General features: G+C 61.8%; 103 protein-coding genes, 1 tRNA gene and 12 pseudogenes (2 of these 116 running past the window's edge). 50 read left to right on the top strand and 66 right to left on the bottom strand.

The window, feature by feature from the left end; genetic code table 11:
* The 6 genes and pseudogenes from kdpB to gap form a co-directional block, all read right to left on the bottom strand.
* A protein-coding gene (kdpB, locus tag IPP03_17935; protein ID MBL0354433.1) for a potassium-transporting ATPase subunit KdpB crosses the window boundary here: on the bottom strand, positions 1-1,186 show its 5' portion. 881 nt of this gene lie to the left of the window's left edge; the window shows 1,186 of its 2,067 coding nt (coding positions 1-1,186); it begins with the start codon at positions 1,184-1,186; its stop codon lies off the left edge, out of view.
* Between the two features lie 16 nt (positions 1,187-1,202).
* Complete coding sequence (gene kdpA / locus IPP03_17930) at positions 1,203-2,981, bottom strand: potassium-transporting ATPase subunit KdpA (protein ID MBL0354432.1); 1,779 nt, start codon at positions 2,979-2,981, stop codon at positions 1,203-1,205.
* A complete protein-coding gene (kdpF, locus tag IPP03_17925) occupies positions 2,978-3,070 on the bottom strand; it encodes a K(+)-transporting ATPase subunit F (GenBank protein MBL0354431.1) in 93 nt (30 codons plus the stop codon). Before kdpF ends, kdpA begins: the two co-directional genes overlap by 4 nt.
* Before the next feature lie 679 nt (positions 3,071-3,749).
* Positions 3,750-4,425, bottom strand: a pseudogene (gene gph, locus IPP03_17920) (phosphoglycolate phosphatase).
* Positions 4,425-5,126, bottom strand: coding sequence for a ribulose-phosphate 3-epimerase (rpe, locus tag IPP03_17915; GenBank protein MBL0354430.1), 702 nt, complete (start codon positions 5,124-5,126; stop codon positions 4,425-4,427). Before rpe ends, gph begins: the two are co-directional and overlap by 1 nt.
* 34 nt (positions 5,127-5,160) lie before the next feature.
* Positions 5,161-6,169 (bottom strand): annotated as a pseudogene (gene gap / locus IPP03_17910) (type I glyceraldehyde-3-phosphate dehydrogenase).
* A gap of 189 nt (positions 6,170-6,358) precedes the next feature.
* Here gap and IPP03_17905 point away from each other — a divergent pair.
* The 8 genes and pseudogenes from IPP03_17905 (at position 6,359) to IPP03_17870 (ending at position 13,218) form a co-directional block, all read left to right on the top strand.
* Entirely contained in the window at positions 6,359-6,943 is a 585-nt protein-coding gene (locus tag IPP03_17905) for a DUF3422 family protein (protein ID MBL0354429.1), read from the top strand.
* 179 nt (positions 6,944-7,122) lie between these two features.
* Complete coding sequence (locus IPP03_17900; GenBank protein ID MBL0354428.1) at positions 7,123-8,055, top strand: phosphoribosylaminoimidazolesuccinocarboxamide synthase; 933 nt, start codon at positions 7,123-7,125, stop codon at positions 8,053-8,055.
* 67 nt (positions 8,056-8,122) lie between these two features.
* On the top strand, positions 8,123-8,896 hold the full coding sequence (locus tag IPP03_17895; protein MBL0354427.1) for a DUF2189 domain-containing protein: 774 nt from the start codon (positions 8,123-8,125) through the stop codon (positions 8,894-8,896).
* A gap of 57 nt (positions 8,897-8,953) precedes the next feature.
* Complete coding sequence (locus IPP03_17890) at positions 8,954-11,008, top strand: M3 family metallopeptidase (GenBank protein MBL0354426.1); 2,055 nt, start codon at positions 8,954-8,956, stop codon at positions 11,006-11,008.
* 23 nt (positions 11,009-11,031) lie between these two features.
* Positions 11,032-11,520 carry a glutaredoxin family protein gene (locus IPP03_17885; protein MBL0354425.1) on the top strand — a complete coding sequence of 163 codons (489 nt, stop codon included), beginning with the start codon at positions 11,032-11,034 and terminating at the stop codon, positions 11,518-11,520.
* Positions 11,517-12,281 carry an exodeoxyribonuclease III gene (gene xth, locus IPP03_17880; GenBank protein ID MBL0354424.1) on the top strand — a complete coding sequence of 255 codons (765 nt, stop codon included), beginning with the start codon at positions 11,517-11,519 and terminating at the stop codon, positions 12,279-12,281. The genes IPP03_17885 and xth overlap by 4 nt, the downstream gene beginning before the upstream one ends.
* 4 nt (positions 12,282-12,285) lie before the next feature.
* Positions 12,286-12,953 (top strand): annotated as a pseudogene (locus IPP03_17875) (Crp/Fnr family transcriptional regulator).
* A 73-nt stretch (positions 12,954-13,026) separates the two neighbouring features.
* Positions 13,027-13,218, top strand: a complete 192-nt coding sequence (locus tag IPP03_17870) for a DUF2892 domain-containing protein (protein MBL0354423.1) — start codon at positions 13,027-13,029, stop codon at positions 13,216-13,218.
* An 81-nt stretch (positions 13,219-13,299) separates the two neighbouring features.
* On the opposite strand, the gene rsmA is transcribed toward IPP03_17870, so the two are convergent.
* Genes rsmA through IPP03_17850 form a run of 4 tightly spaced genes read right to left on the bottom strand, consistent with a single transcriptional unit; the run spans position 13,300 to position 19,017 of the window.
* Positions 13,300-14,067 carry a 16S rRNA (adenine(1518)-N(6)/adenine(1519)-N(6))-dimethyltransferase RsmA gene (rsmA, locus tag IPP03_17865; protein MBL0354422.1) on the bottom strand — a complete coding sequence of 256 codons (768 nt, stop codon included), beginning with the start codon at positions 14,065-14,067 and terminating at the stop codon, positions 13,300-13,302.
* A complete protein-coding gene (gene pdxA / locus IPP03_17860) occupies positions 14,064-15,059 on the bottom strand; it encodes a 4-hydroxythreonine-4-phosphate dehydrogenase PdxA (GenBank protein ID MBL0354421.1) in 996 nt (331 codons plus the stop codon). The genes rsmA and pdxA overlap by 4 nt, the downstream gene beginning before the upstream one ends.
* Positions 15,059-16,375 carry a peptidylprolyl isomerase gene (locus IPP03_17855; GenBank protein MBL0354420.1) on the bottom strand — a complete coding sequence of 439 codons (1,317 nt, stop codon included), beginning with the start codon at positions 16,373-16,375 and terminating at the stop codon, positions 15,059-15,061. Before IPP03_17855 ends, pdxA begins: the two co-directional genes overlap by 1 nt.
* Positions 16,372-19,017: an LPS-assembly protein LptD gene (locus IPP03_17850; protein MBL0354419.1), complete on the bottom strand. Its 2,646-nt coding sequence runs from the start codon at positions 19,015-19,017 to the stop codon at positions 16,372-16,374. The genes IPP03_17855 and IPP03_17850 overlap by 4 nt, the downstream gene beginning before the upstream one ends.
* Positions 19,018-19,115: 98 nt before the next feature.
* Between IPP03_17850 and IPP03_17845 the strand changes: the two genes are divergently transcribed.
* From IPP03_17845 to hemF, 10 genes and pseudogenes are all read left to right on the top strand, one after another.
* Entirely contained in the window at positions 19,116-20,129 is a 1,014-nt protein-coding gene (locus IPP03_17845) for a phosphotransferase (GenBank protein ID MBL0354418.1), read from the top strand.
* Positions 20,129-20,839, top strand: coding sequence for a nucleotidyltransferase family protein (locus tag IPP03_17840; GenBank protein MBL0354417.1), 711 nt, complete (start codon positions 20,129-20,131; stop codon positions 20,837-20,839). The genes IPP03_17845 and IPP03_17840 overlap by 1 nt, the downstream gene beginning before the upstream one ends.
* Entirely contained in the window at positions 20,836-22,134 is a 1,299-nt protein-coding gene (locus tag IPP03_17835) for an aminopeptidase P N-terminal domain-containing protein (GenBank protein MBL0354416.1), read from the top strand. The genes IPP03_17840 and IPP03_17835 overlap by 4 nt, the downstream gene beginning before the upstream one ends.
* Positions 22,127-23,272: an FAD-dependent monooxygenase gene (locus IPP03_17830; protein ID MBL0354415.1), complete on the top strand. Its 1,146-nt coding sequence runs from the start codon at positions 22,127-22,129 to the stop codon at positions 23,270-23,272. Before IPP03_17835 ends, IPP03_17830 begins: the two co-directional genes overlap by 8 nt.
* Positions 23,263-23,903: pseudogene (gene menA, locus IPP03_17825) on the top strand (1,4-dihydroxy-2-naphthoate octaprenyltransferase). The gene IPP03_17830 and the pseudogene menA overlap by 10 nt, the downstream one beginning before the upstream one ends.
* A 69-nt stretch (positions 23,904-23,972) precedes the next feature.
* Positions 23,973-24,989 (top strand): tRNA dihydrouridine synthase DusB, encoded by a 1,017-nt coding sequence (gene dusB / locus IPP03_17820; protein MBL0354414.1) that lies wholly within the window; start codon positions 23,973-23,975, stop codon positions 24,987-24,989.
* Entirely contained in the window at positions 24,986-25,219 is a 234-nt protein-coding gene (locus IPP03_17815; GenBank protein ID MBL0354413.1) for a Fis family transcriptional regulator, read from the top strand. The genes dusB and IPP03_17815 overlap by 4 nt, the downstream gene beginning before the upstream one ends.
* A gap of 5 nt (positions 25,220-25,224) precedes the next feature.
* Entirely contained in the window at positions 25,225-26,802 is a 1,578-nt protein-coding gene (purH, locus tag IPP03_17810) for a bifunctional phosphoribosylaminoimidazolecarboxamide formyltransferase/IMP cyclohydrolase (protein MBL0354412.1), read from the top strand.
* A gap of 26 nt (positions 26,803-26,828) precedes the next feature.
* Positions 26,829-28,106 carry a phosphoribosylamine--glycine ligase gene (gene purD / locus IPP03_17805; GenBank protein MBL0354411.1) on the top strand — a complete coding sequence of 426 codons (1,278 nt, stop codon included), beginning with the start codon at positions 26,829-26,831 and terminating at the stop codon, positions 28,104-28,106.
* A gap of 64 nt (positions 28,107-28,170) precedes the next feature.
* Positions 28,171-29,067 (top strand): oxygen-dependent coproporphyrinogen oxidase, encoded by an 897-nt coding sequence (hemF, locus tag IPP03_17800; GenBank protein MBL0354410.1) that lies wholly within the window; start codon positions 28,171-28,173, stop codon positions 29,065-29,067.
* 23 nt (positions 29,068-29,090) lie between these two features.
* On the opposite strand, the gene IPP03_17795 is transcribed toward hemF, so the two are convergent.
* The 4 genes from IPP03_17795 to hemC are packed head-to-tail and all read right to left on the bottom strand — an operon-like array spanning position 29,091 to position 33,014.
* Positions 29,091-30,275, bottom strand: a complete 1,185-nt coding sequence (locus IPP03_17795; protein MBL0354409.1) for a heme biosynthesis protein HemY — start codon at positions 30,273-30,275, stop codon at positions 29,091-29,093.
* Positions 30,272-31,303, bottom strand: coding sequence for a uroporphyrinogen-III C-methyltransferase (locus tag IPP03_17790; GenBank protein MBL0354408.1), 1,032 nt, complete (start codon positions 31,301-31,303; stop codon positions 30,272-30,274). Before IPP03_17790 ends, IPP03_17795 begins: the two co-directional genes overlap by 4 nt.
* A complete protein-coding gene (locus IPP03_17785) occupies positions 31,300-32,082 on the bottom strand; it encodes a uroporphyrinogen-III synthase (protein MBL0354407.1) in 783 nt (260 codons plus the stop codon). The genes IPP03_17790 and IPP03_17785 overlap by 4 nt, the downstream gene beginning before the upstream one ends.
* Positions 32,079-33,014: a hydroxymethylbilane synthase gene (hemC, locus tag IPP03_17780; protein MBL0354406.1), complete on the bottom strand. Its 936-nt coding sequence runs from the start codon at positions 33,012-33,014 to the stop codon at positions 32,079-32,081. The genes IPP03_17785 and hemC overlap by 4 nt, the downstream gene beginning before the upstream one ends.
* 42 nt (positions 33,015-33,056) lie before the next feature.
* Here hemC and IPP03_17775 point away from each other — a divergent pair, with 42 nt between their 5' ends.
* Positions 33,057-33,680 (top strand): SAM-dependent methyltransferase, encoded by a 624-nt coding sequence (locus IPP03_17775; protein MBL0354405.1) that lies wholly within the window; start codon positions 33,057-33,059, stop codon positions 33,678-33,680.
* Positions 33,681-34,114: 434 nt separating this feature from the next.
* Here the strand turns inward: IPP03_17775 and IPP03_17770 are convergent, their stop codons facing one another.
* Positions 34,115-34,558, bottom strand: a complete 444-nt coding sequence (locus IPP03_17770) for a cache domain-containing protein (protein MBL0354404.1) — start codon at positions 34,556-34,558, stop codon at positions 34,115-34,117.
* A gap of 325 nt (positions 34,559-34,883) precedes the next feature.
* On the opposite strand from IPP03_17770, the pseudogene IPP03_17765 reads away from it, so the two are divergent.
* Positions 34,884-35,181: pseudogene (locus tag IPP03_17765) on the top strand (ATP-binding protein).
* A gap of 608 nt (positions 35,182-35,789) precedes the next feature.
* Here IPP03_17765 and rsmI read toward each other — a convergent pair.
* A complete protein-coding gene (gene rsmI / locus IPP03_17760) occupies positions 35,790-36,650 on the bottom strand; it encodes a 16S rRNA (cytidine(1402)-2'-O)-methyltransferase (GenBank protein MBL0354403.1) in 861 nt (286 codons plus the stop codon).
* 10 nt (positions 36,651-36,660) lie between these two features.
* Here rsmI and IPP03_17755 point away from each other — a divergent pair, with 10 nt between their 5' ends.
* From IPP03_17755 to IPP03_17725, 7 genes are read left to right on the top strand one after another with little or no spacing between them, the layout of a single operon-like run.
* Positions 36,661-37,023, top strand: coding sequence for a YraN family protein (locus IPP03_17755; protein ID MBL0354402.1), 363 nt, complete (start codon positions 36,661-36,663; stop codon positions 37,021-37,023).
* On the top strand, positions 37,001-37,366 hold the full coding sequence (locus IPP03_17750) for an HIRAN domain-containing protein (protein MBL0354401.1): 366 nt from the start codon (positions 37,001-37,003) through the stop codon (positions 37,364-37,366). The genes IPP03_17755 and IPP03_17750 overlap by 23 nt, the downstream gene beginning before the upstream one ends.
* A 44-nt stretch (positions 37,367-37,410) precedes the next feature.
* Positions 37,411-38,004: a phosphoheptose isomerase gene (locus tag IPP03_17745; GenBank protein ID MBL0354400.1), complete on the top strand. Its 594-nt coding sequence runs from the start codon at positions 37,411-37,413 to the stop codon at positions 38,002-38,004.
* Entirely contained in the window at positions 38,001-38,681 is a 681-nt protein-coding gene (locus tag IPP03_17740; protein MBL0354399.1) for a BON domain-containing protein, read from the top strand. Before IPP03_17745 ends, IPP03_17740 begins: the two co-directional genes overlap by 4 nt.
* A gap of 33 nt (positions 38,682-38,714) precedes the next feature.
* Positions 38,715-39,098, top strand: coding sequence for a hypothetical protein (locus IPP03_17735; protein ID MBL0354398.1), 384 nt, complete (start codon positions 38,715-38,717; stop codon positions 39,096-39,098).
* Positions 39,099-39,134: 36 nt separating this feature from the next.
* On the top strand, positions 39,135-40,847 hold the full coding sequence (locus tag IPP03_17730; GenBank protein MBL0354397.1) for a potassium channel protein: 1,713 nt from the start codon (positions 39,135-39,137) through the stop codon (positions 40,845-40,847).
* Positions 40,848-40,893: 46 nt separating this feature from the next.
* Positions 40,894-41,442: an NAD(P)H-dependent oxidoreductase gene (locus tag IPP03_17725; protein MBL0354396.1), complete on the top strand. Its 549-nt coding sequence runs from the start codon at positions 40,894-40,896 to the stop codon at positions 41,440-41,442.
* Here the strand turns inward: IPP03_17725 and IPP03_17720 are convergent.
* The 3 genes from IPP03_17720 to IPP03_17710 all read right to left on the bottom strand — a co-directional run bounded on the left by IPP03_17720 (position 41,432) and on the right by IPP03_17710 (position 42,521).
* Entirely contained in the window at positions 41,432-41,659 is a 228-nt protein-coding gene (locus tag IPP03_17720; GenBank protein ID MBL0354395.1) for a hypothetical protein, read from the bottom strand. The genes IPP03_17725 and IPP03_17720 overlap by 11 nt on opposite strands.
* A gap of 274 nt (positions 41,660-41,933) precedes the next feature.
* A complete protein-coding gene (locus tag IPP03_17715) occupies positions 41,934-42,155 on the bottom strand; it encodes a hypothetical protein (protein ID MBL0354394.1) in 222 nt (73 codons plus the stop codon).
* Between the two features lie 12 nt (positions 42,156-42,167).
* A complete protein-coding gene (locus IPP03_17710) occupies positions 42,168-42,521 on the bottom strand; it encodes a hypothetical protein (protein MBL0354393.1) in 354 nt (117 codons plus the stop codon).
* 113 nt (positions 42,522-42,634) lie between these two features.
* On the opposite strand from IPP03_17710, the gene IPP03_17705 reads away from it, so the two are divergent.
* The gene (locus IPP03_17705; GenBank protein MBL0354392.1) at positions 42,635-44,167 is read left to right on the top strand and encodes a MarR family transcriptional regulator; all 1,533 of its coding nucleotides are present in this window, start codon (positions 42,635-42,637) and stop codon (positions 44,165-44,167) included.
* Between the two features lie 522 nt (positions 44,168-44,689).
* On the opposite strand, the gene IPP03_17700 is transcribed toward IPP03_17705, so the two are convergent.
* The 5 genes from IPP03_17700 to IPP03_17680 form a co-directional block, all read right to left on the bottom strand.
* Positions 44,690-45,310 carry a nuclear transport factor 2 family protein gene (locus tag IPP03_17700; protein ID MBL0354391.1) on the bottom strand — a complete coding sequence of 207 codons (621 nt, stop codon included), beginning with the start codon at positions 45,308-45,310 and terminating at the stop codon, positions 44,690-44,692.
* 377 nt (positions 45,311-45,687) lie between these two features.
* Positions 45,688-46,779, bottom strand: a complete 1,092-nt coding sequence (locus IPP03_17695) for a HAMP domain-containing protein (GenBank protein MBL0354390.1) — start codon at positions 46,777-46,779, stop codon at positions 45,688-45,690.
* A gap of 1 nt (position 46,780) precedes the next feature.
* Entirely contained in the window at positions 46,781-47,476 is a 696-nt protein-coding gene (locus tag IPP03_17690) for a response regulator transcription factor (protein MBL0354389.1), read from the bottom strand.
* Between the two features lie 111 nt (positions 47,477-47,587).
* Complete coding sequence (locus tag IPP03_17685) at positions 47,588-48,109, bottom strand: Spy/CpxP family protein refolding chaperone (protein MBL0354388.1); 522 nt, start codon at positions 48,107-48,109, stop codon at positions 47,588-47,590.
* Positions 48,110-48,300: 191 nt separating this feature from the next.
* The gene (locus IPP03_17680; GenBank protein ID MBL0354387.1) at positions 48,301-49,467 is read right to left on the bottom strand and encodes an IS256 family transposase; all 1,167 of its coding nucleotides are present in this window, start codon (positions 49,465-49,467) and stop codon (positions 48,301-48,303) included.
* Positions 49,468-49,712: 245 nt separating this feature from the next.
* Between IPP03_17680 and IPP03_17675 the strand changes: the two are divergent.
* Positions 49,713-50,809, top strand: a pseudogene (locus IPP03_17675) (IS3 family transposase).
* A gap of 108 nt (positions 50,810-50,917) precedes the next feature.
* On the opposite strand, the gene IPP03_17670 reads toward IPP03_17675, so the two are convergent.
* Positions 50,918-52,819 carry a sigma-54-dependent Fis family transcriptional regulator gene (locus IPP03_17670; protein MBL0354386.1) on the bottom strand — a complete coding sequence of 634 codons (1,902 nt, stop codon included), beginning with the start codon at positions 52,817-52,819 and terminating at the stop codon, positions 50,918-50,920.
* 282 nt (positions 52,820-53,101) lie between these two features.
* Here IPP03_17670 and IPP03_17665 point away from each other — a divergent pair, with 282 nt between their 5' ends.
* Complete coding sequence (locus IPP03_17665; protein MBL0354385.1) at positions 53,102-54,622, top strand: aldehyde dehydrogenase; 1,521 nt, start codon at positions 53,102-53,104, stop codon at positions 54,620-54,622.
* A gap of 229 nt (positions 54,623-54,851) precedes the next feature.
* Here IPP03_17665 and IPP03_17660 read toward each other — a convergent pair.
* A pseudogene (locus IPP03_17660) lies at positions 54,852-56,245 on the bottom strand (IS1380 family transposase).
* 180 nt (positions 56,246-56,425) lie between these two features.
* Here IPP03_17660 and IPP03_17655 point away from each other — a divergent pair.
* Entirely contained in the window at positions 56,426-56,788 is a 363-nt protein-coding gene (locus IPP03_17655) for a DUF779 domain-containing protein (protein MBL0354384.1), read from the top strand.
* On the opposite strand, the gene IPP03_17650 is transcribed toward IPP03_17655, so the two are convergent.
* Positions 56,751-57,197, bottom strand: coding sequence for a hypothetical protein (locus tag IPP03_17650; GenBank protein ID MBL0354383.1), 447 nt, complete (start codon positions 57,195-57,197; stop codon positions 56,751-56,753). The two genes, IPP03_17655 and IPP03_17650, sit on opposite strands and share 38 nt — an antisense overlap.
* Before the next feature lie 256 nt (positions 57,198-57,453).
* Here IPP03_17650 and IPP03_17645 point away from each other — a divergent pair, with 256 nt between their 5' ends.
* A complete protein-coding gene (locus IPP03_17645) occupies positions 57,454-57,966 on the top strand; it encodes a dual specificity protein phosphatase family protein (protein ID MBL0354382.1) in 513 nt (170 codons plus the stop codon).
* A 197-nt stretch (positions 57,967-58,163) separates the two neighbouring features.
* Here IPP03_17645 and IPP03_17640 read toward each other — a convergent pair whose 3' ends face one another.
* Positions 58,164-59,549 (bottom strand): IS4 family transposase, encoded by a 1,386-nt coding sequence (locus tag IPP03_17640; protein ID MBL0354381.1) that lies wholly within the window; start codon positions 59,547-59,549, stop codon positions 58,164-58,166.
* A gap of 245 nt (positions 59,550-59,794) precedes the next feature.
* Here IPP03_17640 and IPP03_17635 point away from each other — a divergent pair, with 245 nt between their 5' ends.
* The 5 genes and pseudogenes from IPP03_17635 (at position 59,795) to IPP03_17615 (ending at position 63,018) form a co-directional block, all read left to right on the top strand.
* Positions 59,795-60,166 (top strand): CidA/LrgA family protein, encoded by a 372-nt coding sequence (locus IPP03_17635; GenBank protein ID MBL0354380.1) that lies wholly within the window; start codon positions 59,795-59,797, stop codon positions 60,164-60,166.
* Positions 60,163-60,898: pseudogene (locus IPP03_17630) on the top strand (LrgB family protein). Before IPP03_17635 ends, IPP03_17630 begins: the two are co-directional and overlap by 4 nt.
* Before the next feature lie 63 nt (positions 60,899-60,961).
* Positions 60,962-61,432, top strand: coding sequence for a hypothetical protein (locus IPP03_17625; protein MBL0354379.1), 471 nt, complete (start codon positions 60,962-60,964; stop codon positions 61,430-61,432).
* A gap of 47 nt (positions 61,433-61,479) precedes the next feature.
* Complete coding sequence (locus IPP03_17620) at positions 61,480-61,668, top strand: hypothetical protein (protein MBL0354378.1); 189 nt, start codon at positions 61,480-61,482, stop codon at positions 61,666-61,668.
* A 135-nt stretch (positions 61,669-61,803) separates the two neighbouring features.
* On the top strand, positions 61,804-63,018 hold the full coding sequence (locus tag IPP03_17615; GenBank protein ID MBL0354377.1) for an IS4 family transposase: 1,215 nt from the start codon (positions 61,804-61,806) through the stop codon (positions 63,016-63,018).
* 327 nt (positions 63,019-63,345) lie between these two features.
* Here IPP03_17615 and IPP03_17610 read toward each other — a convergent pair whose 3' ends face one another.
* From IPP03_17610 to IPP03_17590, 5 genes are all read right to left on the bottom strand, one after another.
* Entirely contained in the window at positions 63,346-63,741 is a 396-nt protein-coding gene (locus tag IPP03_17610) for a single-stranded DNA-binding protein (protein ID MBL0354376.1), read from the bottom strand.
* The gene (locus tag IPP03_17605) at positions 63,738-64,337 is read right to left on the bottom strand and encodes a DUF3102 domain-containing protein (GenBank protein MBL0354375.1); all 600 of its coding nucleotides are present in this window, start codon (positions 64,335-64,337) and stop codon (positions 63,738-63,740) included. Before IPP03_17605 ends, IPP03_17610 begins: the two co-directional genes overlap by 4 nt.
* Positions 64,338-64,570: 233 nt before the next feature.
* Complete coding sequence (locus IPP03_17600) at positions 64,571-64,708, bottom strand: DNA-binding protein (GenBank protein MBL0354374.1); 138 nt, start codon at positions 64,706-64,708, stop codon at positions 64,571-64,573.
* 283 nt (positions 64,709-64,991) lie between these two features.
* A complete protein-coding gene (locus tag IPP03_17595; GenBank protein MBL0354373.1) occupies positions 64,992-65,243 on the bottom strand; it encodes a hypothetical protein in 252 nt (83 codons plus the stop codon).
* 46 nt (positions 65,244-65,289) lie between these two features.
* Positions 65,290-66,504: an IS4 family transposase gene (locus tag IPP03_17590; protein ID MBL0354372.1), complete on the bottom strand. Its 1,215-nt coding sequence runs from the start codon at positions 66,502-66,504 to the stop codon at positions 65,290-65,292.
* 341 nt (positions 66,505-66,845) lie between these two features.
* Between IPP03_17590 and IPP03_17585 the strand changes: the two genes are divergently transcribed.
* Both IPP03_17585 and IPP03_17580 read left to right on the top strand, forming a co-directional pair.
* The gene (locus IPP03_17585; protein ID MBL0354371.1) at positions 66,846-67,226 is read left to right on the top strand and encodes a PAS domain S-box protein; all 381 of its coding nucleotides are present in this window, start codon (positions 66,846-66,848) and stop codon (positions 67,224-67,226) included.
* A gap of 39 nt (positions 67,227-67,265) precedes the next feature.
* Positions 67,266-67,826, top strand: a pseudogene (locus tag IPP03_17580) (response regulator transcription factor).
* A gap of 60 nt (positions 67,827-67,886) precedes the next feature.
* On the opposite strand, the gene IPP03_17575 reads toward IPP03_17580, so the two are convergent.
* Entirely contained in the window at positions 67,887-68,855 is a 969-nt protein-coding gene (locus tag IPP03_17575) for an ankyrin repeat domain-containing protein (GenBank protein MBL0354370.1), read from the bottom strand.
* A 62-nt stretch (positions 68,856-68,917) separates the two neighbouring features.
* Between IPP03_17575 and IPP03_17570 the strand changes: the two genes are divergently transcribed.
* Positions 68,918-69,481: an energy transducer TonB gene (locus tag IPP03_17570; GenBank protein ID MBL0354369.1), complete on the top strand. Its 564-nt coding sequence runs from the start codon at positions 68,918-68,920 to the stop codon at positions 69,479-69,481.
* A 3-nt stretch (positions 69,482-69,484) separates the two neighbouring features.
* On the opposite strand, the gene IPP03_17565 is transcribed toward IPP03_17570, so the two are convergent.
* The 3 genes from IPP03_17565 to IPP03_17555 all read right to left on the bottom strand — a co-directional run bounded on the left by IPP03_17565 (position 69,485) and on the right by IPP03_17555 (position 72,643).
* The gene (locus tag IPP03_17565) at positions 69,485-70,684 is read right to left on the bottom strand and encodes a CoA transferase (protein MBL0354368.1); all 1,200 of its coding nucleotides are present in this window, start codon (positions 70,682-70,684) and stop codon (positions 69,485-69,487) included.
* 1 nt (position 70,685) lies between these two features.
* The gene (gene murI, locus IPP03_17560) at positions 70,686-71,471 is read right to left on the bottom strand and encodes a glutamate racemase (protein MBL0354367.1); all 786 of its coding nucleotides are present in this window, start codon (positions 71,469-71,471) and stop codon (positions 70,686-70,688) included.
* Positions 71,472-71,653: 182 nt separating this feature from the next.
* Positions 71,654-72,643, bottom strand: a complete 990-nt coding sequence (locus IPP03_17555) for a hypothetical protein (GenBank protein ID MBL0354366.1) — start codon at positions 72,641-72,643, stop codon at positions 71,654-71,656.
* Between the two features lie 119 nt (positions 72,644-72,762).
* On the opposite strand from IPP03_17555, the pseudogene IPP03_17550 reads away from it, so the two are divergent.
* Both IPP03_17550 and IPP03_17545 read left to right on the top strand, forming a co-directional pair.
* A pseudogene (locus tag IPP03_17550) lies at positions 72,763-74,156 on the top strand (IS1380 family transposase).
* Between the two features lie 339 nt (positions 74,157-74,495).
* On the top strand, positions 74,496-74,819 hold the full coding sequence (locus tag IPP03_17545; protein MBL0354365.1) for a hypothetical protein: 324 nt from the start codon (positions 74,496-74,498) through the stop codon (positions 74,817-74,819).
* Positions 74,820-74,948: 129 nt separating this feature from the next.
* Here the strand turns inward: IPP03_17545 and IPP03_17540 are convergent, their stop codons facing one another.
* The 3 genes from IPP03_17540 to IPP03_17530 all read right to left on the bottom strand — a co-directional run bounded on the left by IPP03_17540 (position 74,949) and on the right by IPP03_17530 (position 75,791).
* The gene (locus tag IPP03_17540; protein MBL0354364.1) at positions 74,949-75,209 is read right to left on the bottom strand and encodes a PIN domain-containing protein; all 261 of its coding nucleotides are present in this window, start codon (positions 75,207-75,209) and stop codon (positions 74,949-74,951) included.
* Between the two features lie 279 nt (positions 75,210-75,488).
* Positions 75,489-75,647 carry a hypothetical protein gene (locus IPP03_17535; protein MBL0354363.1) on the bottom strand — a complete coding sequence of 53 codons (159 nt, stop codon included), beginning with the start codon at positions 75,645-75,647 and terminating at the stop codon, positions 75,489-75,491.
* A gap of 21 nt (positions 75,648-75,668) precedes the next feature.
* Complete coding sequence (locus tag IPP03_17530; GenBank protein ID MBL0354362.1) at positions 75,669-75,791, bottom strand: transposase; 123 nt, start codon at positions 75,789-75,791, stop codon at positions 75,669-75,671.
* Positions 75,792-76,161: 370 nt separating this feature from the next.
* Here IPP03_17530 and IPP03_17525 point away from each other — a divergent pair, with 370 nt between their 5' ends.
* A complete protein-coding gene (locus IPP03_17525; protein MBL0354361.1) occupies positions 76,162-77,550 on the top strand; it encodes an IS1380 family transposase in 1,389 nt (462 codons plus the stop codon).
* Positions 77,551-77,796: 246 nt separating this feature from the next.
* Here the strand turns inward: IPP03_17525 and IPP03_17520 are convergent.
* Positions 77,797-77,872, bottom strand: a tRNA-Thr gene (locus IPP03_17520).
* A gap of 55 nt (positions 77,873-77,927) precedes the next feature.
* Here IPP03_17520 and murJ point away from each other — a divergent pair.
* Positions 77,928-79,475: a murein biosynthesis integral membrane protein MurJ gene (gene murJ / locus IPP03_17515; GenBank protein ID MBL0354360.1), complete on the top strand. Its 1,548-nt coding sequence runs from the start codon at positions 77,928-77,930 to the stop codon at positions 79,473-79,475.
* 18 nt (positions 79,476-79,493) lie between these two features.
* Positions 79,494-80,123 (top strand): YbhB/YbcL family Raf kinase inhibitor-like protein, encoded by a 630-nt coding sequence (locus IPP03_17510; protein ID MBL0354359.1) that lies wholly within the window; start codon positions 79,494-79,496, stop codon positions 80,121-80,123.
* Positions 80,124-80,189: 66 nt separating this feature from the next.
* Here IPP03_17510 and IPP03_17505 read toward each other — a convergent pair whose 3' ends face one another.
* On the bottom strand, positions 80,190-80,390 hold the full coding sequence (locus IPP03_17505; protein ID MBL0354358.1) for a hypothetical protein: 201 nt from the start codon (positions 80,388-80,390) through the stop codon (positions 80,190-80,192).
* A 23-nt stretch (positions 80,391-80,413) separates the two neighbouring features.
* On the opposite strand from IPP03_17505, the gene IPP03_17500 reads away from it, so the two are divergent.
* Both IPP03_17500 and IPP03_17495 read left to right on the top strand, forming a co-directional pair.
* Positions 80,414-80,719: a transposase gene (locus IPP03_17500; protein ID MBL0354357.1), complete on the top strand. Its 306-nt coding sequence runs from the start codon at positions 80,414-80,416 to the stop codon at positions 80,717-80,719.
* Positions 80,720-80,895: 176 nt separating this feature from the next.
* Positions 80,896-82,365 (top strand): CHAD domain-containing protein, encoded by a 1,470-nt coding sequence (locus tag IPP03_17495; GenBank protein MBL0354356.1) that lies wholly within the window; start codon positions 80,896-80,898, stop codon positions 82,363-82,365.
* A gap of 25 nt (positions 82,366-82,390) precedes the next feature.
* Here IPP03_17495 and IPP03_17490 read toward each other — a convergent pair whose 3' ends face one another.
* The 3 genes from IPP03_17490 to IPP03_17480 are packed head-to-tail and all read right to left on the bottom strand — an operon-like array spanning position 82,391 to position 83,920.
* Complete coding sequence (locus tag IPP03_17490; GenBank protein MBL0354355.1) at positions 82,391-82,909, bottom strand: chorismate lyase; 519 nt, start codon at positions 82,907-82,909, stop codon at positions 82,391-82,393.
* Positions 82,909-83,352, bottom strand: coding sequence for a DUF192 domain-containing protein (locus IPP03_17485; GenBank protein MBL0354354.1), 444 nt, complete (start codon positions 83,350-83,352; stop codon positions 82,909-82,911). Before IPP03_17485 ends, IPP03_17490 begins: the two co-directional genes overlap by 1 nt.
* Entirely contained in the window at positions 83,345-83,920 is a 576-nt protein-coding gene (locus IPP03_17480; GenBank protein ID MBL0354353.1) for a pseudouridine synthase, read from the bottom strand. Before IPP03_17480 ends, IPP03_17485 begins: the two co-directional genes overlap by 8 nt.
* A gap of 294 nt (positions 83,921-84,214) precedes the next feature.
* Between IPP03_17480 and IPP03_17475 the strand changes: the two genes are divergently transcribed.
* Positions 84,215-86,269: a tyrosine-type recombinase/integrase gene (locus tag IPP03_17475; protein ID MBL0354352.1), complete on the top strand. Its 2,055-nt coding sequence runs from the start codon at positions 84,215-84,217 to the stop codon at positions 86,267-86,269.
* A 214-nt stretch (positions 86,270-86,483) separates the two neighbouring features.
* On the opposite strand, the gene IPP03_17470 is transcribed toward IPP03_17475, so the two are convergent.
* The 6 genes and pseudogenes from IPP03_17470 to IPP03_17445 form a co-directional block, all read right to left on the bottom strand.
* Positions 86,484-87,728 (bottom strand): spore maturation protein, encoded by a 1,245-nt coding sequence (locus IPP03_17470; GenBank protein MBL0354351.1) that lies wholly within the window; start codon positions 87,726-87,728, stop codon positions 86,484-86,486.
* A 94-nt stretch (positions 87,729-87,822) separates the two neighbouring features.
* The gene (locus IPP03_17465) at positions 87,823-88,539 is read right to left on the bottom strand and encodes a hypothetical protein (protein MBL0354350.1); all 717 of its coding nucleotides are present in this window, start codon (positions 88,537-88,539) and stop codon (positions 87,823-87,825) included.
* A gap of 402 nt (positions 88,540-88,941) precedes the next feature.
* Positions 88,942-89,211: pseudogene (locus tag IPP03_17460) on the bottom strand (transposase).
* Complete coding sequence (locus IPP03_17455; protein ID MBL0354349.1) at positions 89,211-89,756, bottom strand: winged helix-turn-helix domain-containing protein; 546 nt, start codon at positions 89,754-89,756, stop codon at positions 89,211-89,213. The pseudogene IPP03_17460 and the gene IPP03_17455 overlap by 1 nt, the downstream one beginning before the upstream one ends.
* Positions 89,757-90,203: 447 nt before the next feature.
* Positions 90,204-90,437, bottom strand: a pseudogene (locus tag IPP03_17450) (ATP-binding cassette domain-containing protein).
* 552 nt (positions 90,438-90,989) lie between these two features.
* Positions 90,990-91,892, bottom strand: a complete 903-nt coding sequence (locus IPP03_17445; GenBank protein MBL0354348.1) for a nucleotide-binding protein — start codon at positions 91,890-91,892, stop codon at positions 90,990-90,992.
* A gap of 376 nt (positions 91,893-92,268) precedes the next feature.
* Between IPP03_17445 and IPP03_17440 the strand changes: the two genes are divergently transcribed.
* Complete coding sequence (locus tag IPP03_17440; protein ID MBL0354347.1) at positions 92,269-92,703, top strand: TlpA family protein disulfide reductase; 435 nt, start codon at positions 92,269-92,271, stop codon at positions 92,701-92,703.
* A 32-nt stretch (positions 92,704-92,735) separates the two neighbouring features.
* On the opposite strand, the gene IPP03_17435 is transcribed toward IPP03_17440, so the two are convergent.
* Positions 92,736-93,455, bottom strand: a complete 720-nt coding sequence (locus IPP03_17435) for a helix-turn-helix transcriptional regulator (GenBank protein ID MBL0354346.1) — start codon at positions 93,453-93,455, stop codon at positions 92,736-92,738.
* A 199-nt stretch (positions 93,456-93,654) separates the two neighbouring features.
* Positions 93,655-95,829, bottom strand: a complete 2,175-nt coding sequence (locus IPP03_17430; protein MBL0354345.1) for a patatin-like phospholipase family protein — start codon at positions 95,827-95,829, stop codon at positions 93,655-93,657.
* Between the two features lie 271 nt (positions 95,830-96,100).
* On the opposite strand from IPP03_17430, the gene IPP03_17425 reads away from it, so the two are divergent.
* Complete coding sequence (locus IPP03_17425) at positions 96,101-96,523, top strand: cytochrome c (GenBank protein MBL0354344.1); 423 nt, start codon at positions 96,101-96,103, stop codon at positions 96,521-96,523.
* Positions 96,524-96,574: 51 nt separating this feature from the next.
* Here IPP03_17425 and IPP03_17420 read toward each other — a convergent pair whose 3' ends face one another.
* The 13 genes from IPP03_17420 to IPP03_17360 all read right to left on the bottom strand — a co-directional run.
* A complete protein-coding gene (locus IPP03_17420; GenBank protein ID MBL0354343.1) occupies positions 96,575-97,255 on the bottom strand; it encodes a DsbA family oxidoreductase in 681 nt (226 codons plus the stop codon).
* A gap of 99 nt (positions 97,256-97,354) precedes the next feature.
* A complete protein-coding gene (locus IPP03_17415; protein MBL0354342.1) occupies positions 97,355-99,148 on the bottom strand; it encodes an acyl-CoA dehydrogenase in 1,794 nt (597 codons plus the stop codon).
* Between the two features lie 25 nt (positions 99,149-99,173).
* Entirely contained in the window at positions 99,174-100,124 is a 951-nt protein-coding gene (locus IPP03_17410) for a nitronate monooxygenase (protein ID MBL0354341.1), read from the bottom strand.
* Positions 100,125-100,126: 2 nt separating this feature from the next.
* Complete coding sequence (locus tag IPP03_17405) at positions 100,127-101,788, bottom strand: long-chain-fatty-acid--CoA ligase (GenBank protein ID MBL0354340.1); 1,662 nt, start codon at positions 101,786-101,788, stop codon at positions 100,127-100,129.
* Positions 101,789-101,812: 24 nt separating this feature from the next.
* Positions 101,813-102,385 carry a chalcone isomerase family protein gene (locus tag IPP03_17400; GenBank protein ID MBL0354339.1) on the bottom strand — a complete coding sequence of 191 codons (573 nt, stop codon included), beginning with the start codon at positions 102,383-102,385 and terminating at the stop codon, positions 101,813-101,815.
* Positions 102,382-102,897: a DUF4442 domain-containing protein gene (locus IPP03_17395; GenBank protein MBL0354338.1), complete on the bottom strand. Its 516-nt coding sequence runs from the start codon at positions 102,895-102,897 to the stop codon at positions 102,382-102,384. The genes IPP03_17400 and IPP03_17395 overlap by 4 nt, the downstream gene beginning before the upstream one ends.
* A 3-nt stretch (positions 102,898-102,900) precedes the next feature.
* Positions 102,901-104,100 (bottom strand): acetyl-CoA C-acyltransferase, encoded by a 1,200-nt coding sequence (locus IPP03_17390; protein ID MBL0354337.1) that lies wholly within the window; start codon positions 104,098-104,100, stop codon positions 102,901-102,903.
* A gap of 124 nt (positions 104,101-104,224) precedes the next feature.
* Positions 104,225-106,624, bottom strand: coding sequence for a 3-hydroxyacyl-CoA dehydrogenase/enoyl-CoA hydratase family protein (locus IPP03_17385; protein MBL0354336.1), 2,400 nt, complete (start codon positions 106,622-106,624; stop codon positions 104,225-104,227).
* A gap of 172 nt (positions 106,625-106,796) precedes the next feature.
* Positions 106,797-108,110, bottom strand: coding sequence for an outer membrane protein transport protein (locus tag IPP03_17380; protein MBL0354335.1), 1,314 nt, complete (start codon positions 108,108-108,110; stop codon positions 106,797-106,799).
* Between the two features lie 137 nt (positions 108,111-108,247).
* A complete protein-coding gene (locus IPP03_17375) occupies positions 108,248-110,167 on the bottom strand; it encodes an enoyl-CoA hydratase/isomerase family protein (protein MBL0354334.1) in 1,920 nt (639 codons plus the stop codon).
* 3 nt (positions 110,168-110,170) lie between these two features.
* A complete protein-coding gene (locus IPP03_17370; protein MBL0354333.1) occupies positions 110,171-111,454 on the bottom strand; it encodes an acetyl-CoA C-acetyltransferase in 1,284 nt (427 codons plus the stop codon).
* Positions 111,454-113,808 carry an acyl-CoA dehydrogenase gene (locus IPP03_17365; GenBank protein MBL0354332.1) on the bottom strand — a complete coding sequence of 785 codons (2,355 nt, stop codon included), beginning with the start codon at positions 113,806-113,808 and terminating at the stop codon, positions 111,454-111,456. Before IPP03_17365 ends, IPP03_17370 begins: the two co-directional genes overlap by 1 nt.
* 30 nt (positions 113,809-113,838) lie before the next feature.
* Positions 113,839-113,944: the 3' portion of a TetR family transcriptional regulator gene (locus tag IPP03_17360; GenBank protein ID MBL0354331.1), read on the bottom strand. 590 nt of this gene lie beyond the right edge of the window; the window shows 106 of its 696 coding nt (coding positions 591-696); its start codon lies beyond the right edge, outside the window; it ends in the stop codon at positions 113,839-113,841.

The raw sequence follows: 113,944 nt of genomic DNA, 5'->3' as shown, positions 1-113,944 counted from the left end.
CGCCCAAATCGACGCCGCTCATCCGGGTATGGGCCGAGAAGTGCACGAAATGGGCATCCAGGGCGTGGATGTCGCGCTCCCGCAACGAGAAGCGTTGCTTGGCCAGGACCACGATGCTGCGCCCTTCCGGGGTTTCATCGGCCAGCGAGGCCAGTTGGGCGGCATCGGCCAGTTCGGCCTCGGTCACCCGCTCGGCCGGCAGGAAGGTGGAAGCCTGGCGGTTGCCCAGCGTGATCGTTCCGGTCTTGTCCATCAGCAGCACGTCGACGTCACCAGCGGCCTCGACAGCACGCCCGGAGGTGGCGATTACGTTGGCCTGCATCATGCGGCTCATTCCGGCCACACCAATCGCCGACAGCAATCCGGCAATGGTGGTCGGAATCAGGCAGACGAGCAGGGCAATCAGCACCGTGATGCTGATCGGCGTACCGGCCCCGGCCGCTTCGACGCTGAACATCGAGAACGGCAGCAGGGTCACCGTCACCCCGAGGAAGACGATGGTCAGCGCGACCAGCAGGATGGTCAGAGCGATTTCGTTCGGCGTCTTCTGGCGCTTGGCATTTTCGACCATGGCAATCATGCGGTCGACGAAGGTTTCGCCGGGATTTACGGTAACCCGAACGACGATCCAGTCGGACAGCACCCGGGTGCCGCCGGTGACAGCAGAGAAGTCGCCGCCGGATTCGCGGATGACCGGCGCGGATTCACCAGTGATGGCAGATTCGTCGACCGAGGCGACGCCTTCGATGACCTCACCGTCGGCCGGAATCATTTCATGGGCCTGAACGACAATCACATCACCCTTGCGCAGCTCAGAGGCCTCAATCATTTGCCATTGAGCGCCAAATTTTGGCTCATGCAGCTTCTTGGCCCAGGTTTCCTTCTTCAGGTCACGCAACGAGGCGGCCTGGGCCTTGCTGCGCCCTTCAGCCAGTGCTTCGGCGAAATTGGCAAAGAGCACGGTGAACCACAGCCAGATGGTGATCACCAGGATGAAGCCGGCCGGTGCTTCGCCTTGCCCAAAGAGGGCCTGCAACCAGAGAATGGTGGTCAGAATACTGCCAACGTAGACGACGAACATCACCGGATTGCGCCATTGCACGGCTGGATTGAGTTTCCGGAAGGCGTCGGCAATGGCCGGAAAGGCCAGAGCGGGGTCGAACAGGGTAAAATTTTTGCGGGTCATCATTTTCTCCCTAAGCTTATTGAGCGGCCCAGAGCATCAGATGCTCAATGACTGGGCCAAGAGCCAACGCCGGGACGTAATTCAGGAGGCCCACCAGGAGCACGGTGCCGATCAGCAAGGTGACGAAGAGCGGGCCATGGGTCGGCAAGGTGCCGGCGCCCACAGGAATTCGTTTCTTTGCCGCCAGCGAGCCGGCGATGGCCAACACCGGGACGATCACGCCGAAGCGGCCGAACCACATGGCGATACCCAGCATGACGTTATAGCACGGCGTATTGGCCGACAGCCCGGCGAAGGCGCTGCCATTGTTGTTGGCGGCTGAGGTGAAGGCGTACAGGATTTCCGAAAAGCCGTGCGCACCTGGATTGCCGACGCCCGCCTTGCCGGCGGCGACACTGACCGCGATGGCCGTACCAACCAACACCAGCATCGGCGTCACGAGAATGACGAGCGAAACCATCTTCATCTCGTAGGCTTCAATCTTCTTGCCAAGATACTCCGGCGTCCGGCCGATCATCAGGCCCGCGACAAACACCGCCAGGATGGCAAACACAAGCATGCCGTAAAGGCCCGTGCCGACGCCGCCGAACACCACTTCGCCAAGCTGCATGTCGACCAGCGGCACCAGCCCACCGAGCGGCGTAAACGAGTCGTGCATGGCGTTGACCGCGCCACAGGAGGCGAGCGTCGTGATGGTAGCGAACAGGCCGGACTCGGCGATGCCGAAGCGGGTTTCCTTGCCTTCCATATTGCCGGCGGCCGGATCGACACCGAGCTGGGTGAACAGCGGATTCGCCTGCTGCTCGAAATGCATGGCGGTATAGGCCAGAGCGACAAACATCAGGGTCATCGCGGCCAGCACTGCCCAGCCCTGACGGGTATCGCCGACCATGCGGCCGAAGGTGAAGCACAGGGCAGCCGGAATCAGGAAGATCGACAGCATCTGGATAAAGTTGGACAGCGGCGTCGGGTTCTCATAAGGATGCGCCGAATTGGCGTTCATGAAGCCTCCCCCGTTGGTACCCAGCATCTTGATCGCTTCCTGCGAAGCGACCGGACCCATGGCCAGAGTCTGGGTCTGGGTATGTGCCGGTTCGGTGAGCGGGGCGCCCTTGTCGTCCTTGAGCGGCTGGCCGGCGTCATCGAGCTTCGGGTTGTCGAAGCTGGTCACTTCAAGCTTCGTCACGTCCTTGTAAGCGTCGAAATTCTGGATGACACCCTGGCTGGTCAGTGCCAGCGCACAAACGATGGCCATTGGCAGCAGTACATAGAGAGTGACGCGGGTCAGATCGACCCAGGCATTGCCGACGGTCTTGGCCGAATGGCGGGCAAAACCGCGGATCAGGGCGATCACCACAACGATGCCGGTCGCCGCTGAAAGAAAGTTCTGCACGCCGAGCCCCAGCATCTGGGTCAGGTAGCTCATGGTCGATTCACCGCCATAGCCTTGCCAGTTGGTGTTGGTGGCAAAGCTGATCGCGGTATTGAAGGCCGAATCCGGGCTGACACTTGGGAAGTCCTGCGGATTGAGCGGCAGGTCGGCCTGCAGGCGTTGCAGGGTGTAGACCACCAGGGCGCCAAGGGCATTGAAGATCAGGATAGCGAAGGCGTATTTCAGCCAGCCCATTTCTTCATCCGGGCGGATGCCGCACAGGCGATAGAGCGGGCTTTCAATCTTGCCGGCCAGGCGGAAGCGGCCTTCCATCACATTGGCGATGTAAGTCCCCAAGGGTTTGACGGTCAGCAAGAGGATGACGAGAAATATCCCGAGCAGAATCCAGGCATGGTTGCTCATGAGAAGTCCTCCGGATTAAGCAGCGCTGCGATCAGATAAATCAGCAGGCCAGCGGCAGCGGTGCCACTGAGAACGAGAAGCCAGGTCATTTGGCGCCTCCCAGCCAGGCACAGCCGGTGGCGAGGCCAAGCATCAAGGCAAAGAACAGCCCGATGCCGGCAAGATAGACGAGATCCATAAGTACACCTCTTGTAGGTATTGCGACGAGGTCATACTAGGAAAATCGCTATCAAAGTTTTCGAAAGACCTGGTAGCTGGATATAAAAAAACAGTAAAAACGGATGACCAAGTACTTTGGCAGTAATTGTGTTTTTGAAGGGTTAATGGACGTTTAGCAACACATTGCCGACGGAATTCAATCGACCGGCAGAAAGCTGGTCTGTTGCCTGCAAGGAGCCATCTTGGGCGGCTGCTTCGCATATCAAACCTGGCACCGAGCAAACGTAGGAACGAAGGGCCGGATTGGGTCGGGAAGACCCATTGGCAGTTTTGAACTGCCGACATTCAATGGACCAACGGGATCGAATATATCCAATGCATCACAGATGGCGGCTTTTAGACCATAGTGTGCATTCGTGAACGGCAGGTAACAGGAAGCCAGATCGGGAGTGGTGACGAGCCGCTTTTGGCCGATAAGATGTTTTCAACATCCTGTTCGACTGTCGGCCTCGACCAAGGACTTGCCAGTTTGCAGCCGTCTCGAATGTCCGCTGTAATTTGCTACCTGCCCACAATCGTTGATGGCATGAAGGGTAGCAACCGGCCCGCTCAGCCAGCTTTGCTAAAGTCCTGCGCCTTGCGCAGCGCCGATTCCGGGCTTTCCACCAGCGCATCACAGTCGGTGGCGCTTACAGCCTCGCCTTCGTGATAGCCGTAGGACACGCAATACACCGTGCAGCCGGCGGCGCGGGCCGCTGCGATGTCGTGGCGTGAGTCGCCGAGGCGCAAATTGGTAGTTCACGGGGCGCCGCATCCGCGCGCAGGCTTGACGCAGCGGTTCGGGGTGCGGCTTGCGGAAAGGCGTGCTGTCGCCGGAGACAATGATGGAGAAATGGTGCTTCAGCCCCATTCGCGCGACCAGCGGATCGGTGAAGGTGGCAGGCTTGTTGGTCAGCACCGCCAGCGGTAGTCCTGTCGCCCGCCAGGCATCGAGCCCGACAAGCACGCCTTCGAAAATCCGTGTCTTTTCGCCGTTGACCGCGGCATAGTGCAGATTGAAAACCTCGACGGCACGGGCAAGCAGCGCCTCACCCGGCGGATTCCCATGGTCCAGGCAGCGACGCACGAAGACGACGGCGCCCTACCCGACGAAGCTGCGGATTCCGCCTTCGCCGCGCAATGGCAAGCCGAGTTCCGCCAGCATGCGATTACTGGCCTCGACCAGATCGGGTAATGCATCGAGCAGGGTACCGTCAAGGTCGAAGGTGACTGGCTGGAAGTGCATCAGACCTTCGCCAGTTCGCCGCGCAGGAGGCCGATGACGGTGTTGTAGCGCTGCGGATCGCTGTCCTTGCCGGCGCCAAAGACGGCGGAGCCGGCGACGAAGGCATCGACTCCGGCACGGGCGATCTCGGCAATGTTGGCGGTATTGACGCCGCCGTCGATCTCAAGCCGGATACGGCGACCGCTGCGCTGTTCGTAGGCGTCGAGCCGGGCGCGGGCTTCCCGCGCCTTGGCCAGCGTGCCGGGGATGAACTTCTGCCCGCCGAAGCCGGGGTTGACACTCATCAGCAGGACGAGGTCGAGCTTGTCAAGGACGTAGTCCATGTGGTCGAGCGGCGTCGCCGGGTTGAAGACGAGGCCGGCCTGACAGCCGGCATCACGGATCAGCGACAGGCTGCGGTCGACGTGTTCGGAGGCTTCCGGGTGGAAAGCGATGACATTCGCCCCGGCCCGGGCGAAGTCGGGAATGATGCGGTCGACCGGCCTGACCATCAGATGCACATCGATCGGCGCCGTGGTACACGGGCGGATCGCTTCGCAGACGAGCGGGCCGATGGTCAGGTTGGGGACATAGTGGTTGTCCATTACGTCGAAATGGATCCAGTCGGCGCCGGCGGCGATGACGTCGGAAACTTCCTCGCCCAGCCTGGCGAAGTTGGCCGAAAGGATACTCGGGGCAATGATGAATCCCGGCCTGGCCATGCCCTGCTCCTGATCGCGGCCTGTCTCCAAACGCTTATCCGGCAATATGCTGGACCAAGCGCAGCATGTTGCAGGTATAGCCGTACTCGTTGTCATACCAGGCGACGACCTTGACGAAGGTCGGGTCGAGCGCGATGCCGGCGTCGGCATCGAAGATCGACGCCAGGGCGCAGCCGCGGAAATCGGTCGACACGACCTTCTCGCTGGTGTAGCCGAGAACGCCCTTGAGCGGGCCGGCGTTTGCGGCGGCCTGCATCGCCTTGCAGACTTCCTCATAGGCGGCGGGCTTCTCCAGTTCGACGGTCAGGTCGACCACCGAAACATCCGAGGTCGGCACGCGAAACGCCATGCCCGTAAGCTTCTTGTTCAGATCCGGAATGACCTTGCCGACCGCTTTGGCCGCGCCGGTAGACGATGGAATGATGTTCTCGAGGATTCCGCGGCCGCCGCGCCAGTCCTTGGTGGATGGACCATCCACGCTCTTCTGGCTGGCGGTTGCCGCGTGCTACCGTACTCATCAGGCCGCGCCTGATGCCGAAATTGTCGTGCAGGACCTTGGCCACCGGAGCCAGGCAGTTGGTCGTGCACGAGGCTCCCGAGACGACGGCCTCGCCGGCGTATCGCTGATGATTGACACCATAGACGAACATTGGCGTGTCGTCCTTCGACGGCGCCGACTGGACGACCTTCCTGGCGCCGGCGACCAGGTGCTTCTCGCAGGCCTCGGTCGTCAGGAAGAGTCCGGTGCAATCGATGACCACATCGGCGCCGACTTCATTCCACTTCAGTTCGGCCGGATCCTTCATCGCGCTGAGGCGAATCTTCCTGCCATTGACGACCAGGTCATCACCATCGACGGCGATCTCGCCCTTGAAATTCCCATGAACCGAGTCGAACCTGAGCATGTAGGCCAGGTATTCGGGATCGAGAAGGTCGTTGATGCCGACGATCTCAATCCCGGCGAACTCGGCTTCCTTCGCGACAGCGCGGAAAACCATGCGTCCGACACGTCCAAAACCATTGATGCCAATGCGTAGCGCCATCCATATCTCCTTGAAACTGCTTGATCGAAACAAAAGTCACCGTCGTCACTGCTGTAACGCGCGGCGTTGTAGTCCACAGTTTGCACCAGATGTTCCGCCATGAGGCCAAAATGTTCGTAGAGCGCCGTGGCCGGCGCGGAATCGCCGAACTGGTCAAGGCCGAGAACTTCTCCGTCGAGGCCCACGTACTTGCGCCAGAAGTCGGTTTGGCTTGCTTCGATAACAACGTGGCAGACGTCGACCGGCAAGCGCCTGCTCGATGAGGCGGCCCCTGGGCTGGAGCGGGAATTCGGCCGCTACCCGGCATCGCGCACGGCGGTCCGAGCCGCGATAACTACAATCCGCCGCGCTGGCGACAACGTCGCTATCACGGCGCACCTCAACAACGAATTCCATGCCCGTCCGCCGATTGCCCGGCTCGGGGCGACGCTGGTTTCGCATTTGGCCTTCAAGCAGAATGCGACCGACGTCCAAGCGGCGCATCGAGGATCTGCGCGAATCCCGCATTCTGGACTGCCGACCTTCCACGAATTCTTGCAACGTCGCCTGCTGCTGGCGATGAATACCTGCGCGGCGATCAGCCCCCGCCAGGTAGAACTCTGCACCCGCGTCGCCAGCAACGGCCAGTTGCTGCGTACCCGTGTCGACATCGAACGCGACCGCCAGAACCAGGAACTGCTCGTCCAGATGAACACGTGCGCGCATTTGCAATTGCGCCTGCAGGAAACGGTCGAGTGCCGGTCGGTCGTCGTCCTGACCTATTACGGCTCGTAGCTGGTTCGATACCCCGCCAAGGGAACCAAGGATCTCCACCATTTGTCCACCGACGTCGTCACGGTCGGTCCAATTCCGCTGGTTGCCGGCCAGATCTTCTGGGGCAGCCGCCGGCACGCCAACGAAGACGGCCCGGTGCCTTAACTTATAATTGTTACTTTGCTTTCGGGAGCAACACCGTGTCCACGCCTCTTTTCCAGTCATCGATCACCAGCTTGCCGCTGCTCTCGCGGGGCAAGGTCCGCGACATTTACGCGGTGGACGCCGACAAGCTGCTGATTGTCACCAGCGACCGCCTGTCGGCCTTCGACGTCGTCCTGCCCGACCCGATCCCGCGCAAGGGCGAGGTGCTGACTGCGGTGGCCGATTTCTGGTTCGCAAGACTCGGCCATATCGTGCCCAACCAACTGACCGGAATCGATCCGGAATCGGTCGTCGCCGCCAATGAGCGCGAGCAGGTGCGCGGCCGCTCCGTCGTCGCCAGACGTCTGCGGCCGCTGCCGATCGAGGCTGTCGTGCGCGGCTATGTGATCGGCAGCGGCTGGAACGACTACCGGGCGACCGGCGCCATCTGCGGCATCCCGCTCCCGCCCGGGCTCAAGATGGCGGCCCGGCTGCCATCGCCGATCTTCACGCCGGCAACCAAGGCGGCGGTCGGCGACCACGACGAGAATGTCTCTTTCGAGCAGGCTATGGCCATCTGCCAGGCCGCCCTCGCCGACGCCCTCGCAGGCAGTGGCAAGAACGGCGCCGATCTGTGCCTGGAGGCCCGCGACGCCGCCATCCGCCTGTACGAGGAAGCAGCGGTCCACGCTGCGACGCGCGGCATCATCATCGCCGACACCAAATTCGAGTTCGGCATCGACGGCGCCGGCACGCTGCACCTGATCGACGAGGCGCTGACCCCTGACTCGTCGCGCTTCTGGCCGGCCGACCAATATCAGGAAGGCAGCAACCCGCCGTCCTACGACAAGCAATACGTCCGCGACTACCTGGAAACGCTGGACTGGGACAAGAAGGCGCCCGGCCCGAACCTGCCGGCCGACGTCATCGCCAGGACCAGCGCCAAGTACATCGAGGCATGCGAGCGGCTGACCGGGCACAGCTTATAGGCGGTAGTAGCAATCCTGACCAGCCAGGCGCGCTCGGATCAGGACGATAACTTGGGAGGGCGTTTCTTTGAATACCTCGTTTGACCCGGCCAGCCAGTCCGCCGTGAAGCCGCGCATCCGCCGGGTTGCGCCGGGCCGCATCGCTGCCTGGCTGGGCGCCGGTTGGCGTGACCTCGTGGCCAACCCGATCCCCAGTCTCGCCTACGGACTGCTGTTCGGCATCGGCGGCGACCTGATCCTGCTCGCCAGTCTTGGTCGCCCGCACCTGTTTACAGCCGCCCTCTCCGGTTTTTTCCTGGTTGCGCCACTGCTCGCCGTCGGCGTCTATGAATTGAGCCGCCAGCGTGCGGCCGGCGCGAAGCCGACCTTCATCGACTCGCTGCGGGTTTTTCGCGGCAATGGCCAGGCGATTCCCTTCTTCGCACTCTTTCTCGGCGTCATCGCGCTGATCTGGGAACGCGCCTCGGCGATCGGTTTCGGCTTGCTTGGCGGCGCCGGCGGCACCAACACCGGGCAGTTCATCGCGCAGGTCGCAGCCAACAGCGACAACACCGTTTTCCTGACGCTCTGGTTCGTTCTCGGCGGCCTGCTGGCTCTCGTCACTTATGCGCTAAGCGTCATTTCGGCTCCCTTGATGGTCGACCGCGACGCCGGTTTCATCACTGCGGCACAGGCCAGCCTCAAGGCTTTTTCCACCAATACGCTGACGCTTTTGCTGTGGGCCGCGGTGATCGTCGTGCTGACCGTGCTCGGGTTCGCGACGCTGCTCTTTGGCCTCGTCGTCATCATGCCGGTTCTCGGCCACGCCTCGTGGCACGCCTATCGCGACCTGGTCGAATAATTTCTCTCCACAAAATTACGGGCGGCGCAGACTGCCCTTTTTCATCCCCCAAAGATCATGACAACAAACAATCCCCTGCTCGATTTCTCCGACCTGCCCCGCTTCGACCTGATCCAGCCCGAGCACGTCAAACCGGCCATCGAATCGCTGCTGGCCGATGGCCGGGCGCTGATCGAACGCCTGACGGCCGACACCACGCCGGCCACCTGGGCCGACTTCGCCGGTGCGCTGTCCGATGGCCTGGAACCCTTCGGCCGCGCCTGGGGCATCGTTGGCCACCTGCATTCGATTAACGACATTCCCGTGTGGCGCGAGGCCTACAACGAGATGCTGCCGGAAGTCTCAGGCTTCTACGCCGAACTCGGCCAGAACCTGAAGCTGTTCGACAAATACAAGGCACTGCGAAAAAGTGGGTCATTTTCGGCGTTGACCGTGGAGCAACGGAAAATAGTCGATAACGAGGTACGCGACTTCCGCCTCTCCGGCGCCGAATTGCCGGAAGACCAGAAACCGCGCTTCCAGGCGATCATGGAAGAGTTGTCGCAGCTTTCCGCCAAATTCTCCGAGAATCTGCTCGACGCGACCAACGCCTTCGCCGAAGCAATCACCGACGAAGCCCTGCTCGCCGGACTGCCGGTCGATGCCAGGGAGGCCGCAAAGACTGCCGCAGGAAAGGCTGATCGCGAAGGCTGGCGCTTCAGTCTGCAGGCTCCGTCCTACGGCCCGATCATGCAGTACGCCGATAACCGCGACCTGCGCGCCCGCATGTACCGTGCCTACGCCACCCGTGCCGCTGAATTCGACGACGGCAGCAGCAAGCCGGAATGGGACAACACGCCGGTCATGCAGCGCATGCTGGAACTGCGCCAGGAAGAGGCGAAGATGCTCGGCTTCAACAATTTCGCCGAAGTGTCACTGGCGCCCAAGATGGCTGATACGCCGGCTCAGGTGCTGGCTTTTCTGCGCGAACTGGCGGCCAAGGCCAAGCCGTTTGCCGCCAAGGACATTGCCGAGCTGCGCGCCTGTGCCAAGGATGAACTCGGCATCGTCGACTTCCAGCCGTGGGATGCCGCCTACGTCTCCGAAAAACTGCTGCAAAAACGCTATGCCTTCTCGGAGCAGGAAGTGAAGCAGTATTTCATCGAGCCCAAGGTCCTCGGCGGCCTGTTCAAGGTCATCGAGAGCCTGTTCAATGTACACGTCAAACCCGATACGGCGCCGGCCTGGCACGAAGACGTCAAGTTCTTCCGCCTGGAAACACCGGCCGGCGAACTGGTCGGCCAGTTCTACCTCGACCTCTATGCCCGTGAAACCAAACGCGGCGGCGCCTGGATGGACGAAGCGCGCTCGCGCCGGCGCACCGCGCATGGCATCCAGAAGCCGATTGCCTACCTGAACTGCAATTTCGCCCGCCCGGTGGGCAGCAAGCCGGCTACCTTCACGCACCACGAAGTGATCACGCTGTTCCACGAAACCGGCCACGGCCTGCACCATCTGCTGACGCGCGGTGAGGAACTGGGCGTTTCCGGCATTCACGGCGTCGAGTGGGATGCCGTCGAACTGCCCTCGCAGTTCATGGAAAACTATTGTTGGGAATGGGATGTGCTGCAAGGCATGACCGCCCACGTCGAAAGCGCTGCTCCGCTGCCGCGCGAACTGTTCGACAAGATGCTCGCCGCCAAGAATTTCCAGAGCGGCATGATGGCCGTACGCCAGATCGAGTTCTCGCTGTTCGACATGCTGCTGCATTCGGATTTCGACCCGAATTCCGGGTCGACCGTGATGGACCTGCTCAACACGGTGCGCCAGGAAGTTGCCGTGCTCTTCCCTCCCGACTGGCACCGTTTCCCGAACAGCTTCTCGCACATCTTCGGTGGCGGTTACGGTGCCGGCTACTTCAGCTACAAGTGGGCCGAAGTCCTTTCGGCCGATGCTTACGCCGCTTTCGAAGAAGCCGGCAATCCATTCGACGCCACCGTCGGCAAGCGCTTTCTCGACGAGATCTTGTCGGTTGGCGGCTCACGCCCGGCCATCGAATCGTTCAAGGCATTTCGTGGCCGCGAACCGAGCGTTGACGCACTGCTCCGCCATAGCGGTATGATTGCTGCGTAGAAACTCACCGAGGGAGAAGTCACATGCGCAGCCTGCTCGTTCTTTGTCTGGCCTTGTCCAGCCTCACCGTCTCAGCCGAGACCTATCGCTGGATCGATCCTCAGGGTCGTACCGTAATCTCCGATACGCCGCCCTCGGGACGTGCCCGCGACGTCAGCAAATCGGGAGTCGGCGGTCCGAACACCGATGAACTACCCTATGCGTCTCGCATCGCCGCCGAGAACTATCCGGTCGTCCTCTACACATCGGCCGAATGCACCAAGGAGTGCAAGGATGCGCGTGACCTGCTCAACAGCCGCGGGGTACCCTTCTCGGAGCGGATGGTGCAGAAGCAGGAAGACGTCGACGAGCTGAAGCAATTGGTCGGGGACTTCTTCGTACCCACGCTCAAGGTCGGCAAGCAGACTTTCCGCGGTTATGAGCCCGTTGCCTACGGCAATCTGCTCGACCTCGCCGGTTACCCGAAAAACGCACCCTACGGCAGCAAGCCGTCAGGCGGACTGGCCAAGTGAAGATTGCCAGCTGGAACGTCAATTCGCTCAAGGTGCGCCTGCCGCACCTGCTCGACTGGCTGGCCGAACAGCAACCCGATGCGCTGTGCCTGCAGGAAACCAAGCTTGAGGACCACAATTTCCCGCACGCCGAAATCGCGGCGGCGGGCTATCAGGTCGTCTTCTCGGGCCAGAAGACTTACAACGGCGTCGCCCTGCTTGCCCGCCAGCCGATCAGCGATGTCGTCTGCGGCAATCCGCACTTCGCCGACGAACAGAAGCGGCTAATCGCCGGCACCCTCGGCGACACCCGCGTCATCTGCGCCTACATGCCGAACGGCCAGGCGGTTGGCAGCGACAAGTACGACTACAAGCTGCGCTGGCTCGATGCGCTGGCCAAGTGGCTGGCCGAAGAACTGGCAGCTCACCCAAAGCTCGCCCTGTGCGGTGACTACAACATCGCCCCCGACGACCGCGACGTCCATGACCCGCAAGCCTGGGCCGGCCAGATCCTCTGCTCCGAACCTGAGCGCAGCGCCTTCCAGCGCCTGCTCGGGCTTGGCCTTGAAGACAGTTTCCGGCTCTTCGAACAGCCGGAAATGACCTTCTCGTGGTGGGACTACCGCATGCTGGGCTTTCAGAAAAATCGTGGCCTGCGCATCGATCATGTATTGCTTTCAGCGGCGCTGGCCCGTCGCTGTACGGCTGCCGGCATCGACCGCGCGCCGCGCAAACGCGAACGCCCCTCCGACCACGCGCCAGTCTGGGCACAAATCGATTGAAGCGATGACTGCTACGGTCGACCGCAAAAACGTGCTGAATTTGTACCCGGCACTAGCTGGGCTGCCAGCCTCTCGCCTGGACGAACTGCTGCAACCGGCGGCCGCACTGCAACTTCCTGCCGGCGCCGAAATTTTTGCCGAACGCCAGCCCTGCCAGGGATTTCCGCTCCTGCTCGACGGCAGCATCAAGGTCATCAAGCAGGCGGCCAACGGACGCGAGCTGATGCTCTACCGCGTCACGCCGGGGGTTCCTGCATCATCACCTCGAGCTGCCTGCTCGGCCATAGCGCTTACAACGCGCGCGGCATCGCCGAAGCGCCGCTGCGACTGCTGCTTGTGCCGGCAAAGGCATTCGGGCAATTGATGCTCGAACACGCGCCGTTTCGCGATTTCGTCTTTCATCTTTTTGCCGAGCGCATCGGTGAACTGATGCAACTGGTCGAGGAAGTCGCCTTCACCCGCCTCGACCAGCGCCTGGCGCGGCTGATCCTGGCGCACAACAAGCCTGTTCTCAACCTAACCCACCAGCAGTTGGCCGACGAACTGGGTAGCGTGCGCGAAATCGTCAGCCGCCTGCTCAAGGGATTTGCCACGCAGGGTCTGGTTTCGCTTGGCCGCGAACAACTCAATATCGTCGACCGCGACGGATTGCAGAAGATCGCCGCTATGTGACCCAGGTTACAGACGCCCGCCTGGCACGTGACTAGAATGAAATCTGTAATCACAACCTGATGGAGAACGTATCATGAAAACCAATGTTGGCGGAATCGACAAAATCCTGCGCATCGTCGTTGGCCTCGGCCTCATCGCCTGGGTCCTCGTGGGCGGCGGCCCGGTCTGGGCCTGGGTCGGCATCGTGCCGCTGGCCACCGGCCTGTTCAACCGGTGCCCTGCCTACACCCTGCTCGGCATGAATACCTGCCCGATGAAGAAATAGGCGCCTTATCGCCAAAATCGTGAAACCCGCCGTTGGCGGGTTTTTAATTACCGGCGCAGCCGATCGCGGCCCTCCTTGCGGCTACGTCAGGTAGTTGGCAATCCGAACGTAGTCGTCAACCGGAATGTCCTCGGCGCGCCGCGTCGGGTCGATACTTAGTTCGGCGAAGGCGGCATCGCTCAGAACGCCCTTGAGCGTATTGCGCAACATCTTGCGTCGTTGCGAAAAAGCGGTCTGCACCACCCGCGACAGCTTTTCCGGGCTCTTCGCTTTCAGCTCGGTGACATCCTTGGGAATCAGCCGTACGACCGCCGATTGCACCTTGGGCGGTGGGTCGAAACTTTCCGGCGGCACGTCGATCAGCCACTCGAGGTGAAAGCGGTATTGCAGCATTACCGAGATGCGACTGAAATCCGATTCGCCGGGCACGGCGACCATGCGTTCAACGACTTCCTTTTGCAGCATGAAGTGCATATCGCGAACGATGCCGACGTATTCGGCCAGATGAAAAAGCAGCGGCGTCGAGATGTTGTAGGGCAGGTTGCCGACCAGGCGCAAATCCTTGCCGATACTTGAGAAGTCGAAGACCAGCGCGTCGCCTTCGTGGATAGTCATGCGCTCTGGTAGATATTCCTTGCGGAGACGGGTGATCAGGTCGCGGTCGATTTCGACGACGTGCAGGTGGTCAAGACGATCCAGCAGCGGGGTGGTGATCGCCCCCAGGCCGGGGCCGATTTCGACGACGGTATCGCCGCGTTGCGGATAAATGGCAGAAACGATGGCGCTGATGATACCGCGGTCAACCAGGAAATTCTGGCCAAACCGCTTGCGCGCGATATGGCCTTTCACGAGGCCTGCGTCTTTCTGGCAACCATGCGTTCTGCCTCGTCCAGCGCCGCGAACAGGCTGCCCGGATCGGCGCGTCCGCTTCCCGCCAGTTTAAGCGCCGTGCCGTGATCGACCGAGGTGCGGATGATCGGCAGGCCGAGCGTGACGTTGATGCCGTGGCCGAAGGTGGCGTACTTGAGCGGCGCCAGTCCCTGATCGTGATACATGGCGAGCACGGCATCGCCCTGCGCCAGTATTGGCGGCGTGAACATGGTGTCGGCCGGATAGGGGCCGGAAAGTCGCATACCCTCGGCGCGCAGTTTTTCGAGCAACGGTGAGATGACCTCGATTTCCTCGCGCCCGAGATAGCCGCCCTCGCCGGCATGCGGGTTGAGGCCGGCGACCAGGATGCGCGGATCGGCCAGCCCGTATTTTTGCCGCAGATCCGCATGCAGGATGCGCAGCGTCCGCTCCAGGAGGTCCGCCGTAATCGATGTCGGCACGTCCCTGAGCGGCAGATGCGTCGTCGCCAGCGCAACGCGTAACGGCCCGCGCTCGCTGTTGCCGGCGAGCATCATGACAACGAGCGGCGTTCCCGTCTTTTCGGCAAGATATTCGGTATGGCCGGTGAAATGTATGCCGGATTGATTGATGACACCCTTGTGCACCGGTGCGGTGACCATCGCCGCAAATTCGCCGGAACGGCAGCCGGCCAGCGCGCGGTCGAGCAGGCCCAGCACGTAGGATGCGTTCGCCGGGTCGAGGCCGCCGGCCACGACAGGCTTCACGAGCGGAACGTGGAGGATGTCGAGGCAGCAGCGGTCGACCGCGATTTCGGGGTGGAAATCACGCAGGACAACGTTCAGGCCGATGGCTGCAGCACGTTCGCGAAGCAGGGCACGGTCACCGAGGATGACCGGTCGGGCTTCGCCTGCGTATTCCGACAAGCGCAGGCACAGGTCCGGCCCGATTCCCGCCGGTTCGCCGCTGGTAACGGCGATCAGCGGCGGCATTATTTGTCTTCGAGGCGAACTTCGACGTAGGCGCGATCGCGAATCTGGCGCAACCAGTCCTGATAGGCGTCGTCGAGCTTGCGCTCGCGCAAGGCCTGGCGAGCGACTGCCCGCTGGCGTTCCCCGGAAACGTCGCGCTGGCGGCGCTCGAGTACCTGGATCAGGTGCATGCCGAAAGGACTCTGGACCACCGGGCTGAATTCCTTGTCCTTCAGCGCATCCATCGCGCTCTCGAATTCCGGCACGGTATCTCCCGGACTGACCCAGCCAAGATCGCCACCCTTGGCTGCCGAACCGTCCTGCGAATAAAGACGTGCAAGTTCGGCGAAATCCCCGCCGTTGACCAGACGCTCACGCAGATTCTCCATCTTGCGGCGTGCTTCGGTCTCCGACACCACTTCATTGACCTTGATCAGGACATGACGGGCATGCGTTTGCTGAATCGATGCCGGGGCGCTGCCGCCGCGCCGGCCGAGGAGCTTGATGATATGGAATCCGGCTGACGAGCGCAGCAGGTCGCTGACCTCCCCCGGCTTCATGCTCACCGCTGCTTCAGAATAGATCTGCGGCAGGCGCTCCAGCGGACGCCAGCCCAGATTGCCCCCCTGCAGCGCATCCGGCGCATCGGAGAAAGTGGCCGTCAACTGGGCGAAGTTCTCGCCGGCGCTCGCTCTCTTGGCCGCCTGCTCACCCCGCTGGCGCAGCTTCTGCAGCTGCTCCGGAGTTGCCGACTCAGGCGCCCGCAACAGGATGTGAGCGATCTGAACCTCCTCGCCACCGCCAACGCTGGCCTGATTGGCAAGGTACAAGTCAACCTCGCCGTCCGAAATCACGAGTTTGCTGTCCACCTCGCGCTCGCGCAGGCGGACCGTCGTCATTTCGTCCCGGATCTCCTCGCGGAAGCGCGCATAGTTGACGCCATCCTTCTCCAGCGCCAGCCTGAATTGCTGCTGTGTCATCTTGTTGTTTGCGGCAATGCGACCGATTGCCTGGTCAAGTTGAGCATCATCCACCTTCAATCCGGTCTCGCGGGCAAACTGCAACTGGATGCGCTCGATGATCATGCGCTCGAGCAACTGGCGCTCAAGGACATCCTGCGGCGGCAACGGGGTGCCCTGTTTACTCAGTTGCTTGACCGCCTCATCGCGACGCCCACGCAAGTCGTATGAGGTGATCACTTCTTCGCCGACGACGGCGACGATGCGGTCGGCTTCCACCGGTTCGGCGGGTGCGGCACTCGCCGGCGGTCCGAAGACGCCCGCCAGAAGCAGACAAAGGGCGAGAAGGGTAGAAATCGAGTAGCGCATGGCGGTCATTGTGTCGTGAGCAGGCTGCTGGAGGTCAGTTCGTTGGTCTTGCCGTAGCCGGGGATGGAGCGGCGCAGGAGACTGATCGGATCCGTTCCGACGCTGGCAAAATCGTTGAATTCGAGTTGCAGGAAGAGGACGTTGTTGGGCGAACCCGATATCGCCGCCAGGCGTTGCGCGACGATCCGGGTCGTCCAACAGCCGGCATTGTATTCGAGGCCGGCGATGGCCTCCAGCAACTGACCGCCGGGCGAGGTGTTGGCGACCGTCTGCTTGCCGAGGAATGACCAGTTGAAGCGCCCCACCGCATACAGACGATTGGTCAGCGGCCACTGGCCGGCGATGTCGACCTGGTCGACCTGCGCCACATTGAAGTTGGGGTCACGAGTATAACGATAGCTGGCGCTGATCACCTTGGCCAGTTCGGGCTGGAAACGGACGCCAGCGGAGACACGTTCGGCCAGGCTGTCACGGAAATTGTAGTCCACGGCAAAATCGGCATAGGTCTTGGGTAGCACCAGTCCGCTGAAAGCCGCAAGGAAATCGGAATAGCCCTGCGCCTGATTGCCTACCGGAATGACGGTCGACCCGAGCGGCGTGTAGTTCAGCGTCACCCGGCTCGGGCTGAAGTAATATCGCTGTCCGACCATGGCCTTGAAGCGCTCGGCTCCGGTGTTTCCGTCAAGAAAGCGCGTGACCACCGCTGCGGTGAGCTGGTTGGCATCGTTGATGCGATCGAAGCCGCTGTAGCGATTCTCGGAAAAGATCTGGGCGAAGTTGAAGTCCGCCTGCGCCGTATCGAACAGCGGAATTTTGGTCTGATCCTTGTACGGAATGTTCACGTAATAGAGCCGCGGTTCCAGGGTCTGGATGAAGGCGTTGTCGAGCAGACTGGTTTCGCGCTCGAAGATCACGCTGGAGTCGACGGAGAAGATGGGAAGGACCCGCGAGACGCTCGAATCCGCACCCGGAACCAGATTGTTGAGCGAATACTGGGTCGCGCTGACGCCGATCTTGGGAATAAAGGTGAACGCAGGATGCACGATCGGCAGCGAAACCTGCGGGTAGAGCACCATGCGGTCACCCTGCGGCCGCAGATCACTCAGCAGCCGGTTGGCATCGGGATGGGTAAAGCGCGAATACTGGCCGATCAGGGCAAAGTCGGTGCCCAGCAGGTCGGGCTTGAAGCCGATGAGATTGACCTGCGGCTCAAGGAAGTACGGTGGCAACACCGGATTCTTGGGATCGGTCTGCAGCGTCTGATAGCGCAGGACCTGCGTGTTGGTCTGCAGCCAGGGCACCGGCGTATAGCCGATTAGGAACTGCTGTGGCAACTGCACCTGTGAGGTCTGAAACAGGCGCGAGGACGTGTCCTGCCAGTAGAAACTGTCCGACACGCGGTTGTAGTTGACCACTGCGGAAACCCCTTGGCCGAGGTTCTGCTGGTGCTTGATCTGGTAGGCGTAGCGCTCGCGGTCGGCCTCCTGGTCATGCGGCATGTACTCCACCTTGTAGGCGTTGGGATCACCTGGAACACCGCTGTTGAAATCCCAGTAGCGCACTTCGGCGCCCAGTTGCAGGCCGCGCTTGCTCATGTAGCGCGGATAGAGCGTCGCGTCGTAATTCGGAGCGATGTTCCAGTAATACGGAACCGTCAGATCCAGACCGCTGCGCGACGAGGTTGCCAGGAACGGATGCAGGAACCCCGATTGCCGCTGGTGATTCAGGGCGAAAGTGGCCACCGGCGAATAAAAGATCGGAACATCCTTGAACCACATCGTCGCATTCTTCGCTGTGCCGACCTCGCGGTCGTAATCGAGGTGCATTTCGGACGCGCGCACGTACCAGTCCCTGTCTCCCGGCTTGCAGGTCGAGAACGTGCTATCGAAGAGAGTTATCTGGTTTTCGCCCTCAAACTCCGCCCGCTCGGCCGTTCCGCTGGCCAGCGAGGGGCGGGTGTGTGGCGCCGTGGTCGGCAGCCCGTAGTTGTCGGGAACCCGCAGCATCATCGGCGTGTTGGTAATTATGGCATTCGAACTGGCGACCGTGACGACCGGCACCAGTTTCTGCTTGGAATAGAAGCGACTGGGAACCTGCTTGACGATCAGATAGTCGGCATCCTCGGCAAAGCCGATCTGTTCGGACATCTTCATGCGGACATGCGGCGCGGTGAACTCGGTGCCTTCCTGAAGCATGCGCACGTTGCCGGTCGCGTCCACTTCGTCATCGAGCGGCCAGTAGATGACCTTGTCCCCGTAGAACTGGGTGCCCGCCTTGCGCAGCTCGACATCGCCTGTCGCCACGGCCACGTCATCGGTGCGCCCTTCGAGGTGGTCGGCGATGACGAACAGCGGATAGTCGTCATTCTTCTTCGGCTCGAACGCATACGGGATCCCGACCTCCGGCATGACCGGCTTCTTCTTGCCGCCCAGCACATTGAACCGGCGCTCGCCGCGCAGGCGCAGTGGAAGATCATCGCCAAGCGCATCGCCGCCGCCAGGCACCGGGTCACGGCTCGCCGGCGCGTCTTTTCGGACGCTGGCGGCAGCCAGCTGCACGCTGCCGGCATCCTCGGCCGCATGCCCGGCCGACACCGCGGCGAACATGCAGCACGCAACATAGGCAAGCGGATTACGGACCGGATCAGGCATCTGACAGGAAAATGGAGGAGTCGATGTGATGTGCGCCGAGAGGGACGGCGACCGAGTGTTAAAATTGGCCATTTTACAACGAACCGTCGGCCATCCTGATGTCGCGCGATCAACTTGTTACCGACTGGGTTGCCAGTCGCTTCCCGAATCAGTCGGTCGAGATCACCCCCGCCTCGGCCGATGCCAGTTTCCGTCGCTATTTCCGGCTGACCTGGCCCGACGGCGGTACGCGCATACTGATGGACGCCCCGCCGGAGAAAGAGGATTGCAAGCCGTTCATCCACGTCGCCGGCCTGCTCGCCAGGGCCGGGCTGGCCGCCCCGCGCGTCCTTGATCAGGATCTCGCCAACGGCTTCCTGGTCCTTACCGATCTCGGCCGCATCGGCTATCTCGACGCCCTTAACGCCGACCTCGGCCTCGCCGACATGCTGATGCGCCCGGTTCTCGACGTTCTGGTCAAGTGGCAACTATCCTCCAGCGCGAGCACCCTGCCTCCCTGCGACGCAACGCTGCTCCGTCGCGAGCTCGACCTCTTCCCGGAGTGGTTCGTCGGCCGCCACCTCGGCTACCAGCTGAGCAACGAAGAATTAATCATGCTCGACCGGAGCTTCAGGTTCCTGATCAACTCGGCGCTGGCCCAGCCCAAGGTGTTCACCCACCGTGATTTCATGCCGCGCAACCTGATGCTGGTCGAAAGCGAAGCCAGACTGACGCCCGGCATCATCGACTTTCAGGATGCGGTCTACGGCCCGATCGCCTACGACGTTGTCTCGCTGTTTCGCGACGCCTTCATCTCCTGGGACGAAGAGCAGGAAATCGACTGGGTCGTCCGCTACTGGGAAAAGGCGCGCGCCGCCGGATTGCCGGTACGCCCCGACTTCGGCGATTTCTGGCGCGACTACGAACTGATGGGCCTGCAGCGCCACCTCAAGGTGCTCGGCATCTTCTGCCGCCTGAAATACCGCGACGGCAAGGACAAGTACAGCGAGGATCTGCCGCGTTTCATGAACTACGCGCGCAAGACGGCGAGCCGCTACCTCGCGCTCAAGCCGTTGCTCATCCTGCTCGACACGCTGGATGGCAGGAGCGCGGAAGTCGGCTACACCTTCTGATGAAAGTCTTCGTCCTCGCCGCCGGGCGTGGCGAACGCATGCGCCCGCTAACCGACCACACGCCCAAGCCGCTGCTACCGGTGGGCGGCAAACCGCTCATCGCCTGGCATCTGGAACGACTGGCGGCGGCCGGATTCACCGAGGTCATCATCAACCACGCCCACCTTGGCGAGAAGATCGAGGCAGCGCTCGGCGACGGATCGCGGTGGCGTCTCAAAATCCGCTATTCGCCGGAACCGCCAGGCGCGCTGGAAACCGCGGGCGGCATCGCCAACGCGCTGCCCCTGCTTGGCGACGAGGCGTTTCTCGTGGTCAATGGCGACGTCTATTGCGACATCGATTTTGGCCGTTTTTCCGGGGTGACCGTAGGGCCAGCCGTTGACTCTATGGTCGCGGCAGGCAAGCAGCCAGTCGCGCACCTTGTCATGGTCGCCAATCCGGCGCACCACGCCGGTGGCGATTTCAGCCTCGACGGCCATCGCATCATTTTCGCGCAGGGCGAGAAAACACTCACCTACGCCGGTATCGCGGTGTTTTCGCCGTCTTTCTTCGCCGATGTGCCGTGCGGCTCGGTCATGAAGCTCTATCCCTTGCTCGCCGCTGCCATCGCCGCTGGCACGCTGACCGGGGAACGTCACGCCGGCCGCTGGGTCGACGTCGGCTCGCCGCAACGCCTTGCCGCACTGGATCAGGAACTGCGGAACACATGACCCACGCCCACTTTCTCGCCCGCCGCAAGCGCCTCCTGAAAGCCATCGGCGACGGTGTCGCCATCGTGCCGACAGCGCCCGAGGTTATCCGCAACCGCGACGCCCATCACCCCTACCGCTTCGACAGCTATTTCTGGTATCTGACCGGCTTCCCGGAGCCGGAAGCGGTGGTCGTGCTGGTCGGTGGCAAGCGCCCCAAATCCATCCTCTTCTGCCGTGAAAAACATGAAGAGCGCGAAATCTGGGATGGCTATCGCTACGGCCCGAAAGCAGCGAAAACGGCGTTCGGCTTCGACGCCGCCTACGCAATCGAGTTGCTCGACAAAAAACTGGCCGAATTTCTCGTCGACCGCGACACCCTTTGGCATGCCATCGGCCACGACACTGCATGGGATACCCGCATCGCCAAGGCGCTCAACGAAGTCCGCGCCCAGACCCGGGCCGGCAAGCGGGCGCCACGCGTCATTCATGACCTGCGCGCCGAGCTCGATGCCATGCGCCTGGTCAAGGACAGTGCCGAAGCCGAGATCCAGCAACGTTCGGCCGACATTGCCAGCGCCGGTCACGCCCGCGCCATGCACGCCTGCCGCCCCGGCATGGCCGAGTACGAACTGGAAGCCGAACTGAGCTACGAATTCAGGAAGCGCGGTGCCGATGCGCACGCCTACACGCCGATCGTCGCCAGTGGCGCCAACGCCTGCGTGCTGCACTACGTGGCGAACGACAAACTGCTCAACGACCACACGCTGGTCCTGATCGACGCCGGCTGCGAAGTCGACGGCTACGCCGCCGACATCACCCGGACCTTCCCGGTCAACGGCCGCTTCAACGCGCCGCAGAGGGATGTCTACGAGATCGTCCTCGCCGCGCAATGCGCCGCCATTACCGCCACCGCCCCCGGCCGCCACTTCATGGAAGGCCATGATGCCGCCGTCCGCGTGCTGACCCAAGGCCTCGTTGACCTCAAACTGCTGACCGGCGACCTCGACAACCTGATCGACAAGGGCGACTACAAGCGCTTCTATATGCACCGCACCGGCCACTGGCTCGGCCTCGACGTCCACGATGCCGGCGAATACAAGGTCGGCGATGCGTGGACCACATTGCAACCGGGCATGACGCTGACCATCGAGCCCGGACTCTACATCCGTCCCGCCGACGACATCCCGCTAGCGCTGGCCGGCGTCGGCATCCGCATCGAGGATGACGTTCGGGTCAGCGAAACCGGCTGCCACGTCTTCACGACGGCCCCGAAAACCATCGCCGAAATCGAGGAGGTCATGCGTCATGACTGAGCACGCCGCAGAGCACATCGACATTCTGATTATCGGCGCCGGCCCGGTCGGCATGACCCTGAACCTGGCGCTCGCCGCCGGTGGCCGGAAATCGCTGCTTTTGGACCGTCGACCGCAACAGGCCCAGCAGGGCGACCCGCGCGCCCTCGCCCTCTCGCACGGAGCCCGGCAACTCCTGGAACGGATCAGAGCCTGGCCGACGCGCGCCGTGACGCCGATCGAGACCATCCACGTCTCGCAAAAGGACGGTTTCGGCCGCACCGTCATCGACTGCGCCGACTACGACCTGCCGGCACTCGGCTATGTCGTGCGCTACCACGACCTCGCCGCCGAACTCGCCGCGCAACTCTCGGCTGACGCCCTGCTCGATGCCGTCGACATCGTCGATATCAGCCACGGCGACGATCACGTCAGCGTTGCCCTGCGCCATGCCGGCGCCTTGCGTACCATCTGCGCAAAGGTGCTGGTCCACGCCGAAGGCACCCCCGGCGACGACCCGGCGGTCAAGGTCAACGATTACGGCCAGCACGCCGTAATCGCTGAGATTACCCCGCAACCTGGCCACAACAAGCGCGCCTGGGAACGCTTCACGCGGGACGGCCCGCTCGCCCTGCTGCCCCTTGGTAACGAATACTCGGTCGTATTCACCTTGCCGCCGGACAAGGCCGATGCCGTGCTGGCGCTCGACGACGACGCCTTCGCCGCCGCGCTGCAGAACCAGTTCGGCACGCGCATGACATTCAGCAACCCTGGCCCGCGCAGCCGCTTCCCGCTCGCGCTGAGGATGCGCGAAGCGCTGGTCAAGGGCAGCGAAGTGTGGATCGGCAACACGGCGCAAACCCTGCATCCGGTTTCCGGCCAGGGATTCAACCTCGGCCTCCGTGACGCCTGGCAACTCTCTGAAATACTGCTCGAAAGCGGCGTCGACCGCAGCAGCCTGGAAAAATATGCGGCCAGCCGCCGTCTCGACCGCCACGGCAGCGCATTGTTCACCGACCAGATCGTCCGCGCCTTCTCCAACGACTTCGGCCCGCTCAAGCTGGCCCGCGGCCTCGGCCTGCTCGCCCTCGACCTTTTCCCTCCGGCCCGCCATTTCGTCGCCAAGCGAATGATCTGGGGCGCCCGCGCTTGGCCGTAAGTGCAGGGCGGCTACGCGCCTGCTTCCTCGCCTGCCGCCCGAAGACGCTCTCGGTCTCGCTGTCGCCGGTGCTGGCTGGGACCGCCATTGCCTGGCAGGACAGCGGCCGCGTCCTCTGGCCGCCTCGCTCGCCGCCGGCTGGGCCTACACCGGCGGTCCGGCGCCGATCGCCTACCGGCCGCTCGGAGAAGTCTTCGTCTTTATCTTCTTCGGCCTGGTCGCCGTCGGCGGCAGCTATTACCTGCAGACGCTGACCCTGACGCCGGTTGTGCTGACCGCAGCAACGCTGGTCGGCCTCCATGCGGCGGCGGTCATCACCGTCAACAACTACCGCGACCGTGATGGTGACGCCCGCAACGGCAAGAACACGCTGGCCGTCCTGCTTGGCCGACCGGCAACCCGACATCTCTACAGCGCCGAGATGCTGGCGCCCTTCGCCCTGTTGCCACTGCTCGCCGGCGGCCTCGGCTGGCTTGCCGTACTGCCTCTGCTGGCGCTGCCGCTGGCCATCAGGCTGAACCGGCGCTTGCGCCACGAAGCTCCCGGCGCGATCTTCAACAACATCCTGGCCGCCACCGCCGGCCTGCAACTCGTGTTCGCCCTGCTGCTGGCCCTTGCGTTCACGATTTGACTGTTTTTCGGGCGTCGACTCGGGTAAACTCGGCGGCTTTCCCTGCTTCACTGTCTCCTCCGCGCGCCCATGGATTTCGTCGGTTTCCAGCTCCGTAACAACCTGTTCGTCGCCCCCATGGCCGGCGTCACGGATCGCCCTTTCCGCCAGTTGTGCAAGAAGATGGGCGCCGGGCTGGCGGTATCCGAAATGGTGACCAGCAATTCGCTGCTCTACGGCAGCAAGAAGACGCTGCGCCGGGCCAACCACGAAGGCGAGGTGGCGCCGATTTCGGTGCAGATCGCAGGTGCCGACCCGCAAATGATGGCCGAGGCTGCCCGCCACAACGTGGACAACGGCGCCCAGATCATCGACATCAACATGGGCTGCCCGGCCAAGAAAATCTGCAACGTGATGGCCGGCTCGGCCCTGATGCAGGACGAGCAACTGGTCGGCAAAATCCTCGACGCCGTCGTCGGCGCCATCCCGGATACCCCGGTGACGCTGAAATTCCGTACCGGCTGGAATCTGACCAACCGCAACGCGCCAACCATCGCCCGCATCGCCGAATCGGCCGGCATCCGCGCCGTCGCCATCCACGGCCGTACGCGCTGCCAGCAATACAGCGGCGAGGCCGAATACGACACTATCGCCATGGTCAAGACATTGATAGGCATTCCGGTCATCGCCAACGGCGACATCACGACGCCGGAAATGGCCAGAAACGTGCTCGACACCACCCACGCCGACGGCATCATGATCGGCCGCGCCGCCCAGGGGCGACCCTGGCTGTTCCGTGAGATCGAGCACTATCTGAAAACCGGCGAGAAATTGCCGCCGGCCGAGGTCAGAGAGATTCACGGTATCCTGCTGGCCCATCTCGAAGACCTCTATGCTTTCTACGGCCCGGAAACGGGGTTCAAGGTCGCCCGCAAGCATATCTCCTGGTACACCAGGGGGCTGGTCGGCTCGGCGGCCTTCCGCAAGGAAATGAACACGCTGCCCAGCGTCGACCAACAGATGCGGGCAGTGAACGATTTCTTCATTCGTCAGGCAGAAGAAAACGACACTCTAAAATACGACAATGAGGAGGCGTTGGCAGCATGAGCCAACATGATTTGGGGAAATACGTTACGGATTCGCTGGAGCAGTATTTCCGTGACCTCGACGGCGAAAAGCCCACCGCTATCTATGACATGGTGTTGAAGAGTATCGAAAAGCCGATGCTCGAAGTGGTGCTCGCCAAGGCCGGCAACAACCAGACCGCCGCCGCGGAGATGCTCGGCATCAATCGCAACACCTTGCGCAAGAAACTCACCGAACACCAACTACTGTGACCGCCATGACCATCAAGCAAGCACTGATTTCCGTCTCCGACAAACGAGGCGTTCTCGAATTCGCGCAGGGTCTTGCCGCCCAGGGCGTCAATCTTCTCTCCACCGGCGGCACCGCAAAAATGCTGCGCGAAGCCGGGTTGACCGTAACCGAGATCGGCGACTACACCGGCTTCCCGGAAATGCTCGACGGCCGTGTCAAGACTCTGCACCCGAAGGTGCACGGCGGCATCCTGGCCCGCCGCGATCTGCCTGAACATCTGGCAACCATTGCCGAACACGGTATCCCGACCATCGACCTCGTTTGCGTCAACCTCTACCCGTTCCGCGAAACCGTCGCCAAGCCCGGCGTCACATTGGCGGACGCAATCGAGAACATCGACATCGGCGGTCCGGCCATGGTCCGCTCTGCGGCCAAGAACTACGCTGCCGTCACCATCGTCACCAATCCAGAAGACTACGCCCCGCTGCTCAATGAAATGAAAGCCAACGCCGGCACCGTCAAGCTGGAAACCCGCTTCAACCTGGCCAAGAAAGCCTTCGTCCATACCGCGCGCTACGACTCGGCGATCGCCAACTGGCTGACGGCGCTTGAATCCAGCGCCGACGAAGCAACGAAACTTTCACCCTTCCCAACGGCCTTCCAGACCGCTTTCGACCGTGCCGAGATCCTCCGCTACGGCGAGAACTCGCACCAGAGCGCCGCCTTCTACCGCGACATCAACCCGGTCGCCGGCAGCATCGCCGCCTACACCCAGCTGCAGGGCAAGGAACTGTCCTACAACAACATCGCCGATTCCGATGCCGCCTGGGAATGCGTCAAGTCCTTCGACGTCCCGGCCTGCGTCATCATCAAGCACGCCAACCCGTGCGGCGTCGCTATCGACGGCAGCCTGCTCGGCGCCTACGAAAAGGCTTTCAAGACCGACTCGACCTCGGCCTTCGGCGGCATCATCGCCTTTAACGGCGAGGTCGGCATCGACGTCGTCAACGCCATGAACGAGCGCAAGCACTTCGTCGAAGTGCTGATCGCCCCGGCCTTCACCACTGAAGCCAAGGCAGCGCTGGCGGCTAAGGCCAATCTGCGCGTCCTCGTCCTGCCGATTTCCCATGTGCTCAACACGCTGGAATTCAAGCGTGTCGGCGGCGGCCTGCTGGTTCAGACACCGGATGACTTTACCGCTCAGGCCAGCGGCCTCAAGTTCGTTACCAAGGTGCAGCCAACCGCCCAGCAGATCGAAGACCTGCTCTTCGCCGAGCGCGTTGCCAAGTTCGTCAAGTCCAACGCCATCGTCTTCTGCGGCGCCGGCATGACGCTCGGCGTCGGCGCCGGCCAGATGAGCCGCGTCGATTCGACCCGGATCGCCGCTATGAAGGCGCAGAACGCCGGCCTCGATCTTCGGGGTTCGGTCGTCGCGTCGGATGCCTTCTTTCCGTTCCGTGATGGCCTCGACGTGCTGGCGTCCGCCGGCGCGGTCGCTGTCATCCAGCCTGGCGGCTCGATGCGCGACGACGAAGTCATTGCCGCCGCCGACGAGCATGGTCTGGCGATGGTCCTGACCGGCACCCGCCACTTCCGTCACTGAGAACAATGAAACCCAAGAACTCCGGCATGAAACTTCTGGTCATCGGTTCTGGCGGCCGCGAGCACGCGATGGCCTGGTGCTTGGCACAGACCCACGGCCTGCAGAGGGTTTATGTCGCCCCCGGCAACGCCGGCACGGCACGCGAGCGCAGGTTGAAGAACGTCAATCTCAGCGACCCCGTCGCCCTCGCCTGCTTCGCCGAGAGGGAAGGGGTACGCCTCACCGTCGTCGGCCCGGAAGCGCCGCTGGCTGCTGGCGTGGTCAACGTTTTCCGCGCCCGCGGTCTGAAGATTTTCGGCCCGACCAAGGAAGCCGCCCAGCTCGAATCCTCCAAGGATTTTGCCAAGCGCTTCATGGCCCGCCACAACATTCCGACCGCCGGTTTCGAGACTTTTTCCGAGTCGACCGCAGCACATGCCTATATCGACCAAAAAGGCGCCCCGATTGTCATCAAGGCTGACGGCCTGGCCGCCGGCAAGGGTGTCGTCGTCGCCATGACGCTGGCAGAAGCCCACGCCGCCATTGACGCCATGCTGTCCGGCAATAAACTCGGTGACGCTGGCGCCCACGTCGTCATCGAGGAGTTTCTTGATGGCGAGGAAGCCAGCTTCATCGTCATGGTCGACGGCAAGAACGTGCTCGCCCTGGCCTCCAGCCAGGACCACAAGCGCATCGGCGACGGCGACACCGGCCCCAATACCGGTGGCATGGGCGCTTATTCTCCGGCACCATGCGTCACCCCGCAAGTACACGCCAAGGCGATGCGCGAGATCATCATGCCCACCGTGCGCGGCATGGCGGCCGACGGCATTCCCTTCACCGGCTTTCTCTACGCCGGCCTGATGATCGGCAAGGACGGCTCGGTCAAGACGCTGGAATTCAACTGCCGCATGGGCGACCCGGAAACCCAGCCGATCCTGATGCGCCTGAAATCCGATTTCGTCGATCTGCTGGAACATGGCATCAACGGCACACTCGATCAGGTCGAGGCCGAATGGGACCGCCGCGTCGCACTCGGCGTCGTGCTCGCCGCAGCCAACTACCCGGGAACCCCGAAAAAGGGAGACGTGATCGGCGGCCTGCCCAAGGGCAACAGCTTCGGCGACGATGCGCATGTCTTTCATGCCAGCACGGCAGAAAGGGATGGCGAGGTCGTCACCGCCGGCGGTCGCGTGTTGTGCGTCACTGCCCTCGGCGAGAATACCAGACTGGCCCAGAAGCGCGCCTACAAGGCCGCCAGCCAGATCAGCTGGGACGGCATGCGGTTCCGCACGGACATCGGTCACCGCGCCGTCGGTCGCTGACCTGGCTCTGGCGACAACGCAAGGGCGGCACTGACCGCCCATTTTTTCGCCCAACGGAGAGTTGATGGACACCACCCGCCTCAAGGATTTCCTCATTGGCCTGCAAAGCCGCATCGTCGGCGAACTGGAAGCCTTCGACGGCCAGGCGTTCCGCGCCGATTCCTGGGTTCGCCCGGAAGGTGGCGGAGGCATCTCGCGGCTGATCGAGGAAGGCGATTTCTTCGAGCGCGGTGGCGTCAATTTCTCGCACGTCACCGGCAAGTCGCTGCCCGCCTCGGCCACCGCCGTCCGCCCGCAACTGGCCGGGCGCTCGTGGGAGGCGATGGGCGTCTCGCTGGTCCTGCATCCGCGCAACCCATATTGCCCGACGGCACATATGAACGTACGCTGCTTCGTCGCCAGCAAGGAAGGCGAGGACGATGTCTGGTGGTTCGGCGGTGGCATGGACATGACGCCTTACTACGGTCAACGCCAAGATGTGGCCCATTTTCACCGGACCTGCAAGAACGCCCTGGCGCCCTTCGGCAATGAGGTCTACCCCGCTTACAAGAAATGGTGTGACGAGTATTTCTTCCTTAAGCATCGCAACGAGCCGCGCGGCGTTGGCGGCGTGTTTTTCGACGATCTGAACGAAGGCGGCTTCGAGCGCTGCTTCAACCTGACGCAAGCCGTCGGCAACGCCTTCACCCAGGCTTACCTGCCGGTCCTGGCCAAGCGTCGCGAAACGCCTTACGGTGAGCGCGAACGCGACTTTCAGGCTTACCGGCGCGGCCGTTACGTCGAATTCAACCTAGTCTGGGACCGCGGCACGCTGTTCGGCCTGCAATCCGGCGGGCGCACCGAATCGATCCTGATGTCGCTGCCGCCGGTCGTCAAATGGCGCTATGACTGGAAACCGGAGCCCGGCACGCCGGAAGCGGAGTTGTACGAGGTATTCCTGCAACCAGCCGACTGGGCCTGAGCCTCAGCGCCGGCGGATCTTGTTCAGCGCGCTTCAAGCCCTACCGCCGCCCGGAAATGACGGTTGGCCTCGTCGCCGCGCTCGAGTTTGTCGCAGAGTTTGGCAAGCGCCAGATGCGCGTCGCGCGTTTCCTCGGTCGCCAGCGACGCTTCGATATAGCTCTGCGCCTTGCCCCACAGACGCTGATTCATGCACATGCGCCCCAGCGCCAGCAACAGCGTGGCTTCGCCAGGATACTGGTGCAACCAATCCTCGGCCCTGGCAATCCGCGCGGTCAATCCCGGCCCCGTCAGGTCACCATAAATGCCCACCAGTTCGGGCTGCCAGCCCGCCTCGGAATAACCATCGAGCGCACTTTCGATGAGATTCTGCGCCACCGTCAACGCGTCCGCTTCGACCAGCGCCCTGGCGGCGGCCAGCACCAGACGACGTCCATAGTCGAATGCCGGGACGGCACGCAGGTAATCCTGAAGCTGACCGGCATCGCCACGGCGCCGACGGATGTTCTCGAGGTGGGCGAGGGTCTTGATCTCGCGCGCCACCTCGGGCGGCAAGGCATCGCGCTTTTCGATCTGGCGGACCAGCTTCAGGACGCCATCCCAGTCGCCGGTGCCCTGGCGTGCCCGCAGCTCGAGGCGCAGCGCGGCGATATGGCGACCCTGCTTGCCCTGAAACCGGCCAAGCACGGCCAGCGCCTCGTCGAAGCGGCGCAGCTCGTTCATCATCTCGGCTTCCAGCATCAGCGCCGCCGCTTCGTTACGCGGATCGTCGGCCAGTGCCCGCCGCATCCACTCCTGCTGTTTTTCCGGCTCGCGCATGCGCTGCACGGCGCGCGCCGCGACCAGCGCCGATACGCCGCGGTAAGTACCTGCCGCGTATGACTCGGTGGCCTTCTTCAAGGCCTGCCCGAAGCGTCCCTCGAAGAGCAAACGCACGGCATCCTGGAATACCGTTCCGGCGCGCTCGCGCCGACGCCGCTCGCGATACCCCTTCACCCGCCTGGGCAGGCCCAAGGTCAGCGCCAGTGTCCGCAGCGCGGCATAGAGGATCAGAACGAGGGTGACCAGCGCGAGAACAAAGAGGTTCAGGCTGACTTCAATCCGATGCGGAGGAAGGACAAGCAGGACGTAGCCGTCGTTGACCCGTGCGCCAAGCGCCGCCGCGACGGCCACCGCGAACAGGGCGAGGATCCAGAATACCCACCTCACTTCTTCTCCTTGGCGTTATGCAGGACGCGCAGGGCGGCCTGGGTTTCATTCAGGTCCGGCAAGGCGATGACGATCTCGGTCGCCAGCAGTTGACGCAGTGTCGCCTGCGCCGCATCAACACCCTTGTCGCGAACATCGAAGAGGCGCTCGAGCATTTCGAGGGCCGCCTTCAGCTCGCCACGGAAAGTCGCCTGATCGCGGGAGAACAGCGCCAGGCGGGCATTGAGCAGACGCAGCTTGAGGTTCTCGCGCAGGAAGAAACTCTGGCCCGGCGCCAGCAGCATCGCCTCGTCGCGATCAAAGCGCTGGATGCGGACAAGCCCCTTCAGTTCCTGCCAGATTTCAGCCGCGGTGCGCTCCCACCAGGGCAACTGAGCAGCCTCCGCAGGCTTCTCGCGGGTTTCCGGCGGCCGCATGTCCATCGCCAGCGGCAATTTGTCGATGGTCAGGAGAACCTGCTCCAGCCGCGCATTGACCGCCGCCAGATCGACCACGGGAAGCGCCGCCAGTCGCTCGAGATCGGCGGCCAGCGCCTTGCGTAATGGCAGCAACTGCGGACGATCGACGCGGGCGAGGCGGGCCTCCGCCGAGCGCAGGGCGACGATGGCCGCCGGAACATTGCCCGCCAGTTGCAGTTGCTGTCCGGCCAGCGCGATCGCCTGCTCGGCTTCGAGCACGCCGGATTCGTCGCGGCTGCCGGCAAGGTCCTGGTAGAGCGCCTGCACGGCTGCGGACTGCGCCTGGATTTCGGCCAGCCTGGCATCGGCCGCGCCCAGCTTGCCCTGCAATCCGTCGATCTGCTCGCGCATCTGTTTCAACGCGCCGCGATCCTCCTTGCTGCCGGCGTCGGCCGCCTCCAGGCGACGGCTGGTTTCCTGTTCGATTTCGGCGAGCCGCTGGCGGGTCTCGAACCATTGCCAGCCGGCCAGCGCAAGTGCCGCCAACGCCACGAAAAACCAGGGGCCGAAGCGCGACGGCGGCTTGCGCACCGCCGGCGAAGAAGGGGGAGTCGTGTTGTCTGGAGTCATGCCGGCCAATTATAAGCAAGCAGGCCGGCAAGAATGCCGGCATCCGCTGCATCGGTAAGGATAATTTTGTGCAAACCCGAGGCCCGCGCGTTTTCCGCAATACGCGCATGCGGCACGAAGAGCGGGGTCCGGGCGAGATGGGAGCGGCCCTCGTCGTCGAGTAGTTCGACCAGGTAGCGCAGCCCCTCGCTGCTCGACACGGTCAGCGCGTCGAGGCGCCCGGCGCGCCATCCTTCAAGCAGGGCGTCAACGCCTCCCGGGGGGCCGGCACGACGATAACAGGTGACGCATTCGACCTCGGCGCCCCGCGCGCGCAGTGTTTCAGCCAGCAATTCACGGCCGCCGTCACCGCGGAAGATGACGAGGCGCTTGCCGTTGACCCGTTCGCCTGCCATTTCCGGCAATGCCAGCAGCGCCTCCGAATCAAAGCGCTCACGCGGCGCGACGCAGCCAGTCACGCCATGGGCCGCCAGCGCCTTCAGCGTGCCCTGTCCGACCACTGCCGGAAGCGCTCCAGCCGGCCAGGGGCCATGTGCCAGAATGACCGGCAGCGCGTGGGCGACTGCATTCGGGCTGATAAAGATGGCCAGCGCCGCGCCGGGCAGACGGGTCACGCTGGCTTCCAGCGCCTGCGGATCGGCAACCGGCAGGATTTCGAGCAGGGGAGAGATCAGCGGAGTTCCGCCCACGGCAGCAATGGCGTCGGCCAGCGGCGCGGCCTGCGCCCGCGGCCGGGTGACGACGATAGTCCTGCCGGCAAGCGGGCCCGTCGTGCTCATCGGCAGTGGGCGAGCTTTTCCAGAATGGCGTCGGCACCCCGCGCCCGCAGTTGCTCGGCAAGCTGGCGACCGAGCGCTTCGTCGTCGGCCGGGTCACCAAGCAATTCGCCGGCGACCATTTCCTGGCCGTCGACGCTGGCGACGAAACCGCGCAGCCAGAGCTGGCCGTCGTCGATGACGGCATAGCCGCCCAGCGGCACCTGGCAACTGCCACCGAGGGCACGCGAGAAGGCGCGCTCGGCCTTGACGCAGTGCGCCGTTTGCGGATCGTCGAGCGGCGCGACGATGGTCGCCATCGCCGCATCGCCCTCAACCAGTTCGATGCCCAGGGCGCCCTGGCCGGGCGCCGGCAGCGACTGTTCCGCGGTCAACACCGTTTTGATGCGGTATTCCAGGCCGAGGCGGATCAGGCCGGCGGCGGCGAGGATGATCGCGTCGTAGTCGCCGGCATCGAGCTTCTTCAGGCGTGTATCGAGATTGCCGCGCAGGCTCTTGATAACCAGTTGCGGGTATTTGGCGCGCAGGATGGCTTCGCGGCGCAGACTGGAGGTACCGACGACGGCGCCGGCCGGCAGCTCGTCGAGGCCCGCGTATTTGTTCGAGACGAAGGCGTCGCGCGGATTTTCGCGGGCCGCGATGGCGGCCAGCACGAAACCCTCCGGCATCAACATCGGCACGTCCTTCATCGAATGCACGGCGAGGTGGGCGCGACCTTCCTGCATCGCCACCTCCAGTTCCTTGATGAACAGGCCCTTGCCGCCGATTTCCGAGAGCGGGCGGTCGAGAATCTGGTCACCCTTGGTCGTCATGCCTAGAATGGCAACTTCGGCAGCAGGATTCAGACTCGCCAGGCGGCCCTGAACATGAACAGCCTGCCACATGGCGAGGCGGGACTCGCGCGAGGCGATGACAATCTTAAAGGGAGCGGACATGAAGCGGCACGCAACAAGGGTTTCAAAGGAGGCAATCTTAACATGAGCGATTCGCCGCCCTCTTCTACCCGGATCAAACCCGACGACCAGCGCCCGGAGCATCCGGACTTCTGGTGCAAGCGCTTCGGGGAAGGCGTCACCCCCTGGGATGCCGGCAAGGTGCCCGCCAATTTCGCCGATTTCGTCGGCCACCAGCCGGAGCCGCTGACCACCCTGATCCCCGGCTGCGGCAGTGCCTGGGAAGCCGCTTGCCTGGCCGGATGCGGCTGGCCGGTGACGGCGCTGGACTTCTCGCCGGTTGCCGTCGCCACTGCCCGTTCGGTCCTCGGCACTGCCGCGGTCGACCTCGTCTGTGCCGATTTTTTCAGCTTCGCGCCGCCGCGCCCGATACAGTTGATCTACGAACGCGCCTTCCTCTGCGCCCTGCCGCGCAAGCTGTGGACCGACTGGGGCCGGCGCGTCGCCGATCTGCTGCCGGCGGGCGGCCTGCTCGCTGGATACTTCTTCATCTGCGACCAGGCCAAGGGTCCGCCCTTCGGCATCCTGCCGGATCAACTCGACGAACTCCTGACCCCGAACTTTGAGCGCATCGAGGATGCCGCGGTCGACGACTCGATTCCCACGTTTTCCGGGCGCGAGCGCTGGCAGGTATGGCGGCGATGCTGACTTTGTTGACCGCCAGTTCCTTGAACTCCGTCGTGTATGCCTGCTTCGGTATCTTCATTTCATGCCTTCCAAAAGTGACTCAATTCTAGGTCACCCTTGGCACACTAATTTTCGAGGGAAGCTCAGCATCCGCTGGCCGTCTATCAGCAATTTCTGGCGCAGTGCCGTACTGGCGCGGAGATGAGGCCATGAATCTTTAACACGAAAGAATGCTGTCGCTGTGCGCAACGCTGAACCTGCCGTTCATTGCCCAAGGCTAGACCGTCGCCAGCCAGGAAGCGGCTTACAGCGATTTCCTGGAAGGACTGCTGAGAACAGCAGCCAAGCCGCCAGCCAACGCTGTACCGGAGCAAAAAAAACCCCGCTGTTGCAGGGTTTTTTCCTGGTTCCAGCGCCGGCCAGCAGGGTGCCCGACCGGCGCTACCGCCAAATCACTACTTGTAATAGCCGACCGCACAGACCTGGTCGCCGATCTTGGTCACGAAAGCCACCTTGACCACCGGATCGGTCTGACCCGGGCGCGGCCACATGTAGGTAACCTCGGCAATCGATCCCACCTTGGCTGCGGCATAGACTTCCTCACCCAAGGGCTTTCCAGCCTTGTCCTTGAGGTCCTTCAGACTCTTGCCGACGAGGGTTGGATGGGCAGTGAAGTTGCCATCCGGACCACCGCAATAGGGGTACAGGTCGCGATCCTTGAAGCCACCCTCACCCTTGGTGAACATCACCAGCGCCTTCGCCTTGTCGGCTTTTACCGCTACCGCGGCCTTTTCGAGCATGGCTTTGGCTTCGGCGGGCGTGCCATATTCCGCTGCCGCAGCGGTACCGACTGATCCGAAAAAAGCGAGTGCTGAAACCACAGCTAATTGACGCAACATCGAAAGTCTCCTTGTCAGTTATTGAACAGCAAACAAGTGGCTGGCGTGTCGCAGGCCAGGAGGAAAACCACTCATCGAACATGGTAACTCAAGAATGCCTTCTGGCAACCAAAAGGATAAGGATAGGAAATTCAAGACCACTTCCGCGGTGAGTCCTGCGTTTCAGTCATGGTCGATCTTGAAAGTAGTACTGAATGAGCCTGAAAACCCGCCCCCGCATGCTCGTTGTCGATGCCTGAGGCCACCTGGGCGGCGGACGTTTGCCTCGAAAGTGTCAAACTCGGCCTATCGTGCGCGCACCAAGGGTAAGGTCGAACGCTTCAATGGTTAACTGCCGATGACCCGCGAGCAGGCTAATCTGTTCTTCCAGCTCATTGCCGCCCGCTACGTCCCGAAGGAAGTCCCGTTGGGGGACGAGCGGGGTTCGTTGATCGTCACCTGCAATCTGCCGTTTGGGCAATGGGATGCGACCTTTACGCAGGATGCCACGCTGACCGCGGCGCTACCGGATCGCCTGCTGCACCCATGCCCACAGCTTGCCGATTGCCGGAGAAAGTTACTGGCTCAAGCATCAACGCCAGGCCAGCATGGTTCAGATCAGAAAAGCGGAGGCCACCGATTGAGCGCCGCACGGCATAGGCATCTTTCCGGTTGGGCCTCGGTCCGCCCTCCAAGACACCTATGGAAGCGCTGATTTAATCGGTTTGCGAAATTCCTGCCCCATTGCAATCAATAGCTTACGTTGCGTGCTCGACGCGAAAAAGGAATTAATCAGCGCCTCCCTATGCCGCGCAAGGTCAGAACTTGGGGGTGTATCAGCTTTAAATCGCTGATAGAAGGAATTCTGTGTCGGTTTTGAATCGCCGTTGATACGCCCTTGCCCACCGACCGAGGGTTACGCCATTACGAATTCGCGAAAGGGCCATTCGATTCCGGATCACTCCGTTCCGCATTGGATACCGTGTTGGTCACCCAGCCCCACCAGCAATGCGTGTGACTTATGGCCCACCACTTGGCGGAAACAGGGAAGCGGATATGCTTTCGCGCGCGCGGGAAACCAGGCCGTCCCTCCATCTGGCCACCCGGATATGCAACCAACAGGGACTACGCTCCTGAAGTGGATGGTCGTCGCGGTATTCCGCGAGCAATGGGCTCCGCGTCGGACTCTCGCCTGCGATGAAGCAATTCATGGCCCCAACCCGCAAAGCGCCATGCCCCTATCGACCGGACATCAGGCAGCCGTGGATGACGACCCGCGCTCCTTCAGCGCCAGGGCATACTCATACAGCGCATTCTTTGCCGCCCCACTGATCGCCGCCGCCAGGCGGGCCGCCTGCTTCACCGGCAGACCCTCGGCCAGCAGCAGCTTCAACACGCGCTCGCCCTCGCCGTCATTGCCCCGCGCCGGGGCGCCGGAAACGATCAGAACGAATTCGCCGCGCTGGCGGTTGGGATCCTGTTTCAGCCAGTCGAGCGCCGCGGTCAACGGCCCGGAATGAATGGATTCGAACAGCTTGGTCAGCTCGCGGGCGATGACCAGGGTGCGTTCGCCGAGCACGGCGGCCAGGTCGGCGACTGCTTCGAGGATGCGATGCGGGGCTTCGTAAAAAACCAGCGCACACGGGTATTCGCGCAATGCCTCGATGGCCTGGCGGCGCTGGCCGGCCTTGCTCGGCAGGAAGCCATGGAACAGGAAATGCTCGTCGAGCAGGCCGGACGCGGAGAGGGCCGTGGTCGCCGCGCACGGACCGGGCAGCGGGATCACCCGGTAGCCGGCGGCGCGCACGGCGGCGACGATGCGGGCGCCGGGGTCGGAGATCCCGGGCGTGCCGGCGTCGGCGATAAGCGCCACCTCCTCACCGGCCTGAAGCCGCTCGACGATGCGGGCGGCTGCTTCGTGTTCGTTGTGCCGGTGGGCGGGCAGCCGGCGCGCCCGCGAACCAAGCTGCTTGAGCAGGGGGCCACTGTGGCGGGTGTCCTCGGCGGCGACCCAGGGCACGCCGCGCAGGATTTCCTCAGCGCGGCGGGTCAGGTCGGCGAGGTTCCCGAGCGGGGTCGGGACGACATACAATGCGGCCAATTTTTCCATCATCTTCACAGGCATGCAGGCAAAGTCCAACGATACCACCACGGCGCGCGGCCGCGAAGCCGAGGAGCAGGCAGCACGTTATCTGGAACGCTGCGGTCTACGCGTGATTGAGCGCAATTTTCGCGTTCGTGGCGGCGAGATCGACCTGATCTGTCGTGACGGCGGGACGCTGGTCTTCGTCGAGGTCAGACTGCGCGGCCGCGACAATTTCGGTGGCGCCGCAGCGAGCATCACCGCAGGCAAGCGCCAGCGCATCGTCCTCGCCGCGCGGCACTATCTGGCGGGCAAGGTGGAATGCGACTGCCGCTTCGACTGCGTGCTGATCGATGGCGACCAACTTAAATGGATCCGTGATGCGTTTGCTGCTGACGATTAGCCTGGTTCTGTGGCTGGCGACGGCGCAGGCGGAAAGCATTCGCGTCCTGGTCCAGAGTTCGCCGCTGGCCGGCAGCCAGTATTACGCGGTCGGCGAGCAGTGGCGGCAGATGGCGGTCGGTGATCGTCTCGACCTGATCCGCGAACCCGACAACCACCACGACCGGCATGCCATTCGCGTCGAGTGGCACGGCTACAAGCTCGGCTACGTGCCGCGCGCCGAGAACCGCGCACTGGCGGCAGCGATGGATCAGGGCGACAAACTCATGGCGCGCATCGCGAAGTTGACCGAACACGCCAATCCCTGGCGGCGGGTCGAGTTCGAGGTCTTCGTCGAACTGTGATGTAGAATGACTGAATTGCCCGCTCAAAAAAGCCACCGCAGAAAATGGATCTGATAGCCCGTGTCGCCAGGCATTTCGAAGATAGCGCCCAGACCAAGCTCAATGCTGTTGAGGCGATGGCGGCGCCGGTCGCCGGCGCCATCGAGGCGCTGACCGCTTGCCTGATCAACGGCGGCAAGATCCTTGCTTGCGGCAATGGCGGTTCGGCTGCCGACGCGCAGCACTTTGCCGCCGAGCTGGTCGGTCGTTTCGAGGTCGAGCGTCAGGAACTGGCGGCAATCGCGCTGACCACCGACACGTCGATCCTGACCGCCGTCGGCAACGACTACTCCTTCAACCAGATTTTCGCCCGGCAGGTGCGAGCGCTCGGCCACGCTGGCGACGTCCTGCTGGCGATCTCCACTTCGGGCAACTCGGGCAACGTGATCGAGGCGATCCGCTCGGCGCACGAAGCCGCCATGCCCGTCGTCGCGCTCACCGGCAGGGGCGGCGGCCAGGTCGGCGAAATGCTGCGCGACGACGATATACATCTTTGCGTGCCGGCCGACCGGACGGCGCGAATTCAGGAAACCCACCTGCTCGTCATCCATTGCCTGTGCGATGGCATCGACGCGTTGCTTCTTGGAGTCGAACAATGAGAAATCTCAAACTCACCCTCGCCATCACCGCCCTGGTCGTGGCTCTGCCCCTCCTCGAAGGTTGCGTGCCGGCGGTCATCGCCACCGGCGCCACGGTCGGACTGATGTCGGCGCAGGACCGCCGCTCGACGGGAGTCCAGGCGGATGACGAAGGCATCGAGTGGAAAGCGGCACAAAGCGTTCCCGAGAGCTACACCGCGGCATCCCATCTCAATTTCACCGCCTTCAACAAGCGCCTGTTGATCACCGGCGAGGTTCCCAGCGAGGAAGCGAAGGCCGCCATCGGCGAGCACGCGGCCAGGATTCTCGGCGTCAAGGAGGTGATCAACGAGACTGTCGTCGGTCCCGCCTCCTCGCTCTCGGTACGCAGCAACGACAGTTACATCACGTCAAAGGTCAAGGCCCGACTGGTCGACGAGAAGAACCTGTCGGCGACCCATGTCAAGGTCGTCACCGAATCCGGCATCACCTATCTGATGGGCATCGTCACCGACCGTGAAGCCAAGGTTGCCGTCACCATCGCCCGCACCACCGAGGGTGTGCGCAAGGTCGTCAATGTCATGGATGTGAGGAGCGACGCCGAGATCAAGCGCCTGACCACCATGCCCACCTTGGGAACTTCGGCCCCGGCGCCAGCGGCGCCAGCGGCGTCGGAAGCGCCGGTCGAGAATCGTTAAACACGGACGGCAACAAGCCAGGGAGCGGCAGCGATGAATCTGGAAAAGGTAATTTTTGGCTTCTTCATTGTTCTGGCGGCGACGCTCAACTTCGGTTTCTTCATCGGCGACATAGACCGCCCAGAACTGCATCACATCTACGAACTGGCGGCCGCGCTCGTCGTCAGCCTGATCACCACCGCGCTCAAGTTCGGCGACCGCACGCAGATCGGTGCCATTCACCTGTCCACCAGCCTGGTCGCCGACCTGCAACTGATCGCCGCGACGATCACCTGGGCAGTGGCGGTGCATGTCACCGGCGATGGCATGACGCCGTCGGTCATGTCCGGCGTCGTCTCGCTGTCCGGCGGCGCACTGTTCGCCAATATCGTCTCAGTCATCATCCTCATCATCGAAACCGTGATGCTGCGCCGCTAAGTCCATGAATGCAGCGGCCGGCACCCGGAGCTCCGCGTGAACAGCGCCTTTTTCCTCGCCCTGCGCCGCATGCGGATGCCGATTATCGTCCTGATCGTCCTCTACGCGGTATCGGTGGTCGGCCTGACACTGATCCCTGGCGTCGACGCCGAGGGCAAGGCAACAGCCCCACTCAGCTTCTTTCACGCTTTTTATTTCATCAGCTACACGGCGACCACCATCGGTTTCGGTGAAGTTCCCAATGCCTTTTCCGATGCCCAGCGGATGTGGGTTACTGTCAGCATCTACCTGACCGTCGTCGGCTATTCGTATTCGTTCTTCACCCTGTTCGCCCTGCTCCAGGACAAGGGCTTTCAGAATACGCTGACCACCAACCGCTTCAGTCGCCGCGTTCGCCTGCTCAAGGAACCCTTCTACCTGGTCTGCGGCTGCGGCGAGACCGGAAACCTGATCTGCAAGACGCTTGATCGTACCGGTCGCGCCTTCGTCGTGATCGAGAAGGACGAGCTGCGCGTGCAGGAACTCGACCTCCAGGATTTCAAGACCGATACGCCGGCCCTCGCGGCGGATGCCAGTATTCCTGACAACCTGCTGCTGGCCGGCCTGAAACATCCGAAATGCCGTGCCGTACTGGCGGTAACCAGCGACGAGCAGGCCAACCTGGCCATCGCGATCGCGGTCCGCCTCCTCAACCCGTCGATTTCCGTGATTGCCCAAAGCCGAACGCTGTCGGTGACGGCCAACATGTCTTCCTTCGGTACCGACCACATCATCAATCCGTTCGCGCGCTTCTCCGAGCACCTGGCACTCGCCATCACCGCGCCGGAGCGCTTTCGCCTCATCGAACTGGTGACCGCCCTGCCGGAAACGCCTCTGCCGGAAATCTACCACCCGCCGCGCGGGCGATGGATTCTTTGCGGCTACGGTCGCTTTGGACGCCTGATCGCCGACCAGTTGATGCCCACCGGAATCGAATTGACCATCATCGACCCGTTGTGCAATCCCGAAGAGACGGCGAACTCGATCCGGGGCTACGGAACAGAGGCCGAATCCCTGCTCCAGGCAGGAATAGGCAGTGCCTGCGGGATCATCGCCGGCAGCGACAGCGACGTGAACAACCTGTCGATCGCGGTCACCGCGGCCGAACTCAACCCGTCGCTTTTTGTCGTGACGCGCCAGAACCTCCACGTCAATTCACCGCTGTTCGAAGCCTACCGGGACGATTACACGATGGTTCCGAGCCGCATCGTCGCTCAGGAATGCATCGCCATCCTGACTGCGCCAATGCTCGCCGCCTTTATCGGCCTGCTCCGCGAGTGCGACGAATCCTGGAGCAACGCCCTGGTCGTTCGCCTGCAGGAATTGTGTCACGGCCTGGCACCGGTGATCTGGGGCCTGAAACTGAATATTCAGGAAGCCCAGGCGGCCTATCGCGCGCTGATGCAGGGCCGGCGGATCACGCTCGGCGAAATCCTCCGCGACGGAACCGACCGCAGCCAACCCCTGCGCGCCATCACGCTGCTGATTCGCCGCGAAGACGAGATGATCCTGCTGCCTCCCGACGGCTTTCTGCTTGCCCCCGGCGACCAACTGCTCATCGCGAGTTCGCTGGCCGCCCGCCGTAATCTCGAACTGACGCTCTACCGGCCGAGTGACCTCGATTACGTGCTCACCGGTCACGAGGTCACCGGAAGCTGGGTCTGGAACTGGCTGGCTGCCCGCCGGAGGGCTGGCGGGCAGCCATCCTGACACCAAGGCTCTGGTGCGCCCAAGCATGAACATGAAAGGACCTTCGATGGCCAATCTGAAATTCCTCGGCATTGCCGGCAGCCTGCGGCGCGCATCAGCCAACCGCGGCCTGCTGCGTGCCGCTGCGACACGCCTGCCCCCCGGCGTCACGCTGGAAATCGCCAGCCTCGCCGACATTCCCTTCTATAACGCCGACATCGGGGAAAAACCTGCCTCCTTGACCCGCGTCCTGGCGCAGATGGCCGCCGCCGACGCCTTTATCTTCGCCTGCACGGAATACAACTACTCGCTGGCGCCAGCGCTCAAGAACATCCTCGACTGGGCTTCGCGCGAACCCGACAACGCGCTGCTTTCCGGCAAGCCCGCTGCCCTCATGGGCGCCGGCGCCGGCATGGGCACCTCGCGCGCCCAGTATCACCTGCGCCAAGTCTGCGTCTTCCTCAACCTGCACTTGCTGTGCAAGCCGGAAGTCTTCTCCAATGCATTTTCCGGCAGCTTCGACGCCGATGGCAACCTGACCGACGAAAAGATCGCGGCTCTGGTCGGCAGCCAGATGCAGGCGCTGGTCGAGTGGACGCGCCTGATCAGGGGCTGACGCCAGCGACCGGCGCCGCCAGTGCCCAGCGCAGGCCGCGCATCAGCATGCCGAGAACGGGAAGCTTCATGTAAAGCTCCTCGACTGCGTCCCAGTAATCGCGGTGGTAATTGACCTTGCCCGCGGCGTCGAATTTGAGATGGGAGACGCCGCGGATGACCTGCATCTCGCCCCCGCCCCAGCGCGCTGCCCGGAAGTTGAAGGTCCAGATCAACATGACGCCGTTGTCATCGACCACTTTTGCACGAGTGCGCCTTGACGAATTATTGCTTGATGCGCTGAACGACTGGTTGCGTCCGGAAAACGTCGAGATCGTCTATCACTGATCCGCAGGGCTGCGGTTACGTTGCCGGGCAAGGGAAGAACTCCCGGCGCCTGCGCTAGCGCAGGCGATTTCTAGCTGGTTCAAAAGCCGAACCTGCCCGGCCAGACAACGCCACCCGCATCCAAGGGCGAATGGCGGGTGCGCGTCATGCTGTGGTTCAGTATCGTTACTGTCGACCACCCCTGATGTTGCCGGCGACGCCACCGGCAGCGCCGCCGATGGCCGCTCCGGTCCACGCATTGCCGCCGGAAATAGCTGCAATGCCTGCCCCGCCCGCGGCACCGATCGCCGCACCGCTCATCGTTCCCTGCTGCCGTGGTGTCATGTCGGTACATCCTGTGACGCCGGCAATGGTCACGATGGCTATGATCATTCCAATTCTTTTCATGATTTTTCTCCGTTACTTGTTCTTCTGCAGGCCGGGTACGGCCATTTCAAACCAGATGGTCTCGATGACCGGGCGTTGCAGCTTTCCAGGGTTCGCGGCATACCACTTGTTTAGCCCTTCGCGCACGCTGTCGAGTGTCTGACCCTGCATTCCTTTTACCAGGCGCGGCAGAACACTCTGCGCATCAGTCGGCGGATTTCCCGCGGAGAAGGCGGTGTCGATCTGAGTTAAATTGACGAGACCGATCAGGTAGGCTTTTTGTATCTCTGGTGTCGATTTAGTCCACTGGTCGCCGGTAACCAGCGGGATATCAGCCGCTTGGACGGGGCTGATGGCGACGTTGGCAATAGTAATGCTCAATGCCAGAAACAACTTACTGGGAAATTTCACGAAATTCTCCTTCTTTACGTTGTACAAAACTATGCACCCTAAGCCGGACGAGCCGGAACCAAACAGGTATTACGATAGAAGCCTGACGAATGACCGAGGAGGCGATCATGTTGGCGATGGCTCTGGCGGAACGATACGCGACGAACATGCATGGCGTGCTTTCGTGCTTTGACCGGATCATTATCACCGGCACGCTGCCTGGTGCGTGCTACGCGGCAGGAATGACGAGTTATTTGTACACGCACGGAATTCGGGTATTCGACTACCCGCGATTTGCCGAGCCGCTGCGAGATCGCATTCGTGAGCGTGCGCAGGAGGTGTGTCTGGCGGCGGGTATTGAAATCGAGCACGTCAGCAAAAGCCATATTCGCAAGGAAGAGTTGGTCGCGCGAGTGCTCGCCGGTCGCGGCGACGCACCGGGTTTGGTGCATGTGCTCTCGGCCATGGAAGCCTGTCCGAGCTACAAACCGTGGCATGACAAAGGCAGTGGCAAGACTTACCTGCGCCCCGATCAAGGCAAGTGCCTGCACTACTACTTCTATTTCATCGACGAGGAACTGGGGTTGTGCTACCTGCGTGTGCCGACGTGGGCACCGTTCGGGTTGCAGTTCTACTGTAATGGTCACAGCGCTCTGGCAAGAACTCTGACGCGAGAAAGGATCGACTTCCTCCAGCAGGACAACGCCTTCCTGCGTGTCGCCGACATCGCGCAGGCGCAGGCGCTGGCGGATGCGTTCAGTCCCGACGTACTTCACCCGCGACTGGATCGCTATGCGCAGTGGTTGTGCCCAGTGCTTGACGTCTTTGGATCCTCGTATCACTGGAGCCTGCGCCAAGTCGAATACTCCACCGACCTGATGTTTCGTAGTGAGCAGATATTGGTTCCACTGTATGACGCCATTTCGCGCCAAGCGGTCTTGGCCGCCAACGCAGAACGCGTCTCCAGCTTTCTGGGCAAGAAGGTCACGCCACAACTGGCCCAGGAGATCGGTTCCCGGTTGTCCACCCGTATCGAGGGGCGCTGCATCAAGCACACCATGGGCGCCGCTGGCGTCAAGGTGTATGACAAATTCTCCCGCGTACTGCGGGTCGAAACGACCGTCAATGACGTGAGTTTCTTCAAACACCACCGCAAGGTGGAACACAAGGACAGGCACGCCACCCGAGAATTGGCGTCCCTGAAGAAGACAATCTATAGCCTGATCGACCTGCGCGACATCCTGCTCGGCTGCAACCAACGTTACCTGGCGTTCCTCTCCAGCCTCGATGACCCCAGTGCCGGCGAGCGTGACTTGGAGCGATTGAGCATGCCACGGTTGGGGGCGGCTCCCGGTGTCAAAGGGGTGAACTTCTTTGATCCTGCCGAGAAAGCCTTGCTGCAAACCATGCAACGCGGCGAGTTCAACATTCACGGTTGGCGTCGTGCCGATCTTCTCAGCTATCTGAAGCTCACTCCGTCCGCCATGTCGCGCCAACTTGCCCGACTGCGTACGCTCGGCTTGATCAAGAAAGTCACTCATACCTATCGCTACTACCTCACTCGATTGGGACGTTCAGTCGTCGCTGCGGCCTGCTCATTGACCCGCTTCAACATAGTGCCAACCATGGCTTGCGCATCCTGAATTCTTCTCATGATTTGTGATGATTGAACTGGTTAGTGACTAAAGAATCAGGAGCACGGAGCTATTTTACTCCTGCATCATGGCGCCGGGCTTGTACTAAAAAGGGTAGGAAATCCAACGCAACATTCGGGAGTATCTTCGACGCAGGTAGCCGCAGTCAATCGCCGATTTTGCGCCAGGAACTCCCCGGCGGCCCCATAAAGCCTCCGGTATTCCCCCGCCAGCACAGCCTGTAGCCCGGAGAGGAGCCGCTGACGGCGACTTTCCGGGCTACAGGCACGAGTCACCCCCTGACGAGCGGCGGCTCGTCCTGATTTCCCACAGTCCCGGACCTGCCAGGCGGTGTGTTGATCGAACGCGCCCCCCGGCGCGCTCTGCGCTGACGAATCCCACTGCGGATCGTGGCGCGTCTGTTCCCCCGCCATGGCCATCTCCCATAGCGCTGGCCCACGCGCCAGGGCGATACGTGGTGGTTGGGTGGATTCGCCGATGTGGTCGACGATCTTGCTCACGCTAGCAGGATCATTGACCAAGGCGATGATGCGCATCGAGGCGCGGCAGATCGGGCATTGCAGAGGGAATGCCTCGTAGATTCTCGCCAGTAGCATGGCCCACAGATAGCACTGGGGTGGGGGCGCGGCGCATTGGGCGGCGGCTGCCATCGAGTAGGCCCATCCTGTCCAGATGCAGGCGCTGGCCGAGTGGACGCTGCGGATCAGGGGCTGACGCCAGCGGCCGGCGCAGGACGCGCATCAGCATGCCGAGAACGGGAAGCTTCATGTAAAGCTCCTCGGCCGCGTCCCAGTAATCGCGGTGGTAATTGACCTTACCCGCGACGTCGAACTTGAGATGAGAGACGCCGCGGATGACCTGCATCTCGCTCCCGCCCCAGCGCGCTGCCCGGAAGTTGAAGGTCCAGATCAACATGGCGCCGTTGTTATCGACCACTTTCTCGGTGACGATGAAGCGCGGCTCGGCTACCTGCTCGAACATGTGGGTGAAGATGCGCTGGACGGCCGCGACGCTGCGCACTTCGTTGAACGGGTCCTTGAAGTAGGCATCGGCGCTGTAGAACTTGGGGAAGCGGACGACGCTTTGCGGCGACAGTCCGTGGAAGAATTCGATCAGCGCATCGGGGTTCATCTCAATTTCCGGTCAGCAAGGTTCGCCGGCCGCCTTGTTCAGCGAACTGATCGATGGCGCAATTCGGACGACACGCCATGGCCGGTAGCGGGTCAGCGGTCATTCAGCGTAAGCGGCGTGTGCGGTTCGTCTGCGCTTCTGGACAGACCAGACCCGACGATTTTCTGCGCTAACGCGTCAATTTTGCGCGCCAATGCCCTTGCCATAACGAACCCAGGCGAACCAAACAAGGCGGGACTATAGCGCGAACGGCCCCGGAGATGAGCTTACTCGCGGCCCAGCACCTCGATCGGAACACATGCCGCCATATTCCCGGAATCTCTTGCAAGATGTTGTTAGCAGCGTCATAAGTTTAGCAAAATTTGGGCATGTGGCCCTCAAACAGGCATCTCGATCTCGACGACAAGGCCGCCCGACTCGCTTTTTTTTGCCCAAATTTGACCGTTGACCGCAGCAATCACCTTTTTGGCAATCGCCAGGCCAAGGCCGTAGCCGTCGCCCACAGTCTGGTCATTGGCCCGAAAGAACGGACGGAAAATCTTCTCCAGCACGTCTTCCGGCACCCCGGCTCCTTGATCGCTAATGCACACGCGCAGTCGATTCCCGGTCGCACCCGCAACGATGCGAACCACGCTGCCCGAAGGCGAGTGGCGCAGTGCATTACGCACGACATTCTCGATGGCCCGATGCAGCAGTTCCGGGTTCGCCCGCAGTTCGGGCAGGGCGCTGCTTACAAAGTCAACACTCACTTGGCGAGGCGCGCCCTCGAAACGGGCATCCTCGACGATCCCGGCCAGTAATTCCTGCATATCGACCGCTTCCTGCACACCGGCAACGCCGGCCTCCAGGCGGGAAAGCGTCAGCAACTCGTCAACCAGCCGGTCCAGACGCTCACCTTCCATTTCGATTCGTGCCAGCGTCTTGTCGAACTGTTCCGGCTGTTGCCGCGCCAGACCGATTGCCGCCTGCAAACGCGCCAGCGGCGACCGCATCTCGTGGGACACATCGTGCAACAGGCGTTTCTGGCTTTCCATCAGAATGCCGAGGCGTTCCGTCATGTGATCGAAATCGCGCCCGAGATCGGCGAGTTCATCGCGTCGGCCGCCCATTCCCGATCCGATGCGCACCGCGAGGTCACCGCGCGCCGCCGCGTCGAAGGCACCCCGCAAATGGCGGATCGGCTTGGCAAAATACCAGGCCAGCGCCAGCGCGCCGACCAGGCTGACGATCAACCCGCCGAGGATCGGCGCCACCGGCAGCCGCGGCGAACGTGGCGGACGCATGTGCGGATGCGGTGGTCGTGGCGGCGGTCGCGCGGCGCCGTCCGGCCGTTCATCAAACGATGGCGCCGTAACCCCGGGCGCTTCACCCTGATGGCGCTCGAACCAGAAGTAGGCGCCCACACCAACAATCGCGGCCATTTGCAGCAGCCAGATGAACAGGAAGAATTTCCAGAATAGGCGGCCCATGCTACTCCCGGATCAACTGATAGCCCTGCCGATAGACCGTCTGGATGCACGAACGCCCATCGTCCAAGTGGCCCAGCTTCTGGCGAATGCTCGACATGTGCACATCGATGCTGCGCTCGAAACGCGCCAGTGGCCGGCCGAGCGCCTGTTCCGACAGCTCGGCCTTGCTGACCGGTCGTCCGGCACTGCGCGCCAGTGCTTCCAGTAGATTGAATTCGGTACTCGTCAGCTCAACCGGTTCGCCATCCCACGTTACCCGTCGCTGCGCCGGCATGATTTGCAGCGGACCCACTTCGAGCGGCGCCTGCGCAATCATTTCGCCCCCCTGTCGACTACGGCGCAGGATGGCACGCAACCGCGCCGCCAGTTCGCGCGGCAGGCAGGGCTTCGGCACATAATCGTCGGCCCCGAGTTCAAGCCCGACGATGCGGTCGAGGTCGTCGCCGCGCGCGGTCAGCATCAATACCGGCACCGTGCTGGCCGCGCGAATCCGGCGCAAGGCCTCGATGCCGCCGATGCCCGGCATCATGACATCAAGCACTACCACCGAAAATCGCCCAGACAAAGCCCCACTGACGCCCGACTCGCCGTCCGGCACCGTCTCTACCGCAAAGCCGTCGCGGACTAGATAATCGCTCAACAAGCCGGCCAGCTCGACATCGTCGTCAACCAGCAGGATACGGTCAGTGGTCGTCATCGTTCACCCATTTATTTCGCCACACCGATCATAGCCGAGTTGGCGAAAGCGAAAAAAGCCGGGGCCGCGAACGGTCCCGGCAAGGGGGATATTCATCAGCAACGCGGCAGATTAGCTCGGCTGCGGCATGCGGCCGTCGCCGCCCCTCCCACGTGGGCCGTCGCCACGGCCACGTTGCGACCTTGCTTCAGCCGCTTCTTTACGCTGCTCTGGCGTCAACACTTCGAAAACCTGATGCTCGGTCTTGACCCGCGCCAGCGTCATATCGGCCATCGCCTTGGCTGACGCATCGGCCAGCGTACGTGCCTTGGCCTCGCTGAAGTCCGGCGATGCCGCCAGCGCCCGGAGGTCGGCCTCCGCCTTTTGCAGGGCCTTGGCCTTATCACGCATCGCCGGCGCCTGAGCGTGCATGATCTCGAAAACCTTGTCGCGCTGGGCCTCACTCAGATTCACACCGCGCAGATGCGGCGGCATCATCTCGCCACCACCCATGCCCGGACCGCCCGGCATACCGCCGCAACCACCGTGCCCGCCAGGACCGCCCCCGAACGCTACGGCTGTCAACGGCACAGCCAGCGCAACGCTGGCGGCAACGAGAAATTTCTTGATGTTTCCACGAGATATCGGTTTCATGTCCTTTTCCTTTCGTCGAATAAGCTACCCCGAGCGGGGCCAGCGACAAAACGAATACTCCCCCCAGACAAGGTAAAGCGCGGTTAACCGACTGTAAATGATCGTAAATGGAATTTGAGCCTTTTGGCGCCGTCGACGGCAGTGCAACTTTTTTTCTGTAAAAGTTCTCAGGCGATTCCATCGGGATGGGCTCAGTCTTTGAGGTTGAGATAGATTTTCCCGGTCATCCACTCCTCATCGCATTCGGCGAGGAGCGCTGAGACGAGGCGGAGGCAGGAAGCGGTGTTGGGGAAGATGGAAGCCACCCGGGTACGGCGTTTGATCTCGCGGTTAATGCGTTCGAGGCCGTTGGTCGTGCGCAACCGGACGCGTTGGGCCACTGGCCAATTAAAGACAGCGAAGCCCTCTGGCAGATTTTCCTCGCCCCACTGGGCAAGTTTGGGCGCCTCGGTCCGCCAGCCCTCGATCGCCTGACGCAAGAGGCGCTCCGCTTCGCTTTTATCCGGCGCATTGAAGATCGCCCGAATCCGCTGCGCCACGGGTTTGCGCTGATCGAGACGTGTGACATACGACTGCGCGTTCTGTTGCAGGTGGAACTGGCAACGTTGCCAGGGTACGCTGGGCAAGGTGGCGCGGCGTGCCGCATTGAGACCGGCATGCGCATCGGCGATGATCATCTTGACGCCCTTGAGTCCTCGCCGCACCAGGCTATCCAGGAAAGCCCGCCAATGCACCTCTGCCTCGGACAAGGCAACAGAAACCCCGAGCACCCGGCGATGCCCGGTCTGCGTGATGCCGACTGCCACCAGCACGGCACAATCGACCAGTTGCCCGCCTTCGCGCACCCGCTCGTAACGGGCATCGAGAAAGACATAAGGCGTTTCATCGAGCGGCCGCTCACGCCAGGCAGCTAACCCGGCATCCAGTTGTTCGGCGGCACGACTCACCTGCGTCGAAGAAATCGACACCTCTGGCCCAAGCAAGGCTTGCAGGACGGTGATCACCTTGCGGGTGGAAACCCCCTGTACATACATTTCGGCCAAGGCGATATTGAGCGCCTGCTCGGTCCGTGACCCTTTCTCCAGGGCGCTGGGATAGAAGCCACCGCCGCGCACCTGAGGGACGTCAAAGGTCAGTTCGCCGACCCGGGTCATCATCGTTTTGGGCTTGAAGCCGTTGGCGTAATCGGTGCGTTCGGCAGTACGTTCATGGGGTTGGGCATTGAGAAAATAGTTGCGCTCGATCCGGCTCGCCTCATTGACCAGGATACGCAGCGCTTCGCCGGCGCCATCCAGACCGTTGTTCAGCAGCGCCGCAAAAGCGGCATCCAGAGGGTGATGTTCTACGCGTTGTGCCATGCTGTCGATTCTTTCGTGGGAATGGGTAAGAATGCCCCGAAGAAATCGCCTGCGGGAGTAGCCGGTCAATGTTTCGCCGCGCGGCTGTGCCGTCCTCTGCGCTTCGGGCGCTACGCGCCCTCATCGCTCCGGCCAGCACAGCCACGCAAAACCAACAGGAAAAGAATTTACAGAACGGATGTTGCACTAACCCGTCGGGGGGACCGCAACGGACCTAAAATCAAGCCACTTTTTGTAGGCATGAAATGAAGATACCGAAGCAGGCATACACGACCGAATTCAAGGAACTGGCAATCAAGCGGGTGAAGGATGGTCAGAGCATCAGTCGCGTGATCAAGGAGCTTGGTCTGGGCGACCAGACGTTGCGTAACTGTGTAAATTCGTCAGCAGGAGGCTGGCTCAAAGGTGTGGGAAACCGAGAGGTGACACCAGAAGAAACGGAGTTGTCCCGGTTACGAGCAGAAAACCTGCGGCTCAAACGGAAGAACGAAATCCTAAAAGAGCGACGGTGTACTTCGCAAGGGATGTCCTGTGAAGTACGCCTGGATTGCCGAACAAGGCATGCGCTACCCGCTCGTTGATATGTGTGAGGTGCTGGATGTCAGCGTCAGCGGTTATCGCGCCTGGAAGCGTGGTGGTCAGCCGGATCGCAAGCGATTGACCGATCTCCAGATGCTGGCGCTCATTCGTGCCATTCTTGCCGAGATCAGGGGCGCCTACGGCAGCCCGCGCATGGTCCGAGAGCTGGGGAGCAGAGGTTTCCCGGCCAGCAAGGGAAGGGTTGCCAGTTGCTGACAATCTGCTTGGCAGAAACTTCACGTCGCCGGCCCCCAATCAAGCCTGGACGTCTGACATTCCCCACCTGAGGACTGACGAAGGCTGGCTGTACCTGGCCATCGTGCTCGACCTGTTCAACCGCAAAGTTGTGGGCTGGTCGCTCAAGCCGCGGATGACTGCGGATATCGTGACCGATGCACTGACCATCGCCTGGTTCCGCAAGCGTCCAGCAACGGGATTGATGCACCACTCCGACCGGGGTAGCCAGTACGCCAGCCATGACTTTCAGGACAAGCTCAAGGCGTACGGCATGATCTGCTCGATGAGCCGCAAGGGAAACTGCTGGGATAACGCGCCGACGGAAAGCTGGTTCAACAGCTTCAAGAACGGGTGGGTACATGGCATTCGCTACGCTACCCACGCCAACATGAAGGCTAGCAGCTTCGCGTACATCGAAGTCTTCTATAATCGTAAACGGCAGCATTCAACACTTGGCTACAGATCGCCGATTCACTTCCTGGAGAACTGGCTCAGTGAGCAACAACAGGAAAAACTGGCAGCATGAAACCCACCCTTTGGCAGACGAAATACTGGGGGAAGCTCAGCAGGCGCCCGTCTGCCCTTGGCGCTCGCCGAGATCGGCGGCGATGGCGTGGAATAAGTATGGACCACTTCATTTTAGCTTGCGGTACAGTGTTTGCCGGCTGATGCCCAGTTGCCGGGCCGCAGCCGACAGGTTGCCGCGGGCCTGTTCCAGCGCCTGCTGGATGGCCATGCGGGACAGTTCGGCCAGGTTCTGGCCGGCCTTGCTGGTTTGGGCGACCGTTGCGGCCGGCTGCCGCAGTTCGTCTACCAGATCGTCCGGCAGATGCTGCGAGTTGATGCGTGTTTCATCCGGGTCGAGCATGGCTACTGCCGTGCGCAATACGCTGGCGTACTGTCGCAGGTTGCCTGGCCAGCGGTAGTCAGCCAGACGGGCGAGCAGTTCTGGCGCCAGGTGCAGGCTGGTGTCGTCAGTCAGGTCGTGCAGTAATTTCTCGGTCAGTGCAGCAAAATCGCTGCGTTCGCGTAGTGCCGGCAGGTTCAGGGTCAGGCCGTTGAGCCGGTAATAGAGGTCGCTGCGGAAGCGGCCGTGTTCCGAGGCTTCGCGCAGGTTTTGATGGGTAGCGCAGATCAGTGCGAATTCGACCTTGATGGTCCGCCCGCCGCCCAGCGGCGTCACCTGTCGTTCCTGCAGCACGCGCAGCAGGCGGGTTTGCATGGCGAGGGGCATGTCGCCGATTTCGTCGAGGAAGAGCGTGCCGCCTTCGGCCTCGCGCAGGCGGCCGATGCTTCCTTCCTTGCGCGCTCCGGTGAAAGCGCCTGGCGCGTAACCGAAGAGTTCAGCCTCGATCAGGTTTTCCGGGAGCGCGGCGCAGTTGATGGCGACGAACAGGCCACCTTTTTGCGGTGAGGATTCATGCACGGCACGCGCGAACAGCTCCTTTCCGACGCCGGATTCGCCATGCAGCAGCAGTGGAATCGGCTTTCCGACGATACGCCGGGCTTTGTCGGCGGCGGCCCGCCAACGAGCGTCGCCGGTGTCGAGTTTGGCCAGCGCATCGATGACTGGCTTGGCTGCAGGGCGCTGGATGGCAACCGGAGCCTTGAATTCGGCCTGGAGTTGGCCGTAGAGGGGTGTGCCGTCGTGCCGGTGGAGCAGCATGGCTTGCTGCGGTCGACGCTGCGCCTGCGTCAAAATGTTTTCGAAACGGGTCCCCAGAACCTTGAAAAGCGGCGTTGCGCCGATGTCGACCGCCGACAGGCCGAGCAGACTCAGGCCCTGACGATTGGCGCCGACGATCCAGCCGTTTTCCGAAAGCGCCACGATGCCTTCGGCAACGCTGCCTATACCTTCCAGTTGCGGGTGCAGGTGCAGCCGGATATGGCGCTCGCAGGCCGCGGCGACCAGACGGTTTTCGATCATGCGGGCGGCCGTGTTGACCAGGCCCAGCGTGTGCGGATGGCGGCCGTGCTGGTCGCCGGAAATATCGAGGATGCCAAGCAGTTCGCCGGTGGCCGAAACGATGGGGGCGGCGGCGCAGGTCAGGAAAGCATTGCGTTCTAGATAGTGTTCGGAGCCGTGGATTTCGACGCCACTGGCTTCGACCAGCGCGGTGCCGATGGCATTGGTGCCGCGTTGCTGTTCATGCCACGAGGCGCCGGACATCAGCGCGACGCGTTCCGCCTTGCCGAGAAAATCGACATCGCCGAGGGTATGCATCAGCACGCCCCGGTTGTCGGCCAGGATGACCATGCTCTGGCTGTGCCGCACCTGCTCGAACAGGTATTCCATGATCGGACGTGAATGGCTGACCAGCTCGTGATTGCGGGCCAGCGCGCGTTGTAGTTCGGAGCCGGAGAGATTGTCGCCTTGCGCCAGGCGCTCGCCGGGTGACAGGCCGGCAGCCAGGCTGCGCTGCCAGGAGCGTGCCAGGCGCCCGTCGATATGGTCACCAGACAGTTCGCCGCCTTCCAGCAGCTTGAGCCGTGCCTGGCGCAATAACGGCGCCGATATCGGCGAATGGGTGCGCATTTGTCTCTCTCCTTGCCGGATCGTTGCCCAGTTTTTGGCCAGTATAGGCGTTAACGCTGCAGGAACAAGGCGAAACCCGGGTGTCACGGTTCAAGTGTTCCATTTTGTGACAACTGTTCCCGAATGCAACGTCACGGTGCCTGTTGCGGTCGACGGTGAATTTTGTCAAATATTCATGGAATCAGCAGGTTGAATGTGTTCCAAGGGCTGGCACGAACCTTGATGTGGAGAAGTGCCCCCCGGGGAACTCATTCATCCATACGTAAAAGACAGGAGACAAACATGATCTATGCCGCTCCCGGTGCTGCTGGTGCCAAGATTGCCTTCAAGGCCAAGTACGACAATTTCATCAACGGCAAGCCGACTGCGCCGGTCAAGGGCGCCTATTTCGATGTTATTTCGCCGGTCAATGGCAAGCCCTTTACCCAGGCTGCCCGGTCGACCGCCGAGGATATTGATCTGGCGCTGGACGCCGCCCATGCGGCCTTCCCGAAATGGGGTAAGACCGACGCCGCGACCCGCTCCAACATCCTGCTCAAGATTGCCGACCGCATGGAAGCCAACCTCGAACTGCTCGCCTACGCCGAGACGGTCGACAACGGCAAGCCGATCCGCGAAACGCTGAATGCCGATATTCCGCTCGCCATCGACCATTTCCGCTACTTTGCCGGTTGCCTGCGGGCGCAGGAAGGCGGGATTTCGGAAATCGACGAAAACACCATGGCGTACCACATTCATGAGCCGCTCGGCGTGGTCGGCCAGATCATCCCGTGGAACTTCCCCATCCTGATGGCGACCTGGAAGCTGGCCCCGGCACTTGGCGCCGGCAACTGCGTGGTGCTGAAGCCGGCCGAATCGACGCCGGTTTCCATCCTGATCCTCGCCGAACTGATCGCCGACATCCTGCCGCCGGGCGTCCTCAACATCGTCAACGGCTATGGCCGCGAGGCCGGCCTGCCGCTGGCCACCAGCAAACGCATCGCCAAAATCGCCTTCACCGGCTCCACTTCGACCGGCCGTGTCATCGCCCAGGCCGCTGCCAACAACCTGATCCCGGCAACGCTGGAACTGGGCGGCAAGTCGCCCAACATCTTCTTTGCCGATGTCATGGACAAGGACGACAGTTTCCTCGACAAGGCCATCGAAGGCCTGGTGCTGTTTGCGTTCAATCAGGGCGAAGTCTGCACCTGCCCGAGCCGCGCGCTGATCCAGGAATCGATCTACGAAAAATTCATGGAACGCTGCCTGGTTCGTGTCGCCGCCATCAAGCAGGGCAATCCGCTGGATACCGAAACGATGATGGGCGCCCAGGCCTCGCAGGAGCAGATGACCAAGATCCAGTCCTACCTCGAACTTGGCAAGCAGGAAGGCGCAGAATGCCTGATCGGTGGCGAGCGCGTCCAGCTCGAAGGTGACTTGGCCGGCGGTTATTACATCCAGCCGACGCTGTTCAAGGGCCACAACAAGATGCGCATCTTCCAGGAGGAAATCTTCGGGCCGGTGCTCGCCGTGACCACCTTCAAGGATGAAGCCGAAGCACTGGCCATTGCCAACGACACGCTCTACGGCCTCGGCGCCGGCGTCTGGAGCCGCAACGGCAACGTCGCCTACCGCATGGGTCGCGCCATCCAGGCCGGCCGCGTATGGACCAACTGCTACCACGCCTACCCGGCGCATGCAGCCTTTGGCGGCTACAAGGAATCTGGCATCGGCCGCGAGACCCACAAGGTCATGCTTGACCACTACCAGCAGACGAAAAACCTGCTGGTCAGCTACGCCGAAACGAAACTCGGCTTTTTCTAACCCGGATGTTTCATAAACCCGCCGTGCGATGTCAATGTCGTGCCATTCCAGCCGTGATGCGAGTCAGCTTGCTGCGAATTTTGCTGCCAACCCGCCACGATCGGCCAAATACCCCAACTTTTGGGCATCACACCCTGCCGCCATCGATCCCTGGACAGAGCGCTGGCGAGACCTGACCTCCGCTCAAGCGGATTCGAGTCGGTAGCATGAGACGGCGTCGCCGAGTCGATCAGGCCGGTGCCGGCGGGCGCGGGACGAGGTAAAGCAACTCGGTCACCCGCGCCAGCACCCCTTCATCGGACACGACGTAGGCAAGGACAGCTTGATCCGATCCTTGTACTGCACCACGCGCACCGCCAACTTAAAGAGTTTCAGGATAATCGACAGCGGTTGCGCCTTGGCCAGTTCCGTATGCACCAGCGTGTTCTCGCGCAAGCCGTGAATCAACCCATACGCCGCACACGAATAGAACAGCCGCAGGTGATTGGCGAGGAAGGCATGATCGGAGGTCCGGTCACTGGCCAAGTCGTTCTTCACCGCCTTGATGAAGTTCTCGTCCTGCCCTCGAGCACAGTACAGCTCTTTGTAAAGCACATCAGGCGTCGGGTCGGACAGCGAGGTCACCACGTACCGCGGGTTGTCACCCAAGGCCATCACCTCGGCCTTGACCACCACGCGGTAAGCCTTGGGCCACGAGCCCGCCTGATACTCGATATCGTCGTACAGTCGTGTCGCCGCAGGCTCGGCGTTCCCCAGGCGCTGGGCGTTGGCGCTGTGTGTCTGGTGCAGCGCACGGGCTTTCTTCAGCAGCGGCTCGGCCTTGGGCGAGAGCACCGGGTTGCCGGCCAGGCCGAAGAGGAAGTCCAGATGCGGATCGGACGCGCACAAGGCCATCAGTTCGGGATTCGCGAAGTGGCCATCCCCGCGCAGAATGATGTGGGTCTCGGGCCAAGCCTGGCGGAGCAAGCGCAGCACGCGCTTGATGATGGCCGCGTTCTCCTTGCCAGTCGGGCGTTTGCCCGGACGCAGGACGGCAGTAATGAACTTCCCGGAAAGTCCTTCGAAGAGAAACAGCGGCAGGTAGCAGTGATTCCCGTAGTGGGGGTTATAGAACGCCAGTTCCTGCTGCCCGTGAGTGGCATCCTCCGAGTGATCCATATCGAGCACGATCACGGCAGGCGCTTGGGCGTAGCTGGCGATGAAGGCGTCGACGAAGCTTTTGGCCAGGCGGTAAATGTCTTTGCGCGATACGCTGTTTTCGAGCCGGGAGAGCGTGGGGCCGGAGGCCAGGTCATTTCCCTCGTCCAGCGGGGCACGACCGACCGCCAGTTTGAACAGCGGATCGCGCCGCAGCGTGTTGGCGTCATTACCGTCGGCGTAGCCGCTGGCGGTCTGGAATATCCGCTGACGAAGCAGGTCGGCCAGGGGATGGTCAATGTACGAGGCGTGGCGTTTGTCGTGAATCGCGCTGACCAGGCGGGGAATCAGGCCGATTTGCAGGTCGATGCCACGCAACAGGAGTGCGCCAAAGTCGGAGGACATCGCCCCGCCGTCAAACTCTGCCCGGATCGTAAATCCGGCGCTGGCGGGAAAGCGAAGCTGGGTTGGGATAGAATGGTCCATGGGCGGTCTCGTTTAGGCTTCTTACAAAGCGTTATTGGCGTAACCCCTATTATATCAATGGGTTAAACGAGATTCGCCTGCTTTTATGAAAAATTCGGGCTAAGCACCTATCTCCTCCTCTGCCCCCTGCGGGTAATTATCACGGGGCGGGCAACCGCCCCGCTTTTTTGGGAGAAGTCCATGGTCGACCGCGTCATCGCCACACCAGCAACGCTGGATCTGATCCGGCAACTGCAGCTGCAATACGGGCCGGCGCTGATCTTTCACCAGTCCGGCGGTTGCTGTGACAACAGTGCCGCCAACTGCTACTTGCCCGGCGAACTCACCATCGGTCCCTACGATGTCCATCTTGGCGATATCGGCGGTGTGCCCTTTTACATCAGCGCCTCGCAGTACGAATACTGGAAGCACACGCAACTGATTATTGACGTCATCGACGGTCAGGGCGGCACATTTTCACTCGAGGGCGGCAGCGGGAAGGCCTTTCATACCCGTTCGCGCCTGTTCACCGATGCCGAGTGGGCAGAATTGTCGGCGGAGTAAAGGTTGCAGGGGGAGACATACCAGCGGCCGGCGCCGCCAGTGCCCGGCGCAGGCCGTGCATCAGCATGCCGAGAACGGGAAGCTTCATGTAAAGCTCCTCGGCAGCATCCCAGTAATCGCGGTGGTAATTGACCTTGCCCGCGGCGTCGAACTTGAGATGGGAGACGCCGCGGATGACCTGCATCTCGCTCCCGCCCCGGCGCGCTGCCCGGAAGTTGAAGGTCCAGATCAACATGGCGCCGTTGTCATCGACCACTTTCGCGAATCGCGTCTGTGCCAGTAGCAGGGCCAGTAGCAGGGCCAGCAGCAGGGCCAGCAGGCCCCAGGCCTTCCATTTCTCGTCCGAGCGCCAGTAGGGCGACGCAAGAAGCCAGAATCGCTGCCAGAGGTGGCGGTCAACCTTGTTCATCGCTCTCGCACCGGATCAAGATTCCGCCGGTACTGGCTCTCCCCGGTCATGCAGAAAGGATATTTGGCGGGCATCGCTGCGTGCATGGAATCTCTTACTCCCGGCCCCCCTGGGGGTCAAGCCGGCGTCACGATCCTGCATCCCGATCGCTGTCCGAGTCGGTTAAAATCGGAGGCGAACGCACCCGTAACGATGTCGACGGCTGGTGCCGTTGCGATCGTACCGGGACCATTTCTAACCCATGACAGACACGACCATGAACACACATCCATCCGATTTGCTGCCTCTCGACCGGGAGGGGGCCGGGCTGATCCTGACGCCCTGCCCGGGAACCAAGGGCGTGCCGCCAGGCGTCGCGCTTGAACAGTTGAAGGTGGCCGGCGCCGGCGCGGTGATCACCTTGATGCCGGAAAGCGAGATGGCGAGCAATGACGTAACGGACCTGGCGGAGCTTTGTGCGGCAGCCGGTCTGCAATGGTTTCATCTCCCGATCACAGACGATCAGCCGCCGGAGGCCGATTTTGCCGCGGCCTGGCAGGCGCAGCGGTCGGCGGTTCACCGGGTGCTCGATGCCGGCGGGAAGATCGCAATCCATTGCAAGGGCGGTTCCGGCCGCACGGGGCTGATGGCCGCGCAGATACTGGTTGAATGCGGCCGTTCGAAGGATGAGGCCAAGGCGGCCGTCAAGGCCCTGCGTCCGAATGCGCTGAGCCTTGAAGTCCATCAGGCTTATCTGGCCGGACTGCCGGAGGCCGGCCAGCCTGATTGAAGCTAGTCGCCCATATCGTCGTGCTTGATCGGCTTGGGGGTCGAAAAGGGAAGTCAAAAAGGGGACAGATCAGAATGGCACTAAATTAAGGCCGTCCGGCATGCCCAGCGCTAGCATTGTGGCTGCAATAGGAAACATCCGGGGACATCCGGGGACATCCGGGGGGGGGGACATCCGGGGACAGACCAGAATGGCACTTACTTAAGCTTTTTGAGATGTCCATTTTTCATGACGATAGCTTTGGCGAGATTACGTGGTTTGGTGAGCATTGGATAGGGTTTAGGTCGTCGTTTGACGGCGCGAGGCTCGATCCGGCCCGGTCGGTTACCGACCTGTTGTTGGGCGATTAAAACGAATAGTTCGCTGTGTATGTTGTGATGGCTACGGCTCGCAAAGGGTGCCCAGGCGAGCCAGATTTGCACGGTATGCTTGAAGCTCAGTTGGCGCGGCAATCTGTGGGAGAGCATCGCAGCCTGAGCCATCATTAACCGAATCAGATTGTAGGCGAGCAGATAGACCCAGATTTCCTTGATCGCCATCGCAGGCGTCAGGCAACTCAGTCGTTCCATGCCGAGCGTGGTCTTGATGTTGCGCAGATCGAGTTCAACGTGCCAGCGATCCCGATAGAGCGATTTCAAGGCCGTCTTGTCGGTTTGTTTTGGGCAAAGCAATGTCGTCACCAGTGTCTTGCCGCCGACCCGAAGCTCGCGTACGGTCAGACTCTCGGGGGACTGATCGTAGTCGGCCTGAGGCATCCAGTCGGGTTTGCTGGCGGGTTTTGGCAGCACGATCAGATGATCGCGCTGCCCCAACAGCCGACCTCGGCAAAAATCGGTGGTGCGTTGCCGCGCGCCATTTTGTTCAAACACCGCATCAATGCACCGCTCGCGTAATGAGCAGAGGAGAAAGTAGGTGGCGTAGAAGGCGTCGCCCAACAGTAAATCACCCTGCTCCAGGGAATCGAATATCGAACGCAGCAACGACTGCTCATCGCTGCCCTTGCCCCGACAGGAGCCGGTCGCGGCATTGAGGACCGCCCCGCTACCCAAACAAACGAGCCCAACGATCCGGCACTGCGGGAAACCCAGTCCCGGCTTCTGGCTCGTCGGTTGCGGGTAGACGACCTGATTGTCTGAGGTGTCGGGCATTACGACGGTCGTCCCGTCCACCAGACGGACGGGACGACCCCGCCAATGCCAAGCTGTCGGCGCCTGCGTGGCGACTCTTTGCCCCACGTGGCACGCCAGTGTACTGAGCATCTTCAAAGGCAAGCGCTTTCGCGCCCGGCAATAGGCGCCCGTGTGGGTGCTGCCCGGCACCAGGCCGCCAACCAGGCATTTGACCGCACGGTCATTGACTGCCTTCTGGCAGGAACGATCGGTGCTCAGCGCTTGGGCCAGAAACATCGACAACGTCTCCGTCGGGGGATATTGCCTTTCTCGGTGGGGCGGCAGTTCAGATTCCACGGCATCGAACAATTCCGGCCCCATCAACAGGTTGAAAAACGCATAGGCGTCGCTCTGGGCAGCGTGGGCCTTGACCGTTCGGTGTTGCTGTGCGCGTGTACTGCGGATAGGATGCATTTGGGCTGGCTCATCGTGGGCGGGTTGGGTATTTGGCGACGCCAACTTATCACGCGTCGATCCAGCCTGTTTCATCATTTGCATCAAAGAGTTGAACGTTAAGTAAGTGCCATTCGTCTCTGACCCCGGAATATCCGGAGTTCCTGACCCTGCCGCTGTACGAAGCAATGGAATAAGCCTCCCCGCAGGATGCTGGTTTGGAGAGCTGCACCTGCGGGTGCCATTTTCCTTTTGAAGAGACACGAATGATCGCCGCCCTGACCCAACTGCTGGTTTTTCAACTGCTCGGCGAGGCTGTTGCCCGCTGGCTGGGCCTGCCGGTGCCAGGGCCGGTACTCGGCATGCTCTTTCTGTTCCTGGCGCTGGCCATGCGCGGCGGACCGGGCCGAGAACTGCAGACGACCAGCCAGAATCTGCTGCAACACCTGTCGCTGCTCTTCGTGCCGGCCGGCGTTGGGGTCATGGTGCACCTGAGCCGGGTGGCCGACGAGTGGCTGCCTTTGTTGCTGTCGCTGCTGATCAGCACCGCGCTGACGCTGGCGGTGACGGCTCTGGTCATGAAGATGCTGATGCCCGCCCGCTCGCCGGCGGACGAAACACCGGGAGCCGCGCCATGACCCCGCAACTCAATGAAATCTGGGTCTACCTCTCGGCCACGCCGCTGCTCGGCCACGCCGCTGCTCGGCCTGACCATCACGCTGCTCGCCTATCAGGCCGCCTTGTGGCTCTACCGGCGCTCGGGGATGAATCCACTTGCCAATCCGGTGCTGATCGCGGTGACGTTTTTGGTGCTGTTATTGACGTTGACCGCAACGAAATATGAAACCTACTTCGCCGGCGCGCAGTTCGTACATTTTCTGCTCGGCCCGGCGACCGTCGCGCTGGCGGTGCCACTGTACACCCAGGTTCGCCGCGTGCGATCGCTGTTGCTGCCGGTTGCGGCAGGGCTGGTCGCCGGCAGCCTGACCGCCGCGCTGTCGGCAATCGCCGTCGCCCGACTGTTCGGTGCCAGCCTGCCGACCCAGCTTTCGCTGGCGCCCAAGTCGGTGACGACGCCGATCGCCATGGGCATCGCCGAGCGCATCGGCGGCATCCCGTCGCTGACCGCGGTACTGGTCGTCATCACCGGCATTATCGGCGCCGTCAGCGCGCGCTACATTTTCGATGCGCTCAAAATACGTGATCCGGCGATACGCGGCTTCGCCATCGGGGTCGCCTCGCACGGCATCGGCACCGCCCGCGCCTTTCAGGTCAGCGAACAGGCGGGCGCCTTCGCGGCGCTGGCGATGGGCCTCAACAGCGCGCTGACCGCCCTGCTCCTGCCGCTCGTCCTCGGCTGGCTGCTGTAAGCCGCGCCCCGGTTAGGGTATCCAGCAATGTCCGAGCGGCGCCGGCAGGCGAAGAATCAGTCCATGTTCAAGCTGCCTCCACCCCGCCAGCCGAAGCAGACCTGGTTATGGCTGGCGCCCTACGCCGCCATCGGCATTTTCGCGCTGGCCATGCTGATCGTCACCGGTCCGCTCCAGTGGCGCGAACACGACACCGCCTTGTCGGCGCTTGAAGGCGACATGCACTGGGCAGAGCGCACCATCGAGAATCGTCTGCGCGCGCACCAGGATTTCCTGACCGAACTCGGGCGCGAGCAGGAATTCCGCCATCTCGACTACGAAGCCTTCCAGGTGCACGCCAGCCGCTATGTGGGCGACAACCCGGAAATCGGCGCCATCGCCTGGGTCGGCACCGAGGGCAAGGTCGAATGGGTCGCCCCCAACGAGTCGACCACTACCTTCGTCAGCGAGCAACTGACCGGCATCCGCATGCTGGCCTTGCAGGAGGCTCTGCGCACGCGCCGCGCGCTGATCAGCGCCGCGCCGATGACCTGATCCTGCCGGCACAACGGGGCAACAGCGACATCGGCCCCTTCATCGCCATGCAGTCGCTCGAGGAACTGTTGCGTGTCACCCTGCCCGCCAGTTTCGCCACGCGCTACAGCCGGTCCGTGGTCGACGCGGAGAACCGGGAGGCCTTCAGCAATACGTCGGTCCGCCCGACCGATCGCCGGATCTCGGGTTCGATCAGCCTCGACCTGCCGGGCAACCGCCCAATCCTCTTGACTTAGCGGTCTGTCATCTAATTTTGGCAACTTTGCCATCTGGCCGCGCCAAGATATAATCGAGCATGTAACCAATTGATATAAATAGGCGTTATATGACGGCCTAAATATGCCAATATCGTTTCACGGCTAACGGACTACATTCATGGCGCCAATTTCCTTGCCGCCGCCCGCCGCGAGCCTCGGTTTTTCACCCGAAACCGTGAATTGCCATTCACGAATCTGATCGCTTTCCTGCTCACCGGCATTCGCGGCGCAGTTCAGGCGGAGCTTGATTCCTGCTTTGCCCTGCTTGCCGGAAGAACCCGCCTTTGTCGGGCGATCACGGCCAGTGCCTTCTCAAAGGCGCGCAGCCATCTGGTCGCCAATCTCTTTGAGCCGCTCAATACAGAATTGCTGCGCCTGGTCGATGAGGTCGTTCCGCAGCAGCCGGACTGGCAAGGCTTGCGGGTCTTGGCGGCGGATGCATCGAAGGTACGTCTGACCTTGCTTGACCTGGAAGGGCGCCGCCATATTCGAGAAGCGGCCATCTTCGGTTTGTTTCGGCCAGGGATCGAATTGTTCGACTCGCTGATTTTGCACAGTTCGCTGGTCGGCGAACGTCAGATGTTGTTTGAGCGGCTTGACCGACTCGGTGCTCAGGACATGCTGGTGCTTGATCGCGGGTATCCGGGTGCCTGGTTGGTCGCGGCGCTGTTGCATCGAGGTATCCCCTTTTGCATACGCTGTGATTCGTCCGCTTCCTTTTCTGCCATCACCCAGTTCATGCGATCCGGAGAAGATGAGGCGCAGGTGACATTGCCGCCACCGCATCGTCAGGATGCCATTGATTACGAGTGTCCGCGTCTGCCTTCTATGGTTCGCCTGATTCGTCAGGTGACGCCGACTGGCAAGGTACGGGTCTTGATGACCTCCTTGCTTGATACCGCGCGGTATCCGGCCACAAGCTTCTCAGCCCTTTATCACAGCCGTTGGCGTATCGAGGAGGCGTTCAAGCGCATCAAACACCGGCTCAATCTGGAGCACACGTCCGGCCTGACTTGGCTGGCCGCCTGCCAGGATGTTGGGGCCAAGATGGTGTGTGACAATCTCAATGCCCTGGCCACCTACCTGGCTGCGGAAGAGCGGCTGCCCAGCGATTCGCCATGGCGAGTGAATCGGACGATGGCCTTCAATACCGTACGTCGTATCTTGCCCCGAGTCTTGGCGGGTGTGCAGCAAATCACCACCCGAGTTACCAAGGAAATCTTCTCGGAAATCGTCAAAAACCTTCAGAAATTTATCCCTGATCGTGCTCGACCTCGGCCAAACCAGCGAAAGCCTCACCTGTCCTTTGCTTACAAACCCGCCGTATGACTATGGACTAAGTTGAGAGGATTGCCTTGTTGATAGCCTCCGCATCGGGTTCGATAAACGAAACCGTGCGAGATTAATTCTCTGATGGCACGAGTTATGGTCCTATCGGAAAAGCCGAAACGCTCCATGTAGCTATGGGTGGCTTGGAGGTGTCCATTATTGTTTGGCTTTGTATGCTGCCTGACCAGTAATTGGAGCAGGGAGCGTGCTGAAAATGTTAAATCGGCGTAGTCAGGCGAATCTATTACGCGGTACTCGATAGCTGCGTATAGGTGCGTTTTAGAGGTCTTAGGCGGCATTTGGCCGCGCCGGCTTGCTTCGGTGCGGTCATTCGCCATCAATTCCTCCCAGTTCGTCACAGCCGGGTAGGTCGTCGAAGCCGCCACCGGGAAGTCGGGCAGATTCGCCAAGTTTTAACTTTCTCGGGCGCGGCGTCGTCGCTGCCACTTCGTCTGCGACTAGATCGAGGCTGGGCCTTATCGATTTGTCCTTCGCTTCCCAAGTGCCGACTTTCAGGGTTCCGGCCATTGCCACGGATGCGCCACGTCTCAGTTGCAAAAGCCGGTCGACCGCAACATCGTCGAAGCTGATCACAGAGCAGAAGATGCGACCCTCTTCGCCCATCGGCACACTGACACGCGCCAGGGCGTAGGCGTTTCCTGTCTTGGTGGTTCGCCGTTGGGGGTCGGTGTGCAGCGTGCCGACGATCAGGGCGCGGATCATGGCATCACCTCTTCGTCCGGCGTCCGCCTGAGATATTCAGCCATCCACGAAAGCGGTTTGGCTTCCACATACTCCCACGGCAAGCCGACGACACCATTTCGTGTATGGCGGCCCGGCAATTCGCTGAATATCACGTGGTCGACAAAATCGGAGCGCACCCCACGCTTGGTGCTCGTTACGCAGTTGCCGATCAGGGAGGTTATTTGAAAGTAATCGTACCCACTCTGGTGGCAGTGCCAATCAACGCAAATAAAATCCGGTAAGTCGCCTTCCTGTTCAAGAACAGCCAGCGCACCAATTCCCTCGCTCGGCAAATACGAAACCGATTTCGCATTTGGTTCTTTACTCTTGGCAATCTTGCGCGCCAGTAGCGGCTTGCCATTTGCTGCGGCCATGTAGTTCTGGGCCTGCCGTGCCGACACTGAAACGCTTTTTTCAAGCCACGGCAGCCATTCGCCGTGCTTGAGACTTTGCTTGACCTCAAGTAACAGCTTACCGGCCTGTTTGGCGTAGTCGACGGCCTTATCGGCGTGGGTGGTTGCCAGTGCGTGCAGCCGCTCAATTTCGGCGCCTGCAATAGTCGCTATCGCCCTCATAGGATCACCCCACTGGCGAACAGAAGCGCAATTACTGCCAACAAAGCCAGTTGCCCGGCCAAGCAAGTATCAATGCGGCCTAGCTGATTGTTCCGCCGAGTACCGTGCCTTTGCTGGCGATTGCGTGAAGGCTTGGCGAGATTGAAGCAGCGATTCAGTTGGTCGTTTGCGGTATCATTGGGGCGCAAGTTCAGGGCGCTCACATACACTACGGTGGGGTTGGCGCTTCGCATTTATGCCACCTCGCCTGCGGTCAGACGTTCAACTTCGGCGGCATCCCACAACAAGCGGCCATTCGGAAGTTTGACAGGACGCAAGCCCATGTAATGCCCATTGCGACAGAGTGAGGCACGCAGGGTTTGCGGCTCCACCCAAAAACTTGCGGCGGTTGCTTCGGTGGAAAGTTTTGCTTTGGAAAATGCAGAAACTAATGCGGTTACGGTTTTGCTCATTTGAATTGACTCCGGACTTACTTCAACCCGCTTTCACGGTATGAATGCCATTCAACTCATGGGAAAACCGGGAAACCCCGCCCAAAAAGAAAAACGACAAAGCTTGTAAAGCCTTGCCGCTCAATGGTTTCAGGTGATTGTTTCAATTGCCCGTAAATTTATTTCAAAAATTGCTACGTTTGCCACAATTCCCGCGCCTCGGTCATGGCCTATTTGATTGCCACCACTTGCCCTGTATAGCGCCTCGCTGAATGTAGTTCGCCTCTAATGGCCTTCCATGCGGGCCGAAAATCTTCTTTTCATCCATCGTTTTTTTAACATGAGCGCAAACATCGCCCTGACTTGGAAACAGGTTGTTTTTCTTGTGTAGTTGAATGTACCCAATGGCAATGGCTTGTGCATGCTCCTGCCAAGTGGCCGCCTCCTCCTTCTGTTTCTCATTGGTCGATTCCACCAGCGCGTGGTCGGTCGGCTCCCAATCCTCTCAACTTAGTCCATAGTCATACGGCGGGTTTGTAAGCAAAGGACAGGTGAGGCTTTCGCTGGTTTGGCCGAGGTCGAGCACGATCAGGGATAAATTTCTGAAGGTTTTTGACGATTTCCGAGAAGATTTCCTTGGTAACTCGGGTGGTGATTTGCTGCACACCCGCCAAGACTCGGGGCAAGATACGACGTACGGTATTGAAGGCCATCGTCCGATTCACTCGCCATGGCGAATCGCTGGGCAGCCGCTCTTCCGCAGCCAGGTAGGTGGCCAGGGCATTGAGATTGTCACACACCATCTTGGCCCCAACATCCTGGCAGGCGGCCAGCCAAGTCAGGCCGGACGTGTGCTCCAGATTGAGCCGGTGTTTGATGCGCTTGAACGCCTCCTCGATACGCCAACGGCTGTGATAAAGGGCTGAGAAGCTTGTGGCCGGATACCGCGCGGTATCAAGCAAGGAGGTCATCAAGACCCGTACCTTGCCAGTCGGCGTCACCTGACGAATCAGGCGAACCATAGAAGGCAGACGCGGACACTCGTAATCAATGGCATCCTGACGATGCGGTGGCGGCAATGTCACCTGCGCCTCATCTTCTCCGGATCGCATGAACTGGGTGATGGCAGAAAAGGAAGCGGACGAATCACAGCGTATGCAAAAGGGGATACCTCGATGCAACAGCGCCGCGACCAACCAGGCACCCGGATACCCGCGATCAAGCACCAGCATGTCCTGAGCACCGAGTCGGTCAAGCCGCTCAAACAACATCTGACGTTCGCCGACCAGCGAACTGTGCAAAATCAGCGAGTCGAACAATTCGATCCCTGGCCGAAACAAACCGAAGATGGCCGCTTCTCGAATATGGCGGCGCCCTTCCAGGTCAAGCAAGGTCAGACGTACCTTCGATGCATCCGCCGCCAAGACCCGCAAGCCTTGCCAGTCCGGCTGCTGCGGAACGACCTCATCGACCAGGCGCAGCAATTCTGTATTGAGCGGCTCAAAGAGATTGGCGACCAGATGGCTGCGCGCCTTTGAGAAGGCACTGGCCGTGATCGCCCGACAAAGGCGGGTTCTTCCGGCAAGCAGGGCAAAGCAGGAATCAAGCTCCGCCTGAACTGCGCCGCGAATGCCGGTGAGCAGGAAAGCGATCAGATTCGTGAATGGCAATTCACGGTTTCGGGTGAAAAACCGAGGCTCGCGGCGGGCGGCGGCAAGGAAATTGGCGCCATGAATGTAGTCCGTTAGCCGTGAAACGATATTGGCATATTTAGGCCGTCATATAACGCCTATTTATATCAATTGGTTACATGCTCGATTATATCTTGGCGCGGCCAGATGGCAAAGTTGCCAAAATTAGATGACAGACCGCTAAGTCAAGAGGATTGGGCAACCGCCTCGGGCTCAACATCGTTGCCTATCGCAGCGGCGGCTCCTGGCTGCCTTTCGTCCCGGCGACGCTGATCGTCTTCCTGACCCTGCTCGCCACTGCCACGCTGCTCCAGTTGCGCCGCCATGCGCGCGGCCGCGCCGAAACCGAGGAGCAGTTGCGCGCCGCCTACGCTTTCCGCCAGGCGATGTCGCAGTCGCTGGTCACCGGGCTGCGCGCGGTCGACCTCGAGGGGCGCATCACCTTCGTCAATACCGCGTTCTGCCGCATGACCGGCTTCGCCGAATCCGAACTGATCGGGGTTGCGCCGCCCTACCCTTACTGGCCACCCGATGAATTCGACCAGTTGCGGAAGAACATCGACCAGGCGCCGGCCCCCGCCTTCGAGATGCGGATCATGCGCAAGAACGGCATCGAGGCGATGCGCGACACGCCCTTCAAACGCCGCCATCTGGAAATCTCCGCCCGCCAGATTGATGCACGTTGGCTACAGGCCGCGCCGCGCCTTGACGGCGGCACCCTGCTCAGCTTCACCGTACCGATCGAGGAGAAGGAAGGCGATGAGTGACCAATCCAGACCATTCACGTGGTCGACGACGACGAGGGCATGCGCGATTCGATGATCTGGCTGCTCAAAGGTGAAGGCTATACCGTCGCCTGCTACGACTCGGCCGACAGTTTCCTGGCCGCGCACAACCAACGCATGCACGGCTGCATCGTCCTCGATGTCCGCATGCCGCAGATGAGCGGACTCGAACTGCACGAGAAACGTGACGCCCTCGGTTCGCGATTGCCGATCATCTTCGTCACCGGCCACGGCGACGTGCCGATGGCCGTTTCGGCATTGCAGCGCGGCGCTTGCGAGTTCATCCAGGAGCCCTTCAACAACGAGGACCTGCTCTAGCGCATCCGCCGGGCGCTGGAATTCGACAGCCAGAGTTCGGCCCGCCGCCAGCGCGACAATGTGATCGAATATCGCCTGCGGCTTCTTACCCAGCGCGAACGCGAGGTCATGCAACTGGTCGTCGCCGGCAAGCTCAACAAGCAGGTCGCCGACGAACTCGATATCAGCATGAAGACCGTCGAGGCGCATCGCGCGCGGGTCATGGAGAAAATGGGCGTGCGCACCGTCGCCGAACTGGTGACGGCGGTGATGTCGGTCAACTAGCCGCGCGGGCCGCTCGCATCGCGCCGCCCTTCCCGCCGAAAGGCACCAGCAGTCCCCCGGTCACCGATCCTTCCTGGCCGGGGCCTTTGCAGCCGGCGTCTTCGGGCTTGCCGCCTTGCCCTTGTCGTCATGGATGATCCGCGCCGACTGCTCCTTCGGCGCCTTGCGACTGGCGGTGATCTCCATCGTTACAGCGCGCGCCGGCGTTGCCGGGCTGTCCATTTCGGCGCGCATGACGCGCACGCGCTCGACGTTGATCCGCTTGTCGATCGCCGCGGTCGACTCGCCGCGTTCGACCAGTTTCTCGCGCATCTCCATCAATTCCTCGAGTTCCTTCGACATGCGCAGCGAGCGGGTCGGCTCGCCCCAGGTTTCCTTCGGCTTGTTGATGGCAATGTTGAACTGTTCGGGATTGGTGATCATCCGCGCGATATTCAGCTGGTTGTAGCGCATCGCCCATTCCAGCGCGCCGTCGCCCCAGTCGTTGCGGAAGCCGCGCTCGGCGCCCTTCTCGATGAGCATACGCGCCAGTTCCTCGCGCCCCTCGTAGATGGCCATCATCAGAACGCTCGAACCGTTGGTGCTCAGGGCATTGATGTCAGCGCCCCGTTCCATCAGGTAATCGGCGACCTCGCGGTGCCCGGCAAAGACCGCATAATGCAGCGGCGACCATTGGCGCGGCGGCGCATTGATCCGCGCCCCACGCTCCACCAACCATTTCACCGCTTCGAGCTGGCCGCGCCAGGCGGCGAGAATGATCGCCGTCTCGCCGTTGCCGTTCATCCGGTTGATGTTGGCACCGCGCGAGATGAACAGCCGCATCATCTCGATATTGCCTTCCCAGGCGCCGATCATCAGGCCGGAGCCGATCCGGACGCCCATGAAATCCGGCGCCAGGCCGGCATCCAGCCAGGCTTGCGCCTGCTCGAGATCGCCCAGTTCGAGGCTGGTCGCGAACGCCGTCGGGCTCGGCCGTTCCGCCGGGTCGCTCCGCCAGAACTGGGCATGAACCGGCACTACCAGGCACATCCCGATTATCATTGCGAGCAGTTGTCCTACCCAACCCGGCTTCATCGACGCCTTCATCTCCTTTGGCCAGCCCGCATTTTCTCACGACCCGCGACGAATACCGGCTTTTGCTCGCGCTGGCGGCGTCACTCCTGCTGCACGTCCTGCCCTTTGTTGCGCACCTGATCACGCCATCACGCCCGCCGCCGCCGAGTCCGCCGCTCACGGTCACCTTGCGCGAGCCGCCTCCGGCACCGCTACCACCGCCGCCGCCGTCATTGATCCTGCCGGAACAGCCCAAGCCGGCAGCGGCACCGGAAAAACCGCCACCGCCGAAAGCCGAAAAGCGCGAAAAGCCGCCCGCCGTACCAAAAACCTGGACCCAGGCAGTCAGCCAGCACCTGAACAAGCTCAATGCCAGTGGGCTGTTCTATCCGCAGGAAGCCATAGCCCAAGGCATTGAAGGCGAGGTATTGGTCCTCATCATCATCGATGAAAGCGGGCGGGTCAGCGCTTCCCGCGTCGAAGAAAGCAGCGGCCACCGCATCCTCGACGATGCCGCGCTGCGCGCCGTGCGTTCGCTGCGCTCGCTACCGGCCGATGCGCCGCGCGAGGCCTTGCTGCCGGTCCGCTTCCGCCTGCGTTGAGGGTCAGACCGCGCCGGCTGCGCGCAGGCCGGCGATGGCCGCCGCGTCATAACCCAAAGCGGTCAATACTTCATCGGTATGGGCACCGAGCGCCGGGCCGAGCCATTCGGTGGCGCCCGGCGTCGCCGACAGTTTGGGGACGATCCCGGGCATACGGAATTCCTTGCCATCCGGCAGTTTCGCCGACTCGATCATCTGGCGGGCGATGAATTGCGGGTCGGAAAACATGTCGACCGCGGAATAGACCCGCGACGACGGCACTTCCGCCGCCGCCAGTATCGCCAGCACTTCCGCTTCGTCCAGCCCGGCACACCAGCCATCGATCAAGGCATAAATCTCGTCGCGCCGTGCGTCGCGACCGGCGTTGTCGGCCAGCGTGGGATCGTCGGCCAGATCGTCACGGCCGATGGCCAGCATGAAGCGCCGGAAGATCGCATCGCCATTGGCGCCGATGGTCACATGCTTGCCATCGCGCGTCGTATGCGTGTTGGACGGCGTGATGCCGGGCATGATGTTGCCGGCGCGCTCGCGGACGAAACCGAAGACATCAAATTCGGGCACCAGCGACTCCATCATCGCAAATACCGCCTCGTAGAGCGCGACATCGACGACCTGCCCCGCTCCGCCATTGGCTTCCTTGTGGCGCAGCGCCATCAGCGCGCCAATCGCCCCCCACAGCGCGGCAATCGAATCGCCGATCGAAATCCCGGTGCGCACGGGCGGCCGGTCGGGAAAGCCCGTCACATAGCGCAGCCCGCCCATCGACTCGCCGACCGCGCCGAAACCGGGTTGCTCCTTGTACGGCCCGGTCTGCCCGAATCCAGACAAGCGAACCATGACCAGACCGGGGTTGTCGGCCTTGAGCACGTCCCAACCCAAGCCGAGCTTTTCAAGCACGCCGGGGCGAAAGTTCTCGACCAGAATATCCGCCTCGGCGATCAGCTTGCGCACGAACTCACACCCATCGGGATGCTTCAGGTTGGCCGTCACCGACTTCTTGTTGCGCGCCTGCACGTACCACCACAGCGAGGTGCCCTCATACAACTTGCGCCATTTGCGCAGTGGATCACCGCCATCCGGCGATTCCACCTTGATCACCTCGGCGCCGAATTCGGCCATGATCCGCGTGCAGAACGGGCCGGCGATCAGTGTGCCGAGTTCGACGACCTTCAGTCCGGCCAACGGCTTTGGTGTTTCGCTCATTTCAGGGTTCCCAGTGTTCGACGGCCATTTTTGCCCCAAAAAGGCGGTCGACCGTAGCAATCAGTTTTTGCGGCGCGCCGCTGGTCGCAATCGTCAGGCGGCCAGTCCCGCCGCCCAGCAATCCGCCAGTGGCCAGCAGGCGTTCGAGCTGTCGGGCGACGGGTTCGCCGGTGTCAAGCAGCACCGCGCCCGCCGGCATGCGCCGGGCAATCCCCTCCGCCACCCACGGGTAATGCGTGCAACCGAGCACCACCACATCGGCCCCAGCCTGTGCCAGCGGGGCGACAAATAGATCAAGCAAGGCGGCCACTTGCGGGCTATCCGGCCCCTCAGTCTCAATCGCCTCGGCCAGCCCCGGACAAGCCTGGACGACGACCCTCAAATGATTGGCATGATTGCCCACCAGCCGCCCGAAACGCTCGCTCTCCAGCGTGCGCGTCGTCGCCAGCACGCCGATGACGCCGGTTTTGGTCAAACCCGCCGCCGGTTTGACGCCGGGCTCCAACGCCACGACAGGCAGCGCAGTGACCGCCCGAATCGCCTCCGCCGCCGCCGCTGTAGCCGTATTGCAGGCAATCACCAACGCCTTCGCCCCGCGCCGGGCCAGCGCCTCGGCAATCAGCACCCCGCGCTCCTTGAGAAAAACCTCGGGGCGGTCGCCGTAAGGCAGGAAGCGGGTATCGGCAAAATAAAAAAAGTCCTCCCGCGGCAGTCGACCGCGCAAGGCGCGCAACACCGTCAAGCCACCGAGGCCAGAGTCGAAGACGGTGATGGGGTGGTGATTCACTGATTCATCCCAATAGAAATCGGCTCAAGTTTTGGGGTTTATGTCGGCATTCGACCCGCTCCGGCCATTCAACCCTGCGCCGACTTAAAGGCAGCCAACGGGGGTCGGGCGGTCATTTCCCAACCGATATTCTCCCGGCAAGTCAATTTTTCGCATTGAGACTTACAGAGCGTTTTGCCTATCTACAGCCGGCGAAGACGAATGTATTGTCGCAATACTGGATTTACAAACTCGTAAACACCTTGCCGCTCTGCTACCCGTTCAAGGACCGGGCCGAACTTACGATCAATGAGGCGGGGAATCAGTTGGTCGATGAATTGAATATCCATTTCTTCCGCGACCTGCCTAGTGTTTTTGAGGAGTACCCGACCCACCTCATCTGAAAACAAGGACTGCTCGGTCGGTTGCTCTGCCAACAGATGGAGTAGTAGCTGACGGCCTTCGGAGTCACCGATGGCTCTCTGATATGCTGACTCAAGCGTCGGGAAAGCTCTCCTTGTTCGAAGATCCTCAATTACTTTTCCGACTACTTCTTTATCCACGATGTTTGATCCGCGTACATTGGCTTCGTTGACGCACTGCTTCCCAATGAGTTGTACAAAGTAAGGATAGCCTTGCCCGAGCTCCGCGATAGCCTTTGCAACCCCAGGCTCAAATTTCAGTTGTCCACCAAATAACTCTGCTGCCCGGAAAATAATGGCTTCCGACTCATCAATCGGCATCGGTTTGACGGGAAGCACACCTTGTTCAATCAGTCGCTCAACTGAAGCGTGATCCAGAATGAGGTCGGACAGGTCGCGACCGACGCCACAAACGGCAAACTTGACCTCTGGAGTTGTAAGTGACTTAATCAACGAGCCAACTCCATCCTTGTTCTGGATTACATCGAACTCGTCTAGGATGATTAAAAGTCCGTCGCGTTTCATCCTGCCCTTGACTTGATGAGCAACGACCGCATCGACAAAATTTCGGAAAGTCTGGGCTATATCGTTCGGAACGATTTTTGCATATTTTGACGTCTCAATACCTTTAGTTCCCCAATTGACGACCTTGAGGTCCGCTCCCGCTGCGACTTCCTTTGATCGCGTAAATTCAATAATTTCCTTGCCATCGTTCGGTACGAGTCTCAGAAGACTATCTTCGTCGTTTTGATCATTACACAAGCGTGACAACAGAGCCTCGCCATTCTTAACCCGAATTTTTCATAAAAGCAGGCGAATCTCGTTTAACCCATTGATATAATTGGGGTTACGCCAATAACGCTTCGTAAGAAGCCTAAACGAGACCGCCCATGGACAATTCTATCCCAACCCAGCTTCGCTTTCCCGCCAGCGCCGGATTTACGATCCGGGCAGAGTTTGACGGCGGGGCGATGTCCTCCGACTTTGGCGCACTCCTGTTGCGTGGCATCGACCTGCAAATCGGCCTGATTCCCCGCCTGGTCAGCGCGATTCACGACAAACGCCACGCCTCGTACATTGACCATCCGCTGGCCGACCTGCTTCGTCAGCGGATATTCCAGACCGCCAGCGGCTACGCCGACGGTAATGACGCCAACACGCTGCGGCGCGATCCGCTGTTCAAACTGGCGGTCGGTCGTGCCCCGCTGGGCGAGGGAAATGACCTGGCCTCCGGCCCCACGCTCTCCCGGCTCGAGAACAGCGTATCGCGCAAAGACATTTACCGCCTGGCCAAAAGCTTCGTCGACGCCTTCATCGCCAGCTACGCCCAAGCGCCTGCCGTGATCGTGCTGGATATGGATCACTCTGAGGATGCCACTCACGGGCAGCAGGAACTGGCGTTCTACAACCACCACTACGGCAATCATTGCTACCTGCCGTTGTTCCTCTTCGAAGGACTCTCCGGGAAGCTGATCACCGCCGTCCTGCGTCCGGGCAAGCGTCCCACCGGTAAAGAGAATGCGGTCATCATCAAGCGCGTGCTGCACCTGCTCCGCCAGGCCTGGCCCGAGACCCACATCCTGCTGCGCGGGGATGGTCACTTCGCGAATCCCGAACTGATGACCTTGTGCGAGTCCGATCCGCATCTGGACTTTCTCTTCGGCCTGGCCGGCAACCAGGTGCTCTCGCCCAAGGCCGAGCCGCTGCTGAAGAAAGCCCGTGCGCTGCACCAGACACACAGCGCCAACGCCCAGCGCCTGGGGAACGCCGAGCCTGCGGCGACACGACTGTACGACGATATCGAGTATCAGGCGGGCTCGTGGCCCAAGGCTTACCGCGTGGTGGTCAAGGCCGAGGTGATGGCCTTGGGTGACAACCCGCGGTACGTGGTGACCTCGCTGTCCGACCCGACGCCTGATGTGCTTTACAAAGAGCTGTACTGTGCTCGAGGGCAGGACGAGAACTTCATCAAGGCGGTGAAGAACGACTTGGCCAGTGACCGGACCTCCGATCATGCCTTCCTCGCCAATCACCTGCGGCTGTTCTATTCGTGTGCGGCGTATGGGTTGATTCACGGCTTGCGCGAGAACACGCTGGTGCATACGGAACTGGCCAAGGCGCAACCGCTGTCGATTATCCTGAAACTCTTTAAGTTGGCGGTGCGCGTGGTGCAGTACAAGGATCGGATCAAGCTGTCCTTGCCTACGTCGTGTCCGATGAAGGGGTGCTGGCGCGGGTGACCGAGTTGCTTTACCTCGTCCCGCGCCCGCCGGCGCCGGCCTGATCGACTCGGCGACGCCGTCTCATGCTGCCGACTCGAATCCGCTTGAGCGGAGGTGAGGTCTCGCCAGCGCTCTGTCCAGGGATCGATGGCGGCAGGGTGTGATGCCCAAAAGTTGGGGTATTTGGCCGATCGTGGCGGGTTGGCAGCAAAATTCGCAGCAAGCTGACTCGCATCACGGCTGGAATGGCACGACATTGACATCGCGCGGCGGGTTTATGAAACATCCGGGTTAATAAGAGAATCGCAAGAGTAATAAACGGTCAAGTACGTGCGTGGCTTCGCAGGTATAAGGTGCGTTAGCCCCGCCTTCTTGGCTAGCGCATACTCACCTAGGGCCATTTGCTGAATCTGGCGCAGCAACGAGGACTTTCCGACACCGCGCTTGCCAAAAACCGTGATCAAACCAGTGGCAGAATTCAGGGCTGCAATGCAATCGCGAATAAGCTCCGTCCGTCCGACAAATCTGCTTGGGTCTCGAATAACATCAGCAGTAAAACCGATTTCTGGATTGACGAACATTTTTCTCTTGTCTCTTTAGTTACCAAGCAATTAGCCCATTTACAAAATAAGTTATGGGAAAAAAAAGGAGGCAGTGAGCATACCATGCCGCCAGTCGTCAATAAAACCGCAGACTCCCAGACAACCTTCATTTCATTCATTTAGCATTTTTTGCCGATGTTCGCTACACTGCGAACCAAACCGAATGACAGTTAACCGGAGTCGACCGTGACGGGAAACGGCGACAGCCCACGGTTCTGCAAACCGACTCTTGGTCCACAGCCCTTCCGCTCATCATAGCCGCGCATCCTGTCGCGGCAATTCCGATTCCCACGCCACCACGCTCTGATCAGCCGTAATCAGCGTTGCGTGGTGTTGCAATGAAGTGGCCGCGATGAAACGGTCGGCCGGGTCGCGATGGATGTTTTCGAGTCGCGCGGCGAGGATAGCGATGCGACCATCCAGCGCGAATTCCCGAATCCTGGCCTGGAGCATTTCGGAACGCCACTCGCTCACCGACAAGGGCAGCACGATACGCTCGCGTTGCGTGAGCATCGCCGTTTCTCAAAAACTTATGGCGCTCACGGCAACCTGGCCGGCGCGCCAGGCATCTTAAACCGCAAAATCGGGGACAGACCAGAATGGCGCTAAGTTAAGCCCATTCAGCGGAAAAATCTTTTCATGCCATGAGTATAAATGAGATAATTCGGCATGAAAAACGGCACGCTCTATCTCCCTGGATTTCACCTATCCACGCTGCGCCGCAAGCCACGTTCTGGCGCGCAAAAGCTGGCTTACGAAAAGATTCGGATTCGCCGGCATGGCTGCGGTCAATCATTGTCTTGCGCTCAGCAGTCCCGCCTTGGTGAGCGCGCCTTCTAAAAAATAATTCTCCAGACTCAGGCGACCAATCGTTGCTTCCATGGCCAGAATGTCCGGGCCTTTCTCCCTGGCGGTCGTGTCGCCAAACACGGCTGACGAACGCTCCATCAACTGTGTCTTCCAGTCGGTAATCTACTTGGGGTGAGCATCGAACTGCTGCGCTATCTCGGCCAACGTCTTGTCGCCCTTGATGGCGGCAATCGCCACCTTCGCCTTGAACTCCGGCGAGTGATTCCGCCGCTTCCTTCTCGTCATGCTCTTGCTCCTCATTTCGGCCACTATGCGGCCTGCGATTGAGCAAGGCTATCACTTATCCCGCTTTCCGAATTTCTGGGGCCGGCTCTGCGGTGATGTCGACTGGCTGAGCTCGACCATGCCAGTATCAACGAATGCAGCCTCTGAACGTACCAGAGCCGCTTTATCGTGCTGGTCCTGCCTGAGCATCGGTTGGCATTGACAGAAAATGGCTACACAGGAGCTATACGGAAGCCATGAAGAAAAAAGGCCACTCCGAAAAGTGGCTTAGCCCGAATTTTTCATAAAAGCAGGCGAATCTCGTTTAACCCATTGATATAATAGGGGTTACGCCAATAACGCTTCGTAAGAAGCCTAAACGAGACCGCCTATGGACTATTCTATCCCAACCCAGCTTCACTTTCCCGCCAGCGCCGGATTTACGATCCGGGCAGAGTTTGACGGCGGGGCGATGTCCTCCGACTTTGGCGCACTCCTGTTGCGTGGCATCGACCTGCAAATCGGCCTGATTCCCCGCCTGGTCAGCGCGATTCACGACAAACGCCACGCCTCGTACATTGACCATCCCCTGGCCGACCTGCTCCGCCAGCGGATATTCCAGACCGCCAGCGGTTACGCCGACGGTAATGACGCCAACACGCTGCGGCGCGATCCGCTGTTCAAACTGGCGGTCGGTCGTGCCCCGCTGGACGAGGGAAATGACCTGGCCTCCGGCCCCACGCTCTCCCGGCTCGAAAACAGCGTATCGCGCAAAGACATTTACCGCCTGGCCAAAAGCTTCGTCGACGCCTTCATCGCCAGCTACGCCCAAGCGCCTGCCGTGATCGTGCTCGATATGGATCACTCGGAGGATGCCACTCACGGGCAGCAGGAACTGGCGTTCTATAACCCCCACTACGGGAATCACTGCTACCTGCCGCTGTTTCTCTTCGAAGGACTTTCCGGGAAGTTCATTACTGCCGTCCTGCGTCCGGGCAAACGCCCGACTGGCAAGGAGAACGCGGCCATCATCAAGCGCGTGCTGCGCTTGCTCCGCCAGGCTTGGCCCGAGACCCACATCATTCTGCGCGGGGATGGCCACTTCTCGAATCCCGAACTGATGGCCTTGTGCGCGTCCGATCCGCATCTGGACTTCCTCTTCGGCCTGGCCGGCAACCCGGTGCTCTCGCCCAAGGCCGAGCCGCTGCTGAAGAAAGCCCGTGCGCTGCACCAGACACACAGCGCCAACGCCCAGCGCCTGGGGAACGCCGAGCCTGCGGCGACACGACTGTACGACGATATCGAGTATCAGGCGGGCTCGTGGCCCAAGGCTTACCGCGTGGTGGTCAAGGCCGAGGTGATGGCCTTGGGTGACAACCCGCGGTACGTGGTGACCTCGCTGTCCGACCCGACGCCTGATGTGCTTTACAAAGAGCTGTACTGTGCTCGAGGGCAGGACGAGAACTTCATCAAGGCGGTGAAGAACGACTTGGCCAGTGACCGGACCTCCGATCATGCCTTCCTCGCCAATCACCTGCGGCTGTTCTATTCGTGTGCGGCGTATGGGTTGATTCACGGCTTGCGCGAGAACACGCTGGTGCATACGGAACTGGCCAAGGCGCAACCGCTGTCGATTATCCTGAAACTCTTTAAGTTGGCGGTGCGCGTGGTGCAGTACAAGGATCGGATCAAGCTGTCCTTGCCTACGTCGTGTCCGATGAAGGGGGTGCTGGCGCGGGTGACCGAGTTGCTTTACCTCGTCCCGCGCCCGCCGGCCTGATCGACTCGGCGACGCCGTCTCATGCTACCGACTCGAATCCGCTTGAGCGGAGGTCAGGTCTCGCCAGCGCTCTGTCCAGGGATCGATGGCGGCAGGGTGTGATGCCCAAAAGTTGGGGTATTTGGCCGATCGTGGCGGGTTGCCAGCAAAATTCGCAGCAAGCTGACTCGCATCACGGCTGGAATGGCACGACATTGACATCACGCGGCGGGTTTATGAAACATCCGGGTTAGGTACTTGATTTCTTGGTGCTGCAGAGAGGAGTCGAACCTCCGACCTACTGATTACGAATCAGTTGCTCTACCAACTGAGCTACTGCAGCAGCACAGCGTACAATTATATCTTTCGCACGCGCTTTCAGGCAACGCCGGCAACCCATGAATCTTCTCCGCGCCCTGGCGACGGTCAGCAGCATGACGCTGCTCTCGCGAATCCTCGGTTTTGTCCGTGATTTTGTGATCGCCCGCGCCTTCGGTGCCGGTCTGGCGACGGATGCCTTTTTCGTTGCCTTCAAGTTGCCCAACCTGTTGCGCCGGATGTTCGCCGAGGGCGCCTTTTCGCAGGCTTTCGTGCCGATTCTCGGCGAATACAAGAACAAGCGCGGTGACCGGGAAACCTTGCTGCTGATCGATCATGTGACCAGTATCCTGGCCCTCGTGCTGTTCGTCATCACCGCCATCGGCGTCGCTGCGGCACCGCTGCTGGTCTGGATTTCCGCCCCCGGCTTCGCTGCCGATGCGGGCAAGTTCGAGCTGACCGTCACCCTGACCCGCATCACCTTCCCCTACATCTTCTTCATCGCGCTGGTTGCGCTCGCCGGCGGCATTCTCAACACCATGAGCCGTTTTGCGCTACCAGCGTTCACGCCAGTGCTGCTCAACATCGCCTTTATCGGCATGGCGCTGTTCGCCGTGCCCTACTTCGATCCGCCGGTTCTGGCGCTGGCCTGGGCGGTCTTTCTCGGCGGCGTACTGCAATTGGGGATCCAGATTCCCGCGCTTCACCGTATCGCCATGCTGCCGCGCCCGTCGCTGAACTGGCGTGCCGCCTGGCAGGACCCTGGCGTGCGGCGCATCCTGAAACTGATGGGGCCGGCACTACTCGGCGTCTCGGTGTCGCAGATCAGCCTGCTGATCAACACCATTTTCGCGTCGTTCCTCAAAACCGGCAGTGTCTCCTGGCTTTATTACGCCGATCGCCTGATGGAATTCCCTTCTGGCATGCTCGGTGTCGCGCTCGGGACCATCCTGCTGCCATCGCTTTCCAGGTACCACGCCAGCGCCAATCACCTCGAATACTCGAAGCTGCTCGACTGGGGCCTGCGCCTGACTCTGCTCCTGGCCGCACCGGCGGCGCTGGCCCTGGCGTTGCTCGCGGTACCGCTGATCGCCACGCTGTTTCACCACGGGGCGTTCACCGGTGAAGACGTTTTCCACACCCGCGACGCGTTGGTCGCCTACAGCATCGGCCTGGTCGGGCTGATCCTCGTCAAGGTTCTGGCGCCGGGATTCTATGCCCGCCAGAATATCCGTACCCCGGTCAAGATTGCCGTGATTTCGCTCGTCGCGACACAAGTGATGAACCTCGCCTTCATCGGCTGGCTGCAGCACGCCGGGTTGGCGCTGTCAATCGGGCTGGCTGCCTGCCTCAACGCCACGCTGCTCTATCGTGGCCTACGCCGGCACCAGGTCTATCATCCGCAGCCGGGGTGGACTGCATTCGCGCTCAAACTGCTGGCCGCGCTCATGGTCATGGGCGGCGCGCTGTGGCTGGCCGCAGGCAGCAATGCGGCTTGGCTCGCTTATCCGCTCTCCGAACGCCTGATCCGCCTCGGCGTTCTGGTGGGGCTTGGCGTGAGCGCCTATTTCGCTACACTATGGTTTCTCGGCTTTCGCCTGAACGACTTCAAGCGGCGCGCCGCCTAACCGGAGGAGAAACATTCTATGAAACTGACCAGTACCAGCTTTGCCGACGGGCAGGCGATTCCCGGCGACTATGCCTTCTGCATCCCAGACAGCGACCACCATGTCGGCCTGGGCAGAAACCTGAACCCGCAACTGGCATGGTCGGAAATTCCCGCCGGCACACGCTCCTTCGTCGTCATTTGCCATGACCCCGATGTACCAAGCAAGGGTGACGACGTCAATCAGGAAGACCGTACCGTCCCCGCCTCGTTGCCGCGCGTCGATTTCTTCCACTGGGTGCTGATCGACCTGCCTGTTGCGGTCAACGCCATAAATGAAGGTGAATTTTCGAGCGACGTCACGCCGCGCGGCAAACCCGGCCCGCAAGCGCCCCACGACGCCCTCCAGGGCATCAACAACTACACTGATTGGTTCGCCGGCGACAACGACATGCGCGGCGACTACCACGGCTTCGACGGCCCCTGCCCACCGTGGAACGACGAGATCATTCATCGCTATGTGTTCACGGTCTACGCGCTCGACATCGAGCAGCTGCCGGTGTCCGGCAAATTTGGTGGCCCGGAAGTACGCGCCGCGATCGCCGGCCATGTTCTTGCCGAGGCCAGTTTGACCGGCACCTACACCCTGAACCCCTCACTGGGCGCCTGAACCGGGCTCTCCCAAGACAAATGGCCATGCAGATCTGCATGGCCATTTGTCTCTTCACGGCCGCCCTCAGTTCTCCGGTTTGTCGTCGAGGTTGGCGATCGCCGCCTTGAGCTTTTCCGACATCGGCATCCGCAGATTGATACCATTCGGCGGAATCGGGTTCATGAACCACTTGTCGTAGAGCCTGGCCAGTGTGCCGCTCTTCATCAGGCCAACCGGCACTTCATCGACGAACTTCTTGAACTGCGGATCGTCCCGCCGGCGCATCAGTCCATAGGGCTCGGTCGCCAGTGTCCCGTGTGGACAACGGCACGCAATACACCGCCGACGACTTCCTCAACCAGATCAAGTTCCGGGGTATGGCGCCAAGCTTCACCTTTGTCCCCGAGCCACAGACCAGCGGCGTCGCCGAGCGCTTCAACCGGACGCTGAAGGAGCAGACCATCCATGGCCGCCGCTTCGGCAACGTCGTAGAGGTCCGAGTCGTCGTCACCGCGTTCAAGGAAAGATACAATCATCACTGGCGTCTTGAAAACCCAGGCTTCATCTCACCCCTCGAAGCCCGTCAGGCTTATGCCATGCAAAAGGCGGCCTGAGTTGCGATATAGTGCCTAATCAATCCGGGCCGGCACAACAGACCGCCCCGGCCATCGTTAAATAGTTGGCACAGATCATTGATAAAGTTGCACAATTGTCGACACTGCTTGCCGCCCTGCAGCCGCACCGAGAGGGCATAATCTGTATTCCGAACCTTCAACCATCCGGCACATCCATGGCAACTGAAATCGAACTCAAGCTTCAGCTGACCGCGCAGACGGCGCGGCGCCTTCCCGCTCACCCGTTGCTGACCGGCATCAAGCCGCAGACACAGCGCCTGCTGAATACCTATTACGACACCCCGGCACTGGAGTTGAGCGCGCGCCGGATTGCCCTGCGCTTCCGCAAGATGGGGAAACAGTGGCTGCTCACCGTCAAGTCGGCGGCCACGGTCAGCGGCGGCTTGGCCCTGCGCCACGAGTGGGAAACTCCGGCCAAACCGGGGCAGTTCGACTTCAGCCATGTCGATGAGCCGGAATTCAAGGCGGTACTCGACAAGGCGCTGCCGCGACTCCAAGCTATATTCACCACCGATTTCCGCCGGACCACTTGGCATGTGCCGGTCGGAGAGTCGCTGATCGAACTGGTGCTGGACCGCGGCAAGGTCGAATGCAACGGACGCTCGACACCCATCTGCGAGGTCGAACTCGAACTGATCAGCGGCGTGATGGGCGACATCTTCGCTCTCAGCCACGTCTTGCAGGAAACGCTTGATCTGCGCCCCGCCGTCATGAGCAAGGCTGAGCGCGGCTACGCGCTGTTCAGCGAGATCCCGCAGAAGCCGTTCCGCGCCAAGGCCGCGACGCTCAGCGCGGAGATGTCCCCAGTCAATGCCTTCCGCGCCATCGCACTGAGCTGCCTGGAGCAGTTCCAGCGCAATGAATACGGCCTGCTGACCGCAAACAAGGATCCCGAATACGTCCATCAGGGCCGCGTCGCGCTGCGCCGCCTGCGCTCGGCGCTCAAGCTCTTCGGCCCGGTGCTGCCGGCCGATTTCGTGGCCGCCTACAGCCAGGCCTGGCGGGGTCTGGCTGGCGACCTGGGCGATACGCGCAACTGGGATGTCTTCGTCAGCGAGACGCTACCGCCGATCCTCACCGCCTTTCCCGATCACCGCGACGCCCGGCGCCTGCAGGCCGAGGCTGTGCGGCGCGCCCAGCAGGCACGCACCGCCGCGGCACATCTGGTCGCCCTGCCGGATTACCCGCGCTTGGTGGTCGACTTCACCGCCGCAGTTTACGGTCTGCAGGATCAGCAACCTCTGAAACTGAAAAGTTTTGCCCGCAAGCGCTTGTGTAGCCGCGCCCGCCAGGCCCGCTTGCTCGCCGAACGTGCAGCCGAGTTGACGCCCGAAGAACGACACGAGATGCGCATCTGCTTCAAGAAGCTGCGTTATGCCGTCGAATTCTTCACCCCCCTGCTGGCCCCGAACCGGCTGCGACGCTACCTGGCGTCCCTCACCCAGATCCAAGACGAGCTCGGGCTGATCAATGACCAAGTCACCGCCGGGATACTGGTCGAACAGGCGCTGGCCAACCGCCCGCCCGGACCGGTCCATGGCTGGGTCGCCGGCCGGCACGAACTGCTGACGCACGAACTACCGGAAGCTCTCGATACCTGGTTGGCGCAAAAGGCGCCCTGGTAACGATGCAGTTTGTCCGGATGCGGTGCTACTTGAGGTTCGCGATTGCCGGCAGAAAAACTTCAGTCACCAGCACCTGCTGTGCCCCCAGCCGGTGCAGCGAGCGCCGCGCCCAGAGGCAGGGCCCGGCCGCCCCGAGGGCTGCGGCACGCTGATGGAGCGTATGGCGGGCATCGAGCCGCCGGTACTCGATCGCACCGCGCCTGAACCCGGGATACGAGAAGAGCAGCGAACCCAGCGAGCGGCTGCCGAGGCCCGTTAGCCAGCGCGTCAGACGACCCCTGGTTACGGTCGACAGCACGGTATGGGCAAAAATCACCGGCACCCCGTCGCATTCGAGAACGACCTCGCGCACCCATACCAGGCGGCGGCGCGGCATTTCGTCAGCCTGCGGCAGATCCTTGCCGTAGTCGAGAAGGCGCACGCGAAAGTCGCGACACGCGCACTGACAGCGCGCCGTCAACGAACCCGGCTCGGTCAGCCACGAACGCAGCGCCGGGTCTGGCCCGCCAACAACAAGCCGGGAACGCCATTTTCCGGATGTCATTATTGCGGCCGCGGCGCCTTGTCGATGCCGCCCAGCCTGGTGCCGGGCTTGATCCCGCGCTGGGCGAACCAGCCCTGGTTCATCTCCAGCGCAAAGCGCGCCGGCTTCTTCGCGCAGTGGTTGGCTTCGGTCTGCGGCTGCATGTCCTCGATGTTGATGATGACGCCGTCGGCATCCATGAAGGCCACCGAAAGCGGGAGGTAGGTATTGCGCATCCACATGCAGTGCGTGTTCTCGCGGCCGAAGACGAAGAGCATGCCGCGCTGCGCCGGCATGACCCGGCGGTTCATCAGCCCGACCTGGCGGTTCTGGTCGTTGGCGGCCACTTCCGCCTCGATGCGATGCATGCCGGCAGTCAGTTCCATCACCGGCATCGAATCCTGCGCCCACGATACCGCTGCGAGCAGCAGGCCGGCGAGCGCACCTAGCGTTTTCCTATTCATCGAAACTCCCTTGCAAATCCTTGTAACAGCCGTCGATCTTCCGCCACGCCCCCGGCGCCAGACCATCCAGCGTCACTGACCCGATCGCAGCGCGCACCAGGCGCAGCACAGGATACCCGATGGCGGCCGTCATCCGCCTCACCTGGCGGTTCTTGCCCTCGGCAATGCGGATCTCCAGCCACGAGGTCAGGATCGCCGCACGATAACGAATCGGCGGGTTGCGCGGCCACAACCCGGCCGGCTCGCCGATTCGCCGTACCTTGGCCGGCCGGGCGGTGAAATCGGACAGGGCGACGCCAGCACGCAAGCGGTCGAGTGCCACTTCGTCGGGAATGCCCTCGACCTGCGCCCAGTAGGTCTTTTCCAGCTTGTGCTTCGGATCGGCGATCCGGGCCTGCAGCTTGCCGTCGTCTGTGAGGATCAGCAGCCCCTCGCTATCGGCATCCAGGCGGCCGGCGACGTAGACGTCCTTGACCGAAATGAACTCGTCCAACGCCCGCCATTTGCCCTCCGGCGTGAACTGGCTGAGGACACCATAGGGCTTGTTGAGGAGGATGAGGATGGACACGACGCAAACCAGCGTATGGCGAGTTGCATATTTTCGCCCATATTCAGCCGTTGACCGCAACGATCGACCGACTCGGCAATGCGCGAGGCTTGCTTGGCAGGCCCAAGTGTTGCATTACGGGGACACCAGCAATCGTCATGGCAGACGCCAACATCAATGGGATAGAATATGCTCAAGATTCTGCTTTCCGCAGAGGGTTTGGGGTATTCGTCGCCAACCAAGCGGGGCCCGCCCGGCGGCAAGAAGATTGCCTTGCTGTGGAAGTGACCGCCGCTTGACCCGAGGCCGTATCGAATGTCCAGGATTCCGAAGTTCCGCGATGGGTTCAACCTCGATCCCACCCGCCACGCCGATGACGCTGAAGCCGTCCGCCGCAGCAACCGGCGGCGGCTGACCGTATTTCTCGCCGTGTTCCTCATTACTCTCTTGCCGGGGCTGGCGTGGAACCTGTCACGCGCCCCCGAATACCGCGCCAGCGCCAAGGTAAACATCGGCTTTGGCGTGGTCACCTCGCAGACAGTCACGACGGCAGCCGGCTCGAGCAGCGCCGAGCTTCCCCCGCCACAGCGGCTCGAGTTGTTGACCCAGGCCCAGGTGATCACCAGCCGTCCCGTTCTCGAGGAAGTCCATCGCCGCTTGCAGAATGAATGGAGTACCGGTGCCTTTCCCGAGGCTGACCCGGTGGTCGCCCTCCAGAATGCCGTCGCCGCCACCCCGGTCGCCGGCACCGACGTCGTCGAACTGACAGCTATCGGCGGCTCGCCGCAGTTGATGGCACGCATCGTCAACACCCTGATCGAGGCCTATCACGAGCAGTCGCTGAGCGCTCACGACAGAAGCTCGCAGGAAGCGGTCGCCAATCTGCGCGACGAAGTCGACCGCCTCGGCAGCACCATCGTCGACAAGCGCGTACAACTCGCGGCCTTTCGCGAGCAGAGTGGTGTCGTTTCTTCCGAGCGTGCTGAGAACGAGTCCCTTGCGCGCATGAAGGGCCTTTCCGAATCGCTGACCAAGGCCAACGAGGAAGTCGCCAAAACCGAGGCCAAGCTGCGGACCCTGCGCGAGTCGGCCGCCTCCGGCCGCAGCCCGGTACTAGCCAAGGACAACCCGACACTGGCGGCGATCGAGCAGCGCATCTCGGCCACCCGCGAGCAGTTGCGCGACATGGAACGCGTCTACACTCCCCAGTTCATGGCCATGGATCCCAACGCCAAGGCGCAGCGGGCGCGGCTCGCGGAACTGGAGCAACAACTTATCTCGACCCGGGCCGCAAGCCAGCAAGCCGCGCTGGCAACCGCCGAGGAGGACGCTGCAAGCGCCCGCGCCGCGGCGGACCGCCTGCGCACGCAGATCGACCGGCAACGGCGCGAGGCTCAGGTGTTCTCCGGCAACTTTCAGGAAGCCAAGGCGATCGAGGAAGACCTGGTGCGGATTGCTGGCGCACGGCGCAACGCGGTTGAGCGCCTGTCCAAGCTCGAGGCCACACAGAACACGCGCATGCCGAGCCTCAAGCTGATCGAGGCCGCCAGCGCCCCACAGAGCCCGTGGCGCCCCGCCTACATGCGCGACGCGCTGATCAATCTCGGTCTTTCCTTCGTGCTCGGCCTGCTGGCGATGTGGTTCGTTGAACTCTTCAACCGGGCGCCGGCGCCGCCCACCACTGCCACCGTCGTCGTGCCTCAGCCCTGGTTCGGCCCGGCACTGACCGCCGATGCGATGCCGCTGCTCGCTGGCGGGGCGGTCGATGCCAGCCAGCGCCCGCCGCCACAGCTCACCATGCAGGAGTCCCTGCCGCGCGAACTTGCGCAGGAAGAAGTCGGGGCGCTGCTCGCCGCCGCCGACGACCAGGGCCTCGTGCTGTGCGCCCTCCATTTGCTCGGGCTGACCACCGACGAGGTGTGCGCGCTCGCAGCCGGCGATCTTTCTCCCGACAGCGGGCGACTGGCCGTCCGTGGCGCATCGGCGCGCGAACTGGCACTGCCCGGCTGGCTGGCCCACAAGCTCGCGAGCATCGCCCCCACCGAGCCGCAGCGGCCGCTCTTCTGCACGGCGCAGGGCGAACCGGTCGCGGCCGCCGAGGTCGCCACCCGGGTCACCTACGCGGCGCTCGACGCCGGGCTGGAAGAACCCACCGCGGTGACGCCGGAGGCCCTGCGCCACACCTTCATCCTGCACCTGCTCCGTCACAACGTCCGCTTTTCGCAGATCGCCCCGCTTGCCGGCCACCTGACGCCCGGCGAACTCAACGCCTACGCGAAGTTCACCTCCGGGGCGCGGCAGGAAAACGCCGCTGATATCGACCCAGTGATGCCGGCGCTGCGGGATTTCCCAGGCGCAATCGCAGTCTAGGGCCGAAAGGTCCGGCCGATGTGGGAGGCTTTTCACCACGGCTGACCCGGCTTCGGGCTCAGCGCGCCTGCCCGGTGACCGCGGACAAGGCTAGAGCGATTCCCCGCAGGACGGCAAGCAGCTGCATCCTGAAACTACCAGATCTCTCGGAGGGGGCGTTCAACCCGGAATTTGACCCGACTTTTGGCGTCGACCGTAGCAACCGTGCCGTGCCTCAGTGGTAAAAGGCATAGCCGATCAAGATCGCCCCGACCAGCCCGACGGCATCGGCGATCAGGCCGCCGGCCACGGCGTAGCGGGTCTTCGTGATATTGACGCTACCGAAATAGACGGCCAGCACGTAGAAAGTCGTTTCCGTCGAGCCCTGGATGATCGCCGCCAACTTGCCCTGGAAGGAATCGACGCCGTAGGTGGTCATCACGTCCACCATCAGCCCGCGCGCGCCGCTGCCGGAGAGCGTCTTCATCAGACCGACCGGCAGTGCCGGCACGAAATCGTCATTCAGCCCAAGTGCCAGCACGGCAGCGCGAATGGCCCCGATGACGTAATCCATGCAGCCGGTGGTGCGGAAGACCGAGATCGCCACCAGCATGGCGATCAGGTAGGGAATGATCTGCACGGCAACGCCAAAGCCCTCCTTGGCGCCGTCGACGAAGCTCTCGTACACATCGACGCCACGCCACGCGGCGACGGCGACGAAGAGGACGATGATCGAGACGATGATACCGCTGCCGAGCAGGCCGATCATCTGCGCCATCTTGTCCGGCGGCATCCCGCCCAGCCACAGGTAAAGCCCCCCCATCAAGGCCGCAAAGCCGGCGAAGAAGGCGAGCACTGGCTTGCAGAAGAGGTTGAGGCGCTGCCAGATCGCCACCGCGATCAGCCCGGCGCAGAACGAGACGAAGGTACCGAGCAACGTCGGCAAAAAGATGTCGGCGGCGTTGAAGCCGACCAGCCCCTGCTTCAATGCGATGCTCTGGCGGATGGCGATCACCGAGGTCGGGATCAGCGTGATGCCCGCCGTGTTGAGCACCAGGAACATGATCATCGGATTGCTGGCCGTATCCTTGTGCGGGTTGATCTCCTGCAACTCGCGCATCGCCTTCAACCCGAGCGGCGTCGCCGCGTTGTCGAGGCCGAGGATGTTGGCGCTGAAGTTCATGACGATGCTGCCGCTCGCCGGATGGCCGGGCGGGATGTCGGGAAAGACGCGACGGAAGAAGGGGGCGAGCGCCCGTCCGAACAACTGGATCAGCCCGCCCTTCTCGCCAATCTTCATTACCCCCAGCCACAGGCTCATGATCCCCACCAGGCCGAGCGAAATGTCGAAGCCGGTCTTCGCCGTGTCGAACAGCCCTGTCATCACCCGCGAAAACATCTCCAGGTCGCCCTGCAGCGTGTGGATCACGGCGGCGACGAAGCCGACGAGGATGAAGGCAACCCAGATTCGATTGAGCACGGTGCGATGGTTACGCCGCCCCGACACGGGCACGGCATGAGCGTGGTGGAAAGTTGGGGAGTCTAGAGGATTCCCGGGGCCGCCGCCAACTGGATCAATCCGCGCGGTCCGGCAACCCCCACGTTACCCGCATCCGCTTGAAGGCTCCGCGCGGCAACTGCACCAGCAGCGGCGACTTCGCGCCGTCCAGCCAGCCGGCGATCTTCTTCATGTCCGCCAGCGCCAGCGCCGTGCACCCCGCCGTCGGCACCCCGGGCGCCTGCCAAACGTGCAGGAAGATGCACGACCCCGCCGCCGGAAGCACCGGATCGCAGTTGCACCCCACCACCGCCCCCAGCGCGTAGCGGTCATCGCCACGGAGCATGTCCTCGCGGGAATTCCAGTCGATGCCGCCGACGCGGGACTGGTCGACGATGCGGTTGTAGTGCACCGAAGTGGGATCATCGACACACTTCAGATCGCTTGTCGCACAAAGGTAAGGTAGCTTCGCCGCCCGCGCCAGGCGGCTGTCCGCGCTACCATCCCCGAACAGCGCGGTGATCCGGAAGATACCGGCCGGCGCACGGCCATCGCCTTCGCATTTCTCCGGCCCAACTCCGTCGACCGGCCGATACAACCCCCGCCCCCACGCCAGCCCCGAGCGCCCGAGGCTGACCGCCACCGGATTCCCGACACGAAGCCACGCCCCATCGACGCCACCACGTGCGAAGCGCTGCAACTGTCCGCCGCGACTCTCCCAATGCCGAGCAACGACGAGGAGCAACTGCCGGGACGCCGGCAGGAGGTTGGAGGAGGGTTGATCCAAAAGCATGGAAGAAAACCGCCGAGGAACAGGCCTCAATTTTGGCCTATTTTCCGGGTTGACCGCAGGACGCTGGAGAAATGTCGCCCCAATAGCGCCGAGCTTTGGCGATGAGGCTGGTTGTCGGCCATTGATGCAAGTGCCCGATCATCCTCTCTCATTCCGTTTCTAATTCGTTAATGCATTAACTATCCACGGCCAGTGTACGATTGAGCGGACACGCTGGTGCTCTGATTCAAGGGTTTTGAGGCTCGATTCGAGTTGATCTTCAAGTGCATCGATGCTATCGAAGACCAGGTTGTGAAAGAACTTCTCGCGCAGTTCATCCCAGAGATGCTCGACCGGGTTGAGTTCAGGGGCATAGGGAGGCAACGGTAGCAGGTGTATGTTTTCGGGTGTTCTGAGTGCTTGGCTGGCATGCCAGCCCGCACCGTCAAGGACCATGACGATCCGATCCATCGGATGGCGTGCCGCCACTTCGTCGAGGAATAGCTGCATGCACGGCGTATTGACGTGCGGCAAGATCAGCGAGTCAAGCGCGCCCGTATCCACATCGACGGCCGCGTAGGCGTAGGTGTATTGGTGGGTGAGCATGGCCCGGCACAACGGTCGAATGGGTTGGGGCGCCCAGGCACGACGCACATCGTTGATGCGCCCGAAGCGCGCTTCGTCCTGAAACATCAGACGGATCGGGGTTCCTTGAGCGAAATCTCTCCGGAGTTCGGCAAGGGTGTCGGGGGTCTTTTTTTCCACGCCTCCTGCGCGGTCGGATCACTTTGCGGATGTCGCTTGTCTGGCGCCAGCTTGCGCCAACCGTTGCGATGCAGCACGTTGTAGGCGGAGGACAGCGCCATCGGGCGTCCCAACGCTTTCTCCAGGGCCGGCTTGATCTGACTGACGACCAATATACCGCCCTTGGCCGCTTGGTCGAAAAAGGGTTTCAACAGTTCGGCTTCTTGCGCTCGGGTGAAATTCTCCCGGTGGCGTCCGCCTCGTGCAGGTTCCGATTCACCGCCTACCCGATGTCCAGCCAGAAACGCGTTGCGTAATCGTGAGGCCCAACTGAGCGAAACGCCGATCACCGCGGCGGTCTGCTCAAGATTCAACCCGTAGCACAACGGCAGAACAACCGCTTGGGCCTGGCGCAGTTGTTCCACACTCTTGGCTTCTTTGACAATCTTCAGCGCCTCCGCTACCGACCCCTCTCCCTTGAACGGCCTTCCCATGCCACACCTCAGATCTCATTGAGATGCACTTATTATTGCTTAATTGGTGTGAAAATGGAATAAGCCCAGTCCAAAGCTGCGGGGCGATGAACAAAAACCGGATATGAGGCGTGATGCATCCGGGGCGAGCGGGCACGTGACCGCGAAGCTCTCCATCTGCGGTTGGGGTGCATTTTGTCCCACGGGGATTTCCTTCGGTCATAAATCCGGCGTCTATGCAGCAAAGGTAGCGTGTCTTACCCCGGGAGATCTCTCTGGTGCTTCGGAAGTACGAAGCTGGGCATCTGGAAACGGACGCTGAATACCGTGGAGGAGTCAGCGGAAGGCATAGTAGGCGGGCTGCCCCCGCCGAAGGCACGAACGATGAAAGACGAAGGACCATGACGAAGAGTGACGGGAACGCATCTGACCACCTGCACAAGCAGGCTGCGGCTAGGCCGCAGGATGAACTCGTCGCTTGACCAGCGATGACACTTCATCGAGGCGATGGCTGGAAATCAACATCGGCGCGTTGTTCTGGCGCTTGGCCAGCAGGTCGAAGAAAATCTTGCGTGCTTCCGAGTCGAGGTTGGCCGCCGGTTCGTCCATCACCAGAACGCTGGCGTCGCAGCCCAGGGTGATGGCGATTAGAAGCTTCTGCTTCATGCCGCCCGAAAGACGCACAAACTGGTGGGAAAGGATACTTGCGCCATCGAGCCCGCCGGAAATTTTTGACGAAATTCTGGAACTGGATCATGAGATGTAATCATAGAAGGGCCGTCACGGTCGACCCTGAATATCGATAAAAAACGTGAAGGCGATGACGGAACAGGAAGGACGGAGGAAGGGCTTCGCAGCAAAGGCAGGCGACATTGCTTGATGGCCAGCCACTCGGTCATCGCTTAGGCTAAAGCCATTCGACGCCTACCAAAATCTCAATCTTATCGACATGGCAAACCTGCTCAGATACGCGATATTTACGGATAAGTTCTACCTGAATTCACCGCTTCGCTGCCCCGCTAAGTCAAATGACATACGTGCAGCCAAGGGCTGCTCACTGCCAGATTGCGGCCTGATTCCATTTCCAGATCAATCGTGACTTTGTTGACTTCGCCATGCCGTAGCAATTGCACTGTCAGCAGCTCGTCTTCGCGTCACCATTGATCTGAAAATGGAATTAGGCGGCGCACTTCGTTGATCGTTGACTCACCGCGCTCGGTCCAATAGGCGGTGCGTTGCAGTCGTGCGTCGACCTTATAGATTCTCTACAAATCGGTCGAGCTGCTGATCAAGCGCTTCAATGTTGGCGAGGTCCGGCAGCGGCGCGTAAATCGCCCCACCCAAGTCCGCGGGCATTTTCGCGCTTCTTTTCCCACCTGACTCCCGAATGACCAAGACGCGCCTGTGGCCCTTCGCATGAACAAAGTAACCCGCCTCGAAGACGACGTTGTCTCGTGGTGCAGCCATCCCCGTGTCGCCTTCCAAGCCATCGTCCGCTGTGAACAAGAACACTCCGCCTGTACAGCAGGCTGCCGCCTTCGTGATCTGTTCGAGAATCGTGCCGGGTCCGAAGTCCTGCCAGTCGAGGACTCTCGCTCCCTTTGCCACGAATACTCGCTTCAGGTTTTTCGCTGTACCCTGTGACTGACTCGAGTAGCCGAGGAATATGTCGAACCGTGCGTCGAGTTCACGCCGCCAAGGGCTGAAGCACTGTTCGAAGTACGAACTCGCCAGCCACGAGTGATCGGCGTCTTTCGGTACCTCGCAGATCTGCGCGGAACTCTGGTCGAACGCGCCGCGCCATCGAATCCCCTGCTCGAGCACCATTAACATCGGGATTCCCGTGGCGTGTGCTACGCCAGCCTCGTAGTGCGTAAACTCACTCGCATGAGCGTCGTCGCCGTACTTCCATCGGGGGTAGCCGATCATGACCGCCCCAACGGCGCCACCTACAGACTCTCTGACCTTGTCTGCCGTCCAGGGGACTTCACGATGAACCGTTGCCGCAAAGCCAGAAGGGACGGCCGGGAAGAACATGTGGGGTTCGTATCCAGCATCGATCACACGCTGGACGATCCCCCACTTGACGGCATTCTGCCGATCATCCAAGTATGTGTCATGTGTGAGACTGATAAATACTCTTCGCTTTACACTCATAGCGAGATCTCCTATGTTTGCAAATGGCCGCCACTCTCGATTGGCAGATCCTACCGACGTTTTCGTTAATCGCCTAATCGGGATAGGAAGAAGCCTCGCGGCCCCTCCCTCCCACACCACCGGACGCACAGATCACGTATTCGGCGGTTCGATGAATTGAATTCCTGCTGTGGCGCAAGGATGGGTAGTCCCAAATGCTTGAAGTAGCTCAAGGGTACCCGGCAGTGCCTGGCGTGGTCAGTGCTACCATCGGCTATCTGATTTTCCGCCGTGGCGACCTACCGTGAATAAATTTCTCACTTCACTACTTTTTGGCCTTTTTTGCGCGTTGACCCTAGGGCCAGCCTTTGTTTCTGTGGTCGCAGCAGCCGATGAAATGCCCTCCTCGGCTCCGCTGTTCACAGCCACGCTGAGCGATCTCGACGACAAACCGGTGGCGCTGGGGCGCTACAAGGGCAAGCCGCTGATCGTTAATTTCTGGGCCCGCTGGTGCGGCCCGTGCCGCACCGAGATTCCCGAACTGATCGCCATCCGCAATGCCCACAAGGGCAAGCTGGAAGTCCTCGGCATCGGCATCGAGGACAAGGTCGAGCCGGCTCGCGAATTCGCCAAGGCTTACAAGATGGACTACCCGGTGTTCGTCGCCGGGGAAAAAGGCATTCCGCTGATGCAGGCGCTCGGCAACACCAAGGGCGGCCTGCCTTTCACCATTGTCATCGACCGCAACGGTCAGGTTGTCCAGAAGAAAATGGGGATCATGAAGCAAGCCGATCTCGACGCCGCCGCCGACCTCGCCCTCAAGGGGCGCTGAACAGAAAAAGGGCGGCCCTGGCCGCCCTTCGCTTATTGCTCCGCGCTCACGCTCGCCTTTGGCGGGCGTCTTGGCGCACTCCTCGACGTGCTTCTGGGCGCCGCCTTGCGCTCGGCCGCCACCTTGGCTTCACGGTTGAACTCAAGGGCCATGTCGAAAGCCGTCTCGACGAACTTGTGCACCCGCAAAAACTCCTCGTCGGTCAGCTTGCGCGCCTCGTCGCGCGCCCGGTAGATGCTTATGAACTCGTGTTCGCGCCCGGCATGTTCGAGGACGCGACCAATCCCGAGGGATTCGAGGACCTTCCACAGGCCGGGGCTGTAAGCCTTGGTCAGATTCATGACGAAGGGAACCGGGTCGTTGCGCGCCAGAACCGAGGCGAGGCGCAGGATGACTTCGAACGGCAGCGCCATCTTTCCGTTTTCGGCCAGTTCGAGCAGTGACGGATCCTTGAGATCGATCGCCTTGCCAAGATCTTCCAGCGGGATTCCCGCCGCCTCGCGCATGTCGTGCAGAAAGATGCCGGCCTTGGCCAATGCCTTGGTCGATGCGACGCCCTGTGGAAAGAGCCCGGTTGCCGCCGCCAATGACGTATCGACGGCCACGCCCGCCATGCCGACGACCTGGCCGGCAAGGCTGCGCAGCGACTTGGTCAAGCCACCCACCGTATCGAGCGCCGAAGACTTGCTCGCGGCGCGACTGGTCGTCCTTGCGGCGGCCTGGCGCCCGCTGCTCGTGGTCTTGGCTTTCATTTTCGCTTCCTTCCTGTCGATCGGGTAGCGGAATACTACCCCAATGCCCGCGGAGCGACCGAGCGCAGCATCTCATTCGACGCGGCATCACCGGTGGCGGATCCGTCGGAGACCTGGCCAGCGCCGCTGAGTCCGACACCCCCAGTCGCGCTTCGCTCGCCGGTGAGGCTGTCATTCCAGCCACGGCATTCGGACTTCATCACGGCGTGCCGATAAACATGTAGAAATTGCCCATGCCGTTCGGCGAATAACCGTAACCGACATAGACCATCCCCAGCGGGGTCTCGCCGCCGACATACGCCGTCACCGAGCTTTGCCAGCCATGCAAATTGGTTTCCGTGTAATTGCCACCAACCTTGCCGGCCTCCAAAGCGATACCTGCACGCATATCGCCCCGCAGGCCCGCCGGGAAGCGACCAATGATCTTCTCCACCCGCACGTTGCCGTAGGTGAGCGATTCACCGATGATCTGGTTGCGGGCAAAACCCGACAGGTTCAGAAAGCCGCCCAGCGCCACCGCATCGTAGAACGGCAACGTACCGGTAAATGACCCGGCGCCACGGATTCGCTCGTGGACGATGAAATCGCCAAAACTCTGCGCCGCACGCAAGTCGAGGTCGGCCTTGTCATAGCCTTCTCCAGCCGCATAGAAGTAGCTGCCGTGGGCAGACCAACCCTGTGTCGGAGTATATATTCGGTCGAACTGGTCGAAATCCATCTTGGCCAGGAAGCCACCATAGGCCTTGCTGCCGCTGGTCTCCGTCGGTGTCCCGATGTCCAGTTCGGCGCTGCGGTAACGCTCTCCCCAGCCAACCGTCACTGGCCCCCACAGGCCGACGTTAATCCCGGCCATCAGATCGAGCGTCGCCTGATCGACCTTGTATTGGGCCACCCGTTTGTTGTCCTGGTAGATATCGAGCGGCACGCGCAGGTAGGAAAGCTTGGGTTCCAGGAAGAAGAGCCGATCGGCGTCGAGCGGCTGATAGAACTCCGTGAACGCCCCCATTTCGTTGCCGATCTGCACTCCGGCCAACCACTCGCCGCCCAGACTGTTGATCAAGGTTTTCTGATAGGCGACCCGCAGGTTGAATATGGATGGTGAATTGGAGGCCGCATTGAGATTGAAGCCGAAACGCAGGTAATCGGGCCCGAATTCCTTTTCCACCGGAGTCACGCGCAGGATGTTGCGGTCGCGCGTGGTCAGCAGCGAGAAATCAACGTCGTCGTATGCCCCGTCGCCGAAGATGAGTCCCAGATCCTTGTCGAGCCGGTCGATGTCGACCGGAGCGCCCTGATAGTTTTTCAGATAGCGATCCGGGTAGGCCGGGTTGACCCGCTTCAAGCCGGCAATCTGGATCTCGTCCACCAGCGGCAAATTGCCGCGCACCGGGGTCATGGTCGCCAGCCAGTCCTGGTACTGTTTCTCGCCGACGCTCAGCACCTTCAGTCGGGGCAACATGGCTTCGGCCGCCGCCCGCCCGCGCTTGGCGGTTTCTGCGTAACGTTCGAATTCAGCCGCGGTGATTCCCTCCAGATCCGGCTTGATGTAGATATCCCCGGGCTTCAGAGTTGCCAGCGAACTGGTGACATTCTGCTCGGTCAGAATATTGATCATCTGCCCGGCCACCGAAAAAATTCCGCCGATATCTTTCGCCTTCATCAGCGGCGACCCGACATTGACGGCGATCACGACATCGGGGTTGCAACTTTTGCGTACTTCGTCGATCGGCACGTTGTCGACCAGGCCACCATCGACCAACAATTTGTCGCCATCTTTGACCGGTGCCATCAGGCCGGGTACCGACATCGTGGAACGCATCGCACGGGTCAGGCTGCCCTCGCGGAACACCACCTTGTCGCCGGTGACGAGGTCGGTGGCGACGATGGAGACCGGGATCGGCATTTTCTCGATCTGCGGATCGCCATACTGGCTGCGCACCAGGCGGTTGATGAACAGCTTGACCTTCTGGCCCTGAACGACAGCCGGAAGCGGCTGCGCGCCCTCATCCGTCAGCCCCAGCTCAGTACCGGGAATGAAGCGTCGAGACTGGTATTTGACGCGCGGATTGATATCGTAGACCGCCGGATTGTCGTTAAACATCGCCCGCCAGTCGGCCTTGCCCATTGCCTCAAGCATTTCGTCGGGACTCAGCCCGACGGCAAAGGCGCCGGTCACCAGTCCACCCATGCTGGTGCCGGCCACGCAATCGACGGGAATCCGGTTTTCCCGAAGCACCTCCAGAATGCCGATGTGCGCCGCGCCACGAGCGCCACCACCACCGAGAACGAGACCGATACGTGGGCGCTCGGCGGCTGCGGCCAACGTGCCACCGAGAGCAATTGCGATAATGCCGCAAGCCAGAACACGCTTGATGAGGGATTTGGAAGCACTGAACTTGATCATGACTGTAGCCACTGGAGACGGCGAATGCTTGGCATTCGAGGGTACAAGGTTATCGTTCGACATAGCGCGCTAGCTTAACACTGGCCAGCGCGAGAACAGCGGCGCCGGTCAGCCGAGCCGATGTTTCGAGCGCGGTACCTGAACTGCTCCCGTGTAAAGCCCTTGCTAGCCTTATGCTCCTATCTTGAGTGGTCTTGTACCGTAGCCGTGAAGTCCGACAAGAAACACAAGGAGGCGGGAGATGAAGATTTTCAAGCTGATTGGGGCGAGCGCCACGATTATTGCCGCAACCGGCATGACGACGGCAGTGGCGGCTGACAAGGTCGATCTCGGAAAACGCGAGTACGACTCGAACTGCATCGCCTGCCACGGCAAGGATCTGAAGGTCGGTGCCTATGTGGATTTCCTGAAAGTGACGCCGCCCGATCTGACGCAGTTGTCGCGGAAGAACGGTGGGGTATTCCCGCTGGAACACGTCTATGCCGTGATTGACGGACGGCAGGAGGTCAAGGTGCATGGGCCACGCGACATGCCGATCTGGGGCCGTGACTACCAGATCAAAACCGGCGAGCACTACGTCGATATGAACCACGACCCCGAGGTGTTCGTCCGTGGACGCATCTTTGCGCTGATCGACTACCTCAACCGGATGCAGGCGAAGTAAGCCCTGTCCAATTACCCTTCACGGCGGGGCGTCCGCACGGGCGTCCCGCCGTCAACTTCCCTCCGCTGACAGTGCCGGAGAAAGCCCCCCCGGCTGCCGCAGGCATTCCAGAATTGCGGCGGCGAGTACCGCCGGATCCTCGGCACCGACTATCCCTGTCCGCCCGCCAAGAACGAAGGTTGGAACCATGCTGATCCCCATTCGCCGAAAGCGGAGCTCCTCGGCGCGGACCGCGTCCTCGCCCTCGTCCGACGCCAGGTAGCCCGCCACTTCGCCCGCATCGTAGCCGCACTCGGCAGCGATTGTCGCAAGCAGGAAGCTATCGCCGACATGTTCGCCGCGCTGGAACTGCGCGGCGAACAGGCGCTCGACCAGCGCATCGGCATCACCCCGCTGCTGCACCCAGTGGATCAGGCGGTGCGCCTGCAGGGTATTGGCGCGCAAGTCGATCTTTTCGAACGCAAAATCGATCCCGGAGGCCCGCCCGGTGCTGCGGATATGCTCGAACAGGGCATCGACCCGCGTCCGGCCACCAAACTTGTGTTCAAGGAAGGGAAGAAAAGGTTCGCCCTCGGGCTGCACATCCGGGTTGAGAAAGAACGGGCGCCAGCGCTTCTGGCATGAAAAATCCGGAATCTCCCGGCGTACGGTCGCGACGGCGACTTCCAGCCGGCGCTTGCCGACGAAGCACCAGGGACAGACGATATCGGAAACGATCTCGATGGTCAGCATTGGGTCCTCATAGTTCTCACGACACACCGCGACGAAACTCCCGTCCGCAAAAATCCCCGTCGCAGCGGGGATTGATTGATGCCGGACGGCGGCCTGGAATCACAGCATGTCGTCGGTCAGCGCCGCCAGCGAGGCGCCGCCTGCCTGCACGGTGATCCCGCAGGAAGTGGCCAGCGGCAGCATCTGGTCGGCGTAGAAGTGTGCGGTGGCGATCTTGGCACGGTAGAAAGTCTGGTCGCCCTCGCCCTTGTCGAGGTAACCGGCGGCAGCCAGCGCCGCCCTGCCCATAAACCAGCCGCCGCAGACATTGACGGCCAGATGCAGATAGGGAACGGCTCCGGTCAACGCCCCGGCGATGCCGTTTTTCGCGTCGGCTGCCAGCCATTCGGTCGCCTCGGTCCAGGCCTTCAGCCCGTCGCCCAGACGGCGGGCGATGGCCTGCAGTTCGGGGCGGCCGGAAGTGCCAAGCGCCTTGGCGGTGGCGGCGACTTCACCGAAAACGACCTTGGCCGTGGCGCCACCGTCACGCATCAGTTTGCGGAAGACGAGGTCGTTGGCCTGGATGCCGGTGGTGCCTTCGTAGATCGTCGTTATCCGCGAGTCGCGCCAGTGCTGGGCGGCGCCGGTTTGCTCGATGAAGCCCATGCCGCCGTGGATCTGGATGCCTAGTGAGGTGACATCGACACTCATCTCGGTACCGCCGCCCTTGACGATCGGAATCATGAACTCGGCGAGATACAGGTTGCGCTTCTTCTCTTCCTTGTCCTCGATCACGTGGGCGCGGTCGAGCAGGCCCGACGTAAAGTAGGCCATGGCGCGACAGGCTTCGATACGGCTCTTCATGAGCATCAGCATGCGCCGGATGTCGGGGTGCTTGTCGATGGTGACCAGTGCTTCGCCAGTCAGCGCATCGCGCCCCTGCTTGCGCTCGCGCGCATAACCCAGCGCCTGCTGGTAGGCGCGCTCGGCGAGGGCGATGCCCTGCAGGCCGACGCCGAGGCGGGCTTCGTTCATCATGATGAACATGTATTCTAGGCCGCGGTTGACCTCGCCGAGCAGGTAGCCGACGGCGCCACCGTTATCACCATAGGCCATGACGCAGGTCGGGCTGGCGTGGATGCCGAGCTTGTGCTCGAGCGACACGCACCAGGCATCGTTGCGCGCGCCGAGCGAACCGTCGGCGTCGACCAGGAACTTCGGCACCAGGAACATCGAAATGCCTTTGACCCCGGCCGGGGCGTCCGGCAGGCGGGCGAGGACGAGATGGACGATGTTCTCGGTCATGTCGTGGTCGCCGTAGGTGATGAAGATCTTCTGGCCGAACACCTTGTAGCTGCCGTCGGCCTGCGGCTCGGCGCGCGAGCGGATCAACGCGAGATCGGAGCCGGCCTGCGGCTCCGTCAGATTCATCGTCCCGGTCCATACGCCGGTGACCATCTTTTCCAGATAGATGGCCTTCAGTTCGTCGCTGGCGCAGGTCAGCAGCGCCTCGACGGCGCCGGTGGTCAGCAAGGGCCCGAGCGAGAACGACAGGTTGGCCGACATGATCATTTCCTTGACCGCAACTGCCAGTGTATCCGGCTGGCCATGGCCGGCATGATCCGGCGGGCAGGAAATGGCGTTCCAGCCAGCGTCACAAAAAGCCTTGTACGCCTCCTTCCAGCCCGGCGGAGTAATCACGCCATCGGGGCCAAGCTTGCTGCCCTCCTGGTCACCAATCCAGTTCAGCGGCGCCAACACTTCGCTGGCAAACTTCGCTGCCTCTTCGAGAATGGCGTCGGCCATGTCGGGCGTCGCCTCGACGAAATCGGGGTACTGGGTCAGCTCCTTGAAGCCAGCCAGTTCGTCCTGCACAAAGCGCATGTCTTTTACGGGCGCACGATAGTCGCTCATTTTGCTTTCTCCTTGTTGCCTGTTATCAGTATGGGTTGCTGCACAACGCCGCTTTAGCCGTGCGGTATTCCTGCTTCATCCGGGCGATCAAGGTGGCCACCGGCAGAATGTCGCCGATCAGTCCGACTCCCTGCCCGGCGCCCCAGATGTCCTTCCACGCCTTGGCAGGCCCGGCGGAACTGCCGAAGTTCATCGAATCCTTGTCCCTGACCGGGAGATTCTCCGGATCGAGACCGGCCGCCTCGATGCTCCTTCTCAGGTAGTTGCCATGCACGCCAGTGAAATACGGCGTGTAAACGACGTCGACCGCAGCCGAGTCGACAAGGCACTGTTTGTAGGCTTCCTGGGCATTGGCCTCGCGCGTCGCGATGAAGCGTGTGCCGATGTAGGCGAAATCGGCTCCCATCGCCTGCGCCGCGAGAATGCCGCTGCCGTTGGCGATGGCGCCGGACAGCGCGAGCGGCCCGGCGTAGAACTTGCGGATTTCGCCGACCAGCGCGAACGGGCTAAGCATGCCGGCGTGCCCGCCAGCTCCCGTGCAAACGAGGATCAGCCCATCGACACCGGCTTCAAGTGCCTTCTCGGCATGGCGGACGCTGATCACATCATGAAAGACCAGACCACCGTAAGCATGAACCTGCGGCACGATGGCATCCGGTGCGCGCAGGCTGGTGATGATCAGCGGCACCTCGTGCTTCACGCAAAGCGCCATGTCGTGCTCGAGACGCTCGTTGGACTGGTGGATGATCTGGTTGACGGCAAACGCCGCCGCGTCCGGAGAATCCGCCAGTTCGGCCCTGATGCGGGCCAGCCAGATGTCGAGCAGTTCCGGCGGGCGCGCGTTGAGCGCCGGGAACGACCCGATCAGCCCCCCCTTGCACTGGGCGATAACGAGGTCCGGGTTGGAAACGATGAACATCGGCGCGCAGATGGCCGGCAGGGCCAGCCCCTTCCGCAGCGCTGCGGGAACCGGCATTACTACGCCCCTTCCTTGAGGGCCCGGCGCAGGATCTTGCCGACGTTGGTACGCGGCAGATCGGGGCGGAACTCGACCTGCTTCGGCACCTTGTAGCCGGTCAGGTGCTTGCGGCAGTGGGCAATTATCTCTTCCGGAGTCAGGTTCGGATCCTTGCGCACGACAAAGATCTTGACCGCTTCGCCGGTGTTGTCGTCGGGCACACCGATCGCCGCCACATCGCCGACACCTTCGTGCATGGCGACCACTTCCTCGATCTCGTTCGGATAGACGTTGAAGCCCGAGACGAGAATCATGTCCTTTTTGCGGTCGACGATGAAGAAAAACCCGAGCGCGTCGACATAACCCATGTCGCCGGTGCGCAGGAAGCCATCGGCATAAATAACATTGGCGGTTTCCTCTGGGCGATTCCAGTAGCCGGCCATGACCTGCGGGCCGCGGACGCAGATTTCCCCGATCTCGCCGATGGCCAGCTCCTTGCCGGTATCGTCGCGGACCGACAGATCGGTCGAGGAAATCGGCAGGCCGATCGAGCCGTTGAATTCCTTGAGATCAAGCGGGTTGATCGTCGCCGCAGGAGACGTTTCGGTCAGGCCATACGCCTGCAGCAGCGGCGACTTGGTCACCTTCTGCCAGCGCTCGGCAACCGGCGCCTGAACCGCCATGCCGCCCCCCAGCGACAGTTTCATGGTCGAAAAATCGAGCTTCGCGAAATCTGGATGATTGAGCAATCCATTGAACAGGGTGTTGACACCGGTCGCCACCGAAATCGGGTATTTCGCCCATTCCTTGATGAAGCCGGGCATGTCGCGCGGATTGACGATCAGCAGGTTGCGTGCACCGATCATCAGGAAAGTAAGGCAGTTCGCGGTCAGCGCAAAGATGTGATAAAGCGGCAGGGCGGTGACGATGAATTCCTTGCCGTCATCGATCACCGGCTTGATCCAGGCATGGGCCTGCATCACGTTCGAGGCGATGTTGGCATGGGTCAGCATGGCGCCCTTGGAGACCCCGGTGGTGCCGCCGGTGTATTGCAGGAAGGCGAGGTCATCGTGACTCAGCTTGACCGGCTCCATGCCATGACGACGCCCGGCAGCGAGTGCCGCGTTGATGTTGATCGAGCCCGGCAGCGACCACGCCGGAACCATCTTCTTGACGTGGCGGACGACGAAATTGACCACGGCGCCCTTGACCATGCCCAGCAGGTCCCCCATCGGGGTGACGATGACCTGCTTGATCTCGGTCTTGGCGATCACCTGCTCCAGCGTATGAGCAAAGTTCTCGACGATGACGATCACCTTGGCGCCGGAATCCTTCAACTGATGCTCGAGCTCGCGCGGCGTATAGAGCGGATTGACATTGACGACGACACACCCGGCGCGCAGGGTGCCGAACAGCGCCACCGGATATTGCAGCAGGTTGGGCATCATCAGTGCGACGCGCTCGCCCTTTCCGAGGCCGATCGACTGCAGCCAGCCCGCGAAATCACGCGACAGACGGTCCAGTTCGCCATAGGTCATCTCGCGATCCATGCTGATGTAGGCCACCTGATCGGCATACTTGCGGCAGGCGTCCTCGAATAGCGTCACCAGCGAGTCCAGGTGGTCGATGCTGATTTCGGCGGGAATGCCAGGCGGGTAAGTCTTGATCCAGATCTTTTCCACTTTTTTGTCTCCTCGTTTAGTTTCTTAACCACCCAGCAATGCCTTCTTCAGCGAGGAGTCAACCGGGTTCTCTCCCAACCAGACCTTGAGCAGGGCACGCGCGAACGGGACACTGGCTACCTTGCCACGGGCCTCGCCATTGAAGCTTACAGCGACCCCCTCAGCGGTAAAATCAATCGCCACGCTGTCACCGTTCTTGGCAGTCCCGATCTTTTTCATGATCTCGGCGAACTGGTCGGTCGGCGCCTTGAGGGCAGCCAGTTCGGCCTCACTGTTGTTGTCCTTGAGTCCATCGCGCAGGGCGCCGTAGAGCGTGTCGGCATCGATGTCGCGCAACATGCGCATAACCATTCGGCGCGGTGTCGCCGCATCGAGAAGAGCGGCCGGCGTGCTCGACTTCTGCGTCGCGTACAAGGCTCCGACATAGACCTTGATGAAAACCTTGCTCCGCACTCCGACGCCATTAAGCGCCAGCTCATTGGCGCCGACCTTGATGGCTTCGTCCACCTTGACGCCGGCGACCTCGGCCGCCTGGACCACGGGAACGGCGAGCAACGCCACAGCCAATGCTGCGATCCGTACTGAATGTGAAATCATCTTCTTTCTCCTTCGTTGGCTTTGTTCCGATAATGATTCTTGTCGGCGATATAGACAGTCCGCTCAACCACAGTATGCACCGCGCCGTGGGTGTCCTTCAACTCGACCAGATAGGTTCGGTCCAGTTCCGGGGTCTCGCGCAGCGCCGCCCGGATTGCTTCAACCTCTTCGGCGTCCAGGGAAAAATCAGCGTAGAGCGTGGTAAAGGCAGGCTTCCGGTAGCGGATGCTGGCCGCCTTGTCCCAGACGATCACGCCGTCGCCGAGGGCGGACATCAGCATCATGGGGTGCACTCCGTCGGTCACGGCGAACAGTGAACCACCATAGATCGAGCCGACAACATTGCGGGTCCGCCAGTTCAGCGGCAGGCGAATCCTGATATGCGACATGTCGTGTGCCACGTGTTCGACACACCCGCCCGTGCCGCGAAAAGCGGGATGGAGGTTAAACCCCATCCGCATCATGCGCGCCCGCCAAGCTGACGGAACTTTCGCAAGCCAGGCGGGTTTCACTGCTCAGAGCGCCTCGATGATCCCAGCGGCGCCCATGCCAGTGCCGATGCACATGGTCACCATCCCGTACTTGCCACCGGTGCGCTTGAGGCCATGCGCGACGGTGGCGATGCGGATGGCGCCAGTCGCCCCCAGCGGGTGACCGAGGGCGATGGCGCCACCCAGCGGGTTGACCTTTTCGGGATTGAGACCCAGTTCGTTGATCACCGCCAGCGACTGCGCGGCGAAGGCTTCGTTGAGCTCGATCCAGTCGAGGTCGTCCTGCTTGATGCCGACCTGCGCCAGCACCTTGGGGATGGCGGCGATCGGGCCGATGCCCATGATCTCCGGCGCCACGCCACCCACCGCGAAACCGGCAAAGCGAGCCAGCGGCGTCAGGTTGTGTTCCTTGAGCACCTTTTCCGACACCAGCATCACCGCAGCGGCGCCGTCGGACATCTGCGACGAGTTGCCGGCGGTCACCGATCCGCGCACATGGAAGACTGGGCGCAGCTTGCCCAGCTTTTCCAGCGAGGCGTCGGCGCGCGGGCCTTCGTCATGCTCGGCGATGCGCTCGCGCACCCTGACCTGACCGGTCTTGAGATCGGGCAGGTTCTCGCGGATGGTATAGGGCGTCGTCTCGGCCTTGAAGTGACCGGCGGCGATTGCCGCACAGGCCTTCTGGTTCGAGGCCAGCGCAAATGCGTCCTGCGCTTCGCGGCTGATCTTCCACTGGTTGGCCACCCTTTCCGCGGTCAGGCCCATGCCGTAGGCGATGCCAAGGTTTTCTTCCTTGGCGAAGATGGCAGGATTCATCGCCATCTTGTTGCCCATCATCTGCGGCATGATGCTCATCGATTCGGTGCCACCGGCGATCATCACATCGGCGAGGCCGAGGCGGATCTGGTTGGCGGCATCGGCCACCGCCTGCACGCCGGACGAGCAGAAACGGTTGATCGTGATGCCCGGCACGGTAACCGGCAGACCGGCCAGCAAGAGGCCGATACGGGCGACGTTCATGCCCTGCTCGGCTTCCGGCATGGCGCAGCCGACGATGACGTCGCCGATGCGCGCCGGATCGATGCCCGGCACCTGGGCGACAACGGATTTGATGACGTAAGCCAACATGTCGTCTGGCCGCACGTGCTTGTACATGCCGTTACGCTTGGCGACGGGCAGACGGGTGGCGGCGACGATGTAGGCGTCCTGAATTTGTTTGGTCATGGTGTATTCCTCAAGTTTTTTATTCCATGTCGGCTATGCGCCAGGACGCGAAGCTGGCGCGCAGACAGTACGGTTAGTACGGCAAGCGGCGGCGACAAAATCCTGGCATTTAGAAGACATGGAATCAGTTACGGAGCGGCTTGCCGGTTTCGAGCATGTGCTTGATGCGCGCCTGGCTTTCCGGGGTCTTGAGGAGTTCGACGAAGAGCTGGCGCTCGACCGTGATCAGCCATTCCTCGTCGACCAGACTACCGGTCTCGATGTCGCCACCGCACAGCGCGGTCGCGGCCGCCTTCGCCACCTTGTAGTCGTGGGCGGAAATCATGCCGCCTTCCTTCATATTGACCAGCATCATCTCCAGCGTCGCGATACCGGTGCGGCCGGCTACCGGAATGGCGCGCTGCATCAACGGCGGGGCGTAGCCGGCATCGGCCATCGCCCGCGCTTCACGGATCGCCACGAACAGCAGTTCGTTGGCGTTGAAGAGGATGCTGTCGGAAGGCCGGGCGAAGCCCATGTCGATCGCTTCGAGCGCGCTCTTGGCGACCTTGGCCATGGCGATGTTCTGGAACACTGGCTGCAGGAAATCGAAGAGTTCACCCGGTGTCGCGGACTGGGCAGCCCACTCGGCAGCACGCACGGCAAATTCCTTGCAGCCGCCGCCGGCCGGAATCAGGCCGACACCGGCCTCGACCAGACCGACATAGCTTTCCAGCGCCAGCACGCGCTTCGCCGAGTGCATGACGAATTCACAACCGCCACCGAGGGCCATACCCTGCACCGCAGCCACCGTCGGCACCTGCGCGTACTTGAGCATCTGCGAGGCACGCTGGAACTTTTCGACCGTCTGCTCGAGCAGATCGAAGCGGCCACCCGCGCAGGCTTCACTAACCTGTTGCAGGTTGGCGCCGACAGCGAACGGCGCCTCGTGCCAGATCACCACGCCATCGAGCGTCTGTTCGGCCTGGCGCACGGCGGCGATCAGGCCGTCCATGACCTCGTTGCCGACGCTGTGCATCTTGGACTTGAAGGAAATGATGCCGATTCCGGCGTCGACCGCAGCAAGCTTCCACATACGGATACCGTCGTTCTCGTACAGCGTCTCGCCGGACTTTTCCGGGGTCGCGGCGCCTTCGCCGAGCACGCGCTCAGGGAAGATCTGGCGCTGATAGACCGGCAGCGCGGAGCGTGCCACATAGGCATTGCGGCTCGCGGAATACGAACCTTGTGGCGTATGCACGCCGGTACGCCCGGCTTCCAGCGCCCAGCCCGGCAGCGGGGTGTCGCTCATCGCCTTGCCGGCCGCGATGTCGGCAGCGATCGCCTGCGCGATGGCGGACCAGCCGGCGGCCTGCCAGGTCTCGAACGGACCCTGCGCCCAGCCGAAACCCCAGCGCATGGCGAGATCGAGGTCACGGGCGTTGTCGGCGACGTTTTCAAGGTGGACCGCAGCGTAATGGAAAATGTCGCGGAAGATGGCCCACAGGAATTGTCCCTGCGGATGTGTCGAGGCACGCAGTGCGGCGAACTTCTCGGCGGGATTCCTGATCTTCAGGATGGCCGCGACTTCATCGGCGATGACGCCGGCCGAAGCCCGGTAATCCTGCGCGGCAACGTCGAGCACCTGGATTTCCTTGCCCTGCTTGCGGAAAATGCCACAGCGGGTCTTCTGGCCCAGCGCGCCCTTGGCAATCAGCGCGGACAGCCATTCCGGCGTCGTGAAGTAACCATGCCATGGATCATTGGGCAGCGTGTCCTGCATGGTCTTGACGACGTGCGCCAGCGTGTCGAGACCGACGACGTCGGCAGTGCGGTAGGTGGCGCTCTTCGGACGACCGATGCGCGGACCGGTCAGCGCGTCGACTTCGTCGAAGCCGAGACCGAAGGCGGCGGTGTGATGCATGACCGCGAGAATCGAAAACACGCCAATGCGGTTGGCGACGAAGTTCGGCGTATCGAGGGCGCGAATGACACCCTTGCCGAGACGCGAGGTCAGCCAGGTTTCCAGCGCATCGAGGGTCGTCGCGTCAGTGCCGCGGGTGGCAATGATCTCGACCAAGTGCATGTAACGCGGCGGGTTGAAAAAGTGGATGCCGCAGAAGCGCGGACGTACCGTCTCCGGCAGGCCTTCGGCCAGCGTGTTGATCGACAGGCCCGAGGTGTTGGAGGCGATCACCGCGTTGGCGCTCAGGTGCGGCGCAATTTTCGCGTAGAGATCGTTCTTCCAGTCCATGCGCTCGGCGATGGCTTCGATCACCAGGTCGCACTCGGCGAGCAGCGGCAAGTGCTCCTCGTAGTTGGCGGCGTCGATGTACTTCAGCTTGCCTTTGTTGGCCAGCGGCCCCGGTTCCAGTCTCTTGAGGCCTTCGAGGGCCCGGTGCACGATGCCGTTCCTGTCACCCTCCTTGGCCGGAAGGTCGAAGAGCACGACCGGCACGTTGGCATTGGCGAGATGCGCGGCGATCTGCGCCCCCATCACGCCGGCGCCGAGAACGGCGGCTTTCTTCACGATCAGCTTGTTCAAGCGGTTCTCCTTAAGGTGTTTTTGTTCCGTTCAAGCCCTGCTTGCCCGTGTTAAACGAACGTTTGAATTATAATGCAACGGCTGCCGCGGTCAACGCATTTGCTAGGGAAAATACTCGAAAAAAAACCCCGGACTGGCCGGGGCTTGAACGAGACAATTGGCGGACGGGCGATCAGAAGCCCATCGAGTACTGGGCGCCGATGAGCCACGAGTAGTCATCGTAGTTGCCCTTGAGCAGGCCCTGCGGGGGATTGGCCCGAGCCCATCCCGGATTGTTGATCGGCGCACCCTTGACCCAGATATAGGCGGCACCGACATCAAGCGCCGAAGTCTTGGTCGGCTTCCACTGGACACCGCCGGTCAGCCAGGTGCGGTCGTTGTCCGGCAACGAGGTGATCCGGTATTCAGCATTCGGAACCGGGCTGTTGTCATACGCGATACCGGCGCGGAACTTGATATCCTCGCTCATCTTGTAGTTGGCGCCCAGCGCGAAACGCCACGTATCATTGAACTTGGTTTCCAGAATCTGAGCGGTTGAACCAGCGGGTGACGTAAGCGAGGGCGAAGTGCGAACGATGTCCAGTTCCTGGATACTGCTCCAGCCCATCCACGAAATATCGCCCAGAACTTCCCACCGGTCGCCGATTCCCTGAGCGATGCTTAGTATGAAAAGATCGGGAAGCTTGACTTCGGTCTTTGCGCCGGAGCTTCCTGCGAGATTGATGGCTGCGCTCGGGCCGGTTACGCTGACGTTGCCGTCGAGAGTGTATTTGGTCGTCGAACGATACGAAACACCAATCTTGGTTTGCGGTGCCGGCGTGAACAGCGCTCCGATGTTCCAGTTCCACGAGTCGTCGTCGGCATCGAATTCCTTCGTGCTGGAGGCAATCGCTGCCGTCTGAGCCGGAGTCAGCCCGCCAATCCCGACAGCGGCCTTGTAGTTCGCGGTCATCCGCTGCCAGCTGACACCCGCCCCCAGCGACACCCATTCGTTGGCCCGCCATGCCACCGACGGGTTGATGTTGTAGGTCTTGATTTCGAAACTGTTCGAGTGACCACTACCCTTCCACGGGGCGCTGTACTCAACCACATTGCCGAAGGGGGCGCCGATGCCCAGACCCACGTACCAGTCCGGCGCTACCTGCCAAGACAGATAGCCATTGGGCACGAAGGAAGTGCCGCCACCATCACCGCCGTTGCCGGCCAATTGGAAGGCCCCTACCCGCGAACCCTCATCCTGGAACTTGAAGCTGGTCGTGATGATGTTGGCGCCCAGCGAAAACTCGCGAGCCTGCAGCTTGGTCATGCCGGCCGGGTTGAAATAGATGGTGCTGGCGTTTTCGGCAACGGCAGCCGAACCGGCGAAAGCGTTGCCGAGGCCGCTGGCGCTCTGCTCCCAAAGGCCAAAGCCGGAAGCGCTGGCGCCACCCGAAAAGGTGACGGCGAGGAGCGCCGGAATCAGGCGCAGGGTGATGTTCTTGGGCATTGATCTCTCCACTCGAAAGCAGTTAATATTTTTGCGCTTTGGCAACATGTCAATTAGACATCAACGTCAACTTCAAGCCAAGACGAAGCCGCAATGTCGGGATTTATTGTCCGTAAGTGTTGTCCTGAGGCAACAGACTATTGCGCCTGCGCCTTGCGGTAGTTGAGCGGCCCGCCGGTAAACGGTGCGAAGCCAGTCCCGAAGATCACCCCGGCATCGGCCAGATCGGCATCGGCAACGACACCGCTGGCGACCAGAAGCTCGGCACGGTCGATCAGCGGCTTGGCGAGACGGGCGGCAAGCCCCGAGGGCGGTGTTTCGGGTGCTTTCTTCTGGGCCTTGCCATCTGTCCAGGCATAAAAACCCTGGCCCGTTTTCTTGCCCAGTTGGCTCTTGTCGACCCTGGCTAGCAGGCAGCGTGGCGCTGCCGCCCCGCCCGCCAACTGCTTGCCGGCAGCGACTGCGATATCCAGCCCGACCGTGTCGGCGAGTTCGATCGGCCCCATCGGCATGCCGAAGAGCAGCATCGATTCGTCGACGGTTTCCGGGCTGATTCCTTCGTCGACCGCGCGCATCGCTTCCAGCATGTACGGCGCAAGCACGGCATTGACCAGGAAGCCGGGTTCGCTCCTGACCGGCAGCGGCAGCTTGTCGATCTGCCGGACGAAAGCACAGGCCGCCTGCACCATGGCCGGATCGCCGCCTTCTGCAGCCACCACCTCGACCAGCGGCATCATCGCCACCGGGTTGAAGAAGTGGATGCCGACCAGCCGCTCGGGCCGTTGCAGGACGGTGCGCAGGTCTTCGAGCTTGAGGCTGGAGGTGTTGGTCGCCAGCACGGCATCCGGTCGCATCACGGCATCGAGCGTTTTGAACAGCGCATGCTTGGCTTCGACATTTTCGAAAATAGCCTCGATCACGACATCGGCGTGGGCGGCACCGACTCCGTCGGGGTCGGGAATCAGTCGGTCCATGATCGCGCGCAACGGCAGCCTGTCCTTGATGCGCCGGGCGAAGCGTTCGTGGGCGCGTTTCAGCGCCGGTGCGATGCGTTCGATATTCTGATCCTGCAGCGTCACCGTCATGCCGCGCTGCGCGCACCAGGCGGCGATGTCGCCGCCCATGACGCCAGCGCCGACGACGTGGACGCGTTTTGCCCTGAAGTCCGAATCCTTGCCGAAGCTTTTGAGGCGCTCCTGCAGGAAAAAGACGCGAACCAGGTTGCGCGCCGTCGGCGAGCGGACGATCCTGTCAACCAGTTCCGGCGCCACCAGGGCATTGCCCTTGTATTTCTCCCAGATATCAATGATCGCGTACGGCGCCGGGTAGTGTTCCGGGCGCGCCCGCTTGGCGACCTGCTTGCGGGCGCCGTTGGCGACGACGCTTTTCAGTGGCCCGTTGAGCAGTTTCTGGATCAAGGGCAGCGGACGGCGCGGCGCATTCGACAGCACCATCATTCGCGCAGCACGTTCCATGACGCGCGGCGGCACCGCATCGTCGGCCAGACCCATTTTCTTGGCGCGCCAGGCATCGATCGTCTTGCCGGTCAGCATCATGTCCATGGCGGCAGCGGGGCCGACGCGCTCGGGCAGACGCAGCATGCCGCCCCAGCCGGGGAAGATGCCAAGCATGACTTCCGGCAGGCCCATCTTGGTGCCCGTCTCGCTCACCGCCAGCAGATAGCGGCACGCCAGCGCTAGTTCGAGGCCGCCGCCGAGGCAGTGACCGCGGACTAGCGCCAGCGTCGGGTAGCGCACGGCGGCGAGGCGGTTGAACAGGTTCCAGCCGCGCTCGACCAGTTCGCGGCCTTTTTCGGCGCTATCGAGTTGCGTGAATTCCTGGATGTCGGCGCCGGCGATGAAACCGGCGCTCTTGCCGGAGCGGAAAATCAGCGCCTTGGGCGGCTTGCGCTCAAACTCGTCGAGCATCTTCCCAAGCTCGTCCATGACCGCCCGCGACAGCGAGTTGGCCGATTCGCCGGCCTTGTCGAGAATGGCCCAGGTGATGCCTTCAGCGTCAACGTCAAGACGCCAGTGTTGCAGATTCAGATTGGTCATTGCTTATGCTCCGGCTTCGATCAGCATTGCCCCGCCCAGGCCGCCGCCGATGCAGATGGCGGCGATGCCGCGTTTGGCCTGTTTTTCACGCAGCACGTGCAGCAGATGGAGGACGATACGGGCGCCGGAAGCGCCGACCGGGTGGCCGATGGCAATGGCGCCACCATCGACATTCATCTTGTCTTCGTCGAGGGCGCCGAGCGCTCCCGGCAGCCCGAGTTCGCTACGGCAGTAGTCGTCGGATTTCCAGGCTTCGCGACAGCCGATGACCTGGGCGGCGAAGGCTTCGTTGATTTCCCAGGCATCGAGATCGTTGAGACCAAGGCCGTGACGCTGCAGGATCGGCGTCGCGGCATGTACCGGACCAAGCCCCATCAGCGCCGGGTCGAGTCCGGCCCACTGGCTGTCGACGATCTTGCCGAGCGGCTCGAGGTTCCATTTTCTGACCGCCTCTTCCGAAGCGAGGATCAGCCAGGCGGCACCGTCGGTAATCTGCGAACTGTTGGCCGCCGTGATGTTGCCGTACTTCTTGTCGAAGAAGGGCTTCGGCTTGGCCATGCCGGCCATGCTGGCATCGGAGCGCACGCCGTCATCCTCGGCATAGACATTGCCCTTGCCATCGACGACCGGCACGATCTCGCCATAATGACCGGCGGCACGGCCGGCCAAGACGCGCTGATGACTACGCACTGCAAAAGCATCCATCTGTTGGCGGTCGATGCCGAATTTCCACGCCAGGTTCTCGGCCGTCTGGCCCATCAGCAGGCCGCAGACCGGATCGGTCAGGCCTTTCATCAAACTGATCACCGGCGTCAGCAGCGCGGCCGGGCGTAGCTTAAAAAAATGGCCGATTTTCTGGTTGACCGTGCGCATTGACATCATGCCGGCAAACCAGCGCACCATCGTCTCCGAATAGAGCAGCGGGGCATGCGACAGCGCATCGACACCACCAGCCAGGACCAGATCGGAACGCCCGAGCTGGATGTTGGCAATCGCTGAATCAAGCGCCTGCATGCCGCTGGCGCAATTGCGCATGACGGTCCAGCCCGGAACCTTGTCGCCACAACCGAGGCGCAGGGCGACCATGCGTCCGATATTGGTTTCATCGGGCGACGGCGCCGCGCAGCCCAGGATGACCTCATCAAGATCCTGTGGCGCGAAGGGTTGGCGCAGCAACAGGGTACGACCGGCCTGAGTCGCCAGATCGGAAGCGGAGAACGGACCCGGCCCCCTCTGGGCTTTCAGGAATGGCGTTCGCGCGCCGTCAACGATGTAAATGGTTTTCATCAGGCTGCCTTGCGTTCGGCCGCCGGCTTGTTGGCCGTTGCCACGTTGAAGTCGAACGGGAAGTCATCGACATTGACGACGATGTCGCGCAGTTCGTTGCGCCGCTTCATCTTGTCGAACTCGGCGGCCGTGATCACACCGGCTTCAGCGGCGGCAATCGCGATATCGCGTACGTTGGCCAGCGGGTTGTTGGCGAAACGTCCGGCCTTCTCGGCATCGCGGATCTTGGCCTCGATGACTTCGGATTCGAGCGTTGCGATGAGCGCCAGCTCAATGGCGCCAACCGGCTCGCTCTCGGTCATCGGCAGGAAGCATTCCGCCGTCAGACGGTCGCGGGTAGCTGACGGGGCGATCAACAGCTTGGCAACCTGGTGGCCGACATCATCGGATGGCACCACATACGGATGGCCCCACGGGAAGATGCTGCGCTTCAGGAAGGCGGCGATGAAACGCACCGGGAAATTGGCGATGACGCCGTCGAACGCTTCCTGCGCCTTGTACATCGCGTCCCAGATCGCCCAGTGCATCAGCGGCGCATCCGCGGCCTGGCGGCCATCGACCTCGTAGCGCTTCAGCGTGCACGAGATCAGGTACATCTGGGCCAGGATGTCACCCAGACGCGCGGACAGCTTTTCGCGACGCTTGACGCTGCCACCAAGCACCAGCAGGGAAATATCCGACAGGAAGGCGAAGGCCGCCGAGAAACGCGTCATCTGCTGGTAGTAACGGCGAACTTCGGGCGCCACCTCGACATCGACGCCGACGAAGTGCGATCCGGTCATGCCCAGCCACAAGGCACGGAATCCGTTCCTGATCGTATAACCGACATGGCCCCACAAGGCCTTGTCGAAGTCGACCAGACCCTGGCGGACATCCTTGTTCTGCGCCGCCTGCATTTCAGGCAGCAGATAAGGATGGCAGCGAATGGCGCCCTGTCCAAAGATGATCAGGCTACGCGTGAGAATGTTGGCGCCCTCGACCGTGATGCCGATCGGAATCTGCTGATAGGCACGACCGATAAAGTTAGAGGGGCCAAGACAGATGCCCTTGCCACCAACGACATCCATGCCGTCATTGACCACCTGGCGGGCGCGCTCGGTAACGTGGTACTTGGCAATCGCCGACACCACGGAAGGCTTCTCGCCAAGATCGACCGCGCCGGCGGTCATCGTCCGCGTCGCATCCATCATGTAGGTGTAGGCGCCAATGCGGGTCAGTGCTTCCTCGACACCCTCGAACTTGCCGACCGCCATCTTGAACTGGCTGCGCACACGGGCATAGCCACCGACGGCACGCGCCGTCATCTGTGCCATACCGGCATTGGAAGACGGCAGCGAAATCGAACGACCGGCCGCCAGGCACTCCATCAGCATGCGCCAGCCCTGCCCCGCCATCTTCGGACCGCCGATGATGTAGTCGAGCGGCATGAACACGTCTTTGCCGCGGGTCGGTCCGTTCATGAACATGGCGTTGAGCGGGAAGTGACGACGCCCGGTATCGACGCCGGGATGGTCGTAAGGCACCAGCGCGCAGGTGATACCGATATGCTTCTTGGCGCCAAGCAGGCCGTCCGGATCGTAGAGATGGAAAGCCAGGCCGAAGACCGTGCACACCGGCGCCAGCGTGATGTAACGCTTGTCCCAGCTAACGCGCATGCCGAGCACTTCCTTGCCCTGCCACATGCCCTTGCAAATGATGCCGTTATCAGGAATCGACGCGGCATCGGAACCGGCCCACGGGCTGGTCAGCGCGAAAGCCGGCACCTCGATGCCCTTGGCCAGGCGCGGCAGGTAATGATTCTTTTGTTCCTCGGTACCGTAATGCAGCAACAGTTCGGCCGGGCCGAGCGAGTTCGGCACCATGACCGAGACCGACAGCGCCGACGAGCGCGTCGACAGCTTGGTCACCACCTGCGAATGAGCGTAGGCGGAAAACTCCAGGCCGCCGTACTTCTTCGGAATGATCATGCCGAGGAAGCCCTTGTCCTTGATGTAACGCCAGGCTTCGTTGGGCAGGTCGTACAACTCGTGCGTCACCTTCCAGTCATCGACCAGACGGCAGGCTTCGGCGCATTCGTTGTCCATGAACGACTGCTCGGCCGCGGTCAACGTCGGCTTCGGATAGGCGTGCAGTTTCTTCCAGTCGGGCTTGCCGCGAAAAAGCTCGCCTTCCCACCAGACGGTGCCGGCTTCCAGCGCGTCGCGCTCGGTTTCCGACATCTGCGGCAGAACCTTGCGATAAGTCGCAAACAGCGGGCGACTGATCACGGCACGTCGCAGCGGACGAATCAGGATCAGGCCGGCGAAGACTGCGAGCGCCAGCGCGCCGAGCAGAGGAATGATCGTATTTGACATGCTGTTATCTCCTGAGAACCTGAAGAGTTTTTATGCTGCCTGCGAGTCCGCGTCTCCCGCCGCCTTGAACTGAGGCAGTGGAGAACGGAGACCGCCAAGCAGGAACGACATCAACCGGGGAACCAGGCGATCGTTG

The organism is Candidatus Dechloromonas phosphoritropha, from assembly GCA_016722705.1.
Taxonomy (GTDB): Bacteria; Pseudomonadota; Gammaproteobacteria; order Burkholderiales; family Rhodocyclaceae; genus Azonexus; species Azonexus phosphoritrophus.
This window is presented reverse-complemented; position numbering and strand designations above follow the sequence as displayed.

What these genes read in the sequence shown, in the direction of transcription:
- kdpA (MBL0354432.1), bottom strand. Translation starts at nt 2,981, where the DNA reads ATGAGCAACCATGCCTGGATTCTGCTCGGGATATTTCTCGTCATCCTC.
- kdpF (MBL0354431.1), bottom strand. Translation starts at nt 3,070, where the DNA reads ATGACCTGGCTTCTCGTTCTCAGTGGCACCGCTGCCGCTGGCCTGCTG.
- rpe (MBL0354430.1), bottom strand. Translation starts at nt 5,126, where the DNA reads ATGGCCAGGCCGGGATTCATCATTGCCCCGAGTATCCTTTCGGCCAAC.
- IPP03_17890 (MBL0354426.1), top strand. Translation starts at nt 8,954, where the DNA reads ATGACAACAAACAATCCCCTGCTCGATTTCTCCGACCTGCCCCGCTTC.
- IPP03_17885 (MBL0354425.1), top strand. Translation starts at nt 11,032, where the DNA reads ATGCGCAGCCTGCTCGTTCTTTGTCTGGCCTTGTCCAGCCTCACCGTC.
- IPP03_17870 (MBL0354423.1), top strand. Translation starts at nt 13,027, where the DNA reads ATGAAAACCAATGTTGGCGGAATCGACAAAATCCTGCGCATCGTCGTT.
- pdxA (MBL0354421.1), bottom strand. Translation starts at nt 15,059, where the DNA reads ATGCCGCCGCTGATCGCCGTTACCAGCGGCGAACCGGCGGGAATCGGG.
- IPP03_17855 (MBL0354420.1), bottom strand. Translation starts at nt 16,375, where the DNA reads ATGACCGCCATGCGCTACTCGATTTCTACCCTTCTCGCCCTTTGTCTG.
- IPP03_17850 (MBL0354419.1), bottom strand. Translation starts at nt 19,017, where the DNA reads ATGCCTGATCCGGTCCGTAATCCGCTTGCCTATGTTGCGTGCTGCATG.
- IPP03_17845 (MBL0354418.1), top strand. Translation starts at nt 19,116, where the DNA reads ATGTCGCGCGATCAACTTGTTACCGACTGGGTTGCCAGTCGCTTCCCG.
- IPP03_17840 (MBL0354417.1), top strand. Translation starts at nt 20,129, where the DNA reads ATGAAAGTCTTCGTCCTCGCCGCCGGGCGTGGCGAACGCATGCGCCCG.
- IPP03_17835 (MBL0354416.1), top strand. Translation starts at nt 20,836, where the DNA reads ATGACCCACGCCCACTTTCTCGCCCGCCGCAAGCGCCTCCTGAAAGCC.
- IPP03_17830 (MBL0354415.1), top strand. Translation starts at nt 22,127, where the DNA reads ATGACTGAGCACGCCGCAGAGCACATCGACATTCTGATTATCGGCGCC.
- dusB (MBL0354414.1), top strand. Translation starts at nt 23,973, where the DNA reads ATGGATTTCGTCGGTTTCCAGCTCCGTAACAACCTGTTCGTCGCCCCC.
- IPP03_17815 (MBL0354413.1), top strand. Translation starts at nt 24,986, where the DNA reads ATGAGCCAACATGATTTGGGGAAATACGTTACGGATTCGCTGGAGCAG.
- purH (MBL0354412.1), top strand. Translation starts at nt 25,225, where the DNA reads ATGACCATCAAGCAAGCACTGATTTCCGTCTCCGACAAACGAGGCGTT.
- purD (MBL0354411.1), top strand. Translation starts at nt 26,829, where the DNA reads ATGAAACTTCTGGTCATCGGTTCTGGCGGCCGCGAGCACGCGATGGCC.
- hemF (MBL0354410.1), top strand. Translation starts at nt 28,171, where the DNA reads ATGGACACCACCCGCCTCAAGGATTTCCTCATTGGCCTGCAAAGCCGC.
- IPP03_17790 (MBL0354408.1), bottom strand. Translation starts at nt 31,303, where the DNA reads ATGACTCCAGACAACACGACTCCCCCTTCTTCGCCGGCGGTGCGCAAG.
- IPP03_17785 (MBL0354407.1), bottom strand. Translation starts at nt 32,082, where the DNA reads ATGAGCACGACGGGCCCGCTTGCCGGCAGGACTATCGTCGTCACCCGG.
- hemC (MBL0354406.1), bottom strand. Translation starts at nt 33,014, where the DNA reads ATGTCCGCTCCCTTTAAGATTGTCATCGCCTCGCGCGAGTCCCGCCTC.
- IPP03_17775 (MBL0354405.1), top strand. Translation starts at nt 33,057, where the DNA reads ATGAGCGATTCGCCGCCCTCTTCTACCCGGATCAAACCCGACGACCAG.
- IPP03_17770 (MBL0354404.1), bottom strand. Translation starts at nt 34,558, where the DNA reads ATGTTGCGTCAATTAGCTGTGGTTTCAGCACTCGCTTTTTTCGGATCA.
- rsmI (MBL0354403.1), bottom strand. Translation starts at nt 36,650, where the DNA reads ATGATGGAAAAATTGGCCGCATTGTATGTCGTCCCGACCCCGCTCGGG.
- IPP03_17755 (MBL0354402.1), top strand. Translation starts at nt 36,661, where the DNA reads ATGCAGGCAAAGTCCAACGATACCACCACGGCGCGCGGCCGCGAAGCC.
- IPP03_17750 (MBL0354401.1), top strand. Translation starts at nt 37,001, where the DNA reads ATGCGTTTGCTGCTGACGATTAGCCTGGTTCTGTGGCTGGCGACGGCG.
- IPP03_17745 (MBL0354400.1), top strand. Translation starts at nt 37,411, where the DNA reads ATGGATCTGATAGCCCGTGTCGCCAGGCATTTCGAAGATAGCGCCCAG.
- IPP03_17740 (MBL0354399.1), top strand. Translation starts at nt 38,001, where the DNA reads ATGAGAAATCTCAAACTCACCCTCGCCATCACCGCCCTGGTCGTGGCT.
- IPP03_17735 (MBL0354398.1), top strand. Translation starts at nt 38,715, where the DNA reads ATGAATCTGGAAAAGGTAATTTTTGGCTTCTTCATTGTTCTGGCGGCG.
- IPP03_17725 (MBL0354396.1), top strand. Translation starts at nt 40,894, where the DNA reads ATGGCCAATCTGAAATTCCTCGGCATTGCCGGCAGCCTGCGGCGCGCA.
- IPP03_17720 (MBL0354395.1), bottom strand. Translation starts at nt 41,659, where the DNA reads ATGTTGATCTGGACCTTCAACTTCCGGGCAGCGCGCTGGGGCGGGGGC.
- IPP03_17715 (MBL0354394.1), bottom strand. Translation starts at nt 42,155, where the DNA reads ATGAAAAGAATTGGAATGATCATAGCCATCGTGACCATTGCCGGCGTC.
- IPP03_17705 (MBL0354392.1), top strand. Translation starts at nt 42,635, where the DNA reads ATGACCGAGGAGGCGATCATGTTGGCGATGGCTCTGGCGGAACGATAC.
- IPP03_17700 (MBL0354391.1), bottom strand. Translation starts at nt 45,310, where the DNA reads ATGAACCCCGATGCGCTGATCGAATTCTTCCACGGACTGTCGCCGCAA.
- IPP03_17695 (MBL0354390.1), bottom strand. Translation starts at nt 46,779, where the DNA reads ATGGGCCGCCTATTCTGGAAATTCTTCCTGTTCATCTGGCTGCTGCAA.
- IPP03_17690 (MBL0354389.1), bottom strand. Translation starts at nt 47,476, where the DNA reads ATGACGACCACTGACCGTATCCTGCTGGTTGACGACGATGTCGAGCTG.
- IPP03_17685 (MBL0354388.1), bottom strand. Translation starts at nt 48,109, where the DNA reads ATGAAACCGATATCTCGTGGAAACATCAAGAAATTTCTCGTTGCCGCC.
- IPP03_17680 (MBL0354387.1), bottom strand. Translation starts at nt 49,467, where the DNA reads ATGGCACAACGCGTAGAACATCACCCTCTGGATGCCGCTTTTGCGGCG.
- IPP03_17670 (MBL0354386.1), bottom strand. Translation starts at nt 52,819, where the DNA reads ATGCGCACCCATTCGCCGATATCGGCGCCGTTATTGCGCCAGGCACGG.
- IPP03_17665 (MBL0354385.1), top strand. Translation starts at nt 53,102, where the DNA reads ATGATCTATGCCGCTCCCGGTGCTGCTGGTGCCAAGATTGCCTTCAAG.
- IPP03_17655 (MBL0354384.1), top strand. Translation starts at nt 56,426, where the DNA reads ATGGTCGACCGCGTCATCGCCACACCAGCAACGCTGGATCTGATCCGG.
- IPP03_17650 (MBL0354383.1), bottom strand. Translation starts at nt 57,197, where the DNA reads ATGAACAAGGTTGACCGCCACCTCTGGCAGCGATTCTGGCTTCTTGCG.
- IPP03_17645 (MBL0354382.1), top strand. Translation starts at nt 57,454, where the DNA reads ATGAACACACATCCATCCGATTTGCTGCCTCTCGACCGGGAGGGGGCC.
- IPP03_17640 (MBL0354381.1), bottom strand. Translation starts at nt 59,549, where the DNA reads ATGCATCCTATCCGCAGTACACGCGCACAGCAACACCGAACGGTCAAG.
- IPP03_17635 (MBL0354380.1), top strand. Translation starts at nt 59,795, where the DNA reads ATGATCGCCGCCCTGACCCAACTGCTGGTTTTTCAACTGCTCGGCGAG.
- IPP03_17625 (MBL0354379.1), top strand. Translation starts at nt 60,962, where the DNA reads ATGTTCAAGCTGCCTCCACCCCGCCAGCCGAAGCAGACCTGGTTATGG.
- IPP03_17620 (MBL0354378.1), top strand. Translation starts at nt 61,480, where the DNA reads ATGCAGTCGCTCGAGGAACTGTTGCGTGTCACCCTGCCCGCCAGTTTC.
- IPP03_17610 (MBL0354376.1), bottom strand. Translation starts at nt 63,741, where the DNA reads ATGATCCGCGCCCTGATCGTCGGCACGCTGCACACCGACCCCCAACGG.
- IPP03_17605 (MBL0354375.1), bottom strand. Translation starts at nt 64,337, where the DNA reads ATGAGGGCGATAGCGACTATTGCAGGCGCCGAAATTGAGCGGCTGCAC.
- IPP03_17585 (MBL0354371.1), top strand. Translation starts at nt 66,846, where the DNA reads ATGTCGCAGTCGCTGGTCACCGGGCTGCGCGCGGTCGACCTCGAGGGG.
- IPP03_17575 (MBL0354370.1), bottom strand. Translation starts at nt 68,855, where the DNA reads ATGTGCCTGGTAGTGCCGGTTCATGCCCAGTTCTGGCGGAGCGACCCG.
- IPP03_17565 (MBL0354368.1), bottom strand. Translation starts at nt 70,684, where the DNA reads ATGAGCGAAACACCAAAGCCGTTGGCCGGACTGAAGGTCGTCGAACTC.
- IPP03_17540 (MBL0354364.1), bottom strand. Translation starts at nt 75,209, where the DNA reads ATGCTCACGCAACGCGAGCGTATCGTGCTGCCCTTGTCGGTGAGCGAG.
- IPP03_17530 (MBL0354362.1), bottom strand. Translation starts at nt 75,791, where the DNA reads ATGACGAGAAGGAAGCGGCGGAATCACTCGCCGGAGTTCAAGGCGAAG.
- IPP03_17525 (MBL0354361.1), top strand. Translation starts at nt 76,162, where the DNA reads ATGGACTATTCTATCCCAACCCAGCTTCACTTTCCCGCCAGCGCCGGA.
- murJ (MBL0354360.1), top strand. Translation starts at nt 77,928, where the DNA reads ATGAATCTTCTCCGCGCCCTGGCGACGGTCAGCAGCATGACGCTGCTC.
- IPP03_17510 (MBL0354359.1), top strand. Translation starts at nt 79,494, where the DNA reads ATGAAACTGACCAGTACCAGCTTTGCCGACGGGCAGGCGATTCCCGGC.
- IPP03_17505 (MBL0354358.1), bottom strand. Translation starts at nt 80,390, where the DNA reads ATGCGCCGGCGGGACGATCCGCAGTTCAAGAAGTTCGTCGATGAAGTG.
- IPP03_17495 (MBL0354356.1), top strand. Translation starts at nt 80,896, where the DNA reads ATGGCAACTGAAATCGAACTCAAGCTTCAGCTGACCGCGCAGACGGCG.
- IPP03_17490 (MBL0354355.1), bottom strand. Translation starts at nt 82,909, where the DNA reads ATGACATCCGGAAAATGGCGTTCCCGGCTTGTTGTTGGCGGGCCAGAC.
- IPP03_17485 (MBL0354354.1), bottom strand. Translation starts at nt 83,352, where the DNA reads ATGAATAGGAAAACGCTAGGTGCGCTCGCCGGCCTGCTGCTCGCAGCG.
- IPP03_17475 (MBL0354352.1), top strand. Translation starts at nt 84,215, where the DNA reads ATGTCCAGGATTCCGAAGTTCCGCGATGGGTTCAACCTCGATCCCACC.
- IPP03_17465 (MBL0354350.1), bottom strand. Translation starts at nt 88,539, where the DNA reads ATGCTTTTGGATCAACCCTCCTCCAACCTCCTGCCGGCGTCCCGGCAG.
- IPP03_17455 (MBL0354349.1), bottom strand. Translation starts at nt 89,756, where the DNA reads ATGGGAAGGCCGTTCAAGGGAGAGGGGTCGGTAGCGGAGGCGCTGAAG.
- IPP03_17445 (MBL0354348.1), bottom strand. Translation starts at nt 91,892, where the DNA reads ATGAGTGTAAAGCGAAGAGTATTTATCAGTCTCACACATGACACATAC.
- IPP03_17440 (MBL0354347.1), top strand. Translation starts at nt 92,269, where the DNA reads ATGCCCTCCTCGGCTCCGCTGTTCACAGCCACGCTGAGCGATCTCGAC.
- IPP03_17435 (MBL0354346.1), bottom strand. Translation starts at nt 93,455, where the DNA reads ATGAAAGCCAAGACCACGAGCAGCGGGCGCCAGGCCGCCGCAAGGACG.
- IPP03_17425 (MBL0354344.1), top strand. Translation starts at nt 96,101, where the DNA reads ATGAAGATTTTCAAGCTGATTGGGGCGAGCGCCACGATTATTGCCGCA.
- IPP03_17420 (MBL0354343.1), bottom strand. Translation starts at nt 97,255, where the DNA reads ATGCTGACCATCGAGATCGTTTCCGATATCGTCTGTCCCTGGTGCTTC.
- IPP03_17415 (MBL0354342.1), bottom strand. Translation starts at nt 99,148, where the DNA reads ATGAGCGACTATCGTGCGCCCGTAAAAGACATGCGCTTTGTGCAGGAC.
- IPP03_17410 (MBL0354341.1), bottom strand. Translation starts at nt 100,124, where the DNA reads ATGCCGGTTCCCGCAGCGCTGCGGAAGGGGCTGGCCCTGCCGGCCATC.
- IPP03_17400 (MBL0354339.1), bottom strand. Translation starts at nt 102,385, where the DNA reads ATGATTTCACATTCAGTACGGATCGCAGCATTGGCTGTGGCGTTGCTC.
- IPP03_17390 (MBL0354337.1), bottom strand. Translation starts at nt 104,100, where the DNA reads ATGACCAAACAAATTCAGGACGCCTACATCGTCGCCGCCACCCGTCTG.
- IPP03_17380 (MBL0354335.1), bottom strand. Translation starts at nt 108,110, where the DNA reads ATGCCCAAGAACATCACCCTGCGCCTGATTCCGGCGCTCCTCGCCGTC.
- IPP03_17375 (MBL0354334.1), bottom strand. Translation starts at nt 110,167, where the DNA reads ATGACCAATCTGAATCTGCAACACTGGCGTCTTGACGTTGACGCTGAA.
- IPP03_17370 (MBL0354333.1), bottom strand. Translation starts at nt 111,454, where the DNA reads ATGAAAACCATTTACATCGTTGACGGCGCGCGAACGCCATTCCTGAAA.
- IPP03_17365 (MBL0354332.1), bottom strand. Translation starts at nt 113,808, where the DNA reads ATGTCAAATACGATCATTCCTCTGCTCGGCGCGCTGGCGCTCGCAGTC.